General features: G+C 42.7%; 100 protein-coding genes and 2 tRNA genes (1 of these 102 running past the window's edge). 24 read left to right on the plus strand and 78 right to left on the minus strand.

What is annotated here, in order from left to right; translation table 11 throughout:
• Positions 1-222: 222 nt before the first annotated feature.
• The 7 genes from NFS18_RS04155 to NFS18_RS04185 all read right to left on the minus strand — a co-directional run bounded on the left by NFS18_RS04155 (position 223) and on the right by NFS18_RS04185 (position 6,928).
• Complete coding sequence (locus NFS18_RS04155) at positions 223-1,017, minus strand: energy-coupling factor ABC transporter ATP-binding protein (RefSeq protein ID WP_251388249.1); 795 nt, start codon at positions 1,015-1,017, stop codon at positions 223-225.
• Positions 1,017-1,865 carry an energy-coupling factor ABC transporter ATP-binding protein gene (locus tag NFS18_RS04160; protein WP_251388251.1) on the minus strand — a complete coding sequence of 283 codons (849 nt, stop codon included), beginning with the start codon at positions 1,863-1,865 and terminating at the stop codon, positions 1,017-1,019. Before NFS18_RS04160 ends, NFS18_RS04155 begins: the two co-directional genes overlap by 1 nt.
• A 12-nt stretch (positions 1,866-1,877) precedes the next feature.
• Positions 1,878-2,675 (minus strand): energy-coupling factor transporter transmembrane component T family protein, encoded by a 798-nt coding sequence (locus NFS18_RS04165; RefSeq protein ID WP_251388253.1) that lies wholly within the window; start codon positions 2,673-2,675, stop codon positions 1,878-1,880.
• A gap of 13 nt (positions 2,676-2,688) precedes the next feature.
• On the minus strand, positions 2,689-3,267 hold the full coding sequence (locus NFS18_RS04170; protein ID WP_251388255.1) for a hypothetical protein: 579 nt from the start codon (positions 3,265-3,267) through the stop codon (positions 2,689-2,691).
• Positions 3,268-3,289: 22 nt separating this feature from the next.
• A complete protein-coding gene (locus NFS18_RS04175) occupies positions 3,290-4,276 on the minus strand; it encodes a nucleoside hydrolase (RefSeq protein WP_251388258.1) in 987 nt (328 codons plus the stop codon).
• Positions 4,273-6,192 carry a PfkB family carbohydrate kinase gene (locus tag NFS18_RS04180; protein ID WP_251388260.1) on the minus strand — a complete coding sequence of 640 codons (1,920 nt, stop codon included), beginning with the start codon at positions 6,190-6,192 and terminating at the stop codon, positions 4,273-4,275. Before NFS18_RS04180 ends, NFS18_RS04175 begins: the two co-directional genes overlap by 4 nt.
• Before the next feature lie 370 nt (positions 6,193-6,562).
• Positions 6,563-6,928: an MGMT family protein gene (locus tag NFS18_RS04185; RefSeq protein ID WP_251388262.1), complete on the minus strand. Its 366-nt coding sequence runs from the start codon at positions 6,926-6,928 to the stop codon at positions 6,563-6,565.
• A 571-nt stretch (positions 6,929-7,499) separates the two neighbouring features.
• On the opposite strand from NFS18_RS04185, the gene NFS18_RS04190 reads away from it, so the two are divergent.
• Complete coding sequence (locus tag NFS18_RS04190; RefSeq protein ID WP_251388264.1) at positions 7,500-9,071, plus strand: ATP-binding cassette domain-containing protein; 1,572 nt, start codon at positions 7,500-7,502, stop codon at positions 9,069-9,071.
• Between the two features lie 197 nt (positions 9,072-9,268).
• Here the strand turns inward: NFS18_RS04190 and NFS18_RS04195 are convergent, their stop codons facing one another.
• The 10 genes from NFS18_RS04195 to NFS18_RS04240 all read right to left on the minus strand — a co-directional run bounded on the left by NFS18_RS04195 (position 9,269) and on the right by NFS18_RS04240 (position 17,013).
• Positions 9,269-9,775: a EutP/PduV family microcompartment system protein gene (locus NFS18_RS04195; protein WP_251388266.1), complete on the minus strand. Its 507-nt coding sequence runs from the start codon at positions 9,773-9,775 to the stop codon at positions 9,269-9,271.
• A 53-nt stretch (positions 9,776-9,828) separates the two neighbouring features.
• Positions 9,829-10,257, minus strand: a complete 429-nt coding sequence (locus NFS18_RS04200; RefSeq protein WP_251388268.1) for a BMC domain-containing protein — start codon at positions 10,255-10,257, stop codon at positions 9,829-9,831.
• A gap of 11 nt (positions 10,258-10,268) precedes the next feature.
• The gene (locus NFS18_RS04205; protein WP_251388270.1) at positions 10,269-10,634 is read right to left on the minus strand and encodes a BMC domain-containing protein; all 366 of its coding nucleotides are present in this window, start codon (positions 10,632-10,634) and stop codon (positions 10,269-10,271) included.
• Between the two features lie 266 nt (positions 10,635-10,900).
• On the minus strand, positions 10,901-11,437 hold the full coding sequence (locus tag NFS18_RS04210) for a 6-phosphogluconolactonase (RefSeq protein ID WP_251388272.1): 537 nt from the start codon (positions 11,435-11,437) through the stop codon (positions 10,901-10,903).
• A complete protein-coding gene (locus tag NFS18_RS04215) occupies positions 11,416-11,631 on the minus strand; it encodes a sugar phosphate isomerase family (protein ID WP_251388274.1) in 216 nt (71 codons plus the stop codon). Before NFS18_RS04215 ends, NFS18_RS04210 begins: the two co-directional genes overlap by 22 nt.
• A gap of 24 nt (positions 11,632-11,655) precedes the next feature.
• Positions 11,656-12,465, minus strand: coding sequence for a sugar phosphate isomerase/epimerase family protein (locus tag NFS18_RS04220; RefSeq protein ID WP_251388276.1), 810 nt, complete (start codon positions 12,463-12,465; stop codon positions 11,656-11,658).
• Complete coding sequence (locus tag NFS18_RS04225; RefSeq protein WP_251388278.1) at positions 12,462-13,445, minus strand: ROK family protein; 984 nt, start codon at positions 13,443-13,445, stop codon at positions 12,462-12,464. Before NFS18_RS04225 ends, NFS18_RS04220 begins: the two co-directional genes overlap by 4 nt.
• Positions 13,446-13,506: 61 nt before the next feature.
• Entirely contained in the window at positions 13,507-14,412 is a 906-nt protein-coding gene (locus NFS18_RS04230; protein WP_251388280.1) for a carbohydrate ABC transporter permease, read from the minus strand.
• 51 nt (positions 14,413-14,463) lie between these two features.
• Positions 14,464-15,387: an ABC transporter permease gene (locus NFS18_RS04235; protein WP_251388282.1), complete on the minus strand. Its 924-nt coding sequence runs from the start codon at positions 15,385-15,387 to the stop codon at positions 14,464-14,466.
• Between the two features lie 114 nt (positions 15,388-15,501).
• Positions 15,502-17,013, minus strand: coding sequence for an ABC transporter substrate-binding protein (locus NFS18_RS04240; RefSeq protein ID WP_251388284.1), 1,512 nt, complete (start codon positions 17,011-17,013; stop codon positions 15,502-15,504).
• 192 nt (positions 17,014-17,205) lie between these two features.
• On the opposite strand from NFS18_RS04240, the gene NFS18_RS04245 reads away from it, so the two are divergent.
• From NFS18_RS04245 to NFS18_RS04285, 9 genes are all read left to right on the plus strand, one after another.
• Positions 17,206-18,915 carry a sensor histidine kinase gene (locus tag NFS18_RS04245; RefSeq protein WP_251388286.1) on the plus strand — a complete coding sequence of 570 codons (1,710 nt, stop codon included), beginning with the start codon at positions 17,206-17,208 and terminating at the stop codon, positions 18,913-18,915.
• A gap of 30 nt (positions 18,916-18,945) precedes the next feature.
• Positions 18,946-19,155, plus strand: coding sequence for a response regulator (locus NFS18_RS04250; protein ID WP_251388288.1), 210 nt, complete (start codon positions 18,946-18,948; stop codon positions 19,153-19,155).
• A 240-nt stretch (positions 19,156-19,395) separates the two neighbouring features.
• On the plus strand, positions 19,396-20,496 hold the full coding sequence (locus NFS18_RS04255; RefSeq protein WP_251388290.1) for a helix-turn-helix domain-containing protein: 1,101 nt from the start codon (positions 19,396-19,398) through the stop codon (positions 20,494-20,496).
• A gap of 265 nt (positions 20,497-20,761) precedes the next feature.
• A complete protein-coding gene (locus tag NFS18_RS04260) occupies positions 20,762-22,426 on the plus strand; it encodes a propanediol/glycerol family dehydratase large subunit (RefSeq protein ID WP_251388292.1) in 1,665 nt (554 codons plus the stop codon).
• A gap of 18 nt (positions 22,427-22,444) precedes the next feature.
• Positions 22,445-23,125: a propanediol/glycerol family dehydratase medium subunit gene (locus NFS18_RS04265; protein ID WP_251388294.1), complete on the plus strand. Its 681-nt coding sequence runs from the start codon at positions 22,445-22,447 to the stop codon at positions 23,123-23,125.
• Positions 23,126-23,518, plus strand: coding sequence for a diol dehydratase small subunit (locus tag NFS18_RS04270; RefSeq protein WP_251388296.1), 393 nt, complete (start codon positions 23,126-23,128; stop codon positions 23,516-23,518). It begins immediately after the preceding gene.
• Complete coding sequence (locus NFS18_RS04275; RefSeq protein WP_251388298.1) at positions 23,515-25,329, plus strand: diol dehydratase reactivase subunit alpha; 1,815 nt, start codon at positions 23,515-23,517, stop codon at positions 25,327-25,329. The genes NFS18_RS04270 and NFS18_RS04275 overlap by 4 nt, the downstream gene beginning before the upstream one ends.
• 112 nt (positions 25,330-25,441) lie before the next feature.
• Positions 25,442-25,786, plus strand: coding sequence for a glycerol dehydratase reactivase beta/small subunit family protein (locus tag NFS18_RS04280; protein ID WP_251388300.1), 345 nt, complete (start codon positions 25,442-25,444; stop codon positions 25,784-25,786).
• A 191-nt stretch (positions 25,787-25,977) separates the two neighbouring features.
• The gene (locus NFS18_RS04285; protein WP_251388301.1) at positions 25,978-26,538 is read left to right on the plus strand and encodes a cob(I)yrinic acid a,c-diamide adenosyltransferase; all 561 of its coding nucleotides are present in this window, start codon (positions 25,978-25,980) and stop codon (positions 26,536-26,538) included.
• Between the two features lie 406 nt (positions 26,539-26,944).
• Here the strand turns inward: NFS18_RS04285 and NFS18_RS04290 are convergent, their stop codons facing one another.
• From NFS18_RS04290 to NFS18_RS04305, 5 genes are all read right to left on the minus strand, one after another.
• On the minus strand, positions 26,945-27,118 hold the full coding sequence (locus NFS18_RS04290; protein WP_251388303.1) for a hypothetical protein: 174 nt from the start codon (positions 27,116-27,118) through the stop codon (positions 26,945-26,947).
• Positions 27,119-27,420: 302 nt separating this feature from the next.
• Positions 27,421-28,131: a hypothetical protein gene (locus NFS18_RS04295; protein ID WP_251388305.1), complete on the minus strand. Its 711-nt coding sequence runs from the start codon at positions 28,129-28,131 to the stop codon at positions 27,421-27,423.
• Between the two features lie 2 nt (positions 28,132-28,133).
• The gene (locus tag NFS18_RS04300) at positions 28,134-29,615 is read right to left on the minus strand and encodes an AAA family ATPase (RefSeq protein ID WP_251388307.1); all 1,482 of its coding nucleotides are present in this window, start codon (positions 29,613-29,615) and stop codon (positions 28,134-28,136) included.
• A gap of 772 nt (positions 29,616-30,387) precedes the next feature.
• The gene (locus NFS18_RS19350) at positions 30,388-30,516 is read right to left on the minus strand and encodes a hypothetical protein (protein WP_277613528.1); all 129 of its coding nucleotides are present in this window, start codon (positions 30,514-30,516) and stop codon (positions 30,388-30,390) included.
• A 12-nt stretch (positions 30,517-30,528) separates the two neighbouring features.
• Positions 30,529-31,158, minus strand: a complete 630-nt coding sequence (locus NFS18_RS04305; protein WP_251388309.1) for a TetR/AcrR family transcriptional regulator — start codon at positions 31,156-31,158, stop codon at positions 30,529-30,531.
• A gap of 566 nt (positions 31,159-31,724) precedes the next feature.
• Here NFS18_RS04305 and NFS18_RS04310 point away from each other — a divergent pair.
• The 3 genes from NFS18_RS04310 to NFS18_RS04320 all read left to right on the plus strand — a co-directional run bounded on the left by NFS18_RS04310 (position 31,725) and on the right by NFS18_RS04320 (position 37,853).
• On the plus strand, positions 31,725-33,839 hold the full coding sequence (locus tag NFS18_RS04310) for an efflux RND transporter permease subunit (RefSeq protein WP_251388311.1): 2,115 nt from the start codon (positions 31,725-31,727) through the stop codon (positions 33,837-33,839).
• Between the two features lie 12 nt (positions 33,840-33,851).
• Positions 33,852-36,407, plus strand: a complete 2,556-nt coding sequence (locus NFS18_RS04315) for an autotransporter outer membrane beta-barrel domain-containing protein (protein ID WP_251388313.1) — start codon at positions 33,852-33,854, stop codon at positions 36,405-36,407.
• A 234-nt stretch (positions 36,408-36,641) separates the two neighbouring features.
• A complete protein-coding gene (locus NFS18_RS04320; protein ID WP_251388315.1) occupies positions 36,642-37,853 on the plus strand; it encodes a M20 family metallopeptidase in 1,212 nt (403 codons plus the stop codon).
• Positions 37,854-37,907: 54 nt separating this feature from the next.
• On the opposite strand, the gene NFS18_RS04325 is transcribed toward NFS18_RS04320, so the two are convergent.
• From NFS18_RS04325 to NFS18_RS04345, 5 genes are all read right to left on the minus strand, one after another.
• A complete protein-coding gene (locus NFS18_RS04325) occupies positions 37,908-38,426 on the minus strand; it encodes a GNAT family N-acetyltransferase (protein WP_251388318.1) in 519 nt (172 codons plus the stop codon).
• A gap of 258 nt (positions 38,427-38,684) precedes the next feature.
• Positions 38,685-39,554: an aldose 1-epimerase family protein gene (locus NFS18_RS04330; protein ID WP_251388320.1), complete on the minus strand. Its 870-nt coding sequence runs from the start codon at positions 39,552-39,554 to the stop codon at positions 38,685-38,687.
• Positions 39,555-39,621: 67 nt separating this feature from the next.
• The gene (gene tig, locus NFS18_RS04335; RefSeq protein WP_251388321.1) at positions 39,622-40,683 is read right to left on the minus strand and encodes a trigger factor; all 1,062 of its coding nucleotides are present in this window, start codon (positions 40,681-40,683) and stop codon (positions 39,622-39,624) included.
• 195 nt (positions 40,684-40,878) lie between these two features.
• Entirely contained in the window at positions 40,879-42,354 is a 1,476-nt protein-coding gene (cls, locus tag NFS18_RS04340; RefSeq protein WP_251388324.1) for a cardiolipin synthase, read from the minus strand.
• A 197-nt stretch (positions 42,355-42,551) separates the two neighbouring features.
• Positions 42,552-43,088 carry a beta/alpha barrel domain-containing protein gene (locus NFS18_RS04345; protein ID WP_251388326.1) on the minus strand — a complete coding sequence of 179 codons (537 nt, stop codon included), beginning with the start codon at positions 43,086-43,088 and terminating at the stop codon, positions 42,552-42,554.
• Between the two features lie 327 nt (positions 43,089-43,415).
• Here NFS18_RS04345 and NFS18_RS04350 point away from each other — a divergent pair, with 327 nt between their 5' ends.
• From NFS18_RS04350 to NFS18_RS04360, 3 genes are read left to right on the plus strand one after another with little or no spacing between them, the layout of a single operon-like run.
• Positions 43,416-44,546 (plus strand): YARHG domain-containing protein, encoded by a 1,131-nt coding sequence (locus tag NFS18_RS04350; RefSeq protein ID WP_251388327.1) that lies wholly within the window; start codon positions 43,416-43,418, stop codon positions 44,544-44,546.
• Between the two features lie 23 nt (positions 44,547-44,569).
• Positions 44,570-45,457: an N-acetylmuramoyl-L-alanine amidase family protein gene (locus NFS18_RS04355; RefSeq protein ID WP_251388330.1), complete on the plus strand. Its 888-nt coding sequence runs from the start codon at positions 44,570-44,572 to the stop codon at positions 45,455-45,457.
• Positions 45,438-46,430 carry a serine hydrolase gene (locus NFS18_RS04360; protein WP_251388332.1) on the plus strand — a complete coding sequence of 331 codons (993 nt, stop codon included), beginning with the start codon at positions 45,438-45,440 and terminating at the stop codon, positions 46,428-46,430. Before NFS18_RS04355 ends, NFS18_RS04360 begins: the two co-directional genes overlap by 20 nt.
• 86 nt (positions 46,431-46,516) lie before the next feature.
• Here the strand turns inward: NFS18_RS04360 and NFS18_RS04365 are convergent, their stop codons facing one another.
• Together NFS18_RS04365 and NFS18_RS04370 are read right to left on the minus strand one after the other, a co-directional pair.
• Positions 46,517-47,836 (minus strand): DUF4234 domain-containing protein, encoded by a 1,320-nt coding sequence (locus NFS18_RS04365; protein WP_251388334.1) that lies wholly within the window; start codon positions 47,834-47,836, stop codon positions 46,517-46,519.
• A 20-nt stretch (positions 47,837-47,856) separates the two neighbouring features.
• On the minus strand, positions 47,857-48,258 hold the full coding sequence (locus tag NFS18_RS04370; protein ID WP_251388336.1) for a DUF2752 domain-containing protein: 402 nt from the start codon (positions 48,256-48,258) through the stop codon (positions 47,857-47,859).
• Positions 48,259-48,557: 299 nt separating this feature from the next.
• Between NFS18_RS04370 and NFS18_RS04375 the strand changes: the two genes are divergently transcribed.
• Complete coding sequence (locus NFS18_RS04375; RefSeq protein ID WP_251388338.1) at positions 48,558-49,007, plus strand: hypothetical protein; 450 nt, start codon at positions 48,558-48,560, stop codon at positions 49,005-49,007.
• Positions 49,008-49,225: 218 nt separating this feature from the next.
• Here the strand turns inward: NFS18_RS04375 and NFS18_RS04380 are convergent.
• From NFS18_RS04380 to murB, 6 genes are all read right to left on the minus strand, one after another.
• A tRNA-Glu gene (locus NFS18_RS04380) sits at positions 49,226-49,297 on the minus strand.
• A gap of 120 nt (positions 49,298-49,417) precedes the next feature.
• Positions 49,418-50,353 carry a diacylglycerol/lipid kinase family protein gene (locus tag NFS18_RS04385; protein ID WP_251388341.1) on the minus strand — a complete coding sequence of 312 codons (936 nt, stop codon included), beginning with the start codon at positions 50,351-50,353 and terminating at the stop codon, positions 49,418-49,420.
• 88 nt (positions 50,354-50,441) lie between these two features.
• On the minus strand, positions 50,442-50,696 hold the full coding sequence (locus tag NFS18_RS04390; RefSeq protein WP_251388343.1) for an HPr family phosphocarrier protein: 255 nt from the start codon (positions 50,694-50,696) through the stop codon (positions 50,442-50,444).
• Entirely contained in the window at positions 50,693-51,652 is a 960-nt protein-coding gene (gene whiA / locus NFS18_RS04395; RefSeq protein WP_251388345.1) for a DNA-binding protein WhiA, read from the minus strand. The genes NFS18_RS04390 and whiA overlap by 4 nt, the downstream gene beginning before the upstream one ends.
• Positions 51,653-51,728: 76 nt before the next feature.
• Positions 51,729-52,604, minus strand: coding sequence for an RNase adapter RapZ (rapZ, locus tag NFS18_RS04400; RefSeq protein ID WP_251388347.1), 876 nt, complete (start codon positions 52,602-52,604; stop codon positions 51,729-51,731).
• A gap of 24 nt (positions 52,605-52,628) precedes the next feature.
• Complete coding sequence (gene murB, locus NFS18_RS04405) at positions 52,629-53,534, minus strand: UDP-N-acetylmuramate dehydrogenase (RefSeq protein ID WP_251388349.1); 906 nt, start codon at positions 53,532-53,534, stop codon at positions 52,629-52,631.
• A gap of 477 nt (positions 53,535-54,011) precedes the next feature.
• On the opposite strand from murB, the gene NFS18_RS04410 reads away from it, so the two are divergent.
• Positions 54,012-55,382, plus strand: coding sequence for an HlyC/CorC family transporter (locus NFS18_RS04410; RefSeq protein WP_251388351.1), 1,371 nt, complete (start codon positions 54,012-54,014; stop codon positions 55,380-55,382).
• A gap of 104 nt (positions 55,383-55,486) precedes the next feature.
• Positions 55,487-55,575, plus strand: a tRNA-Ser gene (locus NFS18_RS04415).
• A 17-nt stretch (positions 55,576-55,592) separates the two neighbouring features.
• Here the strand turns inward: NFS18_RS04415 and NFS18_RS04420 are convergent.
• The 15 genes from NFS18_RS04420 to NFS18_RS04490 form a co-directional block, all read right to left on the minus strand.
• Positions 55,593-56,345 (minus strand): copper homeostasis protein CutC, encoded by a 753-nt coding sequence (locus tag NFS18_RS04420; RefSeq protein WP_251388353.1) that lies wholly within the window; start codon positions 56,343-56,345, stop codon positions 55,593-55,595.
• A gap of 358 nt (positions 56,346-56,703) precedes the next feature.
• Positions 56,704-58,170, minus strand: coding sequence for a PTS transporter subunit EIIC (locus tag NFS18_RS04425; RefSeq protein ID WP_251388355.1), 1,467 nt, complete (start codon positions 58,168-58,170; stop codon positions 56,704-56,706).
• Positions 58,171-58,283: 113 nt separating this feature from the next.
• A complete protein-coding gene (locus NFS18_RS04430; protein WP_251388357.1) occupies positions 58,284-58,772 on the minus strand; it encodes a PTS sugar transporter subunit IIA in 489 nt (162 codons plus the stop codon).
• A 12-nt stretch (positions 58,773-58,784) separates the two neighbouring features.
• On the minus strand, positions 58,785-59,630 hold the full coding sequence (licT, locus tag NFS18_RS04435) for a BglG family transcription antiterminator LicT (RefSeq protein ID WP_251388359.1): 846 nt from the start codon (positions 59,628-59,630) through the stop codon (positions 58,785-58,787).
• 452 nt (positions 59,631-60,082) lie between these two features.
• Positions 60,083-61,210 (minus strand): N-acetylglucosamine-6-phosphate deacetylase, encoded by a 1,128-nt coding sequence (nagA, locus tag NFS18_RS04440; RefSeq protein ID WP_251388361.1) that lies wholly within the window; start codon positions 61,208-61,210, stop codon positions 60,083-60,085.
• Between the two features lie 14 nt (positions 61,211-61,224).
• The gene (nagB, locus tag NFS18_RS04445; protein ID WP_251388362.1) at positions 61,225-61,956 is read right to left on the minus strand and encodes a glucosamine-6-phosphate deaminase; all 732 of its coding nucleotides are present in this window, start codon (positions 61,954-61,956) and stop codon (positions 61,225-61,227) included.
• Positions 61,957-62,168: 212 nt separating this feature from the next.
• Entirely contained in the window at positions 62,169-62,654 is a 486-nt protein-coding gene (locus NFS18_RS04450; protein WP_251388364.1) for a DUF1934 domain-containing protein, read from the minus strand.
• A 2-nt stretch (positions 62,655-62,656) separates the two neighbouring features.
• Positions 62,657-63,478, minus strand: coding sequence for a glutamate racemase (gene murI, locus NFS18_RS04455; protein WP_251388366.1), 822 nt, complete (start codon positions 63,476-63,478; stop codon positions 62,657-62,659).
• Positions 63,479-63,610: 132 nt separating this feature from the next.
• Positions 63,611-64,621 carry a 6-phosphofructokinase gene (gene pfkA, locus NFS18_RS04460; protein WP_251388466.1) on the minus strand — a complete coding sequence of 337 codons (1,011 nt, stop codon included), beginning with the start codon at positions 64,619-64,621 and terminating at the stop codon, positions 63,611-63,613.
• A gap of 112 nt (positions 64,622-64,733) precedes the next feature.
• Positions 64,734-68,207, minus strand: a complete 3,474-nt coding sequence (locus NFS18_RS04465; RefSeq protein WP_251388368.1) for a DNA polymerase III subunit alpha — start codon at positions 68,205-68,207, stop codon at positions 64,734-64,736.
• 294 nt (positions 68,208-68,501) lie between these two features.
• Positions 68,502-70,043 (minus strand): FGGY-family carbohydrate kinase, encoded by a 1,542-nt coding sequence (locus NFS18_RS04470; RefSeq protein ID WP_251388370.1) that lies wholly within the window; start codon positions 70,041-70,043, stop codon positions 68,502-68,504.
• 50 nt (positions 70,044-70,093) lie between these two features.
• The gene (locus NFS18_RS04475) at positions 70,094-71,845 is read right to left on the minus strand and encodes an FAD-binding oxidoreductase (RefSeq protein ID WP_251388372.1); all 1,752 of its coding nucleotides are present in this window, start codon (positions 71,843-71,845) and stop codon (positions 70,094-70,096) included.
• Between the two features lie 29 nt (positions 71,846-71,874).
• A complete protein-coding gene (locus tag NFS18_RS04480) occupies positions 71,875-72,282 on the minus strand; it encodes a DUF1667 domain-containing protein (protein WP_251388373.1) in 408 nt (135 codons plus the stop codon).
• Positions 72,279-73,538 (minus strand): NAD(P)/FAD-dependent oxidoreductase, encoded by a 1,260-nt coding sequence (locus NFS18_RS04485; protein ID WP_408631547.1) that lies wholly within the window; start codon positions 73,536-73,538, stop codon positions 72,279-72,281. The genes NFS18_RS04480 and NFS18_RS04485 overlap by 4 nt, the downstream gene beginning before the upstream one ends.
• Positions 73,528-75,252, minus strand: a complete 1,725-nt coding sequence (locus tag NFS18_RS04490) for an NAD(P)/FAD-dependent oxidoreductase (protein WP_251388374.1) — start codon at positions 75,250-75,252, stop codon at positions 73,528-73,530. The genes NFS18_RS04485 and NFS18_RS04490 overlap by 11 nt, the downstream gene beginning before the upstream one ends.
• A gap of 208 nt (positions 75,253-75,460) precedes the next feature.
• Here NFS18_RS04490 and NFS18_RS04495 point away from each other — a divergent pair, with 208 nt between their 5' ends.
• A complete protein-coding gene (locus tag NFS18_RS04495; RefSeq protein WP_251388375.1) occupies positions 75,461-76,033 on the plus strand; it encodes a TetR/AcrR family transcriptional regulator in 573 nt (190 codons plus the stop codon).
• 63 nt (positions 76,034-76,096) lie between these two features.
• On the opposite strand, the gene NFS18_RS04500 is transcribed toward NFS18_RS04495, so the two are convergent.
• From NFS18_RS04500 to NFS18_RS04540, 9 genes are all read right to left on the minus strand, one after another.
• Positions 76,097-76,696 (minus strand): hypothetical protein, encoded by a 600-nt coding sequence (locus NFS18_RS04500; protein ID WP_251388376.1) that lies wholly within the window; start codon positions 76,694-76,696, stop codon positions 76,097-76,099.
• A 15-nt stretch (positions 76,697-76,711) separates the two neighbouring features.
• Positions 76,712-79,135, minus strand: coding sequence for a glycoside hydrolase family 3 C-terminal domain-containing protein (locus tag NFS18_RS04505; RefSeq protein WP_251388378.1), 2,424 nt, complete (start codon positions 79,133-79,135; stop codon positions 76,712-76,714).
• Positions 79,132-82,014, minus strand: coding sequence for a glycoside hydrolase family 3 N-terminal domain-containing protein (locus tag NFS18_RS04510; RefSeq protein ID WP_251388380.1), 2,883 nt, complete (start codon positions 82,012-82,014; stop codon positions 79,132-79,134). The genes NFS18_RS04505 and NFS18_RS04510 overlap by 4 nt, the downstream gene beginning before the upstream one ends.
• Positions 82,015-82,271: 257 nt before the next feature.
• The gene (locus NFS18_RS04515; protein ID WP_251388382.1) at positions 82,272-83,603 is read right to left on the minus strand and encodes a sensor histidine kinase; all 1,332 of its coding nucleotides are present in this window, start codon (positions 83,601-83,603) and stop codon (positions 82,272-82,274) included.
• Positions 83,603-84,310, minus strand: coding sequence for a LytR/AlgR family response regulator transcription factor (locus NFS18_RS04520; RefSeq protein WP_251388384.1), 708 nt, complete (start codon positions 84,308-84,310; stop codon positions 83,603-83,605). The genes NFS18_RS04515 and NFS18_RS04520 overlap by 1 nt, the downstream gene beginning before the upstream one ends.
• A 72-nt stretch (positions 84,311-84,382) precedes the next feature.
• Positions 84,383-84,619: a polya polymerase gene (locus NFS18_RS04525; RefSeq protein WP_251388387.1), complete on the minus strand. Its 237-nt coding sequence runs from the start codon at positions 84,617-84,619 to the stop codon at positions 84,383-84,385.
• Between the two features lie 211 nt (positions 84,620-84,830).
• Entirely contained in the window at positions 84,831-85,661 is an 831-nt protein-coding gene (locus NFS18_RS04530; protein ID WP_251388388.1) for a CvfB family protein, read from the minus strand.
• A gap of 135 nt (positions 85,662-85,796) precedes the next feature.
• Positions 85,797-86,558, minus strand: a complete 762-nt coding sequence (locus tag NFS18_RS04535) for an SseB family protein (RefSeq protein WP_251388390.1) — start codon at positions 86,556-86,558, stop codon at positions 85,797-85,799.
• 50 nt (positions 86,559-86,608) lie between these two features.
• Entirely contained in the window at positions 86,609-87,985 is a 1,377-nt protein-coding gene (locus NFS18_RS04540) for an NAD(P)/FAD-dependent oxidoreductase (protein ID WP_251388469.1), read from the minus strand.
• 427 nt (positions 87,986-88,412) lie between these two features.
• On the opposite strand from NFS18_RS04540, the gene NFS18_RS04545 reads away from it, so the two are divergent.
• Positions 88,413-90,119, plus strand: coding sequence for a hypothetical protein (locus NFS18_RS04545; protein WP_251388392.1), 1,707 nt, complete (start codon positions 88,413-88,415; stop codon positions 90,117-90,119).
• Positions 90,120-90,178: 59 nt separating this feature from the next.
• On the opposite strand, the gene NFS18_RS04550 is transcribed toward NFS18_RS04545, so the two are convergent.
• The 8 genes from NFS18_RS04550 to NFS18_RS04585 all read right to left on the minus strand — a co-directional run bounded on the left by NFS18_RS04550 (position 90,179) and on the right by NFS18_RS04585 (position 97,846).
• The gene (locus NFS18_RS04550; protein ID WP_251388394.1) at positions 90,179-90,760 is read right to left on the minus strand and encodes a hypothetical protein; all 582 of its coding nucleotides are present in this window, start codon (positions 90,758-90,760) and stop codon (positions 90,179-90,181) included.
• A 425-nt stretch (positions 90,761-91,185) separates the two neighbouring features.
• Positions 91,186-91,887: an acyl-[acyl-carrier-protein] thioesterase gene (locus tag NFS18_RS04555; protein WP_251388471.1), complete on the minus strand. Its 702-nt coding sequence runs from the start codon at positions 91,885-91,887 to the stop codon at positions 91,186-91,188.
• A gap of 99 nt (positions 91,888-91,986) precedes the next feature.
• Positions 91,987-93,177, minus strand: a complete 1,191-nt coding sequence (locus tag NFS18_RS04560) for a cation diffusion facilitator family transporter (protein ID WP_251388473.1) — start codon at positions 93,175-93,177, stop codon at positions 91,987-91,989.
• A gap of 116 nt (positions 93,178-93,293) precedes the next feature.
• Positions 93,294-93,965 carry a stage II sporulation protein R gene (spoIIR, locus tag NFS18_RS04565; RefSeq protein WP_251388397.1) on the minus strand — a complete coding sequence of 224 codons (672 nt, stop codon included), beginning with the start codon at positions 93,963-93,965 and terminating at the stop codon, positions 93,294-93,296.
• Between the two features lie 284 nt (positions 93,966-94,249).
• Complete coding sequence (locus NFS18_RS04570; protein ID WP_251388399.1) at positions 94,250-94,927, minus strand: GntR family transcriptional regulator; 678 nt, start codon at positions 94,925-94,927, stop codon at positions 94,250-94,252.
• Positions 94,918-95,805, minus strand: coding sequence for a 4-(cytidine 5'-diphospho)-2-C-methyl-D-erythritol kinase (gene ispE, locus NFS18_RS04575; protein WP_251388400.1), 888 nt, complete (start codon positions 95,803-95,805; stop codon positions 94,918-94,920). The genes NFS18_RS04570 and ispE overlap by 10 nt, the downstream gene beginning before the upstream one ends.
• A gap of 50 nt (positions 95,806-95,855) precedes the next feature.
• Positions 95,856-97,415, minus strand: coding sequence for a DUF3794 and LysM peptidoglycan-binding domain-containing protein (locus NFS18_RS04580; protein WP_251388403.1), 1,560 nt, complete (start codon positions 97,413-97,415; stop codon positions 95,856-95,858).
• Between the two features lie 23 nt (positions 97,416-97,438).
• Entirely contained in the window at positions 97,439-97,846 is a 408-nt protein-coding gene (locus NFS18_RS04585; RefSeq protein ID WP_251388404.1) for a protease complex subunit PrcB family protein, read from the minus strand.
• 227 nt (positions 97,847-98,073) lie between these two features.
• Between NFS18_RS04585 and NFS18_RS19440 the strand changes: the two genes are divergently transcribed.
• Entirely contained in the window at positions 98,074-98,385 is a 312-nt protein-coding gene (locus tag NFS18_RS19440; RefSeq protein ID WP_331477508.1) for a helix-turn-helix transcriptional regulator, read from the plus strand.
• 109 nt (positions 98,386-98,494) lie between these two features.
• Here the strand turns inward: NFS18_RS19440 and NFS18_RS04595 are convergent, their stop codons facing one another.
• The 11 genes from NFS18_RS04595 to NFS18_RS04645 form a co-directional block, all read right to left on the minus strand.
• Positions 98,495-99,439 (minus strand): DMT family transporter, encoded by a 945-nt coding sequence (locus NFS18_RS04595; RefSeq protein WP_331477509.1) that lies wholly within the window; start codon positions 99,437-99,439, stop codon positions 98,495-98,497.
• Positions 99,440-99,579: 140 nt separating this feature from the next.
• Positions 99,580-100,314, minus strand: coding sequence for a lysophospholipid acyltransferase family protein (locus NFS18_RS04600; protein ID WP_251388406.1), 735 nt, complete (start codon positions 100,312-100,314; stop codon positions 99,580-99,582).
• Positions 100,315-100,427: 113 nt separating this feature from the next.
• Complete coding sequence (locus NFS18_RS04605; RefSeq protein WP_251388408.1) at positions 100,428-102,332, minus strand: ABC transporter ATP-binding protein; 1,905 nt, start codon at positions 102,330-102,332, stop codon at positions 100,428-100,430.
• A complete protein-coding gene (locus NFS18_RS04610) occupies positions 102,332-104,083 on the minus strand; it encodes an ABC transporter ATP-binding protein (RefSeq protein WP_251388410.1) in 1,752 nt (583 codons plus the stop codon). Before NFS18_RS04610 ends, NFS18_RS04605 begins: the two co-directional genes overlap by 1 nt.
• Before the next feature lie 10 nt (positions 104,084-104,093).
• Positions 104,094-104,567 carry a MarR family winged helix-turn-helix transcriptional regulator gene (locus tag NFS18_RS04615; protein ID WP_251388413.1) on the minus strand — a complete coding sequence of 158 codons (474 nt, stop codon included), beginning with the start codon at positions 104,565-104,567 and terminating at the stop codon, positions 104,094-104,096.
• Positions 104,568-104,760: 193 nt separating this feature from the next.
• Positions 104,761-106,812 (minus strand): family 78 glycoside hydrolase catalytic domain, encoded by a 2,052-nt coding sequence (locus NFS18_RS04620; protein ID WP_251388415.1) that lies wholly within the window; start codon positions 106,810-106,812, stop codon positions 104,761-104,763.
• A gap of 63 nt (positions 106,813-106,875) precedes the next feature.
• On the minus strand, positions 106,876-108,504 hold the full coding sequence (locus NFS18_RS04625) for a response regulator (protein ID WP_251388416.1): 1,629 nt from the start codon (positions 108,502-108,504) through the stop codon (positions 106,876-106,878).
• Positions 108,504-110,387 carry a cache domain-containing sensor histidine kinase gene (locus NFS18_RS04630; RefSeq protein ID WP_251388418.1) on the minus strand — a complete coding sequence of 628 codons (1,884 nt, stop codon included), beginning with the start codon at positions 110,385-110,387 and terminating at the stop codon, positions 108,504-108,506. The genes NFS18_RS04625 and NFS18_RS04630 overlap by 1 nt, the downstream gene beginning before the upstream one ends.
• Complete coding sequence (locus NFS18_RS04635) at positions 110,384-111,244, minus strand: carbohydrate ABC transporter permease (RefSeq protein ID WP_251388420.1); 861 nt, start codon at positions 111,242-111,244, stop codon at positions 110,384-110,386. The genes NFS18_RS04630 and NFS18_RS04635 overlap by 4 nt, the downstream gene beginning before the upstream one ends.
• 16 nt (positions 111,245-111,260) lie before the next feature.
• Positions 111,261-112,202, minus strand: a complete 942-nt coding sequence (locus NFS18_RS04640; RefSeq protein WP_251388422.1) for a carbohydrate ABC transporter permease — start codon at positions 112,200-112,202, stop codon at positions 111,261-111,263.
• Between the two features lie 112 nt (positions 112,203-112,314).
• Positions 112,315-113,703 carry an ABC transporter substrate-binding protein gene (locus NFS18_RS04645; protein WP_251388424.1) on the minus strand — a complete coding sequence of 463 codons (1,389 nt, stop codon included), beginning with the start codon at positions 113,701-113,703 and terminating at the stop codon, positions 112,315-112,317.
• Between the two features lie 298 nt (positions 113,704-114,001).
• Between NFS18_RS04645 and NFS18_RS04650 the strand changes: the two genes are divergently transcribed.
• Together NFS18_RS04650 and NFS18_RS04655 are read left to right on the plus strand one after the other, a co-directional pair.
• Positions 114,002-114,613: a YesL family protein gene (locus tag NFS18_RS04650; protein WP_251388426.1), complete on the plus strand. Its 612-nt coding sequence runs from the start codon at positions 114,002-114,004 to the stop codon at positions 114,611-114,613.
• A 161-nt stretch (positions 114,614-114,774) separates the two neighbouring features.
• Positions 114,775-115,343 carry the 5' portion of a nicotinate phosphoribosyltransferase gene (locus tag NFS18_RS04655; RefSeq protein ID WP_251388428.1) on the plus strand. The gene runs 877 nt beyond the window's last position, so only the first 569 of its 1,446 coding nucleotides appear in the window; its start codon is at positions 114,775-114,777; the stop codon falls past the right edge of the window.

Consider the following 115,343-nt stretch of genomic DNA (forward strand, 5'->3'; position numbering starts at 1 on the left):
AACCAGAACACATCAGCATAAACGAGCACTCGCGTTGACTTCCCGTAAATTTATACGTCTGCTCTTTGGTCTGCTGGACAAGGGCCAACTCTACTCTCCGGAAAAGAGTAGGTAATCCATAGCGTATATCAAACTTACGTTCTTTTCAGACCGTAGGTTTATTAAGGTTACCCTTTTCCCTGAAAATCTTTTTAAAATAACTCTTGACTATTTACCAAATTGCTATCTTACTGCTTCCGTTAATTCTTCCCGAAACAATATATTTCCGCCTAAATTCAGATTATACGCTGCCTGCGCAATCTGCGGCATCTTGATTCTGGCTTCTTCAACAACATTTTTATTCCAGAAAATTTCTTTTGCAGAAGCATCAGCAATAATATTTTTATGTGCCATAGCCACAATTCTTGGAAAGTTTCTTGCCACAAAATCCATATCATGTGTGATGGCTATAATACTTACGCCTTCTTTCTGCAATTCCGTAATAATTCTTTCTAAAATCTCATTCCCACGTTTATCCTGTCCCGCCGTTGGCTCATCAAGGATCAGATATTTCGGTTCTGTTGCAATAATCGCTGCGATCGCCACAAATTTTCGGATCGCATAGGGAATATCCAGAGGATTCATCTGCAAATATGGAGCAATTCCGGTAAGTTCAACTGCCTTGTCCACTCTTCTTTTGATTTCTTCTTCTGGAAGTTTAAAATATTTTGGCATATACTGAATTTCTGCAAGCGCAGTACTGTTAAATATCTGGTCATCAGGATTTTGAAATACATACCCGACCTTCTTTGAAATTTCAGCGCAGCTTTTTTCTTTTGTACTTACGCCGTCAACAAGAACTTCCCCATTTGTCGGTTTATTCAAGCCATTCATTAATTTGACTGCCGTTGTCTTTCCCGCACCATTCTGACCTACAACAGCCAAAAGTTCTCCGTCAGAAATATTCAGATTCAAATTTTCATTTGCCACATATCCGTTTGGATATGCAAATGAAACATCTCTTAACTCTATCGCCATTATCTGACACCTCTTTCCCTTGCAAGCTCTACTGCCTGTTCTACTGTAATCGGTATATAGGACAGCGGTTTCCCCGCTTCTGCCATTTCATGTCCCCAGATTGCGACCTGAGGAATCTGGGCATCATAATCAAGAAGCTCTTTTCTGGACAAAATATCCTGTGTCTTTCCTGAACAGACAATATGTCCCTTATCCATTACGAGAACTTCATCGCAATATTCCGCGATCAGATCAATTTTATGTTCCACCAGTACAATGGTTTTTCCTGAATCCTTCAATTTTCTGATAATCTCAAATACCATTTCTGTTCCGTGGGGATCCAACTGGCTTGTCGGCTCATCAATTACAAGCATATCATTATCCATTACAATAATCGCTGCAAACGCAACCCTCTGTCTTTGGCCGCCGGATAATTCATTGGGATTTTTTGTCATAAGTTCTTCAATTCCAAGAAGCTCACATACTCCCGATACTCTTTCTATAATTTCTTCTTTTTCTATGCCAAGATTCTCAAGCCCCATGGCAATCTCTTCAAAGACTGTGCTTTTAATTCCGCTCATCTGGTTAAACGGATTCTGAAAAACATAACCGATCCTGACTGCCAGTTCCTCTGCATTGTGTTCTTTAATATCTGTATCAAAAACGACCGCCTCGCCTGTAAGTTCTCCATTGTAGAAATGAGGGATCAGCCCGCGGATCAGATTACACAGGGTTGTTTTTCCGCCGCCATTTTCTCCGATAAGACCATAGAATTTTCCTGCTTCAAATTCAAAATTCACATCCTTTAATGCATATCCTTCCGCCAAAGGGTATTTATAATTAATATCTTTTAATTTTGCAACTACCATGATATGTCTCCTTTATCCGAATATCTGATATATTTTGTAAGCCACTGTAAATATAAAAAACAGATCAACTGCAATCACCATGATTTTTTCATAAACAGGTACCGGACGTAATTCTCTCAAAAAAGTATGATTACATTTTACGGAAAATGCTCTTGCATCCATGGCAATAGATTTTTCTTCTGTACTTGAAATCGCGCCAAGCACAAGAGGTCCTAATATTGGAAAAAAAGCTTTGATTCTATTTACCACATTGCCCTCTGTTTCGATTCCTCTGGCTTTTTGAGATTCCATGATCATATTTGTATTTTTCTTTAAGTCGATGATCGTTTGAAAGGATGCCAGCACAATATAAGACACCTCATGAGATACTCCTTTCTTTTCCAAAGAATACATCAGGTCTCTCATTTCTGTTGTTACAAAAAAAAGTATAATAGCACCGGAAAAAGCCAACAAGTAAGAGGCTGTATTCAAACCAATGATCAACCCTTCTTCTTTGATTGGTATCACACCGAAAAGTTTAAAAAGAACTGTATGCCCTTCCACGGAAAACTGTCGGATGACCAGTGTGAAAAACCCAAAAATCAGTACAATAAGACTGAACGGCTTCATAAAACTCATCCCTCTTTTTGCTGCAAAAGCAAGAACGATGAAGAGGATACAAAGCAAAAATCCATATCTCCACGAATTGATCAGCATTGCTGAAAATCCAAGTACAAACAACATATTTAATTTTGATAATGGGTTTAAAGCTATAAACCCATTATCAAACTTCTGATATTCACGAAAGCTATTGATAAAATTATTCTCCAATTTTCTCTCCCCTTTATTTGATATAGTTCTCACCTAATTTCAATTTTACAAGGAAGCGGTTCGGCATGCTCTTCAAAATAAAGAATACTGCAAGTACAGATAAGAATTTATCTGCAATATCCATAAAGATCGCCGCAATCATTTCAGCTGCGAATTTCGGCAGTCCGACTACAGTATGGAGCGGAAGAGCAAAAAGCGCTGTTGTATCTGTCGCAAAATCGAAACCGAAGAGAATCCATGTAATACAGGAATTTAAAATACCGCCGATTGTTGCAAAAATAATGGATGCAAGAATTGCCTTCCAGAAAGTGCAGAATACTTTTTTCTTGGAAAGATACGCTGCAAGCACACCATAAATTGCACTGATAACCCCATACCAGATATAAGTCGGATATGTAATAGAATTAATTGTATTTGAAATCACTCCGACGATCGCACCCGGCAGACCTCCGCATAGCGCTCCGACTACGATCGTTCCGATTGCATCTAAATACACCGGCAGTTTCAAAAGCATTGCGATCTGTGCGCCGATAAAGTTTACCGCTACTCCGATAGGAATTAAAAATACTGCAAGTTTGTCCATTTTCTTCATGTCGTTTCTCCTTTTCTCACTCTCATCTTTTTGTTAATTTTGTTACCATATCTGCTAACAGGTTATCCCTGTTAATATGATATACATATTTATAGAAATGTCCGTCCTTTGTATAAGAATATCTGTCATCATACTCTGGCACAGGAGCATGTTCTATACGGTCATACATCAACTCGCCGTCTAGCAGCCAGCCAACTGCTGTCACATCCCAAATCGGTCTGCTCCAGGTTTCTCCGCCTCCGCAGGCAATCGCCTCTTGCTCGGTAAAATCCACAAGATAATCACACAATGGGTTCTGATTCCGAAGATATTTCTCCAGTTCAGGACCACTCACCGTAAATGCTGACACAACCCCCATACACGGAAGCTGCACCAGAGGCAAATTTCTTCCAAACACAATTCTTGCTCCCGCAATATCCTGATATAGATTATATTCATGGTTGTTCGGCCAATCCAGCGCATTTCCTCCCAGCCAGACAAGTACCATACGGTTCACGATCTCTGGATTTAAAAGAATCGCAGAAGCAATATTTGTAATTGCCGCAATTGCAACTACATAAAGCGGATTCTCTTCTGAATACTGCATTGCCCGTTTTGCCAAATCTCTCGCCGCCTCAGAAATAACAGGTGTATGTTCATCGGGGAGATATTCTTCTGATCCCTTATAAATACAGGAATACAAGTCTTCCCTTTTCATCAGACTAAGTATCTTCCTGATCTCGGTATAGCTTTTTTCCATTCCATCCTTTGCACTTGCCGATTTTGCATTTGTAAACGGCGCTGCGTAAATTGCTTTTACATTTAGCTTTTCATCTGATTTCACCATATATGCAAGTGCATACTGATCATCAATTTCATTGTAAGTATCTGTATCAAGTACAACATCTATTTTCCCCATTGGTTTCCGCAGTCTTTTTAACAGACGGATATTATTTTCAATGTAATTAGGATCAATTTCCACTCCTACAGATTCCAGCCACTCTTTTTTCAACTCTTCATCCAGCATCATTTCCACTCCTTCCTTTTCTCATCATACTTTGAATGTATCTCGTCCTCATAAATATCAACTGCTTTCCGATCAGGCAATGCGGGCTGCACGCCATATCTGGTAACACTGATTCCTGAAGCGTAGATTGCAAATTCAATTGCATGAAGCAAATCCTTTCCTTCGCTTAAATATACCGTCATAGCACTGATAAATGCATCGGCGCCTCCGGTTGTATCCACCGGCTCAAATCCGGTTCCCTCAAAATAAATGGAAAACTCATCATTTCTCAAATAGCACCCCTTACTTCCCAAAGTGACTATCACATTTTTAATACCTTTTCTTCTAAGAATTTCTGCCTTTTCTTCCAGACCTTTGTCCCCCGGCACAAGCGTATGCAGTTCTTTTTCATTGGGCACCAGATACGTTATCTCGGATAGCAGCTCTTCCTTGATCTCGTCCGATGGAGACGGTTTCAAAATCACTTCGGTATGATTCTGTCTGCAGAATTTTAACGTATATTCTACAACAACCTCCGGTATTTCTAATGACAACAGACAATATTTTGCCTTTTCAAATAAATATTTGCAGCGGCGGATCTGATTGATATTCAGTTTTTTATTAGCCCCCGGATAAATAACAATGGAGCTTTCTCCCTGTTCGTCAACATTAATATATGCCTTGCCGGTTGGAAAAGCACTGTCAAACAACACCCCGTCCATACGTACTTGATTTTCAAGAAGCCCCGCATAAATCTGCTTGCCCTCCATATCATTTCCCAGGCATCCGATCATATAGACCTGTCCGCCCAGTTTCCCAACGCCGACTGCCTGATTGGCTCCCTTGCCCCCGGCGTATATATACACTCTGTTTGCACGCTGTGTTTCTCCCGCCACCGGAATTCTTGCTCCTTCAATTGTCACATCCATGTTCATACTGCCGACAATAACAATTGGTTCACCCTGTTTTCCCTGTGCCGGTTCCATAATACTTTCCCGTTCAGAAACCGTAGACTGTAGCCTTCTTGCAACCTCGATCTGCTTCTCGTCCTGAATCATTTCTGTCAGATATTCTACTGCTGCCGCCATCATCTTTTCACTCGGAAGCCTGATTGCTGTAATTCCACATCCGATAAGAGAAAGTATTTTATCATCACCGACAGAAATCAGCGAAAGCTCATTCGGAATTGCCGTCCTGCTCCTCTCGATCACCTTGCAGACACAGCAGGCTATTTCGGGTGTTCCACAGACAACCGCCGTTACATTTTCACTTAGAACCTGCTGGATTCCATATTTTTCTATTTCTCCGTTTGACTTCCCTTCATAAATCCAAACCGGCTGTTCTTTTTGTCCCGCACTCTGCATCGCCAGTCTGTAACCGTTCAAAATGCTTTTATCTCCTTCACAGAAGATACATGCGATTTTCTGATGCCCTGCATTCAGCAGTTGTTCTGTCGCCAGTTTTGAAGCCTCAGACATCCTATAATATACGACTGTTTTTTCTTTCTCCTCAAACTCCTTTGTCTCGTTTATATAGACGATAGCGTTCCCAAGTCTTCCTCCATTAATCCGCTTTGTGGAATCAACCAGAAGTCCTGACACTTTCTTTTTCGCCATTTCTTCTGCAAGATCTTCAATTTCATCTTCCGAATCTACATATCCGATCACAATCCCATATCCTTTTTCTTTCGCAGACTGTTCTGCTGCAAGAACAATATTTTCTCTCTCCCTGTTTTTTCTTTTTACGATCAAACCAATCAAACGACTTTTGATTCCATCTTTTTCAAGAAACCGGAAATAAGGAACATAATTTTCCTCTTCAATTACCTGCAATACTTTTTTCTTTGTCTCTTCACTGATATCTCTATCCTTGCCATTCATAACCTTAGACACAGTAGATGGAGATACTCCGGCAAGTTTTGCAATATCACGTATGTTCATTTATCCTCCTTTCCGTTTATCCTCTAAAAGATTTTAGTAAACTGTTTTTGTTGAATGAATCTTACCATCTTGTTAATTATGTTGCAATATATCCAAATAACGAAACTATTTTTCGACATTATGCACAATTTAACACATTTACTAAACAGTTTTTAGTATATTGGTTTTTGTAGAAAACGACAATGGAAAATAATAGAAACTATGACACACAGCAGATATTAAAAAAGCTGTCACATTACTGTAACAACTTCTTCCCGTATCCTGTCCATATTCAGTTTACTATTTCTATTATTATATTCTCTGTCATATCAAAAGTTCTAGCAGAATCAAGTCTAAAACTGTAATATTGACTATATCGCACTCTATCATTTCAAATTCCTTTTGCTTCAAACATATGATAAAGCGCCTCCGCCTCTTCCATAGAGTTCTGCCATCCATATAACTTCATATCAACCTTCCACCCATGCTCCGTCCATACAACTTCTACCCCCTCCCGTTCCAGCATGCGCCGCTGCAAGTCCGGTGCCGCAAATGCCTGCGCGCCGCTCAGATACCCACCGCCATTCACAACCCTATATGACGGAATTTCACTCCCCGCCCTGCCCTTCCGTAGCGCATAACCAACCTGTCTTGCATTCTTCGGTTTTCCACAGAGCAGCGCAATCTGACCGTAAGATACCACATTTCCCTCAGGAATCTGTTCACATACAATTTTCATCCGTTTATAAAAATCCATCTTATCATTTTTCTTCCTTTCTCAAGATATTGTAACATTTCTCTTGACGCATCCTTTTTCTTTTGCTATGATGAACTCAGTTTTAAAAAGATTGGAGATGAAAAGATGAAGAATGCATCCTGCTAATACTCATAACCGCATAACAAAAACCGTTTTTGTTATGCATTCGCAGGAGAGTTCTTTTATTTTTCACTCATAGTATAACATACCTGGCGATGGATTTTTGCCTACAGCTATATGTTTTCTTACGGTCAGCGCAGTAAATGCACAGACCTGAATGAACAGTAACTCCGTTCGTACTGTAGGATACCGCCATCGGAAATGTATATGAGCCGCTGAGAAAAGAAGTCTTTTCTGCGGCTTATTTTTATTGTATAGGAAACATCTTGTTTCCTATACAATAAAACGCTCCGCAGGATGTGCACTGCGGCGTACAATGAAGATGTCGCAAGCGACCGCCGCAGGCGCAAGAATGTGCTTCGCACATTCTTTATTCTGCTTTAAAAAGCATTATAAGGGAGCAGATCACCTTTGCCCTTGACATTATTATATAAAATAGGAGGTATCTTATATGTCCATGATAAATGTATCCAACCTTACCTTTGCTTACGACAGCAGCTATGATAATATTTTTGAGAATGTCTCGTTTCAGATTGACACCGACTGGAAACTGGGCTTCATCGGACGTAATGGCCGAGGAAAGACCACGTTTCTCAATTTGCTGCTCGGACGCTATGATTACAGTGGGAACATCAATGCCAGTGTTGATTTTGAATATTTCCCTTATAGCGTAGATAATCCCGATACTATGACACTTTCTATTGTGGAAGATATTTTACCAGACATAGAAATGTGGCAGATTTTCCGGGAACTGAATCTTTTGGATACTGATCCGGAGATTCTTTATAGACCGTTTTCCACACTCAGCAACGGAGAACGGACAAAAGTACTGCTGGCAGCATTATTTTTGAAGGAAAACGCGTTTCTTCTGATTGACGAGCCGACCAATCATCTGGACGCGTCAGCCAGAGAGCGGGTTGCACAATATCTGAGTTCCAAAAAGGGATTTATCCTTGTCTCCCATGACCGTGTTTTTCTGGATCGCTGTATTGACCATGTGCTCTCTATCAATCGGGCAGACATTGAAGTGTGTAAGGGAAACTTCTCTTCCTGGTACACTGACAAAGAAGCTCTGGATAAAATGGAGCTTGCACGCAACGAACATTTGAAACAGGATATCCGGAGGCTGGAGGTGTCTGCCCGTCAGAGCATCCGTTGGTCGGATAAAATTGAAAGCACCAAAACAGGTACACGGGTCGCCGGACTCCGCCCAGACCGTGGTCACATCGGCCATCAGGCAGCAAAGATGATGAAACGGGCAAAATCCATACAGTCCCGTCAGGCACAGGCAATACAAGAAAAAGAAAAGCTGTTAAAAAATGTTGAGACAATGGATGATTTAAAATTGAACCAGATGAAGTACCATTCCCACATGCTTGTGTCCCTAAAGGATATATCTGTCGGTTATATTTCCGCAAGCAGCACAGCGCAGACCTTCACACACACAGATCCTTTACAGAAGAGCAGCGTCCTGGATATGGAAAATCTGGAATCAAATAATATCCATACCGTATGCAGTAATATAAGCTTCGAGATTCACAAAGGAGACCGCATTTGCTTAAGCGGTAAAAACGGCTGCGGAAAGTCCAGCCTGTTAAAGCTGATTTTAGGTGAAAACACCCCCTCATACTCCGGCGAACTTCACATTGGCAGCGGGCTGCAGATTTCCTATGTTTCTCAGGAAACCTCGCATCTTAACGGTGCATTATCCGATTTTGCCATACAGAACGGTCTTGATGAAACCGTCTTTTACTCTGTACTCCGCAAATTAGGATTCGAGAGAGTGCAGTTTGAAAAACAGATTGACGAATACAGCGAAGGTCAAAAAAAGAAAGTCCTTCTCGCAAAATCGCTCTGCGAACCGGCTCATTTATTTTTGTGGGATGAACCACTAAACTTTATTGATGTTTTTTCACGAATGCAGATAGAAGAACTACTGCTGGAATATCAGCCGACCATGCTGTTTGTAGAACATGATCTTGCATTTCAGGAGAAAATCGCAACGAAAATTATAACTATTTAAAAACAAAGGTGTGCTTCACTCGAATCACTGTACAATTTACTGTACGGTTTTCCATGAAGCACACCTTTTTCTTATCCTACATGCTGCTATGTAATACTTGTCCTGTTGCTGCCACCGTTATACTTTATCGGACGAAGTCCGTCTGCCGCAGGCATGAATTATGGGATGCCCGGATGGGTATACCTTTTCAGACACTTTTACTTCTCCGGCAGCGGATCCCAGTCGTTCAGTCCAAAACTCTGTTTGAGCTTCGCTTCTTCCATCGACAGCTTCGGCAAGTCCTCTTCCAGATATGCCAGCAGTTCATCCACCCCCTCACGGGTCACATTATTCACCTCAAAAATACGTTCACATCCGGCATTCTCCATCCACAGACGAACCATCGGTACATTCGCATAAGGCGAATCCACCTTTGTAATGATCCCGATATACGGACGTAAGATAAATGAGCGTCCGCCCGGTCCGAACAAATTATACGGCTCATCTGCCGCCTGTACGATAGCCACCACGTCTGCTTCAAAAGAAAAGCATGCCAGTCCCACACTGAAATGCTTAGACTCCGCATACTCTCCCGGTGAATCTATCGTATCATCATCTGTATTTGTATATTGTGTTTTTATATAATGAAGTTCTTCCCCTTTTAATGCCTGTGTCAGAGAAGTTTTGCCTGCCTCACTTCTGCCCATCAAAAATAATTTCTTCATACTTCACCTATAAATGCGCAGTTTATGCGCATTTCGACTATGAACAGTAACACCTAGCTTCTATGTACCTCACACGTCCGGAATCCCAGTTTCTCACGAAAAAATCTTACAACCTCTTCCACTGCAGTCTGTACCGCAGTCAGATTACCGAGCAAGATCAACGTTCCGCAAAAACGATCCATAAATCCAATCTCTACGTCTGCACTCTTCACTGCTACATCCGCAGCCGCAACAACTGCTTCCCACGGAGTAAAGCGGATTAGTCCGATAGATTCTCCTGTATGGTCCTCTCCCTCATGGACGCCGATGTGCAGCGCCAGATTCCGGTAGACACACTCTTTTGAAGTGCTGATTACATGCGCCATACAGACCTCTTTGCCCGGTACACGCACACGTGTCATACGGAGACGCTGTCCCTTCAACTGATCATAATCATTGTGGAAGAGCTTTTCCATCAATTCTTCCTTTGTTATCTGAGCCATAGCGTCACTCCCTATCTCTTAGTGATGTTGCAGACTACATATCCAAGAGAATCTCTGAAATAATCTACAACCTCTGTCAAAGCAGACATGACGTCTGAAATCTCTCCCGTAATGATCAACGTTCCGGTAAATCTGTCCGCAAACCCAAGATAAACATTCCCGCTCTTTACCGCAATGTCAGAAGCTATAACAGCAGATTCCGGTGGGGTCATATTCATAATTCCAATGGCAGACGCGCCATAATCCAGCTGCGGATTCAGTCCCAGCTTCTGATAAATGATCGGAGCCGGACCACCCATAACATGAGCAAATGTAATCTCCTTACCTGCTACAGTTTCCTGCACGATCCTTATCTGTTCGTTGTATTCATTTGCCACTTGTTTGTCCCTCTCTTTCAGAAAAATCAGACAGATATATTATCCTCCTGCAATAAATTGCAGCAAAATTAATTCTAATAACATCGTTCGCTTCTCATCCGAAAAATGTTTATAAAACACTTCTCTTGTATATTAAAAATCATACTATCCATATCTGATTCTGTCAAGCTGAACTTCTATATTTTTGTGTTTTTTTGTGGGTTTTATTTTTATTTTTTGTGGTTTTATGTTTTATTTCATTCAAAAAACACTGGTATTTGTTGTAATTATCGACAAAATAATGCTCCTGCTTCCGGATCCAAATACACATCACAATTCGGGTGAAGCTGAAGAATACTTGCAGGTATATCTGTTGTAACTTCTCCTTTCACCGCACGTTCCATAATTTCCGCTTTTGCGTTTCCATTTGCCGCCAGAATAATCCTTCTGCTTTGCATCACATTTTTAATCCCCAGGGTTATTCCGCCTAAATCAGTACCTTCCGGTGAGTTTGTCTCAGTCCTGATTCTTTCATATAGCCACGGTTCCATAACTGATACCCATGTTGTCTGCCCAAATGCAGTCCCCGGCTGATTGAAGCCAATATGTCCGTTGCCTCCGATTCCCAGAATCTGGAGATCAACCGGTCCTTTCTCTTCCAGTATCCGTTCAAACCACTCGCATTCCGCATTCCAGTCGTCCGTTGTAGTTTTAGGCATGATATAGTTTTCTAACGGCACATTCAACGGTTTTATCACTTCATGCAAAAGCATATAATAACAACTTCCAAAATAGTCCCGGCTCACATTCGTAATCTCGTCCATTCCAAAAAAGTTACTTTAGAAGTATCAAATGGATGTGCTTTATAAATTTCTTCCAATGCTTTATGTATCGGTCCTGTCGTTCTCCCTGTCGCTAAACCGATAAGTGAATCCGGTTTTCTTATAATCTGTATTGCAATTTCCCATGCTACACTTTCAAAAAACTCTTGTTCGCTTTTTCCTATTGTAATTCTCATACCTTCACCTCTTTGCTGCCCTTTTCAAGATTTATCTGAGTCATTTGCCAGGATACTCTTTATTGCTTCCGCATTCATTCTTGCATTTTCTAATTCATCGAATCTCCTGCTCTCACTTTCCAGCATAATCCACTGAAACTCTCCCGGATATGCATGAAGAATCCCCTTTACATCATTTTCGTCCGCCGGATCTCCTAATATGCTGTCATAGCCATTGTCTTTGGAATATGGTTTCAGATGAATCAGCGCCTCCCTGTCACCATACTGATGCAATATCTTTTTACAGTCTTCTCCTGCGCATAGCGCACGGCCGGTATCAAATTCTAACATAATATCTGGAGACAGGTTTTCAAATAACATATCAAAAACCTTTTTTCCTTCATATTCTAGTAAAAACTCATGATCATGATTATGATATGCCAATCTGATTCCCCTGTCTTTTAATTTCATTCCAATTTCATTCAGCCATTCAATATGTCTAAGCCAGATTTCTTTACATTCATCTTGCTTTGTATGTGCAACATTCCACTCTCCTCCAAGACATGGTACAACAATCAGCGGACAGCCTGCCTGCTCCAGACTGGAAACAGTCTGCTCGTATGTATCCGCTTGAAGGTCTTCCCATTCTGTATGCCATCCCACCATTTTTACACCGGTTCGCTCTTCCATATGTGCAGCTTCTTTTATATTGAAGCGAGAATAATGCCCGTAATATTCTATACTGCGATATCCCAATGCACGAATTTGATGTAATGTATTTTCTAAATCCTTCCATGCATGCTCATGTACTGTGTACATCTGAATAGCCAACCTCTCCAGACAATTTCCTCTCATTCTTTACCCCTCCTGTTCTCCAGTGTACGGATGCCAACGGCTGCCGCTCCGACTAATCCTACAAAATCACTGTCCAGCCCTGTCATTTCTATTCCGTCTTTCAAAAACCGTGTAGACATTGGACTCATAAGTTTCTGCACCCTTTCAAGAATCCGTCCGTCTGTAATCAATCCACCTCCCATAATGATTTTCTCCGGGTCTGCAAGCCAGAGGAAGTTCTCTAACAATCCTGCCACTGCTTTGACAGCATCATCTGCCAGTCTGATGCACAGCGCATCACCTTTTTCTGCCAGTTCAAACACCTTTCTTCCGTCAATTCTTCCTTCTTCTGGAAATACCAGTGCGGTATATGGATACTCTTGTCTTAAGGAGACTGCCCTGTTATGCAGTCCCATCCCGGATGCCAGTGCTTCTGCACACCCCATACGTCCGCATGGACATTGTACATCACTATTGATATTTACTACATTATGTCCTACTTCCCCTCCGCAATAATGTGCGCCTGTCAGCATCTGACCATGATTTACAAAAGCCGCCCCAATTCCGGTTCCGATATTCATATAAATATAATCATCACATCCCTTTGCTTTTCCAAACCTTCTTTCAGCCTCTGCTCCGCTCCGCACATCATTGTCGATTCCGCTGGACACATGAAACCGTTCACTTAAAATCTCTGCTGATCTCACTGTTTCCATTCTCGGTTTCTGGATTTCCAGCCACAATCCTTCTTCCGGATCCACCCGTCCCACCATCCCCATGCCGATAGCTTCAAAATCCTCCCCCGGCACCAGCATATACTCCTTCAAATAATCCTCTATACACTTCACTACATCTTTCATTACTTCTGTCTGTGATGCTCCCGATGCAATTAACGACGGATATCGTTTACTTCGCAGTACTTTTCCTTCTTCATCTACCTCTCCTATCAATAACTTTGTTCCTCCCAGATCTATTCCGAGATAAGTTTTCTTTTTTTGCATATTTGTGATTCCTTCCGCAATTTATTTTATTGAATGTCTGCTGCTGATCATCTTACTTTTTCTATCCCTTAACTGAACCTACTGTAAGACCTTTGGCAAAATATTTCCGCACGAAGCAGAAAATCACAACAACCGGTATTGTTGCAATAAATGCCATTGCCATTCTTACCGAGCCAGAAGGGATATTTGCAACAATAGAGTTTGCGTCTGATGTTCCTGCTGTTTGTGACAAAAACTGAATATCCATCATAATTTTATTGAGGAAACTCTGCATGCTAAAAAGCTCCGGATCTGTCACATATAACATGCCATTATACCAGTCGTTCCAATAATTAACCCCAATGAGCATTCCGATCGTTGCAAGAATCGGGGTTGAAATCGGAAGCACGATATGAAAGAACGACTTCACTTCTCCCGCACCGTCAATCCGGGCAGATTCCAGCAATTCCTTCGGTACATTGTTGCGGAAATAGGTCCGCATCAAGAGAACATTAAATCCATTTACCAGCAGATTTGGCAGTAACAGCCCCCACATTGTATTTTTTACATGTAAATAATTGACATACATAAAATATGTAGGCACCATTCCGCCATTAAAAAGCAATGTGAATACTACAAAAAACATCATCGCCCGACGGCCGGGAAGTTCATCCCGTGACAGTGCATATGCAAGCATCATTGTAAAAAACAATCCCATTGTAGTTCCAACCGTTGTAACAACAATAGACACCCCAATCGAACGAATGATTGACGTAGATTGTGTAAACAAAAATTTATATGCATCCAGGCTCCATTTTTCAGGAAAAAATGAATACCCGGCTCTATTTAAAATATCATTATCTGTAAAAGACGCAATGACCAGTAAAAGCATTGGTATTAAAACAGCAAGTGCAGTCAAGATGAATACGATGTACCCAATACCCTCTGCCACACGGCTCTCCCTATGTTGTTTTTTCTTTCTTTTCATTTTCCCATCCTCCTTGCAGACATTCGTTCTGATATCTCTGGACAATTCACATCAAAACATCGCATTATCCGGACTGATTTTACGCACTGCTGCATTTGCAGCTAATACAAGCAAGAATCCTACAATCGATTGATAGACGCCCGCCGCAGATGCCATTCCTACATCCCCAAGCTGAATCAGCGAGCGGTATACATATGTATCAATTGTATTTGTCACGCTATAAAGCGCTCCCGAATTCTGCGGTACCTGATAAAAAAGTCCGAAATCTGAATAAAATACTCTTCCCACTGAAAGAAGAACCATCGTAATAATTGTTGGTTTTAAATACGGAATCGTAATATACCAAATCTGCTGCCACTTATTAGCACCATCTAATTTAGCTGCTTCATAGTACTCATTACTGACAGATATCAGTGTCGAATAATAAATCAATGCCAAAAAGCCAAAGTTCTTTAACGTATTGATAAAAATCAACAGCCATGGCCACACCTTTGGAGACGCATACCAGGAGATTAATTCAACCCCCAAAAAGTTAAGTACATGCTTATTGATAAATCCATTTTCAGAACTCAAAAATGCAAACACCAAATACCCGATAATAATCATAGACAATAAATATGGAATGATCATTGTTGTCTGAAATACAGTAACCGCCTTTTTACTTCTGATTTCATTTAAAAGAACTGCTGCCGCAACACCTGCCACTGTGTTCAGAATAATAAAAACTGCATTATAAACTATTGTGTTTCGTGTAATGATAAAGGATGTAGACGTGCTGAACAAATATTCAAAATTTGCAAACCCGCACCATGGACTTCCAAAAATGCCATCTTTATAATTAAAGTTCTTAAATGCTACAACCAAACCGGTCATTGGTAAATAATTATTAATAAAAAGGTAGACCAAAGCCGGAAGCGCCATGAAATATAACGGCAGATACCGTTTCCACTTCACGCTTTTTCTTTTCTTTCTCATCTGTTCCTCTCCTCCAGGTATTTTATTATGAATAATCAAGAAACTATTTGGGCACCGAAAGCTTTTGCATTACGGTGCCCAACTTTTACTTCATCAATACTTTCCGGATCTGCATTACTGCTCTGCCGCCCATGCATCTAACTGCTTCTGTTTTTCCTCGATCACCTTATCAATTCCAGCCTCCTTTAACGCCTGCTGAAACTTCGGTAAATACTCTGACGGATCCATTTCTCCATTTTCCAATCCAAGCCGATATTCATTTAATACATTATTCAGCGCCGCTACTTCTGTCTTCACACTACTGGAATCAAAAGAGAATCCAATCGCTTTTGACTTAATTGCCTCATTATTAAAGTCTGCCATTCTCTCATAATAGTCATCATCGCCAGTATTTTCCCAAACATAGGAATTAAGCTGATTGCCAAATTCCCATCCACAGTTCATAGCATATCCGCTGTTATCACCAGTGACACCTTCTGGATATGTGATTACATTTTCTTTTCCATCTACATGTACATAATGTTCCCCTTCGATCCCCCAATCGATCAGGTTCACAACATCTTTATCTGTATACATCAGATTCAAAAATTTTAAAACCGGCTCTTGATTCTCACATGTTGCAGGAATAGACATTACAACTCCATTTATCGATGTCGTTGTTGCCAGTGGTTCAGCCACCCATGTACCTGTAGATGGGACATTGGTCATATTCTCAATTACAGAATCTGTGGCAATATGATAATTACACAAAATAGAGAACACGCCTTCTGATTGATAGATCGGAACACCTGTGTCCGGATTCACCGAACTATCTTTTAAAATATATCCTTTTTCATACCAGTCATGAATATAATTTACTGTGGACTCATACCAGTCTGTTTCGTACAAATTCTCAACCTCCAGATCGCCCTGTCCATAGTCCATGAGAACACCCAGATAATCCCCCAGACTGTCATACGTCATAAATCCAGAATCCACTAGTGAAGATGCCGTATCTCCTGCACACACCATTGCCATATCCGGATCAGCACTGAGCATTTTATCATATAAAGCTGCAAGGCCATCCGTCGATTTAACATTTTCTGCTTCTTCCAGCAGATTATTCTCTTCCAGCATTCTCTTATTCATAACAACGCCCCGTACCTGCGCATTATCTTTTAATACCGGAAATCCGTATACATTTCCGTTCACTGTAACAGACTTCATGTAATCTTCACCGATGGTTTCTACTGTGTCTTTTGCAACAGTCTTCAAAAGTTCAGGTTCCATAGCCGCCAGCTTATTCTGTGTCACATCCACTGCAAATTGTGTTCCGAACATATTAAACAAATCAAGTTTCTCCCCGCTTGAAATCATCAGATTAATCTGCTGTTCATAGGTGCTCAGACTCATCGGAAGCAATTCCACCTCTACATTGATTTTCTCACGGGTAATTTCATTGATCGCTTCTTCAACCTTGTCCATATCCTCAGGAATCACTACATTACAGAAAAAGGCAAATGTAATCTTATCCAGTTCTTTTCCGTCATCCTGTTTTTCGTGTGTTCCCTGTCCTCCACATCCTGTAAGAATAGCTGTTGTCAGCAAAACCGCAGTCATCCCTCTTGTCAATCGTTTTCTAAACATCTGTTTTCCTCCTTTTCCTCTGGTTTTCATTTTTTGTTGTTTCTCAGTTTATCGACATTTATGATTTTCTGCTACATAAAACTCGACCTGTTTTTGTGAAATATAGACTACCACTTTTTAGAATATGTATTTTCACATTAATTATTGTATAATAATACTCATATAGTACGAAAGAACAGGAGAGCATCAGTTATGCAGTATATACGGTCCCCATTTACCCGTCAAAAAGAAAGTTATTTTGCCCATTACAGCAGTAAAAAAATGATCACTGTTTTTGTTCTCGTCTTTATTTTTCCACTGATTATTCTGCAGATTGCAACCAGCGCTTTTGCATTAAATACTTACCGGCATCAAACCAGTCAGACATTGGAACAAATGGCGTCCTATTTTTTGTCCGAGACAGACGAATCACTCAACAGCATTGAGCATTATCTGGCAAAAACAGCTTCTGAAAATTATGAATTTCAACGGATTGCCTATGACGATCCCCAGTCTCAGATCAATACAGAATATGAGCTGTTCAAAACTCGTTTTTATCTTTCTATGCGGCAGGATGTCAGTTTTTATCCTGCTGCCCAGTATTTCTTTTTTTATCACGAATACCGGGACGATCTGCTCCTGATTCCGTCTGTGGACTATATGCCGAATACAACTACCCTCGCTTACCCCGTTATGTCAAAATATCTTTCCGGATATTTTGACACGATAACCGATCCCCAAAGAAAGTGGGTGCTTGTGAATATTTCAGGACAGGAACACCTTTTGAAAACATTCCATTTTGGCAATGCTTACCTTGGAGCAAGCGTCCCGATTGATATACTCCTTGAAAAATTAAAAAAATATAATTTGACAGAATGCATCTTTCAAATTTCTGATTCTGTCCAGAATGATGCCACAGAACCCAATCAGTCGTTTCCTTTTCACAACAACAGGATTGTGCTTAATTCTGCACTCGGCGACTATGTTCTCTCTTTAACCATAAATCAGAAAGATTTTTTTACACCTTCTTTAATCGTATGGTGTTCATTCCTGTTGCTTTCTGTTTTGATGCTTTACCTGATCCCGCTCTCCAGCCGTGTATTAAAAGAGCAATTTTACACGCCCCTGGAAATTCTTGTAAAACATATGCACCATATAGAAAACGATGAGACTACAGAACGTCTTCCCGAAAAACTCGGCGGCGCCGAAATGACCCAGGTTGCAAAATCTTTTAATCAAATGATGGATCAGATCAATCATTTGAAAATAGAAGTATACGAGAAAAAACTTGCCCAAAGCCAATTGGAATTGCAGTGCTTACATTTACAGCTAAACCCACATTTTTTCTTAAATACATTAAACTCCGCCTATCTTCTTGTAAGAACCGGAGATTTGGATAAACTGCAATTACTCCTCAAAAGTTTAACGGGATACTTCCGTAGCATCTTTCGTCCCAATTCAGAAACCACCGTTCTGTCTCAGGAATTGGAACAATGCCGTAATTATATTTACATATACCAGCTCCGTTGTTTTAAAGAAATACATCTGGACTGTGATATCGATCAAAGTCTGATGAATCAGCCAATTCCGCCAATGTGTATTTTGACATTTATTGAAAATGCCATCAAATATGCTGTCGAAGATTTGAACGAACTTCATCTTACTTTATCCATTCACGAAGAAACAGCGGATTCCCGAACTGATATGAATATTATAATTTACGACAATGGCTGCGGATTTTCAAACGATACGTTAAATACATTAAATACGGATTTTGTGGCTCAGACTTTAACTGGATCCCATATCGGTATCCGCAATCTGCAGCAGCGTCTTCACTATTTTTACAAAGGAACTGCCTCAATTATATTTGACAATACGATATACGGGGGCGCAAGGATTACGATGAAACTCCCATTATTATGATTCAAAAATTTAGCATAGGAGGAACTTTTCATGAGCATAAATATTTTACTTGTAGACGATGAACCTCTTGTAATACAGGACATAGCCGCATCGGTAGCTTGGTCTTCGCTGAATGTTCAACATGTATTTCTGGCATACAGCGCTTCAGAAGCTATGCGGGAATTTGATTTGCACCATATAGATCTCCTCATTTGCGATATTGAAATGCCAAAAGTCAACGGACTAAAATTTCTTGCCTAGGTAAAAGAACATTATCCGGCTACCAGAAGTATTATTCTTACCTGCCATCCGCAATTCAATTATGCACAAGAAGCCCTTAGGCTTAACTGTGAAGATTACATTTTAAAACCAGTCGATATAAATGAACTTGAACTGACCCTGAAAAATATAACCAGTAAGCTATATTCCAATCACCCGCTTCGCAATCAGGAGCTTTTCTGGAAACAGTGTGCGAATGGTACTTATTCAGATACCGATACAATGCTGGCTGCCGCTAAAAGATGTGGAATCCCGCTTCAAGATCATATGTATCTCACAGTCCTTATCCGTCCTGTCAGTATTGATTGTGTGCCCGGCAGGCAAGATACTGCCTGCGAATTATCACCGGATATTTTTAATCATGCTTTTTCAAATATCTGTACGAAATATTTTTTCTTTTTGGACTACGTACATACATTATTTGGTATTTTCATAATTTCTCCGGAGGAAGTCTCAATAATTGTAGAATTAGTCCGGTGCCGTTTGGAAGAAATGCGCTACACTCTTCCGGTTTCTATTGCTGCTTTTTTTCATAATTCTGAAGGACTTTCTTCAACTGTACATACTTTATCAAAGCTGAGGAACACATCCTCTGAATCCATCAAAAGCTGTATCGTTGTGCCTCCTGGATTAAGCAGTACAGCGGCTCCTTCTTTTGAATTTCTGCATACTCCCTGCTCAGAAATTCATAAAAAAGAGTTTCTTACACACATAGAAAACCATATACTTACACTCCCCAGGGAACCCTCCCGGCGTCAGCAAGCACTCATTTACCTGCGTCGTGAAATTGAAGACTGGCTGTTTACCACATTGGCATATCTAAGATGTTCTCCTAAGGATTTTTTAGACTATGCGCAAACTCATTCCCCAACTCAGTCTCCCTGTTTATCAAGAGAACAGGCAATTATAAACAACCGGTCTTTTCTGCTGTGGGCAGATTCGCTGTTTACATTGGTTGAGAAAGAACTGGACCACAATAATCAGTACACGGCTATGGTTCTGCAGGCGCGCAGATACATTGAGCAAAATCTTCATCTTAATTTATCACGAAAAGATGTTGCAAATCATGTTTTTCTAAATGCCGACTATCTTGACAGACGTTTTAAAAATGAACTCGGTGTCTCTATCAGCCAATATATGCTTCAGAAAAAACTGGAATTTGCCAAACATTTACTTACTGATACTGATAAGAGCATCAGTGATATAGCCTTAGACATCGGGTACAACAACCTTTCCAGTTTTTCACATATGTTTAAACATGAAACAGGAGATACACCTATGTCCTATCGGAAATATAAAAAAACTGATTCTTATTGTAAATGATATGTGGTTTCATGTGGTTTTTGTTTCTTGTTTTTGTGGCTTTTTGCCAGTATTTATGATTATTTTATTGCTATTTCGTTGTGATTGTAGTATAATTCAAGATATAAATGTCCGAGTCTGTATTCGGACAGACACACACAACAACATCAGGTGTGCGCGCTGCTGTATTTTATAGCTTACATTTCTGCAAACATACAGAAACGACTGCAGCAGCTACCATTTCTCAGACAGCGCCGCACAGATTTTCCGTAAGGAGACAGTTATTATGAAACGTTCAAAACGAATTGAAGCACTGGATGCCCGTCCGGTTAATCTGGACGGCTACATCAATGAATGGCCGGAGATGGGATTTGCGGCAATGAACAGTCCCTACGACCCGAAACCATCTGTGAAGGTGGCGGACGGCAAGATTGTAGAACTGGATGGCAAATGCCGTAAAGAATTTGATTTTATCGACCAGTTCATTGCAGATTATGCAATTAATATTGAAAGAACTGAGAAATCCATGGCAGTATCTTCCTTAGATATTGCAAGAATGATCGTGGATATCCACATTTCCAGGAAGGATATCCTTGAACTGATTTCCGGTATTACTCCGGCAAAGATGACGGAAGTTATGAATCACTTGAATGTAGTAGAGCTTATGATGGGAATGCAGAAGATCCGCGCCAGAAGGACGCCAGGAAATCAGGCACACATTACCAACCTAAAGGATGATCCGGTACAGATTGCCGCTGATGCGGCAGAAGGCGCACTCCGTGGATTTGCTGAAGAGGAAACGACGATGGGCGTTGCCCGTTACGCACCACTAAGCGCCATGGCTCTTCTGATTGGTTCACAGGTTGGACGCCCGGGCGTGCTGACTCAGTGTTCCGCCGAAGAAGCTACTGAATTGGAACTGGGAATCCGTGGTTTGACAACCTATGCAGAAACACTTTCCGTATATGGTACGGAAAAGGTATTTATCGACGGAGATGATACTCCGTATTCCAAGGCATTTTTGAACTCCGCATACGCATCCAGAGGATTAAAGGTCCGTTTCACCTCCGGTTCCGGTTCTGAAGTGCTGATGGGAAGCAGTGAAAAGAAATCCATGCTGTATCTGGAATGCCGTTGTCTTTTCGTCACCAAAGGAGCTGGAAGCCAGGGTATTCAGAACGGCTCTGTAAGCTGTATCGGTGTAACAGGTTCTGTTCCAGCCGGCATCCGTGAAGTGCTTTCTGAGAACCTTGTGGCAGCCCTGTTAGGATTGGAATGCGCTTCTTCCAATGACCAGAGCTTCTCCAATTCTGATATGCGCCGTACAGCAAGAACTATGCTGGAATTCCTTCCGGGAACGGATTTCATTTTTTCAGGATATGCGGCAGAACCGAACTACGACAATATGTTTGCAGGTTCTAATTTTGACGCAGAAGATTTTGACGATTATAATGTACTCCAAAGAGATATGCAGGTAGACGGCGGACTTAAGCCGGTTACCGAAGAACAGGTCATCCATGTAAGAAACAAGGCTGCCCGCGCCGTTCAGGCAGTATTCCGTAATCTGGGACTTTCTCCGGTATCGGACGAGCAGGTAGAAGCCGTTACTTATGCCCATGGAAGTAAGGACACACTTCCCCGTGATGTTACTGCGGATCTGGCGGCTGCCGAGGACGTATTAAAGCGTGGAATTACAGGTATCGATGTAGTCAAAGCGCTTGCCGAGACTGGATTTGAAGATGTGGCTGAGAGTGTTCTAAGTATGTTAAAGCAGCGTGTTGCAGGCGACTATATGCAGACCGCCGCAATTCTTGACAAGGATTTTCATGTATTATCCGGCGTCAACACACCGAACGACTACATGGGACCCGGAACCGGATACCGTGTGGACGGTGACCGCTGGGAAGAGATCAAGAAGATTCCGCACATCATCAACCCAAATGAGATATAAGAAAGGAGGAGCAAGCATATGCAGATTAATGAAGATTTAGTAAGACAGATTACAAGCGCAGTATTGAGTCAGATGTCTCAGGCGAACGTCTCCTCCGGTTTTGAAGTCTCCGCCCATGAAATTCCTTCCATGGCTGGCAGAGACCGGATCAACGAAGCCAAGACTTCTTATGCGGATTACCCGCGCGCAAAGAAAGGCACCGACCCGAAGGAAGTTGTGATCGGTGTAGGCGCCGCTTTCCAGAAAGAGATTACCAAGACCATCTGCGGCATTCCGCTGGATGAAGTATTAAGAAATATAAAAGCGGGTATCGAAGAAGAGGGAATGATTCCCCGTGTAATCAAGATCCTGGATACTTCTGATGTATGTTTCATGGCTCTGGAAGCTGCTAAATATTCCGGTTCCGGTATCGGCGTCGGTATCCAGTCCAAAGGAACTACCGTAATTCATCAGAAAGATCTGTACCCGCTCTCCAATCTGGAGCTGTTTCCGCAGGCGCCTCTTATGACGCTGGAAACATACCGTCAGATTGGACAGAATGCAGCCAAATATGTCAAAGGCGAACAGGTCGTTCCGATTCCATGTACCAACGACCCGATGTCCAGACCGAAGTATCAAGTCAAGGCAGCAATCATGCACATTGCAGAGACAGAACAGCTTGACCCGGAAATCGGCGCTGTGGAATGGGAGGGCAGATAAATGAAATATCCTTTAACAGAACATGAAAAAGAAAAAATCACGTCCAAAACCGGTAAGAAATTCACCGATATCACATTGGATGAGGTTATGAAAGACCATATTGCACCGGATGACATCAAGATTTCCAAAGAAATCTTAAAAGCACAGGGACAGGTTGCTTTAGACACAGACAACGCGCCTATGGAAAAGAACTTTGAACGTGCTGCCGAGCTGGTAGACGTACCGGACGATGTGATCTTGAAAATGTACGATAAGCTGCGTCCGAACCGTTCCACAAAGCTGGAGCTGGTTCTGATGGCACAGGAACTTCTGGAAAAATATCATGCAAAAAACTGCGCGCGTCTCGTGATGGAAGCCGCAGAAGTATATGAAAAGAGGGGAATTTTACTTTGAGTTATATCGCAGGAGTTGATATCGGAAATTCCACAACTGAAGTATGTATTGGCGAAGTAACCCAGAATGGCAATCTGTCATTTTTAACAAGCGCGTCCTGTCCTACAACAGGCACAAAGGGTACCATTGAAAATGTATATTCTGTTAAAAATGCGTTGAAAATGGCAATGAGCCGGATTGGCCGCGAAACCTCAGACCTTGATCTGGTGCGCCTTAACGAAGCCGCCCCTGTCATCGGCGACACTGCTATGGAAACCTTGACAGAAACTGTCATCACGGATTCCTCCATGATCGGACACAATCCCTCCACCCCAGCCGGTGTGGGACAGGCAGTCGGTGAAGTTCTTTTGATTGAGAACATTTCCAGAGCATCTACAGATACCGCCTATATTCTGGCGGCATCCGCAGAACACACTTATGAGGAAATTGCGGCGATCGTCAATCAGCACGAAGAGCTGAACATTGCAGGCATTATCCTGCAGGCAGACGAAGCCGTACTTGTAGAGAACAGAATCCGCCGGAAGCTGCCAATTATCGATGAGGTCCGCCGGATCGACCGTCTTCCCGACGGCGTTCCCGCGGCGATTGAAGTCGCGCTCCCGGGTCAGACTATTCGTATGCTCTCGAATCCTTACGGAATCGCTACTCTGCTTGGCTTAGATGCCACGGAGACACGCACCGTGACGCCAATTGCAAAGAGCTTAATCGGCAAACGGAGCGCCGTTGTTTTGAAGACTCCGGGTGGGAATATACACGAAAATGTCCTTCCGGCTGGAGAAATTTATTTTTATGGTGATAAAAATATTACCATCAGCTTAGATGAAGGCGCTGATAAGATTATGCATGCAGCCGCTGAAGCAGGCGATATCCATGACATCAGCGGACAGCCGGATACGAATGTAGGCAATATGCTTTCCCGTATCCGTACCGGTATGGGAGATTTAGACAGGAGCAGTGATGCAGATATCCGCATTACCGATATTCTTGCCGTTGATACTCTTGCGCCTGTTTTGATCTCCGGCGCATTGGCTGGAGAAACCTGCCTGGAAAAAGCGGTCGGTATCGCCGCTATGGTGAAAACACAGAAGCTCCCCATGCAGGAAATCGCCGCCCGTCTGAACACAGAACTGAATACTGAAGTCCGGGTGGCGGGTGTAGAAGCCATCATGGCAAGTCTCGGTGCGCTGACAACACCGGGAACAAAGCTCCCTCTTGCAATCCTCGATATGGGCGGAGGCTCTACCGATGCTGCTATTATTTCCGGCAACGGCAGTGTGACCATGACCCATCAGGCGGGAGCCGGGGAACTGGTTTCCATGCTGATTCAGACTGAATTAGGCTTAAGCGACAGACACATTGCGGAGCAGATCAAGAAATATCCCCTTGCAAAAGTAGAAAGTCTCTTCCACATGCGGATGGAAAACGGGCAGATGACCTTTGTGGACGAATCCATTGATCCCCGTTTCTTCGGAAGAGTCGTTCTCCTGACAGAAAACGGACTTGTCCGGATTGAAGAAGAGATTCCGATGGAAAAGATTGTTCAAATACGCCGGGACGCAAAGCGCAAGGTATTTATTACCAATGCTTTCCGGGCGCTTCGCAAGGTTGCACCGCAGCACAACCTCAAAAATATTTCTACTGTCGTCCTAGTAGGCGGTTCGGCAGAGGATTTTGAAATCCCTGAAATGCTCACCGAGGCCTTTACCGATTACCGGATCGTATGCGGACGCGGCAATATCCGCGGCAACGAAGGACCGAGAAATGCTGTGGCAACCGGACTTGTACTGTCTTATTTGGGGGAAGCGAAATAAAACCATAACTGTTTAATACATTCACAGTCACAATAAAGAATCCCTTTTATTGCTTTTGATATTGGGATTTTGTGCGGCTGACAGAGTCTTTGGAATATAGGAACTTATTAGTATGATAATCAAAAAACCTTCTATATTTATTTATACACATGAAGCAGATCCTTCTGTATTAAAGGAGGTCTGTGCAGGAATCGAAGAAGAGGGAGTCTTCTATGACACCACAGAATTTCCGGACGAATGTATGGAAAAGCTCGCTTACAAAGCATCCCGCGATTCCATGCTCGGTTCCGGTATCGGTATCTTCGGCACTGCCGTTTGCCTGAAAATGCGCGGTCTGGAAAAAGGGCGCAATATCGAAAGTTATTTAAACCCAACACGTCTGCAATGCCGGAACATCGGAGCAAACAGCGCGCGGGCAATCAAGAAGCTGCCCTTTAAAGACAGGTACTCTCAATAACAGTTCAGCATACTTTATCGGACGAAGTCCGCCCACCGCAGGTATGAGTTATGGGATGCCCGTATGGGTATAGGAGTTTGCACATGCCGCAGCCCCGTAAGAAAGCGTGATGGAAAACACTCTCATAATGTGCAGAGACAAACAGTTGAAAAGCAAAAAGAGTGCTTTCACTTTAGGAGGATAGAAAAGCCATGAAAATCTACACAAAAACCGGAGACAAAGGAAACACCTCTCTGATGAACGGCATTAGCGTCTCCAAATCTGACGACCGTATCGAACTGGTAGGTACCATTGACGAACTGAGCAGCCACATTGGACTGGCAAAGGTTCTCTCAGATGGGGAATTAAAAGAAAACCTCTCACATATCCAGAGAAATCTCATTCAGATTATGGCGGGAGTTGCAGATCCCCGGGAGTTGAATTACCGTTTCTCCGATAAAGAAACAGCCTCATTGGAACATGCCATTGATGAAATGGAACAGGCATTTCCAAGAGCAAAGGAATTTGTCCTATACGGCGGCTGTGAACTATCTGCAAGACTGGATGTGGCAAGAGCCGTGGCAAGACGTGCCGAACGCCGTTTCCGCAGAGTATCACAAAACTACGGCGCAGACGCAAAAGCAGTTCAGTATATCAACCGCCTGTCGGACTATCTCTATGTATGCGCCAGATATACAGATTATAAGGTAGAACATGAGAAAACCGAGGGAATTCAAGATCAGGTTGTAAGAAATATTTTGAAAGATATGTAACGCCCCAGAGTCAAAAGCGCATAATTTAAATATGAAGCCGGAGAATACACATAGAAAATAGCCGTCCTGCTCCCTGACAAAGACTAGGACGACTATTTCGATAGTTACTTAAATAATTTGCCCGGGTCGGATGGAGTGCACCCATCTTTCCCAGTTGTCTTGTTAAGTATATTATAGTAAATGTACTGTAAAAGTCAACTATCTAGTTTTTATACCAGCTTTGAAAGGTAAACTTATTTTATGACTTGCCATTTTCAAGAAATCTCTTGTTTTAACACTTTGTTCTATAATTCAGGAAGTTATCCACATCATATGGCTACAGTGTCCCCTCAATGAATAAATTCCAAAAAATGTATAAATTTTTGATTTCCTCTTGGCAAACATCACCTTCTTTGCTAAAATTATCTTAGTTTAGGACTACTTTATGCAGCTTAGCTTCTATATCTTCTATTTCTGTTAGTTGCCGACCAAAGCTGGCTAATAGTTCAGAAGATATATTTTTTTGGAGCTTTTTTATTTCATTTTTTTCCAGATAAAAATATTCATATAGCTGTTTCATAAAATCTGCTATCTGCTCCATCAAATAATGGTTCTTCTGTGTCCTCTCATCCCAGCTGCATGCATGCCCTATATTTCCCTGCCAATGCTTCTTGATATGGATTATTGCCTAAATGATGACGCGCTTGACGATGATTTTGGTGAAGAAGGTTTTTACATTTTTTGAGATTATCGTCTTTTTGTTACACTTAATTTTATTTCTATCTAACATATGTTCGATGAACGTATGTTTTTCTTCATTACTAAAAGTCACAATTTCCTATAAAGTAAAAAAGAACGGTAACAGACCTTTTATGATCTATTACTGTTCTTATGTTTTATGAGTTACAACAATCCATCTGGATTAGGATGTGTTTTAAAGTAGATATGTAAATTAGTATGCCTCTCCAAAGAATGTAAACCTTCTTTGATATACCTCCATGATGCACCCATATTATCAGGTACCTCATTTACAACATCTGACTCCAGGAATACTGGAAACAGATATTCTTTTCCTATAAATTTCTCATAAAATTCATCCGCATATTCTTGCTTTAAATCTTTGTCTAAATTAATCTCATTGTACAAGGCATGATCCAGATTACAAGACATAAAATACATTTCATATGGAAATGATTTTATCATCGTCTGATTCAATAAATATTCCAATATCTCTCTCTTCCCTTTGTTTCTTTCTATTGCACGCTGTGGGTAAGTACAGCTAATATTAATAGTCGAATATTCAAATGCGTATGTTGGTCCATTTACGATAGCGGAATCTGGAATATATGCCCCATCCATATCAAATATTTGAACAATTTGAATAACATCCGAATTCTTTAATTTCTTATCTTTAACTACTTCCTGAACAGTTTCATATATTCTATTCTCAACATTAGCTATAGTTACTGTTGGATCACTTGTTATATCTCCATTTGTAAATCCAAAGTCAATTTCCTTATTTCTTCTGTATATTTTTTTAAAAATATTTTCCAAAGCCGCCTTATCCGATGAACCTTCAACAATAAAGATAATCGTTTTTTTCTCTTTTTCCATAGTTACCCCCTGTTCTCAGACTCTTGAAGTCTCTTCTCAAAATCAGAGGAAAATGTCAATTTACTTTGTCCTGTTCCAACTTTTCCCGCTTTTCGGAATGCATATCCCATCGCAAGCAGATCATCCTCATCGTACAACTCTTCGTTTTGTCCTCCAACTGTAATTGCGCGAATATAAAAATCTCTCTTATTATGATTCTTTTCAATCCCCTTCAATCTGATATAGCGATTTTCCGGATTGACAGTTGAACATACAATATTTTTTGCATCTAGCTTTTCCAGTATACGCAGATTATGTGATGTAAATATCAACTGTCCTTTCATCTCACTATGCATCATACCCAGCAATTCTCCGAGCAAATATTCAAATATTCCAGAATCCAGTTCATCAACAATCAGACAAACCCCCTCATTATTGTATACAGATATAAGGTAATTCAAAATAGATATAATACGTTTAATTCCTTCAGATTCATATCGCAGCAAAAATTCTTTTCCATCTCTAACAGAATATACCTCTACCTGAATTGCCTTTGTTCCATCAGGACGCTCTAATTCCATTTTCTCTTTCAATCGAATCTGTAAATTAGGTATTACTGATTTAATTGCCATATTAATTGCATCAACAACTATTTTCACCTGTACATAATCCTCTTGCGGTATTTCTGTTACACCTGAAATGGCAAGCGGCATAATCGCCTGCATAATCTCTGTTTCGGTCTCCTTGTGCACATTAATTGGTATAATCTGATTATTATTGATAGTACCTAACTGATTAACTTTAATCACATTAAAGTCAACATAAGCAAACTGTAATATGCCTAAAATAACATTTCTAAAAACTTTAACTTCCATACTGTCTTCTAGTTTTTCAATATTGGTCTTTACAAGTTGATTAAAAAAAACAGAAATATTTTTCTGTGCACAAATAAGCGCTAAATTCTGCATATTTGTCAAAAAAGGAATCGCGCTTAAACTTGATAAATGATTAGATGTTACACTTATATTATGTGTTTCTAAAACATCCGCATCTCCATAATATGGATTACAAAAAGAAATATCCCGTTCCGATTTCCAGGACACCCCTCGCTTCCAATACCGCAATTCCTCCATATAAATTTGAATTGCCTTTTCTTTCTCATCTACCCGTAAAGAAGCTTGGTAAACCACCTTATATTTTTCTTCTCCAATCCAAACAAAGAATTCGGTACGGATACCGCTAGAACCGTCTTTTGACAAAATACCTTCATACATTTCGTAATTTACAGGACTTCCTGTAAGTATCTGTCTTAACATATCTAATGATTCTACTAATGCTGTTTTCCCGGAACCATTCTGTCCATAAATGCCTACAATGTCTGTTTTACCACACATTGCTTTTTTATTTATACTTCCATAATTCATATACTTAACATCTCCGTACGCAACGTTTTTTATATTGCATATTTCAGAGCGCATAATTCTTACTTTATATTTATTTTCCATGGTCTTATTCTCCTAACACATATATACTTTTTACTCGCTCTACTATTTTATACCAATTTCGATATTTTGTCCATGATTATTACCATTTTTCTCTCTTTTTAAATATTATTATACGTACAGCAATACAAAATATTCATTTTTATTTATTTTCATTAAACTTTTATATTTTCAGTTTCTCCATGCATAATATGCTGTTCTGACACATCCAAAGATGAGACCAGACGTTCTAAAGTTTGAACCTTAAACTCTCCACCATTTTCAATAGCAGATAACGCCTATCAACCATCTGATTTCACCTCCTTCCTTTTTCACGAAAAAACACCCAATGAAAATATGCTTGTAACCTGCATTACAAACATATCCTCGTCAGGCGTTGGTAGCTATAGAATCCTATGCTCCGATTTGCACAGTACGATTCTCTTCTATAATTTTATTACTTGATGCTAGACCATCATGGTGGGAAACTGCCTATAAAAGAAACCACCGACAGCCCCTTCTATTTCTTTCGGGAAGTTGCCTTGTATATACGCAGCCTATATAAAAATGCGCAGAGCAGCATTGCACCGAAGGGAATGCAATACGCAGAATTTGTAAACATCCATGCAAACGGTTCGATGATCATAATACCTGATACCAGTAATATAAGTGCCGGAAGCATCAGAAACACAACTTCCCAATGTAATTTGAACCAGTCTGTCCTGCAAAGACCAAACAAAAGTAAAAGTACAATTACATAGTAAAAAGCGTCAATCGCATTTCGCAAAAACCAAAGTCAGATCAAGATAGAATCTATGATTCCCATCTCATACATCTTAATCTGCGTTGTTAAAAAATACCGAAGTATAAATGCAGCCATCATACCAACATACAATACAAAAAATCTAGTTCTGCTTTTCATCATAACTTTCCCTCTTTATTTGTCTGCTTCAATATGACTCCGTATAATTGCCCGGATCGCACTGTAAAGCTCCGGCTTCAATTCCTCAAAGCTGATCGGGTCATTTTCCAAAATAGTACTAAACGATGCCGCACCCGCCAGCTCCACGATCAGAAACAGCATAATTTCCGGATTCCGCAAATGAACTGTAGGATTCTCCTCAAGCACTTTATAATAATAATCAATCAATTTCACTTCTGAGCTATACTCATGGGATTCCAATGCCAGATGAAAGAACCCCCGGCTTAAGTTCTTAGACAGAAACTGTAACATCAGCTTATTCTTTTTCAGCTCCTCCAGCACATAATCAATAAGGAAAATCGTCTTATCTTCAAAAATCCGAGCCGTATCCCCCTCATGAAACGCTTCTTTTTGAACTTCCTCATACGCTTTTAGAAAAAGCCGTTCTGCTGTTTTTACAACCAGCCGGTCTCTGATTTCATACTTGTCCTTAAAATATAAGTAAAAGGTGCCCTTCGCCACCCCGGCTTTCTGAACAATATCATGAATTGATGTCTGCGCGATTCCTTTCGTCACAAATAACTCATATGAGCTCTTTAACAAAGCATTTAGTTTCTGAAGTTTATTCTCTTCAACCTTTCCCATAACATATCCCTTCCGCATATATATTTCAACATTTGTATAACCTTGTACCACAATTACATTTCAATAAATTATGGTTCGCGTACATCATACCATAATTTCGTTTCACTACATTATACCACAATCGCAGACAAAAAAGCGCCCACAGGGGTTTTTCTTTACAGGCAGCGACTCGCCATTATAATTGTAATGTCCTATGCTTCACTCTTATTTTAACATACCGAATTATGCAAATATAGTTACTGTTTACTTCGTTCACAGTAACGTGCAAAAATCCATGCAAAATCTCCTTTAGCAATAGATTTTTGCCTGCAGCTATATGTTTTCTTACGGTCAGCGCAGTAAATGCGCAGACCTGAGTGAGCAATAACCAAATATACCTATTTATTCTTCCATAATACTTATATTAACTAAAAATTGACCAAAAGTCAATTTTTTGTATTTAATTTATTGACTTTTGGTCAGTTTTAGTATATAGTGTTTAACATAAATTTAAAAATGACCGTTAGTCATAATTATTTTAGAATTATGATAAAACGAGAATTCATTATGAAAGGGAGGCATTTTACATGATTAAAGCTGGCAAAAAGATTGTAAAGTACAAAGCAGTTATTCTCATTATTGGTATTTTACTTCTTATTCCTTCAGCGCTTGGGTATCTGAACACAAGAGTAAACTACGACATTCTTTATTATCTGCCTGACAACATCGATACAATGAAAGGTCAGGAGATTCTAAAGGACGATTTTGGAAAAGGCGCCTTTGCGATGGAGATTGTGGAAGGCATGACCACCAAAGAAGTGGCAGATGTTAAGTCAAAGATCGAACAGGTCGACGGAGTTGCAGATGTAATATGGTACGACTCCATTATGGATACTTCGATTCCAATTTCCACACTGCCCTCGAAAATAAAGGACATTTTCTATAAGGACGGCGCTACGTTGATGGCAATTTTCTTCGATGACACCACATCGGCAGACAGTACCATTGATGCAATAGGAGAGATCCGCAGAGTTACAGGCAAACAGTGCTTTTTAAGCAGTATGTCCTCTGTTGTCACCGACATCAAGAATCTGGCGGAAAAGGAAACACCGGTCTATGTATTGATCGCAGTTGTCCTCTGCTGTATTATCCTCGCAACATTTATGGACAGTTGGCTCTTGCCAATCTTTTTTATGATAAGTATCGGAATGGCAATCCTCTACAATATGGGAACCAACTACTTCCTCGGAGAAATCTCTTATATTACAAAAGCGCTGAGTGCGGTACTTCAGCTTGGGGTCACGATGGATTACTCGATTTTCCTCTGGCACAGTTATCAGGAGAATCAGAAACGGTTTCCAGACGATAAAAACCGTGCTATGGCACATGCGATTTCCAATACATTTTCATCTGTGGTCGGAAGCTCTACTACCACGGTTGCAGGATTTATCGCACTGTGCTTCATGAGTTTTACACTTGGAAAAGACCTTGGGATCGTCATGGCAAAGGGTGTGATCTGCGGAGTAATCAGTTGTGTCACCATTCTGCCCTCCATCCTGCTTATATTTGACCGGGCAATTGAAAGGACCTTGCACCGCCCCATCATGCCGGATATGGAAAAGCCAGCGAAATGGATCACAAAACATTTCAAAGTCTTTGTACTTCTCTTTTTGATTATACTGGCTCCTGCATTCCGGGGGTATACAAAGGCGGACGTTTATTACAATCTGGACGCTACACTGCCAAAATATCTGGACAGCATAAAGGCAAACGAAAAGCTGGCGGAAACATTTGACATGAACGCAACACACATGGTTCTTACGGATGCAGAGATGTCCTCCAAGGATGCCAAAGCTATGCTTGCCGAAATGTCTGATGTAAAGGGCGTCAAATTTGCCCTCGGTCTGGACAGTCTCCTCGGTTCTTCCATTCCGAGAAATGTAATTCCGAAGGAACTGACCGACACATTAAAATCCGGCGAATGGCAGTTAATGCTTGTACAGTCAGAATATAAAACTGCCACAGATGAAGTCAATGAACAATGTACCAGGTTAAACCAGATTATTAAGAAATACGACAGCGGCGCTATGCTGATTGGAGAAGCGCCGTGTACAAAAGATTTGATCACAATTACAGATAAGGACTTCAAGGTAGTCAGCACAATTTCTATTATTGCTGTCTTCCTGATCATTGCCTTTGTGTTCAAATCTTTCAGCCTTCCGGTAATACTTGTTGCCGTAATTGAATTTGCAATTTTTATCAATCTGGGAATTCCATATTTCACCGGAACGAAAATGCCGTTTATCGCATCTATCGTCATTGGAACCATTCAGCTAGGCGCAACGGTTGACTATGCCATACTGATGACAACACGTTATAAAAAGGAACGCTGTAAAGGCAGAGAGAAACGGGAAGCGGTACAGATCGCAGTTCAAACATCCATCAGCTCGGTTATCGTATCTGCGCTTGGCTTCTTCGCAGCAACCTTTGGTGTCGGTCTATACTCCGACATCGACATGATTTCCGCACTTTGTACACTGATGGCACGAGGCGCGATCATCAGCATGTTTGTTGTAATCCTCATATTGCCATCTATGCTGATTGTATTTGACCGCATTATCTGCGCGACAACCAAAGACATGAAACATACCACTGTTCAGTCTGACAACATAACTGTTACTCAAAAGCAAGAACTAATTTAAGGAGGTTTTACCATGAAAAACAGAGAATTCAGAACCTTAATTGCAGTCGTTACATTGACCGGGACTTTGCTCCTTAGCTTAACCGGAGGAACAGTCCCGGTGTATGCTGCTGATGCTGCCCCGGCTGCCCAAACGACCACTGAAACCAATTCAGACAGTAAAACTGCAGCCCATTCTGACAATAAAACGATAACCGATCCCGACAGCAAGACCAAAACTGCAAAACCATACAAAAGCGAAACCGTCTATGCCACAATCGCCCCCAACGGAGATGTCACTGATGTAACAGTGTCCGACCAGCTGAAAAATATTTCCGATATCAGGAAAATCACAGATAAATCTGATTTGGAACATATTGAAAATGTAAAAGGAGACGAAACATTTACTTCTAAGGACGGCGCCCTCGTATGGAATACAAACAACGCAGATATCTGCTATCAGGGAACGACTTCAAAGGCGCTTCCGGTCGGTGTGAAGATTACTTATCTGCTGGATGGTAAAGAAGTGCGCGCCGATGAATTAGAGGGAAAAAGCGGGCATCTGATCATCCGCTACACATATGAAAACCACACCCGCGATAACAACGGTACGACAACACCGTTTTTGATGGCAACAGGAATGGTACTGGACAACACAATATTTAAAAATGTCACTGTGACAAACGGACGGCTCATTTCTGATGGAGAACGGGAGATGGCTGTCGGCTTTGGAATCCCCTCCCTTCCGGAAATGCTTGGGACCGATACTCTTACAATCCCCGACTACTTTGAAATTGCAGCGGATGTGACCGATTACGAACCCGCTGAAGCAATGACGGTGGCAACCAACAGCTTGTTCAATGATCTGGATACCGATGGTTTTGACAGTCTTACAGACCTTCAGGACTCCATGTGCCAGCTCCAGGATGCATCTGCACAGCTTGTAAACGGCAGCGGAGAGCTCCGCACAGGACTGGACACATTACTGTCCTCTTCCGGCACACTGACAGACGGAATCAGCCAGCTTGCAGACGGAAGCGTCACCCTTGCTGACGGCACACTGACCTTAAAATCCGGGGCTGACGAACTCTCCGCGGGACTTTACACTGCCTCTTCCAAAGTATCTGAGGAACTTCTGCCCGGCATACATGCACTGGATACAGGCGTTTCGCAAATGCAGAGCAGTCTCGCAGAAGGATTGCCTGCACTGTCAAATGGTGTAAACGCTCTCGACAGCGGAATCAGTCAGGCAGCTGACGGAACTGCCGCTTTAAGCCAAGGACTCCATCAAGTCGGTGCAGGAGCATCTGCTTTGAACATCGGGCTTTCCCAAGTTGGCGCGGGTACAGCGTCCCTTAATGAAAATGTACAAATGCTCGGATCTGCGGTCAGCCAGTTGAACGAAATACTAAATACAACACAGACAGCCGATGCAGGCATTTCTGATCAGGCTGATGTCTCCAGTCTGGCTGCCGCTTTGAGTACAGATGCCTCCAGTCTGGCGGGCGAACTTTATGCCGCTGCTGAACAGGCAGGACAGACAGCCCCTGTCACCTATTCCGCGGGTGCAGGAACAGACAGCTATGATGAGATAGCCACATTGCAGGCGCTGCTGGACAACGGACTGATTGGCGATGAGTCTGCCGCCGCAAGTATCAGCAGCGTAATCCAGACATTGTCCGATGAACAGTGGGTGCGGGAAAATGCCGGCAATGCGGTAATCGACAATAGTATGCTTCAAAGTACACTTGTCGGACTGGCAGACAAGGCAGATGCCCTTGCAGGAACAGCAGACGCTGTCACCGCAAGTAATGCCGCGCCCTCCGCTGACGGTTCCATGATGATACAGCAATTACAGGCTGCCGTAGGAGAATTAAACGACAAAATAAACGGAACAGGCGGCTTAGTCGATTCTGTCGCTATCCTGAATACAGCAGTAAATACCGGTGACGGCACTGCTGCCAACCCGGGGCTTGCCGCAGGCGCCGCTCAGCTTGACGCCGCTTTAAATACAGGCAACGGCGCAGCCCCTAGTATTGTTTCCGCTGCCGACCAGCTCAATGCGGCAATGAATGCCGGAAATGCCGAAGCCGGTATCTCCAGTCTCCGTGACGGCGCTTCTGCACTGAATCAAGCTGTCAATGGCGAAAACGGACTGAGCGGTCAGGTCACTGCTGGAATTTCCCAATTAAAGGACGGCACTTCCAGACTTGCCGCCGGTGTAGATGGTCAAAATGGTCTGGCAGCCGGGCTAAATCTCCTAAATAACGGCGCTGCCCAACTTGCCGGCGGAAGCAGCAGCCTGAATACCGGTGCAAATACACTGGTATCCGGCATCCGAACACTCCAGAATGGCTCCGGCACATTAATCAATGGCATACAGCAATTAGATGACGGCGCCGCCCGTTTAAACGACGGCATGATTCAATTCGACCAAGATGGAATTCAGAAGCTGGTAGACGCCTTTGACGGAGACCTCGATGAACTTCTTACTAGAGTAAATAATATGCTGGATAACTCCAAAGCATATAACAACTTCTCCGGAATCGCAGACGGTATGGACGGCGAAGTAAAGTTTATCTTCCTGTAACAGGTAACAGTTCAGCCTTTCGGCTGAACTGTTACTGAATCCGCCCTATTTTAAGTTCACCTGCGGTGAAGGGGCGGATTCCATTTTTCCATCAAGAATTCTTACGGACTTTGCAGCAAGTGCAAAGTCCTGCGCTGCACTGTTACTGTAATAGATCCACCGTTTGGCTAAACCATTGAAAATCTCCTTCTTCCTGTTATAATAATACATAGCAGAAGAAAGGAGATTTTTTTGATGTTACATACATTGGCTGTTGACCTTACTAAACAATTAATACAAATAGAAAGTACAGACCCGGGAACTTATGAAGGAGCTATTGAAAAATGGATCAAAGACTGGTTTCTAACACTTGAGAAGCATGCTCTGAATGCCTGCCCCGGCATTTCAGAAGGCAGCGCACCTGCACCACTCATCCGACTGACCGAAGAAGAGGTTCTTCCGGGACGTTTTAATTTAATGGCAGAACTTCCCGGAAATGACGCAGATGCTCCCGCATTGGTGTGGATCTGTCACATGGATACCGTTGTAGCCGGAAGCGGCTGGACACTGCCGCCCTTTGGCGGCACAGAGAAAGACAGACGCATTTACGGACGGGGTTCCTGTGATATGAAATCGGGGCTTGCCTGCTGCCTGTCAGCTTTTTCCCATGCACTTCATCAGCAGACCACAGAAGGCAGCAAGCCTGTACGCACTTTGAAACTTATTTGTACGGTGGACGAGGAAGACTTTATGCGCGGTTCCGAACACTGTATCCGCTCCGCATGGGTCACAGAGAAAGACTGGATCATCGATGCAGAACCCACCAACGGGCAGATTCAGGTGGCTCACAAAGGACGTACATGGTATGAGATTGAAGTGACTGGACATACTGCCCATGCCAGCACTCCGTGGAAAGGCGCTGACGCAATTGCCGCTATAGCTGAAGTCATCCGTTCCATCCGGCTGGATATCCAGAATGCTCCGACACATCCCGATCTGGGTATGTCGACTGTGACATTCGGACAGATTACAGGCGGTTATCGTCCTTATGTTGTACCGGACAGCGCCAAGGTCTGGATCGATATGCGGCTCGTACCTCCCCTGGATACCTCCGCCGCCAATAAGATTGTAGAGAATGCTATCCACCGGGCAAAAAAAGAAGTTCCCGGAATTACCGCATCCTATACGATAACCGGAAACCGTCCATATGTAGAGAAGGAGGAATCTTCTCCATTATTAAAATGTCTGACTGATGTCTGCCGGACTGTTACCCAAAAAGAACCTGTCATCAGTCATTTTCCCGGTTATACGGACACTGCCGTTATTGCAGGAACTCTGAATAACCACAACTGTATGTCTTATGGTCCTGGGAATCTGGAATGTGCCCACCAGCCAGACGAATGGGTGGCAATAGAAGATATCTTGCGATGTGAGAAAGTATATTGTAAAATGACAGAGTGGTTATAAGAATTCCAGTATCTTGTTGTAAAAGCACTAGTATATCATCCGAAATTAAAAAATCTAATTTATATCAACCCCAAAAGCTTTATCATACTCCATAATTCCATTTAGCTTGTTTTGACTTCCGTTAAGACTAAGTGCCATAAAACTTTCATCTTCAACTTCAAATGGCGCTTTTATTCCATACTTGCTTGCTGGAGTATAGCCTGCCTTTATATAGTATTTAGAATGTCCCAAAACAACTGAATATTCATATCCCAATTTATGCGCAATACCGTGCCCTTCTTTCATCAAAGATAATCCAATCCCTTTATTTTGATAATCGGGTAATACTGAAAGAGGGGCAAGCGCAAGAACCTCAACACCTTGTACAAGCGCTTTTGTAAAAAGAATATGTCCCACGATTTTACCATCTTCAACAGCAACAAGAGATAGTTCAGGAATAAATGACTTGCTTTTTCTCAACTCAACAACTAAATCTTGTTCGTTTCCATCAGAATGTTCTGCACTTTCAAATGCTTCTTTTACGATATGATATACCGCATCATAATCTTCTAATCTTTCCTGTCTTATAATCAAATTATTTTCCGCCATCAAATCTAATTTATCGCTTTCTTCAAACTCATATTATAACAGTTCCTAAGCAGCCCCAGACTTTTGTCTAATCTTTAGGTATCAGATTATTCTTACGCTGTAACTATTCAGCCTTTCGGCTTCATAATCACTGAATCCGCCCTATTTTAAGTTCACCTGCGGTGAAAGGGCGGATTCTATTTCTCCAACACACGTTTTTACGGAGTTTGCAGCAAGTGCAAACTCCTATGCTGAACTGTATCCTTACGCTACCACAATCTGATATTTTTTCTCGAAGGTTTCTCCACCGGTCAGACAATTGATATTCTGTTTCTCGGAGATGTCCCCCTCAAATCCATAATTATCACACCGTCCGCACCATGGTTCTAAACAGATGAATGGCGCGCCCGCCGGGGACCAGATTCCAAAATTTGGAAAATCTTTACATCGGACACCTACATACGGTGTGCCGTCCTTTTTACACAGCCATGCCTCTTCTATCTGACTTTCATCGAATACAAAAGTATCTATCTCAAACATTTCCTCGTTCAGCGGATGATATCCGTCTTTGAGCTCCATCGGATATGTTGGTGTCGGAATTCCGGTTCCTGTTGCCAAATCGATTTTAAGATAATCCAGTTTTTCTTTGCCCGGAAATCCCAGGCAATAATCTGTCTTTACCTCGTCTTTTCCTGCAAATGCAAATGCCGGATGTCCTCCAATGGTAAAATACATCTTCCCTTCGGTACAGTTCTTAACCCGCCACTCAACATCCAGTTCTTTGCCGTTCAAGCGATAGCTAATGCATAGTTCAAAATCATACGGATAGAGCTTCTTTGTTTCTTCCGTTGACCGCATCTGAAATACGATAAAATCCTCTGCTGATTCCACACACTCAAACTGTGTATCCCTTGCAAAACCGTGCTGGGAAGTCGGATACTGCATACCGTCAATACTTACCGAATTATTCCATGTCTTACCTACATTTGGAAAGAGAATCGGAGAATGCCGCTTCCAAAACCTCGCATCACCGTTCCAGAGAACCTCGGTGTCACTTGTCTTATCATAGATGCGGGTCACTTCTGCCCCCACCTCTGTAATCTCCACACATAGAAACTCATTTTCCAGTTTCATAGCTTCACCCTCCTTATTCTGTATGTTGTGTTTCCAAACTACTGTCCTTCTATAACACTACTGGTGTCTACTCTTCGGAGTCTGCTGTATCATCTTTCTCTACCTGTACACAACTCTCTACCAGATAATCTGCAACTCTTCTCTGCAGAATACTGTTATAAATCACATCTTCACCATATACCTTTTTAAACTCGTCAATGTCTTCAATACCTGCCTGTTCTGCAAGTTCTTTTATTTCTTCTTCCAATTCCTTATCGGAAGGCACCAGCTTATGCTTGTCTGCGATCAGATCACAGGCAATCTTTCTGGTAACTGCCTGTTCTGCCGTTTTCTTTGCCTGCTCGTTGTATGCCTCTTCGTCCATTCCCATATAAGTAGTCAAAAACTCAGCAAACTCCACATCATACTGTTCTGCCATCGACTCATAATACTCGTTCATCTGAGAAATTTCCTCGTCTATCTCATCAGACGGGAGTTCTTTGACATCAACATTGGAAAGCAATGCATCCATCACCTCAGACCGAAGCTGGGACTGTACCCTTTCCTTATTATAATTCTCGATATTCTCGCGGATTTCCTTTTTGAATTCCTCCACGGTCTTTGACTTCTCACTGACTCCCGTTACCCATTCATCTGTGATATCTGGATAAATACCTTTAATAGTTACAGTAAATACAGCAACCTTGTCTGCCATCTCTGCATTTTGATAATTGGACGGAAATTTTACTTCAATGTCAAACGTCTCACCGACATCATGTCCTACGATCTGTTCTTCAAATCCCTTGTAGTCTCCGTTCGCACCTATATAAGCCCCTGAGCCAAGTTCCAGTTCTGCCCCCTGAGCAGTTCCGCCTTCAAATGCCACATCGTCTACCTTGCCCACATAATCCAGACGGACAGTATCTCCATCTTTTGCAGTACCCTCTGTATCCAAAGATGCGCCCCGGTAACTGTTCATTGTATTTTCTACATATGCGTCTGTCACTTCTCCCGTATCTTCTACCTGCTTCACTTCCAAGCCTTTATATTGCTTTATTGTCAGGTTCTCATTAGATAATTCTTTGCTGCATGCTGTCAGTGCACCTGCCATTACTATACACAACGCTGCGGCTGCTAATTTCTTTTTCATTAATTTTCACCTCGTATATTTCTATCACTGTTCTATTTTACACAGTTAGTATATTGTATCACATTTCACCTGTAAATAAAACAGCCACCTGACATTTCACACTTATTTCATGAATCACCCACTGCTGTCATCACTTTATCGGCCGGACACCTTGCAGCGCAGTGCAAGATGCCGTGTGATCTGCAACGCCCCCCTCTACAATAATGGTGACAACAGTCTGGAAAACTGCTCTTTCGTCTTGATCAGCAGACTTCTCTGGTCATAGACCTTCCTCGTTACATGCGTGCATTGGGTCATATCGCTTTCAAACACCCGTTCCAGACGCTGTACGGTCCGCTCACTGTAAATAGTCGCATTGACCTCAAAGTTAAGTCCAAAACTCCTAAAATCCATATTTGCAGTTCCCACACAGGCAACCATACCGTCCACACTCAATGTCTTGGCATGCAGAAATCCGTTATTATACACATAACATTTTGCTCCGGCAGCCACCATATCCCCCAAGTAGGAATACGTCGCCCAATATACAAATGGATGATCCGGCTTGCAAGGTACCATGATACGCACATCAATTCCCGATCGGCTGGAAATTTTCAGCGCATCCAGAATAGATTCATCAGGAATAAAATACGGCGTCTGAATATACACATGATGCTTTGCACTGTGAATCAGACGAAGATAATTGTCATGTATTGCTTTTATCTGAGAGTCCGGCCCGCTGGAAATAATCTGCACCGGGTCATGTCCTTTCCGCATATACTGCGGAATCTCAAATAACCCATCCTCCAAAAACAAGTTTTCTTTCGCCGCATAGTTCCAGTCCAGTACAAACCGGACCGCAAGAGATGTCACCGCAGCGCCTTCGATACACAAATGGGTATCCCTCCAGTAGCCGAATTTCTTGTCCAGCCCCAGATATTCACGACCCACATTGAATCCGCCGACAAATCCCACTCTTCCGTCAATAACAACGATTTTACGATGGTTCCTGTAATTGACACGGAATTGAAGCGGTCCGAATAATGCCGGGAAAAATTCTGCCACGTGAATCCCGGCACGTTCCATGCGCTCCCAATCCTTATTATGCATTGTCCGGCAGCCCATACTGTCAAAAAGCACCCGGACTTCCACACCTTGACGTACCTTTTTTACCAGAACCTGTTCCAGCTCCTTCCACAGCTCATCCCTTTTGATAATATAATATTGAATATGAATATAGCACTTTGCCTGTTCTATTTCCTGCATCAACGCACGGAACTTCTCTTTCCCGTCCGTATAAATCCGCACATCATTATTGTCTGTCAGCACTGCCTGTCCCGCTTCCAGATTATAAAGAATCAAGTCCTTGAACCTTCCAAGCTCCGGGTTGGCAAGACGCAGTTTCTTGCGGTAAATATTCTCCTCCTGCCGCCGCACAGCATACTTTAGCTCCCCTTCAATCTCCTTCGCTTTAAACATCCTGCTCTTATGAAAATCCTGACCGATCAAAAGATAAAGAATAAACCCCAGAATTGGGATAAAATAGAGAATTAGAAGCCATGTCCATACGGTCTGCGGACTTCTTCTCTGAAAGAATATAATTAACAGTGACAGAAAAATGTTGATAATGAGTAAATGATCCATTAAAAAAATATATGTTGCTGAGATTGCCTGTAAAATAGATTCTGTCATAAACGCTCCTCTTAAAGACTTTTTTCATTACTGTTTACTTGAGTCTGCGCATTTACTGATCTGACCGTATGAAAACAGTAACCTTTTTATTTCTTCTTTATTATAGCAGAAAAGTTCCGAAAAAGAACTCTTTTTATAGTTCTTCCCGAAACCTTTCTACTCATATAATCTGCAGCAGGCAATCACATATGAAAATATTACAAGTATTTTGCACATCCTCTGATTTCATCAAGAGACTCAATATGCATCTGATCCATCAGCGCTTCCAGTTCCTCAATCAGCCGGGCCATAAAATCTGGTCTCATCAAATTTGCAGAGCCGACCTGTACCGCATGTGCCCCTGCCATTATATGTTCTATCACATCCTTTGCACAAACAATTCCGCCGCTGCCTATCACCGGGATTTTTGCATTTTTACTGGAGTTATGCGTACACATGATCGCATACGGTTTCAATGCAGGACCGGAATATCCGCCGCCTCCCCAGCTTCCGCAGCGAAACTTTCTCGTTTCAATATCAATTGCATATCCGCCGTTTTCCTGTACTGCTGCAACGATTTCCTTTACCGGATACTCTGCTGTCGGAGCCTTGAACCAAAGGATTTTATCTCTCGCTGCTTTTTTTGTTCTTATGATCAATTCTGTTACCTGATCTATATTCTTCCAATACGATGGAACCGCCATGTTTCCGTAAGGACAGTTCAGGTTAATCTCCAGCCCTGCCAGTTCCTTCATTAATTGGAAACATCATAACATATATTTTTTTGTATCGCTATCCTTTTATTTGATATGACGCTGTTACTGGTAACTATTCAGCCTTCCGGCTTCATAGTTACTGAATCCGCCCTATTTTAAGTTCACCTACGGTGAAAGGGCGAATTCTATTTCCCCAGCACACGTTTTTACGGAGTTTGCAGCAAGTGCAAACTCCTATGCAGAACTGATGCTGTAATATCTGGATTTATATTTGACGAAATACTCGTAAAATTATACAATAAAATATAGTGAATTACAAAATATGATGTTTTTACAAAAGAGAGCATACAGCAAGGAGGAATAATCATGAAATGTCAATATTGCAGCAACGAGATTCCGGACGATTCTTTGTTCTGTCCGGAATGCGGACAGCAGTTGAATGTAACAAAGCAGGAACAGGAAGTCTGCGCGGCTTGCGGGACACCGTTAGAGGACGGCGCCATATTCTGTTCTGAGTGCGGTACACCGTGCAGACAGGAAACAGTACAAACAGAGTCAGCCCCTAATATCCCAGAATACAACAACGTAAATAGAGAATCAGGGAATAATCGAGACCGCGAACCTGACAAGAAAAGTAAAGCGCCTGTTATCATCATTATAGTTCTTTGCATTGTTATTTTTGCCGGAATATTAATGGGGGCTGCTATGATGCTGAAAAAAAAGGGAGATGATACGCAGAAGAATCCTCCCGAACAGGAGGAAGTGCTCGAAGAAGAACCCGATTCATCAGATGAGGTGGATTTTTCTGACGTAGATTTCAATCTATTGGAGGATGACCGGTTATTCATGGAGGGACTGATCAAGAAGTCCGAGTCCGGCAGCTGTGCACTGCAGTGGGATGAAGCATTGACCTTCTATGGAGAGGATTTTGACGGTACTAAGATTTTACTGGAAGATGCACACAATGCTTACATCGACAAAGCCGCTCTGCCCGAGGGATTGCTTGACAGCATCAAATCCAATCAGGTGGTATACATTGCCGGACAGCTTTATTTTGACAATGAAAAGCTGTATATTACACCGTTTGAGATTTTGGATAAAGATGATAACGATTTGATTGCAAAATTTGAAGAGACAAAAGAAAAGGAAAAAGAGCAGGAGACGAAGCAGGAAAAGGAACAAGAGAAAGTTGTGTCTAACAGTGATTATATTCTTCCGCAGAGCGATGCCCGGCTGTTGACCAGCAGTGATATCAGCGGTCTGGATATCCGTGAGCTCAACTATGCAAAAAATGAAATTTATGCAAGACACGGCCGACTGTTCCAGTCTCCTGAGCTGCAGAATTATTTCAACAGTAAGAGCTGGTATCATGGAACGGTCAGCCCCGAGTCATTTAGCAATTCTCTGCTCTCCAGTATCGAACAGAAAAATGCTGAATTTTTGTCAAATGCAGAGTTTTCAATGAATCCAAAAGGCTATCAGCTTGATGCTGATTAATGACGTTCAAAGGATTTGGAATTATGAAAAAAAACATGATATTTATTGTATTTCTGCTTATGTGTACACTCGGAATTTTCGGATGTGCAAAGAAAGAGAATCCTGACATCCCTCAAAAGGATTCGGCAGAGGAACACACACAGACAGAGAAGGTCAAAATTATCAAAGAGGATGAGATTCAATCAGGAAATGAATCAGAGAAAGAATTGGAGAAAGAGCCTGAACAAGAGTCTGAAGATCCGATGGTTGCACCGGACGTACAAATGCCGGAGAAAAAGGGCATACTGATCGCACTGGATCCGGGACATCAAGGACCGAATGTAGATATGAGCGCACAGGAGCCAAATGCTCCCGGCTCAGAAATTATGAAGACTAAAGCTGCTGGAGGCACTGCCGGCAGTTTCACGGGGATTCCGGAATATCAGCTTAATCTGGATATTGCATTGATGGTTCGGGATTGTCTGACTGCGCAGGGGTATGATGTCATTATGACACGTGAAAATAACGATACTGCGATCAGCAACGCTGAGCGTGCCACTTTAGCGAATGAGGCCGGGGCAGATATTTCTGTGAGGATTCATGCTAATGGAAGTGAAGATCCCGGGGTCAATGGGGCTCTGGTGTTGATCGGTTCTGCGGAAAACCCTTATGTTGGCGGTGTATATGACAGCAGTTACCGTCTGGCTGAAACGATTCTGAATGCTTATTGTAATTTGACGGGCATGCAGAATCTTGGTATCCAGCTCAATGATACAATGACCGGCATTAACTGGAGCCAGATTCCGGTTGTGATTCTGGAGATGGGCTTTATGACCAACCAACAGGATGACACAAATATGGCTGACGCTGCGTACAGGGAAACAATGGTCAATGGAATCGTGGAGGGGATCAATGCATACTACGGATTTTAAAAGCAGTTTCTTTCTGATCTTTTTGATGGCACTTTTTCTACTCACGGCCTGTCACAAAGAAGAAGCCGTAAAAACAGAACTGGATGAGAAACCGAAGGAATCTGCGGAAGATATCATTATCAAAACAGATGAAATCAGGCTGGAATTTGATGAAGCAGAAATGGATGAAGCAGAAACGGATGAAACGAAAATAGCTGAAACGGAAATGGATGAAACGGAAATGAATGAAACAGACAATAACATTTTGTCTGGATTAGAAGACTTGAACGGGCAAATCGAGTCTGTGATCGCTCCCATTCAGAGCAGCGGCGGTATGGCTGCTGTTTATGTGGAGAAACTCGATACCGGTGCACAGACTTCCGTTAACAGTCAGCCAATGCAGTCGGCAAGTTTAATCAAGCTTTACGTTGCAAGCTGTGTTTATGAGCAGATGTCTATGCTTAAAATGCAGGAGGCTTATGAAGGAGAGACGGAAGAGCTTCTGAGACTTATGATTACAATCAGCGATAATAATGCTGCAAATACACTGGTTACGAGACTGGGATCGGGAGATTCTGTTTCAGGGATGGCGGCAGTCAATCAATTCTGCCAGGCTTACGGATTTTTAGATACGCACATGGGACGGCTGATGCTGGCGCCGAATGATTTGGATGACAATTATACATCTGTGAATGATTGTGGGAGCTTTCTTAGAAAAATATACACAAATACGCTGCCCGGCGCATCATCGATCCTTGCACTGATGCAACAACAGGAACGTACAGAAAAGATTCCTGCCGGAATTCCTGCTGAAATAATAACAGCAAATAAAACAGGGGAGCTTTCTGATGTGGAAAATGACGCAGCGATCATTTTTGGCGGAAACGGAGCATATACAGTCTGCGTTATGATGAGTGGCTTATCTGATACTTATACGGCACGGGGAATCATTACAGAACTGTCAGCCTGGATTTATCAATATATGTGTTTGTGATTTGATAAAAAAAGTTCTGACCGGACAAAATATCCGGGCAGAACTTTTTTGTTGTCAGACATACAGCAAAAACGTACTGTGAACTCTTATATAAATCCGTGCTGACGATTGTATGCCATACAAATACTGTTTGTATTTTTGATAAGAATATTCATTGCAATATATGGTCCGATCCCACAAAGGAGAACACCAAAAAGCAGCCACATCAAAACAGACGTTCCATTCTCAGTAAAGGACATCCCATAACGAGGCGCATTCATTGCAAGACGGTTGCCGAGAGAATATTCCCACCAGAAAGAATAAATTCCACAGGTCAAAATGGAAAGAAGAATGAACTTCAATAAACCCCCGGTAGACTGTCCGTCACCTTCACAGGCAACATTTACATCACGGGCAATGGTATATATAAAGTAATAGCTGTAAATTCCGCAAGTTACAATGGAAAGCAAGATATAGCCAAGTAATCCCCGGTCTGTTTTTAACGGCACAGCCCCCGCGGCGCTCTGTGCGCTGTAAGCTGCGCCTGCATTCTGTGCTCCATAATTTGCGCCTGTTGTCTGATTTTCATAATTTGTTCTTGCTTTTTGATTTCCGTAATTCGCTGTATTGTTGCTTGCAGACTTCTGCTGTTTGTAGGATGAGAAATCAAGCTCCTTTCCAGAAAACTGAAGCAGACAATATGTAAGACCGGAAATTGCCGCCATTTCAGCCAGTGTTACGATAAAAGAAGTAAACATCTGGAGGAATGTTAAAAATCCGTAGTACATATATCCATTAAAAAGTACACGGAAAAATGAAACAATAAACTGGATAAAATTCAATGCGGCAAGGACAACACTTAATATAGCCAATACCGAGAATAAAGTTTTGGTATTTGTTTCTTTTTTTGAAATGCCGCCCAGCAGCAACAGTATCAGAACAATTGTCATACCGATGGCTAAGCCTGCATTAAGAAACTCCCACAATCCGTAGAATGTATTGTAATAGACAAAATTTTGAATTGCTGAAAAGAGCCTCTGCAAGGCGAGGACACCACAGAGAGCAGTTAAAAGTCCCAATCCGATATTTACTATTTTAGTTGTGTTTATCGAAGTTTCAGTCTTTTTTTTCTGATTTGGAGTCTGCTGTGATGATGAAGCCTTCTGCTCAAATTGATTTTGATACACAGGTGGCTGCACGTTCATAGTCTGTTCTTGAGTCCCGGATGTCTGTTCAGTTGCAGTCTGCTTTTGTGCTGCGGTATCCTGCTCCTCGTGCAGATTTGACTGCTCGGGTTTTACCGGCTCCGGGTTTTCTTCTGCCGGTACACTTACCGGTGTTTCCGGAATCACTTCAACTTTCCATCCGCAGGCAGCGCAGAATTTAGCTGTATCCGGAATTGTCTTACCACATTTTTTACATTGCATTTGAAATCCCTCTCTTCCCTTTAACCTTTTGTAAACAAAGCAGAAATCAGTGCATATAAAACGCCGTTTTTAGGCTGAAAGACAACGATGGTATCACCAGTATCCAGCATCCGCAAAAAATACACTACGAGAAACATCGTACAGGCTATGACCAGCAACAGCTTCCTTAGCTTGGAAGAAAGCCTGTGGCAGTTCAAAAACAAGACCGCCGCAATCGGTGGAATCCAGAAAAGCGGATGATATGAAAAAGCGCCCGCAACATCCAGATGCAGCAGACAGAGCCACGCTCTCGACATCCCGCAGCCTGCACAGGAAATTCCTGTCAGAAATAAAATCGGACAAGTAATCCCAAATACCAGTTCCATAACCAGATAAACAGCTGCTATAGTAAAAATTGCTGATATATCCTGCCATCTTTTCATACTTAATTTCTCCTTTGTGGTTACAATTTTACCGTATGCAAAAACGGATGTCAATGTGAAGAAATCTTTGCCATTGGATTTATACCGAATATCACCGCATTAATCCATGATGAGTACTCCCAGATTGAAGGACAAGGCAACCACCTGCCTGCACTGTTACTCAAAACAGTCCGCCGGACTGTTTTATCGCATGCTTGGCAATTGACTTTATCTATCAAACCGCTTGCACTTCCCCTGAAACAATGGTACAATACTAAAAACATATTTTGTGGAATAAGAGTAGTTTAGGAGGATTTACCGTGAGTACAGGCACAATTATAATGATTGTTATATTGGTAGTTTTAATCGCCGCACTCATCGCACTTTATTTCTTCGGAAAGAAAGCTGAAAAGAGACAGGCAGAACAGAAAGAACAGATGGATGCAGCCGCACAGACTGTGAACATGCTGGTTATTGACAAAAAGCGGATGAAGTTAAAGGAAGCCGGACTTCCGGCCGTTGTTCTTGAGAATACCCCGAAGTACCTTCGGCGTACCAAAGTAGCTGTAGTTAAGGCAAAGGTCGGACCCAAGATTATGACACTGATGTGTGACGAGCAGGTATTCCCACTGATTCCAGTGAAGAAGGAAGTCAAAGCAGTTGTCAGCGGCATCTACATAACAGGAGTGAAAGGCTTAAGAGGTCCGCTGGAGACACCAAAGAAGAAGAAAGGGTTCTTCGCAAGATTTAAAAAAGATAAAGACCAATAAAAAAGATAATTCTCCTTGCAGAATGCAAGGAACTTAGCCCCTCTGCAAAAGCAGAGGGGTTTTTATAACTACTGATAAATATCAGAAACAAATAACGGCTAATGAAGCTTCTTATCCCGAAGATTTCTAAAAGTAGTTTAACTTGCCCCTTACGATTTGCATAATTAAAAAAATACCGTAACTGCCTTGTCTTAAAGCAATTACGGTATACACTAAAGTGACTCCAAGGGGAATCGAACCCCTGATTCCAGCGTGAGAGGCTAGCGTCTTAACCGCTTGACCATGGAGCCATATCAATTTTGCCTGTGTATCTCCCACAAGCAAAATCTACTATATCATATAGTTACAGAATATGCAAGTATTTTTTATAATTTCTTGTCAGATTTTTTACCGTGTTTTACCAAGTACTTTTATTCCTCTTCCGGTTCTTCCTCATGTTGTATCAAACGCTGCTTAATTTCTTCTTTTACCATAATCTGCAGCCCTTGCCTCCGGTTCAAAATACTAACTATATCATGCTCTCCGCCAAATTCTCCGTCCAGCGTCCAGGGAATCTCTTCCAAAGACTCAAAACTGATTTCACCAGTTCGGAAAGAATATATCTGCTTGGATTCAATTTGACGAAACAAAAGAGCTGCGATGATCTCATTCAATTCCAGCGGGTTCTTCGGTGTTTTGATTAATGTCACCTCGAATTCACCATCATCAAATATTACATCCTTTCCAATAATCCCCTGGAATCCGCCGACAGAACGAGAATTTGTCACCATGCCGAGCATAAATTCATCTTCTATCACTTCATCATCATGTGTCACCTTAACATGATAAGAGGGTACATTAAAAATACTCTTTGCCCCCTCTAATACATATGCCAAATGCCCCAAAACATTTTTCACGCTCTGCTTCGTCTCATATGACACATCGGTAAACATACCGAATGCCGCAATATACACAAAGAAATCTTCATTGAACACACCAATATCACAAGCCAGTGTAGTTCCGTTCACTGCTGTATCCGCCGCCTCCAGAATGTCCTTGGAAATATGAAGGCTGCGCGCAAAATCATTAGTTGTTCCTGCAGGAATATACCCAATCGGCACCTGTTTCACCCGCCGTGCCATTCCAGTCACAACTTCGTCCAGTGTACCATCGCCCCCACAGCATACGACCAGATCGTAATCTCCTGTATAGGAAGTAATCTTTACAAGCGCATCATGATATTTCTGAGTCGGATAAACCGTCACCTCATATTCTGCCTTGACAAAAATATCCAGAACATCTGCCAGCTTTGGCTTCAGCATTCCGGTTCCCGCATTTGGGTTATAAACAAACAGCATTTTCTTCATATCGATATCTCCTTCTTAAAAATCCAGAAAAGACTGTGCCCCAAAGCACAGCCCCTCTTTCCCATTTTTATTCACTATTAAATTAAGCCTACGCATCCAGAAAGAAGGAACGTATTCCCTCCGCTGCTTTCTCCTCGTCTTCACCCTCTGTCAGAACAGTTACTTCCTCACCCTCTGCCAGGTTAAGACTCATCATTCCCATAATACTCTTGGCATTAATCTTCTTCTCACCTAACTGAATGTAAATTCTGCTTGCATATTGGCTCGCTTCCTGCACCAATAATGCAATTGGTCTTCCATCCATACCATTTTCATGTTTCACTACAACAGGTGTCTTAATCATAATAATCCTCCTTGATCTTGTCTCACCTTTTCTGCCATCTCACTTATCTTTCTCAACCGATGGTTGACTCCCGATTTACCAACCGTGGGTGACATAAGTTCTCCTAACTCCTTCAACGTTGCATCTGGATGAGATAACCTGATATGTGCTGTCTCCTCCAATCCCTCGGGCAGTTTTTCAAGACCAATGGTACTTTGGAGATACTTGATATCCTCAAGCTGTCTTACAGCCGCTGATACGGTCTTGTTGATATTGGCAGTTTCACAGTTCACCTTTCGGTTAACCGTGTTCCGCATCTCTTTTAATATCCTGACATTCTCAAGCTCCATCAGAGACAGCGGCGCTTCCATTATATTAAGCATATCTACAATCTGCGAACCTTCTTTTAAGTATACCACCCAGGATTTTTTCCGTTGTACAATCTTCCCATCCATTGAAAAACCACAAATCATTTTTCTCAACTGCACAGCCATAGCTTCTGCTGCACAGACAATCTCAAAATGATAAGATTTCTCTGGATCGCTCATAGAACCGGCTGCCAGAAACACGCCCCTTAAAAAAGCGCGCTTACAACATGTCTGCCGGACAATAATCGGATTGACAATATGTATCTCTTCAAATCCATCCATATACTCATCCGTAAGCTTCGTTGCCTGAAGAATCCGAAGTGCATCACTGTGTTTTCTGATAATCACAGAATATGATACACTTTCTTTTATTATATTTCTCCGGACTGAGATATCAGCTTCTATATTAAATGTTTTTTGTACTAATGTAAAGACCTTTCTTGCAACTGTGATGTTTTCCGTATGAATTTTGATTCCATACTGATTTCTGCTGTCAATCACAATCGCTCCGCAGATACTTATCAAAGCCGCCAGTTCTGCAATCTGGCAGTGTCTTGCCTGACTCCACTGCTTAGAAAGCTCATCTTTAACTTTTCCTGAAAATGACATATAACTGTCACCTCTTTATTTATTTTATCGGCGAACTACCCTTTTCTAAAACAAATACGATTACGGCAGCCCCACCTTATGACCGAACAATTGTATCTTTCCCAATATCCCTGTGTTCTATCCTCACACCATATTGTTCCTGTTTTTTTACAAAATCAAAAAGACTGTTTGCCAATGTGACAGATCTGTGCTTGCCTCCCGTGCATCCAATCGCAATTACAAGATGGTTCTTTCCTTCCCATATATAATTGGGGAGTAAAAAATCTATCATGCCCGTCAGCTTCTCCAAAAATACATCCGTACGCTCATTATTAAGCACATAATCCTGTACTTCCTTATCATTTCCAGTCTTTGCCTTTAATTCTGCTATATAATATGGATTTGGCAGAAAACGCACATCAAATACAAGGTCTGCATCCTCTGGAATTCCATACTTAAATCCAAAGGACATCACTGTTACATACAGATTCTTAAAATCCTTTCCCTCTACGAAAATCTTATCCAGCTCCGCCTTCAATTCTCTGGTGAGCATCTTACTTGTATCCAGTATATACGTTGCACGCATTTTTAAGAACGCAATTCGCTCTCTTTCTTCTGCTATTCCCACATCTACATGACCAACACCGCCAAGCGGATGCTGACGCCTTGTCTCTTTATAACGCTTTACCAATACATTAGATTTTGCATCCAGAAACAAAATTTCATAGTCAGTTCCACTTGCCTGCATTTCTTCAAGCATCCCTTCCAGACAATCCAGTGCCTGTCCGCTCCGAATGTCAATTCCCAGTGCGACCTTATCCACCGTCACATCGGGATCTGAAATCATCTCTGCAAATTTAGGCAGAAGCATAAGGGGAAGGTTATCCACACAAAAATACCCTATATCCTCTAACATTTTCAAAGCCGTGGACTTACCTGCCCCTGACATTCCCGTTACAATAACAAACCTCACGGTTCTTCCTCCTTTGAAAACTGACTAAAATTCCCCAATACACTTTACTTCCGGCTCAAGACGCACGCCAAACTCAGCCTCCACCTGTTCAGATACTTGCTCAATCAGAGACAAAACATCCGCTGCCGTTGCATTTTCCTTATTAATCACAAAACCACAATGCTTCTCAGATACCTGTGCTCCGCCAACCTGAAATCCCTGTAACCCCGCATCCTGAATCAACTTACCTGCAAAATATCCCTCGGGACGTTTGAACGTGCTTCCTGCACTTGGATATTCCAGAGGCTGCTTCGTCACACGCTTTTCCCTTAACTCATCCATATATGCACGGATTTCTTTGGAATCACCGGTTTTTAACTCCATTTCTGCACTTAAAACAACATCTCCGTTTTTAGAGAAAATACTGCTTCGATAACCTAATTCCATCTGCTCTACCGGAAGCACCCTGAACTCGCCCTCCGGTGTCAGCGCCAAAGCGCTCTTTAATACATGTTTCATCTCTCCGCCATATGCCCCGGCATTCATCATCACAGCTCCGCCCAATGTTCCCGGAATACCGGATGCAAATTCCAGCCCCGTCAGCTCACAGATCAGCGCCTCCGCCGCAATCTTAGACAACAATGCGCCTGCCTGCGCATATACAGTATTATCCTTCACATGAATGCGGCTCAGCTTTTTATATAACTGAATGATCACGCCGCGGTATCCTTTATCTCCTACGAGAAGATTGCTTCCGTTTCCTATTACATAGTACGGAATTTTCTCCTTTCGCAATACATTCACAATCTCTCGTACCTGTTCCTCTTCTTCGGGAGTCACGAACCAGTCTGCGGATCCGCCTACCCGAAATGTAGTGTGGCTCTTCATCGGTTCGTCCTTGAATACATTCTCCGCTCCGAGAATTCCGCATAATTCTTCATACAATCCCATAAATTAATATCTCCGATCTTTTCTATTAAATATCTATATGTAACAGTTCAGCCTTCCAGCTGCACTGTTACTGAATCCGCCCTATTTTAAGTTCACCTACGGTGAAAGGGCGGATTCTTTTTTCCATCACTCTTTCTTACGGACTTTACAGCAAGTGCAAAGTCCTACGCTGAACTGTTACATCTATATTCATCACATCTGCGGATTACTCCGTTCTTCTTCATCATAATACAATAAATCTGTTAAAAATTCAACCTCGGTAACTGTTCTCACCCTACGGGTGCTCCAGTACCCTGGCATCATTACATTAGTAACTATTCAGCCTTTCGGCTTCATAGTCACTAAAAAACGTCCACTGAACTGTTACTACATTACTACAAAAATTCAGAACAAACTTGCAAAATCTTTTGAAATGATGTATATTATTTTCGTATACTCATAATAAAGCAAATATATTTTAAAGGAGTTGAACATTCATTGGATCCGAGTGACGCCATACAAATTATTATATTAATTATTTTATTATTTTTATCCGGATTATTTTCTTCTGCTGAAACAGCAATGACCGCTGTTAATAAAATCAAGCTTCGTTCCCTTGCAGAAGAAGGCAATAAGCGTGCTGCCACAGTACTGGATATTGTTGAACATCACACAGACAAGATGTTAAGTGCAATTTTAATTGGCAACAACATTGTCAACATCTACGCAACTGCATTGGCAACTACCCTTGCTTACACTTTCGGCGGTGCGATGGTCAGTGCAGTAACTGCGCTGATGACCGTGGCAATTCTTGTATTTGGAGAGATCACTCCGAAGAACCTTGCTACAATCAAATCCACAGAGCTTTCAATTGCTTATATTCCGGTACTTAAGGTATATATGACAATCATGACGCCGCTCATTTTCCTGATCAATATCATCTGCCGCGGAATCCTTTTTCTTTTCCGCGTTGACCCCAATGACAGGAATAATGCGATGACAGAAGATGAGCTTCGTACGATTGTGGATGTGAGCCACGAGGACGGAGTCATCGAATCTGAAGAAAAAGAAATGATATATAACGTGTTTGATTTGGGCGATGCCCGTGCGAAGGACGTTATGGTTCCCCGCGTACACGTTACATTTGCCGATGTCAACAGTACCTATCAAGAACTGATCGACATATTCAAAGAAGATAAGTTTACACGAATTCCGGTCTACGAAGAGACAACGGACAACGTGATCGGAACGATTAATATGAAGGATTTACTTTTGTTCGATGACAAAGAGAACTTTAAAATCCGCGATATTTTGAGAGACGCATATTTCACTTATGAATACAAGAACATTTCTGAGCTTCTTGTGGAAATGCGCGACGCTTCACTGAACATTGCTATCGTACTGGATGAATACGGTGAAACAGCCGGAATTATTACACTGGAAGACATTCTGGAAGAGATTGTCGGTGAAATTCATGACGAATATGACGAGAACGAAGAAGAACAATTTGTAAAAGTCATTCAAGAGAACGAATATATTATTGAAGGTTCTTACAATCTGGACGATTTAAATGACAGACTGGAAGAAGATGGACGCAAAGACGTACAATTCAAGTCCGAAGATTTTGATTCACTTGGCGGTTATATCATTGAACACTTAGACCGTCTGCCGGAGGTCGGAGACGAATATGTAACCGAGAGTGGTATCCGCCTTGTCGTAGAGAAGCTTGACAAGAACCGTATTGAGCTGGTTCATGTATATCTCCCGGAAGTGTTAAAGGATGAGGATTCAGACGATGAATCCAGAGACCTTTGGGATGAAATCAAAGAACGTACCAGCGAGATAAAAGTTGCGAAGGAAAGTAATTAAAATAAACAAAGGGGCGGATTCTATACCGCCCCAAAGCATATACCCATCCGGGCATCCCTTAATCCATGCTCGCGGCGGGCGGACTTTGTCCGATGTATAATTATGGAGACGTATCGAAGTGGCCATAACGAGAGCGACTCGAAATCGCTTTGCCGCCTGACGCGGCACGTGGGTTCGAATCCCACCGTCTCCGTTAGAAAAACAAGAGAATTAATTTGATGTCAACTGTTCCAGTACTTCCACTGCTCTGCGAATATTCTCTGCATTAGTCTGCCAGATTTCATACTCACTAAATCCTGGAAATCCCATGCTCACTCCTTCTCTGCGGAACTCCATCTGGCTGTCCAATGTAACTTTGCCAGACATATGATAGGATGCTGTGCCTGTGTATGGCACTAGTTTCTCAATCGTCTCTGGGGAAATGCCCGCCCCGGCAAGAATTTCAATTCTTCCAGCACTCTGTGCAACCAGTTCTTTAATCAGATTTCTGCCTTCCCATGCTGAATTCTTCTGACCACTTGTCAAAATCGTCTTAATTCCAAGTTCAACAGCTTGTTCCAGCGTTTCCTGTGGATTCCTGCATACGTCAAATGCACGATGCAGCGCCATATCGGTATCTCCCGCAAGTTCAACCAGTTCTCCCATTCTCACTGTATCCAAAGTTCCATCTGGTTTTAAGATTCCTGTTACAATCCCATCAGCTCCCAAATCCCGATACATTTCTACATCCTCTTTCATCATCCCGAACTCATACTCGTCATAGCAAAAATCGCCGAACCTGGGACGTAAAAGCACCCGAATCTTCAAATCTGTATATTTCCTGACCTGACGGAATAATGCTGCCCCCGGAGAAGTCCCTCCGATGATCAGATTGCCGCACAGTTCCACACGCTGTGCCCCGCCTTTCTCCGCCTCAATGGCAGATCTCACACTATCCACACATGCCTCCAAAACATAACCCATATCCATATACCTCCTTCTTATCCCAATTTTAATTACCTGTTATATGTAGAAAAGCATTCCCTTGAATTACTATTTTACTTTTTCATTATATCCGATATCTTCTTATTTTTCACTCTAAATTTCTCCACCTCAAACAAAATCCCATTCAAAAATTACTGTTCACACCCTGCGGGTGCTCCAGTAACAGTATCCGGTCCATTTTAAGTCGCCTTCGGCGAGGGGCTGGATATATCGCTGTCATTACTTCATTGGACGGACACCTTGCAGCACAGTGCAGGGTGCCGTGTGAAAAGTAACATTCAAAAAGCCCGCAAAACCTGCGGGCTCTCCGAAAAAGGGATTACTAATCATTCACTGATTATTTACAAAGTTTCTTGAACTCATCAGCAACAAACTGAACCTTTGTTCCAATAATAACCTGTACAGAGTTCTTTCCAGGTCTGATTACACCTGCAACTCCTGCAGATTTAATCTTCTTCTCATCTACTGCTGTGTAGTCCTTGATTTCAAGACGAAGTCTTGTAATACAGTTATCAACGCTGGCTACGTTTGCTTTACCGCCAACACCATCTAAGATAATCTCAGCAACTTTTGTAAAGTCATCGTTTGCAAGCTGCACTTTTGTTTCATCTTCACTATCATCTTCTCTGCCTGGTGTCTTCAGATCCCACTTTGTGATCGCAAAACGGAATACAATGTAGAATACGATAAACGCTGCAATACCAAGCGGAATGATCAGCCATGTCTTAGCTGCTGCAGGAAGGGATGCTGAGAACAGAAGGTCTGTTGCTCCAGCAGAGAATGAGAATCCTGCACGGAAGCCAAGGGCAACTGTAATAACTGTAAAGATACCGTATAACAATGCATAAATCAGGTACAGTACCGGAGCAAGGAACATAAATCCAAACTCGAACGGCTCTGTAACACCACAGATGAATGCACAAAGAGCTGCGGAACCAACAAGACCGATAGCAATTTTCTTCTTGTTATCCTTTGCTGTATGAATCATAGCAAGTGCAGCGCCCGGGATACCAAACATCATACATGGGAAGAATCCTGACATGTACATACCAAGGCTCCATGTAACGTCTGCGGAAGTCTCACCTGCCCAGAAGTGAGTCAAATCGCCAAGACCAATTGTCGGGAACCAGAATACGTTGTTCAATGCATGATGCAGACCTGTCGGGATCAACAGACGGTTCAGGAATGCATAGATACCTGCACCAACTGCGTCAAGACCAACAATTGCATTACCAATAGCAATCAAAGCACCGAATACTAACGGCCATACAAACAGCAGAACTGCTGAAACAGCGATAGATACAACACCGGAAACAATCGCTACGGAACGCTTGCCGCTGAAGAATGCCAGAGCATCCGGCAGCTTTGTACTCTTAAACTTGTTGTAGCACATAGAACCGATAATACCTGCAATGATACCGATAAACGGATTTGCAATCTTATCAAATGCCAGAGTCTTGTCAGCGCTCTCTGCAACAGACGGCATAATAGTTGTAACAACACCTGTTGACAACAGAGTTGTGATCATCAGCCAGGATGCCAGTGCAGCAACACCTGCTGTACCATCATTGTCATCAGCCATACCAACACCAACACCAATTGCAAACAGGATCGCCATGTTATCAATCAGAGCGCCGCCTGCTTTTACAAGGAATAATCCAAGCTTCGGAACGAATCCGATAATGTCTCCACCCTGCATGGTAGCCGGGCAAAGCAAGTAACCAACACCCATCAGAATACCACAGATCGGAAGAACTGCTACCGGCAGCATCAGGGCCTTACCTAATTTCTGTAAGAATTTCATAAATACTTACCTCCTTCTTAAAACTCTCATAGTTGCTTTGTGAATCCCTTTGTCTATTTTATCCGGCGCACTGCCGGTTAAAATACAAAATCATTTGTACTTCTGTAATTACTTTAGTTCATTGGTGTAATTCTGATCACGTCATCTCCCGGAATCACATCCATACCGGAAATCCCCTCAACAGATTCGTAATCATCCGTATTACAGATCAACATCGGTGTAATTGTGTCAAATCCTGCCTCTTTGATCATCTCCAAGTCCATTTCCAGAAGCAGATCTCCCTTCTTCACCTTATCTCCTGCCTGTACATGTCCGGTGAATCCCTTACCTTTCATCGTAACGGTATCTAATCCCACATGAATCAGAATCTCTGCACCGCAATCCGCTGTCAGGCTCACTGCATGAAGCGTGTCAAATACCATACCCACTTCTCCGTCAGCCGGAGCGTAAATCTTACCCTCAGAAGGAATCACCGCCACTCCGTCTCCCAGCATTCCTTCACTGAATGTCGGGTCACTGACCTGTGACAGAGGAACTGCCTTTCCCTTTGCCGGTGATCCCACCAGATACTCCGTCGTTTTCTTCTTCAAAAAACCAAACATCTCTTTTTCCTCCTATTCTTCTGCATCTACTGCCATTGTTACTCTACGGATATGAATTGCGAGATACATCATCTCTTCTCCCGAAATCTTACTGCCTGTTTTTTCCTCTATATATTCTGCAATCTTCTTGCTGCAAATATACTCTCTTTTATACTTGGACTGTACCATCTCCGCCAGTTCCTCTTCCTCATCCGAAAGCAGTTCCTTACGGTAAACTCTTTGAAGCAAAAACTTCACATGGGTTACAAAGCGTTCATAATGCAGGGATTCCTCGTCAAATTCAATATCCAGTTCTTTCCTTGCGATTGACAGAATTTCCTTCATCAGGTTCGGGAAATTTAATGCATCCCTGATATCTGTACCATACTCTGCATTTACAAAATGCAGCGCAATAAACCCCGCTTCATCCTGAGGAAGATTGATGCCAAGCTCCTTTTCGACCAACTGAAGACCATACTGTCCAAGTCTGTACTCCTGAGGATAAAAACGTTTAATCTCCCAGAGCAATGCATTTTCCGGCTGAATCCCCATCTTTAGCCGCTCAATCGCAAAATTGATATGATCAGTCAGCGTCACATAAATACTTTGATTCAGTCTCAGCTTCAATTCACTCTCCGCATAGGAGATAATATCATGGGAAATACGGGCATGTTCCAAAGGCATGTTCGCCAGCAGTTCTGTGAACTGCTCTGCCAGCGTCTGACTTTTAATCCGGAAAACCTTCTCTATCTTCTTTTCAGGAATCAGATTTCCAATCTTACTCCCGAAGCCGATTCCGCGCCCCATTACAACAACCTCTGTCCCTGTATTATCAAATGCAGATACAATGTTATTGTTAATGATTTTATCAATTACCATATATCTCTCTTCATCCCATTTTTGTTTTTACCAACAGCAAGTCTTTTTATTACTCTGTATGGGTAACAGTTCAGCCATAACAGCTCGAATTGGCGGTTGTTTCACCGCCTATACGCTGCTATGCAGCGCAAATTCTCGCTTATGGCAGAACGCCATATACAAATCCTACAAAAACGTCTTGTTGTAAGCAAGCTTACCAATTCGTTTTTGTAGATTTGTGCATGGCTGAACTGTTACCAAAAATTTTCATTTTAAAAAGAAAACCAGCCTTTATAAGCCGGACACTCCCTGCTTATAAAAACTGGTTTTGCCTGCTGTGCAGTAACAATCCATCAATTTATAATTTCTATGTTTACTATAACAAATTCCACAACAGAAGTCAATCTTAGTTTTTATTTTTTGTTTATATTTTTTATATTTTCTTTATAACTTTAGTGAGTCAAAGTGTTTTCCTACTGTTTCTGACCATTTACAAAAACTGCTTTCACATTCATTTCTTCATCCAGAAGCACCAAATCTGCAGCCTTCCCCGGTGTAATACTTCCACAGGTATCATAGATTCCGATTTCCTTTGCCGGATTCACAGTTGCACAGGCAATGGCATCTTCAAACGGAATCTCCATTTCCTTAACGGCTACTCTCAGACACCCCATCAGATCTGTTGCAGAACCCGCAATTGTACCGTCTGCCAGTGTTGCTTTCGGTCCCTTGACAAACACATCCTGTCCGCCCAGTGTATACTGTCCATCTGTCAGTCCTGTTGCACGCATACTGTCGCTGATTAAAATAACACGGTCTGCGCCGAACATTTCAAAAGTTGCACGGACAACGGACGGATGAATGTGTACACCATCGCAAATCAATTCCACATGGCAATGCCCTGCATCTCTTGCCGCACCAATGACGCCCGGATCTCTATGATTCAGCGGCGGCATTGCATTATACAGATGAGTCACGTGGCTTGCACCGCGGTTCAGGGCTTCTGACGCTGTATCATAATCCGCAGTTGTATGTGCAATAGACACAACCACCTCATCCCTGACTGCATCGATGAATTCCATTGCCCCGTCCTCTTCCGGTGCAATATCCACCAGTTTGATCAGTCCATTTGCTTCCTTCTGGAATGCACGGAATAACTCCACATCACATGGACGGATATGCGTTGCCGCCTGAGCTCCTTTCTTCTTAGCGCTGATGAAAGGACCTTCCATATTGATGCCGGCAAGCTTCGCCCCTTTTCGGGATTCATATGCCCCTCCGTTTGCCATAATCCGATGCAGCTCCTCTTCCCCCAGAGTCATAGTTGCCGGACACATAGACGTAACGCCCACAGACGCCTCGTATTCTGCCATATGTGCAATGGCTTCCGGTGCAGCGTCACAGAAGTCTTCTCCCACACAGCCGTGGAAATGAATATCTACCAATCCCGGAATGGCAAAACAGCCTTCACCGTCAATTACTTCTTCTGCCTCCCCGGAAATATTTCTTCCGACAGTAGAAAATTTACCATCTTTCACTTCAATCGCACCTTCTGTGAAACATTTGTCTTCGCCAAAAATCTGCACATTTTTTATAATCATAATTCTGCTCCTTTTTATTTTGGAAGCTTAGAAGCTGCTGCCTCGTCTACTACAACAGTAACATCTTGATGGAACTGCAAGATAGAAGCCGGAACTTCCGGTGTTACTTCTCCGTAAAATGCTTTTGCAACAATATCAGCCTTATCTTCACCACTAACGACAACAAGAATCTTCTTCGCTTTCATAATTGTTCCAATACCCATAGTATATGCCTGTTTCGGCACATCATCCGCAGAGGCAAAAAATCTTTTATTTGCTTCGATGGTGCTTTCTGTCAGGTCTACACAATGTGTCTCCTTGTCAAATGCGGCAGCCGGCTCATTGAATCCGATATGTCCGTTGTGTCCCAGACCGAGAAGCTGCAGATCCACTCCTCCATAAGAAGCAATCAAATCTTCATAACGTCTGCACTCTTTATCTGCATCCTGCTCTGTTCCGTCCGGTACATTTGTATTTGCCGGATCAATATTGACACGGTCAAACAAATGCTCGTGCATAAAATAATAATAACTCTGGTCATGAGAATGATCCAGTCCGCGGTACTCATCCAGGTTAACAGAAGATACCCTGGAGAAGTCCAAGTCTCCCTTTTCGTACCATTCTACTAACTGGTCATAAGTGCCAATCGGAGAAGATCCTGTTGCCAGTCCAAGCACACAGTCCGGCTTTGTGATAATCTGGGCGGAAATGATATTAGCCGCCTTTCTGCTCATTTCTTTGTAATCCTTCGCTACGATAATTCTCATCTCTTTCTACCTCCCGCAAAAATCTTTATGATGTTAAGCAACAATTCGGTTACTGATATAAGGATACCGCTTTCCCCGTAAAATTGTCAAGATTGATATTTCCTCCTTTGTGCAACTCAGTTACAGTTCACACGGCATCTTGCACTGCGCTGCAAGGTGTCCGGCCAATGAAGTGATGACAGCGATATATCCAGCCCCTCGCCGAAGGCGACTTAAAATGGGCTGGATACGGTTACTGGAACACCCGAAGGGTGTGAACAGTAACCCACAGACCAGACATTAATCTCAATACGGCAGTCAGCTAATGGCTCCCGGTTCACCTCTAAACGGTAGTCAATCTCGATACTAATGCGGTTTTCTTCTTCTTCCATCTCGATCGCTCTCGTATCCATAGCAATCTTTATCTCTCCAAACGGAGTCTGATAAGCAGCCGGATGTATTTTCCCTGTTTCAAACATCATGCAGACACTCAGCGAACCGCTTTTACGAATCTCCACATGCTTATCATCATATATTTTCAACTGGTTTTTTGTAATTTCTCCATTCTCACCGATTTCCTCATAGAGAATGTATTGCTTATTGTTCTTATAGTAATACGCCCCCGGCACAATCAGTTCAATTGCTTCATCCACGTCCGTAATATTCTCCCCCGGGCTCTGATGCACACCAGAAATACGGACTAATACATCTTTTGTCATTTTCAATATTCCTCAATATTTACAACATTTGTCTCCGGTACGTCAAATGGCATGACTGTATTGGCAAAACTGCGGAACTTCTCTGCCGCATCACTGACAAAGAATTCATACTGGCTGACTCTGCCGCCGGTTCCGTCGTTTTCCATGTCTCGCTCTTTCAACAGCTTCTGCACATCCATTGCGGTCTCATATGCCGGATTCACAATCTGAATCTTCTCCCCCATGTAGGCACGGATCTTGGAGCGCAGCAGCGGATAATGTGTACACCCCAGGATCATAGCATCAATATCTGTCTTCTTCATAGAATCCAGATAATGATCGATAATCTCCTGTGTCACATGATGTTCCTTAAACCCCTCTTCTACCAGCGGTACAAACAACGGACATGCCTTTTCCAACACCTCGACCGCCGGATTCATACTCTGGATCACCTTTGTATACATCCCGCTCTGTACAGTAGCTTCTGTTCCGACAACTCCGATCTTTCCCTTATCTGTTGCCTCAACTGCAGCTCTTGCCCCCGGAATAACTACCCCGAGAACCGGCACATCAAACTCATCCTGAACTGCTTCCAGAGCAAGTGCACTGGCTGTATTACAGGCAATGACAATTGCTTTGACCTGCTTTGTTTTCAGGAAACGGATAATCTGCTCCGAAAAACGGATAATTGTCTTTCGGGATTTGCTCCCGTATGGAACACGTGCTGTATCCCCAAAATATACGATATTCTCATTTGGCAGATGCCGTACCATCTCCCGCACAACCGTCAGTCCTCCGACTCCTGAGTCAAACACACCGATGGGGGCTGTTTTTTTACACTCCATACTTCTGTTTCCTTTCTATAACTTTATCGGACAAAGTCCGTTTATTACGCAATAAGCGTCTGCAATTTACAGACGCTTACTCTTTTGCCATGATTCCATTTCACCATATCACAGTTCACATACAAGAGCTTCTTACAATGCAAGAAGTTTAGCAATCTCGTACTGATGCGCAGGAATTTTCTTCTTCATAGACAAAGCCTCATTAATATCAAAGTCAACATACGCCCCATGCTGATATCCAACAACACGGTTGCTCTTTCCTGCAAGCAGTAATTCCACTGCCATTGCCCCCATTGTGGACGCATATACACGGTCCTTACATGTCGGACTCCCGCCGCGCTGCATATGCCCGATAATAGATGCTCTTGTTTCAATTCCGGTTGCCTCTTCAATTCTCTTTGCCATATTAATAGAATCACCGATACCCTCTGCATTGATGATAATATAATTCTTCTTGCCGCGCTTTTTATTTTCCAGAATATCCTCAATCAGTTCTTCCTCATTATAATTACGTTCCTCCGGCATAAGAATACACTCTGCTCCGTTGGCAATACCGCACCACAGCGCCAGGTATCCCGCATCACGGCCCATAACCTCAATGATACTGCATCTCTCATGAGAGGTCGATGTGTCACGGATCTTGTCAATAGCTTCCATCGCTGTATTTACCGCTGTATCAAATCCAATTGTATAATCTGTACATGCGATATCTAAATCAATCGTTCCCGGAAGACCAATTGTCTTTACCCCCAGATTAGCCAGTCTCTGAGCACCTGCAAAAGATCCGTCACCTCCAATGACAACCAGACCATCAATCCCGTATTTCTTACAGATAGCAGCAGCCTTCTGCTGTCCCTCTTCTGTACGCATTGCCTGACAGCGGGCAGTTTGAAGAATCGTGCCCCCGCGCTGGATCGTATCGGACACATCACGGGCGGATAAGTCAATGATTTCCTCTTTTAAAAGACCATGATATCCTCTTCTGATCCCGCGGACCTTCAGCCCTTTTGCGAGTGCTGTCCTTACAACGGCACGAATTGCCGCATTCATTCCCGGTGCGTCTCCTCCGCTTGTCAATACACCAATCGTGCGGATTCTGTCTTCAATTTCATCGAGCCTTACTTTTTTGTTTGCTTCTGCCATCTCATTACCGCCTTTCTCCATAAATAATCTCTTTGTAAAAATGATTTTTTGCTTTTTAAATTTTGCATTTACTATGTCTTTTTTTTAACACTTCGGATTTATTCTATAACATTTATATCCGGTTTTCAATAGTCTTTTCAACTACTTTTACTCTCTTTTCCCCAAAATGATTCATTAATCTGCTCAAAATCTGAGGATTGATTTGAATATTTTTGTTGGGCGGAAGACGCTTTACCGCACGTTCTGCCTGGCAATAAATGACAATCTCATCGTCTCCCTCCGAATCCGCCAGATAGCCGAACACAATCTGCTCATTTTCCAGATAAACGGCTTTGTCCGGAAACTGAATCCACAGTTCCTTCTTCGTCTGTTCAAAAGGAATAATCTTTTCACAGATCAGCTTGCTGGCTTTCTCGTCTTCCTCCGATACACGTCCTTTGACAAAGACCTTATTATCTATTTCCAAATACGCTCTGTTTTTCTCATAATCCCGCGGAAACACCACCACTTCCACTGTTCCCAGCAGGTCTTCCACTGTAATAAACGCCATCATCTGATTAGTTTTCGTTGCCTTTATAGTCCGGTCTGTTATCATACCTCCCACGATTTCTTTCGCTCCGTCATGTACCTTTGTCCGTCCGGTTTCTTCATCCGGCTGGAAATCTGCCGTTGTGGCAGAGATACATTTGCGCCACTTTTCTTCATATTCTTCCAATGGATGACCGCTGATATATATGCCGAGCACTTCCTTTTCAAATCCCAGCTTGTTCTCTTTGGAATACTCTCCTACATCCGGCAGCTTAATTTCAAACTCACTCTTCTGCTCGTCATCTACCATATCAAACAAGGTCATTTGTCCGGTCATGGCGTACTTTCTCTCCTGATTGACATGTTCTACGATCTGGAGATAAATTGCCATAAACTGCTTTCTTGTTCCGCCCAGACAATCCAGTGCGCCGGACTTGATAAAGTTCTCGATCGTGCGTTTATTTATCACATCTTTTGTCAGCATGCGGGTGATGAAGTCCTCCAGATTCTTAAAAGGACCATATTCCTCCCGGTCTTCTGTAATAGCTCCGATCACCGGACGTCCGATACTCTTGATCGCTGCCAGTCCATAACGGATATTCCCCTCATCAACAGAGAAATCTGCCACACCGCGATTGATATCCGGCGGCAGAATCTGTATATTCATCTGCCGGCAGGCATAGATATATTCTGCCACCTTTGACGGATTTTCAATGACTGACGTCATCAGCGCCGCCATGAACTCCACCGGATAATAATATTTCAAAAATGCCGTCTGATATGCGACCACCGCATACGCCGCTGCGTGAGACTTGTTAAATGCATATTTGGCGAAATCAATCATTTCATCATAAATCTTATTCGCCGTTGCCTCGCTGATCCCGTTCTTCACACACCCCGGCACGCCGTGTTCCTCATCACCATAGACGAAAATCTGGCGCTCCTTTTTCATGACGTCCACTTTCTTCTTAGACATGGCACGCCGCAGCAGATCACTCCGTCCCAGCGTATAACCCGCCAGATCCCGCACGATCTGCATTACCTGCTCCTGATACACGATACATCCATATGTTGGCGCCAAAATAGGCTCCAGCTGCGGGCAGTCGTAAGTAATCGAATTTGCGTCATTCTTTCCCTTGATATACTGCGGAATGAAATCCATCGGACCAGGACGGTAAAGAGAAATACCCGCAATAATATCCTCCAGGCTGTGGGGTTTCAGCTCCTTCATAAAACTCTTCATTCCCGCACTCTCAATCTGGAAGATACCGTCTGTCCTGCCGGTTCCGATATAATCCAGAACAGCCTTATCATTGTAATCGATCTTGTCCATTTCAAAATCCGACGTACGCTTTGTCACCATCTCAGCCGCATTTTGTATTACGGTCAGCGTACGCAGACCCAGAAAATCCATCTTCAAAAGGCCCAGTTCTTCCAACGTCGTCATTGTAAACTGAGTTGTAATAGAACCATCTGACGCACGGGATAAAGGCACATATTCATCTGCCGATTTCTGACTGATCACAACTCCCGCTGCATGCATAGAACTGTGGCGCGGCAATCCCTCCAGACGCTTGGACATGTCGATCAGGTACTTTACCTGTTCATCATTTTCATATGTTTTGCGCATTTCCGGATTCATCTTCAATGCTTTGTCAATGGTAATGTTCAGTTCCTGCGGGATCATTTTCGCAATGGAGTCTACAAATGCATACGGCATATCCATAACACGTCCCACATCCCGGATTACTCCCCGGGCAGCCAACGTACCAAACGTGACAATCTGTACCACCCGGTCCTTGCCGTATTTACGCACAACATAGTCAATCACTTCCTGCCGCCTCTCAAAGCAGAAATCCACGTCAATATCCGGCATGGTCACACGTTCCGGATTCAGGAAACGCTCAAACAGAAGCTGATAACGGATGGGATCAATATCTGTAATCTCCAGACAATAGGACACAATACTTCCCGCCGCGGAACCTCTTCCCGGTCCGACCGCAATGCCATGCGTTTTGGCATAATTGATAAAGTCCCACACAATGAGAAAATAGTCCACATACCCCATGTTGTGGATCGTATCCAGCTCATATGTCAGCCGCTCTTTTAATGACTGATCTGGATTGCCGTAACGTTTATCCAGTCCTTCAAAGCACAATTTATTCAGATATTCCCATGAAGTCATGCCGTCCGGCACCTCATATTTTGGGAGCTTCGTCACACCAAATTCAATCTCCACGTTACAACGGTCGGCAATCCTCTGGGTATTATCTAAGGCCTGTAATGCATATGGAAACAGTCGTGCCATTTCCTCCGGAGATTTTACATAATACTGTCCGCCCTCATAACGCATCCGGTTCTCATCCGCCAGTTTCTTTCCCGTCTGGATACAGAGCAAAATATCGTGAGGCTTCTCATCTTCCGCATATGTGTAATGCACGTCGTTGGTAGCCGCCAGCTCAATCCCCAGCTCGTCTGACATTTGCAGCAGCTTCTGGTTGACCAGCGCCTGCTCCGGGATCCCATGATCCTGTAATTCCAGAAAATAATTCCCTTCCCCAAAAATGTCCCTGTACTCCAATGCTGACTTTTTGGCTTCCTCATAGAGTCCCTTTGTCAGATACCGCTGCACTTCTCCCGCCAGACAGGCGCTGAGCGCAATGATGCCTTCACTGTACTCCCGAAGCACCTGCTTGTCTACACGGGGTTTGTAATAATAGCCTTCCACAAAACCCTTTGAAACAATCTTCATCAAATTGGCATAACCTGTGTTATTCTCCGCAAGAAGAACCAGATGGTAATATCGGTCCTCGCCGCCGCTTATCTCCCTGTCGAACCGGGAATTTGGCGCTACATAGACCTCACATCCGAGAATCGGTTTGATGCCTGCTGCTTTCGCCGCACGGTAAAAGTCAATGACTCCATACATTGCCCCGTGGTCTGTAATCGCCGCGCTGTTCATGCCAAGTTCTTTCACCCGGTCTACATATTCTTTTATCTTGTTCGATCCATCCAGAAGACTATATTCCGTATGGACGTGTAAATGTGCAAAATTCATGTTATTCCTCATTTTCTGATGCCTTGATATTATATTCAAATTCTATAACTAATAATCAGTTTACTGTTCACAACTATGGTGTCCACAGCAGCATTTCTATTTGTATTGTTTTTCTATTTTAACATATCAGGTTGGATGGTAAAATACAATCTGGCATATTTCACAAAAAACGTCTTGTTATAAGCAAGCTTACCAATCCGCTTTTGTAGATTTGTGCATGGCTGAACTGTTACAAAATATTTAAGAGACGAACAGCATATATGTTGTCCGCCCCTTTTCTTAAAATTCCTTTATTCAAATTTTTCCAATTTTCCCATATAGTTCCGACAGTCTCGGATAGATCTGCTTATAAATCTCTTCATATAATTTCCGGTACACTGCATGCTGTTTTTTATCCGGTTGAAACACATCTTTCTTATGCACCATATGCCGCAGCGCTTCTTTATAATTTTTAAATACTCCCAGCGTTACAAATGCCGGAATCGCACTTCCGATTCCCGACACTTCATAAGTCTGTGTCCTGACCACCGGAATGCCGAACATATCTGCCGTAATCTGGCAGATTTCGCTGCTCTGCGCACCTCCGCCGCCCACACGGATTTCTTCAAACCGGAATCCGCCCCGCTTTTCCATATGGCGCATCCCATCCATCAACGCAAAATTGATTCCTTCAATGATAGCACGATATAGATGGATTCTTGTATGTATATCAGAAAGTCCGATGACCGCTCCCTTTGCCTCCGGCATAGTCAGATTCGGGGTAAAATACGGCTGCAGCACAAGTCCGTTACACCCCGCCGGAACCTCTTTGAGTCTTTTATTCAGAATTTCTTCTGCGGAAACTTTCAATTCAAGTGCTTCCGTAACTTCCTTCTGCGCAAACTCCTTCTTAAACCAGGATATCAGCCAGTATCCACGGAAAATTTCCACCTCCGGTGTGTAATGTCCCGGAAGGATAGAATCGTACGGTGGAATAAAACTCTCCGGTTCCAGATAATCCCTGGTGGTAAATGTAATCGTTGCAGTTGTTCCAAAACTGATCGCTGCTCTTTTTTTGTTGACACAGCCGAGTCCGAGAATTTCACATGCTTTATCTGTACCGGTAGCAATTAGTTTTAAATCTGCGGAAAGTCCCAGATCCTCCGCTGCCTTTTCTGTCAGATTGCCAATCAAATCTCCCGGTTCAACAAGTTCGCACATCATTCCATTTGGGATGTCAAATACCGGACGGACCAGATCGTAACTCTTCTTCCAACGCCTGTTTTTAAAATCATAGGGTACATATCCCACAATAGAAGCCGTAGAGTCTCTCATATTTCCTGTCAGTTTATAATTCAGATATGTTCCCAGCAAAACATATTTCTTCGTATTGCTCCAAATCTCCGGTTCATTTTCCCTGATCCAGTTACAGTGAGATTTTTGATACTGGAGCCGCAGTGTTCTGGTCATTCCCGCCGCTTTTACTGCGGCGGCCGCCCATTTCTTTAATCTCGGGCTTTTCCTGGCTCTTCTCTGGTCCAGCCACAGAATCGCCGGACGTAAGGGCTGCCCGTCTCTTCCCAGACACACGCTCGTACACCGGATTGTCGTCAAAGTCACGGCTTCGATCTGCCCAAACTGCTCCGGGAAGCTTTCCTTCAGCTGCCTTGACACACGGCACATATTGTGATAATAGAAATCCGGATCCTGTTCTGCCCATCCCGACTGCCTGGAAATATATGCCGGATGATGGCCTTTCTGGGCCTTGGCGATAATCCGCCCTTCTGATGATATGAGAAGCGCTCTCGTACTCTGTGTCCCTATATCAAAAGCAAGGATAATATGTGTTTGTCCCACATCAGTCACCTCCCTTTGCAAATCAACATCAGTATGCCGCACTCTTTTCACTACTCATAATGACGGACTTCTTCATCCAGCTGATATTTCTTTTCTTCCTCCATATCCAATCCCAGCGTTCCTCCCGGATTCATCAGATATTCCTTATCAAAGTAGTCCTTCAACACCTTAAACACACCGTATTCTGTATGTCCCAGACTTCCTTCCAGCCAAGGCGCAAACATTTTGCCGATGCCATGATGATGACTGATTGCCGCGCCGGATTTCTGGATTGCGTCCAGAATTGTCGTATGGTATGCACGGAAATTATCCGCTCCGCTCATTTTCGTGATGAAAATAAAATACAAGTTCGCCCCTTGTGGGTAGCAATGGGACATATGTGTTGTCACAATGGTATTCGGCAGTGCATGGCAGACCTTTCGTACTTCTCTGTGTACCTTTGCCATATTCGACCAGTTTACAGTACATTCCAGCGTATCTGTGACAACTCCGAAATCCATCAATGTATCTCTCAGATATGGATCGTTGAATCTCCCCTTTTCCCAGCTCTTCGTTACATAAGAGGTCAGACTCATGCCATGATATTTGCGGGCGATCCTTCTAATGTTGGCTGCAACATTTTTTGAATACCCTTTTCCTCCATCCGTAAATCCAAGGAACAGACAGCGCTGCATATCTTTAAATCCCCGGATATCCAATAGCTTCCAAAGCGGCGTATCATCGACATTGTAAAGTCTCAGCATCAGGTTTGTTTCTTCTGAATCGGAAAGGCGGAATACAGAAGAGAATCCGGCTTCACACTGCATCATCTCGCGTGCTGCAGCCATAGCAGTCTTCCAGTCTGTAAAAATGTAGGAAAAACGCTTCCGGTTCTCCGGCATATAACGGAACACCTTCAACGTTACTTCGGTAAGCACCCCAAAGGTTCCCTCACTTCCCATCATGATCTGATTCAGATTCGGACCGGTTGCCTCTCTGGGATAATGGCTGGTCTGCACATTTCCAATCGGTGTCGCATATTTCTGGGACAATACAATATCCGTAATACAGCCATAATAGGTACTGTTCTGTCCGGCGCCCCTTGTTACGACCCAGCCGCCTACGCTGCTGTACTCAAATGACTGTGGAAAATGTCCGCATGTGTATGCCCGTTTTGCGCCAAAAAGCTGCTGCGCATTGTTCAGGGCTTTCTCCAGCCTCGGACCTGACATTCCCGCCTGAACGGTAATCGTCTGATCTTTCTCATTGAAAGAAACGATATGGTTGAACCGAAGTCTCATATCCAGCGAAATACCACTCTTTACAGGCTCTACTCCCATAGTCACACTGCTGCCGCCGCCATATACATAAAGCGGAATCTTCTCCCTTGTACAGTAGGCAACAATTTCTTCCACTTCTTTTGTCTTTGCCGGGTATACAACAGCATCCGGCAGACAGTCCATCCGTTTTTCACGAAGACGCATAGCGTCATAAGCGGTCTTTCCATAAGCAACAGATACCCTTGCATAATCATCGGTACGCACATATTCCGCTCCTACGATTTCTTTTAATGCTTCAATATGTTTTTCATCGAGATTAACCGGGCAATTCTCCAGTCTGACCGCCTCCATACCGATACTGCCGTCATAATGACTGAAATCCTCATCAGTCATCTGAAACTTCTCTTTCATCATCTTATACAGAGATTCCTTCGGATACTTCACAAAATCTGGATCTCCCCATCTGAAAATGGAACGCCAGCTGTCTGCGGGCGCTGCCGTCTTTACCCATGACGGCTCAAATCCTTTGTACGGTTTACTCATCACACGTCCTCCTTTATATTCTGCTACTCTTATACTGCACTTTTACCCTCCGCCTGCAGCAGAGATTGTTTTTCATCCAGATATTCCTTCAGGCAGTTACTTGTCACAATCACATCTGCGTCCAGTCCCAGCACATTCGGAATCAATACATCATCCCGTCCTATATTCTTCCTGACTGTAATATGATTGATTATGTCCATAATTTCAAATATTTTTTCCTTCGGCACTTCTTCTGAAACCCTCACCGGGAGTACCGGTATCTCTTTCCATGCAGTCCGCACTGTAGTTGAAAATGTACGCTTCGGGCAAGTCATTTCATCCTCGGCGAATTGCTGCCCTCTCGAACATTGATTTCCTTCTGCGATCCAACGGTTTTCTTTCCATTCCACTGTCATATGACAACTGTTCGGACAGGTGATGCACACCAGTTCTTTCATGCTCCCACCTCCCTCAGTTCAAACACGATCGGCTCCCGGATCTCTTCTGTTTTTAAGAGATCTACAATAATCCTCTCCATTTCCGGAGGCCGTACTGCCGAAAATGTCTTCTTTTGAATAACCCGGCTTCCGGTCTTGACCACCAGTTCACTCCTTCCCAAGGTTCGTTTGCACCGAAAGTAAAATGTAACCTTCCCGCGGACGTCCTCCTGACGCACACACTGCGGCACTACATATGCCGCCTCCCCTTCTGCTTCTGCCGGAATCTGAGCGACCCCAACGCTCTGTATCTTTGCATATCTCGCCGCCGACGCTCCTGCAAGTTCTCCGCTTTCCGATACATAATCTACAAGGTCATTGACATGGAATGCATTGCCGCAGGAAAATACCCCGGGTATGCTGGTCATTGCAGACGAATCACAGACCGGTCCTTTTGTCTTTGGATCTATGTGCACTTGTAAATTCTCTGCAATTTCATTTTCCGGGATCAGTCCCACAGATAAGATCAATGTGTCACAATCTATTCTTTGCTCTGTTCCTGCAACTGGCTGCATCTGTTCATCTACCTTACAGATTTCCACTCCTTCCAGACGTTTCTCTCCGAATACTCTGGTCACTGTTTCCGAGAGATAGAGTGGAATCTGAAAATCATCCAGACATTGCACCATATTCCGTGTAAGTCCTGACGGCTCCGGTTTCACCTCATATACCCCAAGCACATCTGCACCTTCCAGCTTCAGCCTTCTTGCCATGATCAGTCCGATGTCTCCACTTCCCAGAATCACGCACCGTTTTCCCGGCATTTCCCCCTGTAGATTTGTAAAATGCTGCGCCGTTCCAGCTGTATAGATACCTGCTGGTCTTGTTCCATGAATGGATACCTGTCTTGCCGTCCGCTCCCGGCATCCTGTTGCAAGAACCAGCGTCCTTGTCTGTAATTCGGACACACCTTCTCTGCTGACCATCCATACGGAAAATCCTTCCGGATTTTTTTTTATTTTAGTAACGAATGTCCAAAGCCCTACCGGAATCTGTAACTCTTTGACCTCTTCGATAAACCGCTCTGCATACTCCGGTCCAGATAGCTTCTTTTTAAAACGCATCAGCCCGAATCCATCATGAATACATTGTTTCAGTATTCCTCCCAGACTTCCTTCTCTTTCCAGAAGAAGAACATCCGCGCCCGCCTTCTTTGCCGAGACTGCTGCCGCAAGTCCCGCCGGACCGCCTCCGATCACAACTACATCATATGTCATCTACATCACCCGCCTTTGTCTTGCCAAATAAAATGTAGCTATCCTCACCGCTCTTTGTTATTTCTTCTGGCGGCATACCTGTCACTTCGCTGATGATCTTCGTCACAAGCGGCATACAGAAGCCGCCCTGACAGCGCCCCATCCCCGGACGTACTCTCTTCTTCACTCCATCAACTGTATAAACCGGAAGCGGAGAGTTCAATGCATCGATGATCTCTCCCTTGCTGATTTCTTCACACCGGCAGACAATCACTCCATATTCAGGATTTTTCCGTATCATTTCATTCCGCTTCTCCAACGGCAGCTCCCGAAGTCTCGGAATCCCCCTTCTGCGCGGATTGTAGTTTTCATTTTCCGCAACAGGCTGCCGGCTGGCAAGCATTGCAGCCGCCATGCGCGCCACATCCATTGCAACTGCCGGCGCTGTTGTCAATCCCGGTGACTGGATCCCTGCACAATGAATCAGATTCTTTGTTTTTCTTCCCTGTTCAATTACAAAATCCTCTTCAAATGTAGGCGCTCTCACTCCAGTAAAATATGTGATAATATCCTGTTCTGACAACTCTTTGACTGTTCCTCGCTGTTTCTGAAAGTTATGTTCAATACTGGTCTTCTCTGTCGCAAAATTCTCTTTCTCATACGTTTCTATTGCATCCGGACCAACAAGAAGATTGTCATGTGCTGTGTGTACAATCCCTCCTCCCTTTGTGTGTTCCGCTGTCTTTTTCAGCGTTTTCCACGAAGCAATTCCGCCCATCAGCCTTCCCACTTTTTTATCTAAAATGGCATTGGTTCCCCGTCTCGGATGGATTGAGTAGAACCGGTCACCCGCCATCTTCGCCACATCCTCCGCAAATGTTCCGGCTGCGTTGATCACCAATTTGGGATAGATACGACCTCTGTTTGTAAGCACACTTTTAATCTGCCCTTTCTCTATTTCCATTGAAAGAACTGCCGTATCCAATGCCACCTCGGCGCCGTTGTGCACCGCATTTTCCGCATAGGCGATTGTAAGCCCGTAAGGACACACACTGCCGGCGCTGCTGTTATAAATCGCAAATTTGATATCTTTATTCAAATGTGGTTCCCGCTTTCTAAGCGCCTTTGCCGAAATAACCCTCGTATCGCTGACTCCGCATATATGTTTTCTCTGCCATGCATAGAGACATGCCGGAAGCAGTTCTCCCCAGTGCATCATTCCTACATACTGACCGCATCGCTTAAACGGTACATCCAATTCCCTGCAGATTCTTCCATACATCCGGTTTCCCCGAATGACATACTGCTGCTTCAAAGTTCCCTTTCCAAGATCGATGCCCGGATGTACTTCTCCATCGTTTCGTCCCGAGGCATGCATTGCAACATCTGACTCTTTCTCCACAAGAAGCACTTCCAGCTTCCACTTCATCAGCTCTCTTGCAATACTTGCCCCCGATATTCCCCCGCCAATAATCAGCACGTCCGGTCTCCTGCGGTCCAATGCCTGATCCTGAATCTTTGGCAGCCTCATCTTCGGAAGCTCTGTTCCCTCCAGTTTAAGGTCATTAACGACATGATACCGCCGCTTTTTATCAACACATATCGCACAGGCATTCACAATATCTTCCCAACTGTTCATAGTGCCTGTCAGCACTACATTTCCTTCCTTTTCCTCTACATGAATGTGATTTCCATATATCTTTTGGATCCGTTTTTCAAGCTTCTTACAATCCACTGATATCCCTTCTTTCAGGAGTCGGTCGTTTGTACGACTATATATTTATATAGTATCACATCCTTGTGTAATGTCAACAGCATTCCTCCGCTTCTCCATCACATACAAGACATGTATTAAGTCGCAAATGCACACTTTTTCTGCATGTAGACATTTCAGCTAAAACAGGGTAAAATAAAACCACGATTATTTACAAAGAGGTGACACTATGGCGGCGCCGCGCAAAGACAATGTCCGCAGTCTGATCATTGATTCCGCGGAAGAACTTTTAACCCAAAAACCATTTTCCGAAATATCCCTTTCCGAGCTTTCTGTCCAGGCAGGCATCTCTAAGGGAACACTTTATTATCATTTTAAAAATAAGAATGAGATTTTATTTGCAATTACAGACAGGTATTTAGATACCCAGTGGCAAGAATTGTGTGAATGGACAGAGAATGCCGACAAAGATACTTCCTTGCACCGGCTTGTCAAATATATTTTGGAACGTGATGTATCCGGAGTGAAACTCCGCCTTCCGCTTTTTTATGATGCAATGATCGGAAATGAAGAGATTCGTACTCATTTGGTCAAACGCTACAAATGCTTTGCCGAACTTATCGCTGCAAAGATCAGTGAACGTACAAACAAAGTATCCGGCGGATATTTTGCATGGCTTCTGCTTCTGATGTCTGATGGACTCTCTATCCATCAGACAATCGGTAATTCACATCTGGATACAGATGCGTTTATCAGGCAGACCGCCGAATACATTGAAAGTTTCTTCCCAGGAGAAGAATAAAAAGCAAACAAAGCTTTTCATTGTAGCAGTGCAGCCGGAAGGCTGGACTGTTACATTTATTAACTATTTTTTATCCGGCTCTCCTTCTGGAAAGATAATCTTAAATACAAAGAAAAAGATCACCATAGATACACCGCCTGTAATAAATGTTACGAGCAGGTTATATACTGCCGGCGGTACATATGCAGACGCAATCGGCATCCACAGATTGTTAAATCCGTTGCAGATCAAAGAAATCACAATCCATGCGATAAAATACCACATTGCCTGATAGACCGGATTTCCTTTGCTTTTAAACGTAATATTTCTCTGGAGAGGGAAATTGATGCACTGAGCCAGAAATGAACCCACTTCATAACTGATAAAATATCCCAGTCCGCCGCCGATCACCACAGCGCCCGAAGCATCTCTCAATACATTATATCCAAGCAGGCTCCATGTAAAATCAACTCCCAGAATACGCATTTCTTTCTGCGGCCACATGAACTCCGTTCCTGCTAATTCCATGCCGAGCATCCCCGGCATAAATGTGAACACCAGATACTGGAATACTGTCACACCCATGCTGAATACGAAAAAGTAAAAAATCTGGTAAACCCATTTTGAAAGCTTCTGATGGTTCTCCTCAAATGCCTTCCACGTTGTCATCCATTTTTCTTTCATTCCGTCCTCCCCGCTTTATTTCCCTGTCAACTTCGCCTCGTAGACTTTGTTCGCCTTACGATTGGCAAAAAATCCGCCGATTATTTGTTTCATTCCTTTGAAAAAATGACCGTTCACGACCGTTACCATTCCTTGCACCATGTCCATACTGACCATACCGCCTGTCATTTTAGCAATTCCCCGAAACGGCATATTGTAGATAAACAGAATATTCAGATCCGGTTTTCCCTTTTCTTCGCTTTTCTTCTTCATAGAAGTAAGACGGTTATAAATGAATCTGGCAAGTCCGCTCTTTGCATAATACATCTGACAGATTGCATCGTTAACTCCCAAATCTCCGCTCCATTTACCGGATGGAATCGGATGTCCAAGCAATTCCCCAAATTCATCATCCGATATCTGCTGTACAATTCCAGTATAATAGTATGGCAGTTTTGCCGGATTATACGGATATTCAATTGTTGATCCGGCAATCCCAATTTCGCCTTCCAGACGTATATCCATTACACTGGCTCCCAGCATTATATGATAAGTCCCCATCTCGGTTTCCCAATGATGGGTTTTTACATTCCAGTAACGGAAAGTCTTGTCATCAAAGTTCAGTCTTACTTCCCTGCGTTCCCCTGCCTTTAAGAATACTTTTGCAAATCCTTTTAATTCTTTTTCAGGCCGGAAGACTATGGCATTTGGCAGCCCCACATACATCTGCACAACTTCTGCGCCGTCCCGCTCTCCGGTATTAGCCAGAGTAAATGTAACTCCGTCTCTGTCCACTTTTAAATCCGAATATTCAAAGGTTGTGTAAGACAAACCGAATCCAAATGGATACCGTACTCTCACCTTACTTGTATCATAATACCGGTAACCGATGTAGATACTCTCTCGGTATTCTGCATTCCTCTGCGCCCCCGGAAAATTACGGAAAGCAGGTGTGTCCTCGTATTTCAGCGGATAGGTCTCACTCAGCCGCCCTGATGGATTGACCTTTCCTATTAAAATATTCAACATTGCGCTTGCTCCTGCCTGACCGCTCAAGTAACCATGCAAAATCGCCTTACAGCAATCATTCCACGGCATTTCTATCGATGCGCCTGCACTTAAAAGTCCCACCACATTCGGATTAATCTGGACAATTGCCTGAAGCAGTTCAATCTGATTCTGGGGAATCCGCATATGAGAACGGTCCATACCTTCAGACTCACTCAGTTCATCCAATCCAAAACAATAAATAATAATATCTGCGGCAGCCGCCAGATCCAGTGCTTCTTTCTTCAGGACTTCATCAGACTCTCCGTTTCTCTTATATCCGCGGTTGATTCCCACCACCTGCAAATCATAATTTCCAATAACTTTTTCTATAGTTTCCAAATATGTAGGATTCACTATAGAGGACCCTGCCCCCTGATATCTCGGCTCTACTGCGAAATCTCCGATAACAGCAACCCGGCTTCCCGGTGCAAGCGGAAGGATTGCGTCTGTGTTTTTCAGAAGTACGGCGCTTTCCTCTGTTGCTTTCCGTGCCAGATCATGGTGTCCGGTCTCTGAAAAGGAGTGTACCCTGTCCTCTGCATTTTTGCTCAATTCAAGAACTGCGTCCAGCAAATCATCTACGCAGACATCCAGTTCTTCCATCGTCAGCTGTTTCTCATCAACAGCTTTTAGAATTTCCCTTGCAGAGTCCAGCCCCGGCGCAGGCATTTCCAGATTGGAGCCTGCCGCCACACCTGCCGCATGGTCATTGGAACCGCCCCAGTCTGTAATGACAATTCCATCAAATCCCCATTCTTTTCTCAGGATTTCCTGCAGCAGTTGTTTATTTTCATTTGCATAAATACCATTAATTTCATTGTAACTGGTCATAATGGATTTTGCTTTGCCTTCTTTGACGGCAATCTCAAATCCCGTCAGGTAAATTTCCCGCAGCGTTCTCTCGTCCAATACCGAGTTCATTGCCATACGCCGCAGTTCCTGACTGTTCACCGCAAAATGCTTTGGACATGCATACACTCCCTGGCTTTGGATTCCCTTCACATAGGATGCTGCCATTTTACCTGCCAGATATGGATCTTCGGAAAAATATTCAAAGTTTCTTCCGCACAGCGGACTTCTCTTCATGTTCAGTCCGGGTCCTAAAAGTACATTCACTTCCTGGGCAGACGCCTCCACTCCAAGAGCGGTACCAATTTCCTCTCCCAGTACTTCATCCCAGCTATTCGCAATTGTTGCTGCCGTAGGGAAACAGGTTGCCGGAAGAGATGCGTTCAACCCCAAATGATCCCCTGCTCCTGCCTGCTTCCGAACTCCATGAGGACCGTCAGAGCAGAAAATAGACGGAAGGCCCAGACGAGAGTAGTCTCTCGTCTGCCACACATTTTTTCCGCTTAAAAATGCCGCCTTTTCTTCCAATGTCATTTTATCTATGATATCTTGATGTTTCATACTTCTGCACTTCTTTTCTTATATTTCTTAATTGCCGCTGCTTCAAGCGCGATCAGTCCTGCTGCCAGAACCACATCAATTACAATTGCTACAACCTGCCATCCAAGCAAACCTGTCTGAAGATTTTCTGCATCATACGCCCGGCTGTTTACAACAGTATACATGATATTCTTGCACGCCTGACGCATTGCCTTAACACTTGTTGCGCTCTCTGTATCTGTCAGATGATTTGTTTCCGTATCATAAGCTACCAACATACAGTCATTTCCGTTGCGGATCATACGGTCAGCATCCTGATATCCATATACACCATAATAGTCTGTCAGAACGAATCCTCTAAATCCCCACTCGTCACGGAGAATATTGTTCAGTACTTCCGGGCAGGCACCTGCCGGAATTGTTCCGTAGAAATTAAATGCTGACATCACTGCCTTTGCACCGCCCTCTTTTACGCACATCTCAAACGGCTTCAAATAAATTTCACGGGCAGACTGCTCGCTGAACCATGTACAAAGCTGGTTATTTCTATTTGTCTCTTGATCGTTCAATGCAAAGTGTTTAATATACGCATATACACCCTCCTTCTCTGCTCCGGCAACTGCTGTAGATGCAATCTTGCCGGAAAGGAACGGATCCTCAGAATAGTACTCAAAGTTACGCCCTGCAAATGCGCTTCTGTGGATATTCATAGCTGGTGCATACCAACCAGATACCCCCATCTCATCAGCCATTTTCCCAATACTCTGTCCAAAAGCATCGGCTATGTCTACATTCCATGTATTCGCAATCATAACTCCTGCCGGAAATCCGATAGAACCTGTTCCGGTAAAGTTATTATTAATGGATGCAGGTCCATCACAGTCGATTGTCTGTACTTTTTCAATGCTTGCAACTGCAGATGTCTGGTATCCGCCAAGTGCAATCATCGTATCCATTTCGCTTACTGTAAGCTGATCAAGAAGTGTCTCCCACTGCGGATCATCATAATCAGCGCCCCGCAGGTCTACAAGTTTTAGACCGTTCTTTGCTCCTGTTGTCGGCATCTCATCCGTATCGTAATTATAATTTTCCGGATTGTAATTGCTGTTGTTCATAAAGGTTGCCTTTTCTTCATCAGACATTGTGCAGCTTGCCGGAGCTGCTATTGCTTCCTCGTAATTTGCAAATCCATCTGCGCGAGACAAATATATCACGTCTCCATGCGCAAAATCAAGTTGATTCGTAGCTGACGTGTCGTCAGTAGAACGTGCATTACTTTCATCATAAGTAATCTTATCCTCTACTGTATAAACTTTCTCATCTACAACTGTATGTGAATCTGTGCGGAGCGAAATCTTATAGTCTCCCTCCTCCAGTACATATGCCTTTGCACTGATATCATCATAGGATGCCATATCCTCAATTGTAAATGTAACTGTCACAGTCTCACTTGCACCAGGTTCCAGTATTTCTGTCTTTTCAAATCCGACAAGATTTACAGAAGCCTTTTCAATTCCGCCATTTGTATATGGAGGATTATAATATATTTCTATTACGTCTTTTCCAGCAGTATCTCCTGTATTTGTCACTGTTACATCAACAGAAATTTCTCCATCACTCTCCTTGACCTCACCCATTTCCTGCTTAAATGTAGTGTAGGAAAGTCCAAATCCAAATGGATACTGTACCATTTCATCATAGTTAATCAGTCCCTCTTCTGCTGCTGTCTCATAGAAACGGTATCCCACATAGATACCATCTGTATAATTTACAAAACTGGGAACCAAACCATCGACCTCGAACTCATCCATATTATCATAAGCGAAAAATCCGAAATTGTTATATGTAGGAGTTTTCGTTAAATCTCTTACAAATGTATCACTTGTTTTAGCAGACGGATTAACCTCACCTTTCAAAACGGCTCCAAGTGAATTGAATCCGGACTGACCAGTTCCCGGGCACCAGAGTACGCTGCTGATCTGATCATATTCCTCAACAAAGCCAAGTTCCATTGCATTTGCCGCATTTACTACAATAATGATATCCTCATAATCTGCTGCAACACGTTCCAACATTGCCATCTCTCTGTTTGTCAGCTCAAGGAAATGTTTGGATGCGTCCAAATCATCCTTCTGGCTGCTGTAACACAATCCATAGGCGCCAAAAGCATCCCCATCCTGAAAAGTATCTTCTGTCTCTGGATCAAGACTTGTCGGTAAATCCGCTCCTTCTCCGCCCGAACGAGAGATTACAACAACTGCTGTATCAGAATATTCTTTTGCAGACTCAAAAATTCCCGCCTCATCATATTCTTCGATTGTCGGCTCCGGAATTGTCCAGTCCTGCCCCCACATTCCGACTGTCGGACGTGTCTCACGAAAGCTTTTGTAAAAGTCAACCAGCGTCTGATTCACTTCAAATCCTGCATTTTCCAACCCTTCCAGCAGTGAAACTGTCGGATATGCGTCAGAAAGACCGCCAGAACCAGTACCGCCATATACCGGGTTTGTAGAACCCCAGCCAAACACGTTAAGTTTAGTGCCGTCTTCCAAAGGCAGATTGCCGTCTTCATTTTTCAAAAGTACGATTCCTTCATTTGCAATCTGCTCACATAGCTCTGTTGCCGCATCAGACGTCCCTTCCTGAATCTCCCCTTTCCCTGTTGCCAGTGAAATCATGCTGGACATCGGTCCCCAGCAAATCATATTCACAATAACAACCAATGCCAGAAGAAACGCAGTCCAGCTCTGTGCACGTACAAATTTCTTCTTTGGTTTCGGCAGTTTCATAACTGCAATAGTAATGATTACCGCAAGCGCCAAAATCACACCAAGTGCGATTAAATACGGCTTGCATGAGTTCAAGACGTTGATCACGTCTTCAATGTTAATTGCTAACATCTCTTCTTCCTCCCTTTACTTTCATTCATGACGATAATCGGTATACCTGACTGTACCCGTTTCATGTAAGTGCATTTTATCAAATCATATTGATTCATGCCAAAATCTGCACGGATTGTACATTTCTTGCATAATCTGTATCCTATATTGTATGATTTATACAAAATAAAACGCTCGCATTTGTATAAATCATACAAACGCGAACGTTCTTATATCTGCCTGTAATCACATACCGCTGTCAGCTTTTCAATGAATCATCAGCATCTCTGCATGTTCATCGGAATCAATACCTTCACTACAAACCAGTTATCTTCCAAATTGACATCCACTTCTCCGCCATATTTACGAGCTGTATACCGCAGACTTTTCAAGCCATAACCATGAAACTGCGTATCCCCTTTCGTTGTAGCCGGAAATGCATATTCAAAATCAAACTTCTCTTCACAATAATTCTCAATCCGGATAATCAGGAAATTTTTCTGCGCATATGCAGTTACATGAATCAGACGCTTTTCCTTTTCCTCCTGCTTCTCTTCATACTCAATTGCATTATCCAGTGCATTTCCAAATATAGAACAGATATCTATCGTATCCATACAAGAAAATAAAGTTCCATCCGCCACACAGGTCATGGAAATATTATTTTTCATACATTGGAGCATTTTTGCATTCAAAAGTGTATCCAGTACTTCATTCCCCGTCCTGTTCTGAACCTCAAAATTCTGGATCTCTTCTTCCATCTTATCCAGATAGGACTCCCTTTCACTAGTGCTTTCCTGTGCCCTCAGGGCAATAATATGATGCTTCAAATCGTGATATTTGTAATGAATCAAATCCATTGCTTCCTGTGACTGCTGATATTGGACATACTGATTGTGCAGAATTGTCTGCACAATCTCCAATTCACGCCTCACCCGCAGATCAACCACCTGTACGTGATAAGCATATAGAATCGCAACTCCTCCCAGGTCAACCAATGTACGAACATTAAATATATCCGTCGCGCCATCTCCGCTAAACGGTGTTGTTACAGCTACAAATCCAAGATTACTCATCAAAAAAACCGCCAGTCCAATGATCACACATGAAAGTAATTCTTTATTTGTCACCAGGAGCGGTTCTCCTGAATTATTACATTTCCGATAGCAAATACATATTGTCACGTATACAGTTCCATAAATTAAAATCAACAACCCTACACGAAACCAAACATTGCTCCATCTCATTGCAAACCGAAAAAAACAATCCAGCTGCCACTCCAATGACGCAGCAAATTCTGCCGTCACAAATGCGGTCACACAATAATATGCCGCCCCCTTACAGTCTATATCACCGCATAGAATAATAAACCCATACATCAAACCGACAGCCGCAGCCATACAAAGTATCCACCAGATTCCTTCCTGTCCCTTTGTAACCTGCATAAATGTAACTTGCAGAATAAGCGAAGCAACAGCGATTCCTGTCATTTTCCATCCTGTGTATCTTTTTTTCATACTCAATATACAACACAGACATGCCATCCATTCCGCCAATGCAGTATAAAATCTGGGAATGTCCGGAAGTACATAGTTCACAACTGTTTCCATTATTTCAAATCTCCCCAGTACTTTGTCAGATCCTGCATAAATGCGTTCATTTTAGGACGACTAATCTGCAGTTTCTCACCCTTTACAATAGCACACTTATCCTGTATCCCGTCCACATGTGCCAGATTAATCAAATAGCACTGGTTTCCTCTGGAAAACCCATATTCCCCCAGTACTTCTTCTGCCTGTTTCATCGTGCCGGAAGTCATATGTGTAGTATTTCCGGTATGGTACACGAGATTATGCCCCGCGCTTTCTACATAATAAATATCCTCCACACTGACTCTAATGATTCCGCCCCTCACGGTTAGGGTGATATATGCACTGCTTCGCTTCTTAATACGAGATACCGCCCGTTTCAGCTTCTGGCTGAAAGCAAAATAGGATACCGGTTTTAACACATAGTCCAGCGCATCCACCTCATATCCGCGAATTGCATACTGGGTCATATTAGTAATAAAGATAATGACGACCTCTGAATCCATTTGCCGTATTTCCTCTGCCGCAGTCATCCCGTCCACAAATTTCATTTGAATATCCATCAGTATAATATCAAACTGTGCCTTGTAATCAGAAGTTATAGCATCTCCATCTCTGTAAACCGTAATTTCGAATACATCCTGTTCACTTTTCTGATATTCATCCAGATATCCTGTTAACTGCTTTACATAATACTCTTCATCTTCTACAATCGCGATCCTTATCATCACGTACTCCTATCCAAACCTATGGAAAGTATAAAAGCAGTTCCTTTCGGAACTGCTCTCATTATTTGTTTCTTACTCTCCAGTCATCATGAACTGAATCAGTTTCTCTGTATCTTCCGGTTCATATGCAATAATCTCTAGCTCCGGAATCTCTCCGTTGGAGAAAATATTTGCCATAGATACATACTGTGACAGCTTGGACTTCAGGTTCAGTCTGTCTCCTTCTCCTGTTACCAGCTCTACCTTGCCCTTGCAAGCATCTACTGTCTTAAAAAATGCTTCTATATCTTTGATATTCTGTACTTTCATGAGTATAACTCCTTTCCAACTCCAATTGTCTTACAATATTTTCCAAGTTACAGTTACATTATAACGTATTTAGGAAGGATTGCAAGAAAAATATTCTTAATTCTTTGTTTATGGCGAGAGGCTGGATATATCGCTGTCATCACTTCATTGACCGGACACCTTGCAGCGCAGTGCAAGGCACCGTGTAAACAGTAACACAGCGCCTGTCATCTTATGATTTCCTCCGCAATACAACTCCGTCTTCCAGAATTTCAACCTTACCTTCCTTTAACAGTCTTCCGACCGCACGCTTGAAAGCCGCCTTACTCATGCCGAACTCCTGTTTTATCCGCTCCGGGTCTGCCTTATCTGTAAACGGAAGCCTGCCATTATAGCCCTGAATATGCTTCAAAACCAGTTCTGCATCTTTATCCATCTGTGCCGGAATCTTATCACGCACACTCAAATCCAGCTTTCCATCTTCTTTTACAGCAGTCACACGGGCTTCAATTACATCTCCCACTTTCATTCTGCCGTTTACGTCTTTTTTCGGGATCCGTGCAGAATATTGATTATCCACTGCTACAAATACGCCGAATTTATCACTTGTATCATAAATGATTCCGCTTATTTTATCATCCTTTTTATAGGGAGAATCTGTACGCAGTAAATGATAAACTTTCATCGTTGCACAGAGGCGCTCACTCTTATCAATATAAAGAGTCACCAGACACTGCTCCCCCTTCTGCACCTTGGCTGTCTGCTGTTTAAACGGAAGAAATAAATCTTTCTCCAGTCCCCAGTCCAAAAATGCCCCCATACGGTTTGCATCAATCACATCCAATACTGCCAGTTTTCCAATCGACAGCTTAGGCTCATTAGTTGTCGCAATCAAACGGTCATCAGAATCCTTGTACAGAAATACTTCCACCGGGTCTCCCAGTTCGATTCCTGCCGGAACCTGACGTTTCGGCAAAAGCACACGCTCTTCACTGCTTCCGAGATATACTCCGAATTCTACCTTTTTGACTACTGTCAATACCTGCTTTTCTCCTAATTTCATCCTGTTTTATTCTCCTGTTCTTCCGTCCATTATTTTTTAATTTTGAACCTTCACGCTTTCTTACTGACTTTGCAGCAAGTACAAAGTCCTATACCCTTCACGCCTTCTTACTGACTTTGCAGCAAGTGCAAAGTCCTACTCTTTACGCGGCAGCTGTAATACTAAGTTTACCCCAAACGGGTTTACTGTAATGCCAAATACCCCTTTTGCAGCCAGTTCTGCTATCTTAGAGGCTTCTACCACAGCAGTTTTTAATTTCTCAGTCTTATTCATACTTTGAAACTTCATAAATTCCTGCATATCTGTAAAAATCGGCTGTAAAATCTTGCCATCTTTTTGCCTTAAAATCGGAACCTCATTTTGCGCCGTCACACCAATGATATATTTCCCCCGCATATAATGAGCCATCATTTCTTCGTTAAGTTCCTGCAGTTCTTCCGTCATCTTCATTTCGCCTTGTGCACGAAGCTTTTGCATAAAGTAAAGCGCTGTCAGATGAAGCTCCTGATTCTCAATGATCGGTCTGCCCTGTTTCTCTGCTTCTTTTTCATTGCGGACGATCAATTCAGTCATCTGTACTGACATCTCGTCGCCCGCTCCCTTATTCACTACAATGCAGTTGATTCCCATCGGATACAGGCTGGTATAAAAAGGAAGAAGAAACTTATTCATAAATTTGGTAACATGAACCTTGTCCCCCTCCTGTATTCTTCTCTCAGCCTCTCTCTTCGCATCCGCTTCCTGGAAATATACAAACACCTCATCATCAAATGTCTCGTCATCACATTCTACAAACGGCATCCTTGTAAAATCCGACATCAACGTATAGAGTACTTCTGTATTACGAAGCTTCATCAGCATTTGTTTCTTTTCTTCTGTAATCTTCTCTGCTGCCATTCTTCTGTCCTTTCCATTACTTTTCATAGCAAAAGCTTTAAACAGTAACCCTATTTTACAACGGTCTCTAATATATGTCTTGCCACATACACACCGCTGGCGGATGCATGAGACAGGGAATGTGTCACACCGCTTCCGTCCCCGATGACATACAGTCCTTTGTAGCGAGTCTCCAGATTTTCATCAATATCCACTTCCATATTATAAAATTTTACTTCTACACCATATAACAATGTATCGTCATTTGCTGTACCCGGCGCGATCTTATCCAATGCGTAAATCATCTCAATGATTCCATCCATAATACGCTTTGGCAGTACCAGACTCAAATCTCCAGGTGTAGCCGCCAGTGTCGGGTGAACCAGACCTTCCTCGATACGTTTCTCATTACTTCGTCTTCCGCGGATCAAATCTCCGAACCGCTGTACAATGACGCCGCCGCCCAACATATTTGACAGTTGCGCAATGCTTTCACCATATCCGTTACTATCCTTGAATGGCTCGGAGAAATGCTTGGACACGAGCAATGCAAAGTTTGTATTCTCCGTTTGCTTGTCCGCATCTTCATAGCTGTGTCCGTTAACTGTTACAATTCCGTTTGTATTTTCATTTACTACAATTCCATAGGGATTCATGCAGAACGTACGCACATTGTCCTCAAACTTCTCTGTGCGGTACACAATCTTGCTCTCGTACAGTTCGTCTGTCAGATGAGAGAAAATCTCTGCCGGAATCTCCACACGCACCCCAAGATCCACACGATTGGACAGTGTTGAAATTTCCAGTTCTTTACATACTGTCTGCATCCACTTGCTGCCGCTTCGTCCCACAGAGATCACGCAGCGCTCACAGTCTACGGATTCATTTCCATAGAAAATACGGTATCCGCCGTCAATGACTTCCAATCTATCCACGCCACAGTTAAAGTAGAAGTCCACCTTATCCTTCAGCTTTGCATAAATATTTTCCAGAACTACATAGTTGATGTCCGTTCCCAAATGACGTACAGACGCATCCAGTAGATTTAACTGATTCTGCATACACAGCTTTTTGAACTTCGTGCCTGCGGTGGAATACATCTTCGTTCCCTCTCCACCATGCTTCATATTAATATCATCCACATACTTCATCAGGTCAATTGCCTTTTGCCGTCCGATGTGCTCATACAGAGTACCGCCGAATGCATTCGTAATGTTATATTTTCCGTCAGAAAATGCGCCGGCTCCTCCGAACCCGCTCATGATCGCACATGTCTTACAGCTAATACAACTCTTTACCTTGTCCCCGTCAATCGGACAGCGGCGCTTCTCCAATGGATTTCCCGCCTCATACACGGCAATCTTCAGATTCTCATTCTTCTTCACTAACTCATATGCAGAAAAAATCCCGCCCGGTCCGGCTCCAATAATTACTACATCATACTTCATATCCTTTACGCTCCTGTTATTCTTATTTTTCTTATAGCTGTTCTGTACCTTCACGGTTACATTTTCTGTACCTTTCGTACACATCTTTTTGTCACCCCGAAAAAAACCCGTAATCTTATGTAGTTATAAGAATACGAGTTCTCATGTTGTCACTTCTTTTTCCTTATTGTATTATATCCATTTTTCACTGATACTGTCAAGGGATTCTGTATCAGTTCATCCTTCTGCCAAACTATTACATAAATCCATTGTCAACATAACAATTGAAAACTCTTATCCATAATAAAACATTAATTTTCTGATAAATTAAGATTTCGCCATTTACTTTTCTGATTATTTAGAGTAGAATTAGAATACAACAATACACCTTTTTATAATCACACTGACAGCAAAGGGAGGGCTGTCACAGAAGGGAGTGAATTTTATAATGTTAACAAAGTATATTCACAATAAAGACCGAAGGTTACTTATTATCACGCTCTCTATATTATTGGGATTATCCCTGTGCATAGGATTTGCACCGCTCAATGTGTATGCTGAAAACAGTGTTGCGTCAGACAACGGACAGTCAGAAAGCTCACCGCTGATCACATTAGTATACAGAGGAGAAAAAACGGATCTCAGTCAGGCATATTTAAAAAGAACGGATACAGAAGAAGATATCATATATCCTTTGACAGCAGTAGATAACGGAGCGGCTATACCAGCAGGCACATATTCGATTTATATTCCAGACACTGAAACCGGGGCTGATATTATGATCCAGGGTGCAGAATTTGAAGTCAAAGAAAATATTCCACCACTTGCCGCAGAATACTTCTGTATTCGTTTTACTGAAATCGATGGTACAACCTTACTTTCAAAACAATTTGTTTCGGCAGGCGGCAGCTTTTCAGTTCCGCAGCTTCCAGCGTATGACGGATATGACTGGATTGGCTGGGCAAATGCCCCCGGCGGTGAGGTTGTGAATCTTCCTTTAGAAGTTCATGCGGACTATACATTTTACGGCATATGGGAAGCAGCTTCCGCACCGATAGACGATCCTAAGCCCACTGGCGATTCCGAACCGGAAGAAAACCCAATTCCGGCGCCGGATCCAATATCGCATCTACATACATACGAATGGAAGTTCGACGACGCAGTGCACTGGCAGGAATGTACTTCCACTGAAGGCATCTGTGATGCAAAAACAATTGAACTGGCTGAACATCTCTTTGACAAAGGTACGATCACAAAAGAAGCTACCAAATCCGAAGAAGGTGAACAGGTTTTCAAATGTAGCATCTGTGAATATACTAAGACTGAAACAATTGCCATGCTTCCTCACGAACATATCTATACATGGAAATCCAACAATAAGGAGCACTGGCAGGAGTGTACTTCCGCCGAAGGTATCTGCGATATGAAGGAAATTGCATGGGCAGCGCACATTTTTGACAACGGTATTGTTACAAAGGAAGCAACAGAAGATACTGAAGGCGAAAAGGTTCTCAAATGTGAAACATGCGGATACACCAAAAAAGAGATTATTCCAAAACTCCCACATATACACAAATATGGAAATGAGTGGAAATCCGATGAAACCAGTCATTGGCATGAGTGTCTTTGCGGAGGAAGAAATGAAACCGCACCACATACAGCGAGTGACTGGATTACAGATACGAAGCCGACTGTTTCCGCAGAAGGCAGCCGTCATAAGGAATGTACAGCTTGTAAAAATATTCTCCAGACCGAGACTATTCCAAAGTTAACACCGCCTAAGATAACCGCAGGTGTCGGGCAGATTTTCCAGCACGGAAGTTCAAATGGCATTACTGTCACCTGTTCTGGAAGCCTTGAAAACTTAACAGGGGTCTATGTAAACAATGAACTTGTTCACCCAAGTAACTATACTGTCACTTCCGGAAGTACCATACTTACTTTACACCCGGCTTATCTGGAAAGCCTTGCGGGCGGAACCCACACTATTAAACTGGCTTATAGTGACGGAACCTCTGCCGAGACACAGTTTACCATTCAAAAAACCACCGCTGTAAAAACTGGTGATGCAGAAAATTATATTCCTCTTATTATCCTTTTGATCTTATCGGGATGTGTATTGATAATCACCCTAACAGCCGAACGATTTTATTAAATATACGAAAATCGAAAGCTCCGACCGGAACCAACGTTCCAACCGGAGCTTTTTACTTCTTATAATCCCAGTTTCTTCTTCAATTCTTCACGTATCTCATAGGCGCTGAATTTCATCGGAATCTCATAAGTCTCATCTGGGCTGTGCTGTGGATCCCATACCTGTGCATAGAACGGATTCTTTCTGGCAATCTTCGGATAAGCCCAACTGTCCTTCATACACTCCGGACACCAGTGCCCGCCCTGTAGAACTGCATTAACAGACAATTCAAATTCATGTCCGAATGCACATTTCCACTTCACTGGAGTGTATATATCTGCCGGATCGCCTCCGAGATATTCACCGCCTCTGAATGCAGCCGCTTTCTGCAAATCCTCCGCCGTGAGATTTTCCAGTCCCTTACTCTCGTCATATCCATGATCAAGGAAGCTTTCTTCCTCACTTGGACGGTGCATCTCGAACTTCGTTCCGATCAACTTGTGTTTTTCTTCCAGAGAACCGTAGAACGCCTGAATCCAATCTGTCTCATTGTTATCTTCTGCCCATTTCGGTCCCATCTCTTTAGATGCCAGCGCTACGTTATTTGCCTTCATCTGCTCAATAGTCGGCAGCATTGCTGCAACCATTGGATTCTTGAACATTCGCTCCATCCCGCTCTGTACCTTTGTCCAGTATTCTTTACCCGGAATACAGCGGAAATGCAGATAATCCTCTAAAACATCCTGAAAAAGAGACTTCACACATTTTTAGAAAATGAAGAAAATGTAGACGTCTGGAAACGTTACTATACACTCTACATCTACCCTGAAGTGCAGATTTACGACAGTGATATCTGCCCGATCATGCTGGAAATGAGTCCGCTTTTTACTGCTTACTGCAATAATATCCATACTTCCTGCAAACTTGTATACGACTGGCTGCAGCAGGATCTCGATGGAATTCTCCTGCGCGACAGATTATCTGCCGCACTGCAGGATAATATTGATTTAATACACAGTCAGTATGGCGAACTAGAACTGCTGGCAAACTTTCGCCAGCTGATATTGGGAGAAAGCTGGCAAGGCTCTTATTTTACTTCCACTACCGCATATTCTTTGCCGGCTCCGTCACAGAGCAAAACTACCGTGCGCTCCGGCTCTTCCGCTACTTTCGGGTAAATGATATCGCCCTGTACCGCCGACTTTTTATAATCCACGCGGAGCTGACGCGCCCTTTTGTCCTTCGGAAGCATTTCTACCGCCATCTGCACATACTGACAGTTATTCACATGTTCATTCGTATCAATATGATATTTCCGGACAGGGAAAGATTCTCTGTCCTCCAACCTTTCCGGTACCGCAATTTTTCTTCCTTCATATGGCATATCCAGCGGTTCTTCCATTCCATATAGTTTTATATCCTCTGCCCCCGGACGGGTCGGACGCCCTTTTTCTGCATCCATAAATACCCATAAAGAATTGGCACAGGCAATCTGCTGTCCATTTTCATCCTTCATCACAAAGTTACGGTCGCCGAATAGTCCTTTAAATCCTGTTGCAAATGTACCTACTGTAATCTTCTCTCCCAATTTGGGATAACGTTCCACGATCACATGCCAGTATGCTAAAACCCACGCCCTTTTTCGTTCTTTTAGTACTTCTGCTCCCAGCCCGATATCCTCCGACTGAAAAGTACTGCAATCCTGAAAATAATTAATGATCCCCGGCAGTGTAATAGTCCCGTGATGATCAATTTCACTGTACCGGATTCTGCTGTTAAATGTATACATCTCTGTTCCTCTTTTCCTTTCGTAAGTCTTCTCACAATCCACCTTATGACCTGCTGTATCCACTTATTTTTTCATAAATGAGTCCGTAAATACCAGTTCCTACTCAATATTGCTGCAATTTGCCACAAAGTTATGCTCTACCGTCACGACAAACTCATACCGCTTATCGTATGTTTTCACCTTTTCGCAGAGCCTGTGCTCCACATCCTTCTGCTTTTCCTTGTCATATTCACGTGGAACAACTAGATCGAAAATCAGATTAATCTGATGTGTGCCGTCTACCACCCGGAAATCATGAATCGTACATGCCGTATCAATTTCCTTAATTGCTTCGTTTACCTGTTCACGGATACGCAGTACATTTTCATCACTCACCTCAATAGGATCCATATGTACCACAAGAAAAATCCCCAGGTTTTCCATTGCCTCTCTCTCAATTCGGTCAATCACCTCATGAGATTCTTCAATATCTGTTGTATTCGGTACTTCTGCATGGATAGACGCCATACTGCGGTTTGGTCCATAATTATGCACAATCAGATCATGGGAACCGACAATTCCGTCATACCTCTCTACAAACTGTTTAATTTTACGGTAAACTTCTGGATCTACAGCTTCACCGAGCAGCGGTTCCAGCGTATCTTTCGCAATGCCGACACCCGCCCACATGACAACCAGCGCTACGCCGATCCCCGTGATACCATCAATATTGATTCCCGTAAAGCGAAAAAAAATCAATGAGAAAATCGTTGCTGCTGTTGTCAGTACATCTCCCATAGAATCTGTAAAAACCGCCATCATCACTTTAGAGTCAATTCGCTCTCCCAGCTTCCGGTTAAATAACCCAAGCCACAGCTTCACTCCTATCGAGAGAATCAAAATCACTACTGAAACAATCTGGAATCTCAATACCTCCGGCGACTGAATCTTACCTATAGAATCCTTCAGAAATGTAAATCCCACTTCCAGCACAAGAAAGGACACAATCAGAGCCGCAATATATTCCATCCGCCCGTGTCCGAAGGGATGCTCCTCATCCGCAGGTTTTTCCGCCAGCTTCACCCCCACAAAGCTAATAATAGACGAACCCGCATCTGACAGGTTGTTAAACGCATCCGCCGTAACGGACACACTATGTATAACCAGACCCACTGCAAATTTCACAAGAAACAAAAACACATTACAAAAGATGCCCACAATGCTTGCCAAAACTCCATAGGCAGTCCGCACGGACACCTTTTCCGTATGCTCATAATCCTTTACAAAATGTCTCACTAAAAATTCTGTCATTTCCCCGCCTGCCTGTTCTCTTTCGTTCATTCTATGAATATCATCTCATCTTTATTATCGTATTTACCAGATTCCCGGCATTCTCATTTCTGCCATATGCAAACCGCAAAGGCAGGTTACTTGCCTGTCATCTTTGAATATAGTTCGGGCAAATACCATTTTATCTCATATTTTGTATCTGCCGTCACCTGTGCATACTCATCCTCTGTCAGCACATTCTTCAATTCCTCTTTCCCCTCCTCCGGTACGACCGCATTCACTGCATCCAGAAAGCAGAGATTCGGGTAAAGTACACACCACCAGTTCTGCCCTTTTGCTGCGCCGATCTCCACACGGAGCGCCGTATAATTTCCCTTTGGAAATGTCACATCCCCATAACTCTTCTGGGGAAAATAGCAGGTCGTTACCGCAGCATTCACCGGATATGTATATCCGTTTATCTCGATCACATCCCTGCTCACCTGCTCCAGTTCATCTGTGTGCCGTCTCACCCAGTCTTTTGTACCGTCCACATCAAGATCCTCGGGAAGTTTTGTTTCCAGATATCCGATAACCGCTTCCTTCACCTGCATTTTCAATGCCTGATCCGCCTCGCTGTCACTATTCGCCAGCACATGAAAACGCAGTACCTCCTGCGCCAAATGCTCCTGCGTTTTCTCCTGCGCCATAACACTTGTCTTCCATGAAATCATCCCCGTAACCAACGCTGCGATCACCAGAGAAAGAACTATAATGATTCCCTTTGCTCTCTTTTCCCGGTCTGTTCTTTTATAATATGTATATTCCATTCAAATACCCTCCATATCTTTGATACAGAGAGTATATCCCAGTTTAAAAATCCTATACAATTTATCGCAAACCTATATACTACATGTCACACCAGCACGTATGTATCACTCAAGACCCTCAAAAAGCATCGGCACCTGACGAGGTATTTTCGAGTCTGGTACCGCTATGCTCTTTTGCGGAACGAAAGTGTGTCTTGAAGATATATATTTCATATTGGAGACTTTCCTTTGGCTCATTTGAGAAAATATAAAAACTTTTCTGAGATATGGGAACAGTAATGCGATTATCCCTCATTCCTTCGCAGCGTATCACTCACCACTTCCACCTGATTTCCTATATGTGTACTTGTAATCTCCGTTGCCCGTTCGCTGTCCCCATTCTCGATTGCCTGAATCAGATCTCGATGCTCTGCCAAAAGCTTCTCATGGCACTCTTTCTTCTTCAGGTATTCCACACGGTAACGGTACATCTGCTCCCGGAAGTTATTCAGCAGGGAAATCAAACGCTCATTATCCGTTGCAAGATAAACTACATCATGAAACGCCACATCTGCTTCTGCCACGATTGTAATATCCTCATCCCCAAGTGCTTTTTCAAACTCAGCAGCAGCCTGTTTCAACTGCCGTATGCCTTCTGCTGTCATACGCATACATGCAAGCTGTACTGCCAGCTCTTCCAATGCCCTTCGTACCTCCAGCACATCTCTGAGACTCTTTTCTGTAATCTGCGCCACCTCTGCACCGCGGCGCGGAATCATCAGAACCAGCCCCTCCAGTTCCAGTTTACGGATCGCCTCACGGATCGGAGTTCTGCTGACTCCCAGTTTGTTGGCAAGCTGTATCTCCATCAGCCGTTCTCCCGGCTTTAACTCGCCTCGCAGAATTGCCTGACGCAATGTATTAAACACAACATCCCTTAAAGGAAGATACTCGTCCATTTTTACGGTAAAATTTAAGTCCATCTTTCGTCCCTCCTGGCATTATGAATATTTGTCACATAAACCTGCTTTGCAAGCCCCAGTTCCCGAATTCTGCTCTGCGCATATCTTGCTGCCATTTTATTTTCAAATAATCCAAATACAGTTGGTCCGCTTCCGCTCATCATTGCATTCAGCGCGCCACATTCCATCATCGCCTGTTTAATCTCTTCAATTATCGGATGCATTGGAATTGTCACATCCTCCAAAACATTTCCCATGCATGATGCGACATCCTTAAGACTGCCCCTCTCCAATGCACTGATCAATCCATCGATATCAGGATGTATCGTAATCTCCGAAGAATCCAAAGCTTCATAAACTACCTTCGTAGAAACGCTGATTGACGGTTTTGCTATCAACACGGTACATTTCGGCATGGAAGGCAGCACTTTCAATTCTTCACCGATTCCCTCCGCCAGCACAGTTCCGCGTATCACACAATAGGGTACGTCCGCACCCAGCTTTACGCCCCGCTCCATCAAGTCTTTTTTTGAGAGTTTCAGCCCAAACAAACGGTTCATACCGAATAAAACCGCAGCCGCATTGGAACTTCCGCCCGCCATTCCTGCTGCTACCGGAATGTGCTTGTTCAGCGTAATCTTCACTCCATCCTCAATACCAAACTCGTCCATCAACATCTGAGCCGCCTTGTATGCGATGTTGCCATCCCCTGTCGGAAGGAAATATAGATTAGAAGACAGCTCAATTCCCGGAGCTGTCTTCCGCTCAAGCTTCACGTCATCATATAAATATATCGACTGCATAACCATGCGGACATCATGATATCCATTTTCTCTTCTTCCCAGGACATCCAGCCCCAGATTTATCTTTGCCAGTGCTTTCAATTCGATTTGTCTCATCGATACGTTCCCCTTTGTACCTTGTATACATTATACATTTCTAACACTTCTTACAGTATACTCATATTTTCCTTAAAAATCAACAATTTATCCCCATTTTTTAACGAATCTGAATCTAATTCATTGACCTCACGAATTCCCTCCGCAGTCGTCATATACCGCTTTGCCAAATCCCACAGACAATCGCCTTCTTTAACAATATAGCCAATAATTCCCGGCCGCTTTTCCATCTCTTCCATAGATATCGGTGCAAATTCTACATCTGTAACTACATGTATCACCACAGGCTTTCTCATAAATGTGTCAAATGCCAGAACCGCCTTAACTTCCACTGCCTCGCTGCCTGCCAGACTGACAGATAATTGTTCCACATGGTAGGCAATATTATATCTTGCATCCTCTGTGATGCCCGGACATTCCAACAGCCATGAGAAAGGAACCATTCCCTGCCAGCTTCCGAACGGAGCCCCATCGTCTGCCCGCAGATACAAAAATGAAAGATGTAAAATCCCTTCAATCTGCAGCCCCTCTTCAGTCTGCTCTATGTGATCCATCTGTACTGCGCCCTCACTGTGACAGATCTGTAATACATCGTCTTTAAGTTCTGGAAGCGACAGCCGTTCCGCCACTTTACATTTGGAATGATTCTGAATTAAAAGTTCCTCATACTCTGCCTCCCTGGTATCAAACTTACAGTTTTGTTCCAAAGAATACATATCCTCCAAAACTTCTAGTTCCTCTTCCTGATAAATGTTCATACGCAGATTCAGTGTCCCTTCAATTCCAAGCACACGCATTTCACCATCCTCATCAAGACGGATATCGATCAGAGTATCATCTAGCGTGTTCTGCACATGATAGTACATTCCCGAATCCACACCGCTGCATGCAATCTGCCCCTCATAAGGCACGGTCTGCTCCAGCCAGTCAGTTTTCCCATCTTCAGAACAGTACATACAGAATACAAGCAACTCTCCCTGCAGACGCATTTCATCCTGATCCAGACGGATATCCAGCTTGCGCGGACGGATATCTGTCAGCAATAGCTGACCGATACTCTCCTTTGTTCCAGGCAAAGTGATTTCTTCCTTAATGCGATATGTATCCTTTTTCGTTGTGTGCAGCCCTAGCAGATTCAAATTCCGTTTTTTCTTATATACAGGGATACTGCACTCCACATCTATGGTCGTTTCTTCATCTGCCAACAACTCCCTGCCAAGTTCCATTTCCACCATGGCACGAACACTCACCTTACGGGAATGCACAAGTGTTGCGGTAAATTCCACGCGGATATTCTGTACAAAATAATTCTCATTTTCTCCTCCGTCCATATAGACCATTTCTTCAAATGGAAGCGCTCCTTCTAAAACCGCCGGAGCATTTTCCGCATCATCGGTAATGTATAGAATCTGATAATATAATTTCCCCGATACCCGCAGGTAATTCTCCACAAGCCGGATATCCTCCACCTTTACCGTACCCCGTCCCTGTACGATCTGACGCACATCTGCTTTTGTATCCGGAACATTTACATCCTCGTCCAGATAAAACTGGTCAAGGCTCCGTTTGCCCTCCTGTGTATAATGCACCTGCTTCTGAATCAGTTCCATATGCTCCTCCTGTTCATTTCCACTTAATCAAACACCACTTGTTTATCGATATATTTCAGCTTCACCACTACATAAGGAAATGTGGTGATTTCTTTTGTCTCCTCTCCCTTTTCCGGTCCCAGCAGATTGGTGTGTATGTAAACCGCATTTTCCGTCTCATACATTCCGGTCACCTCTACACTGTATCCGGTTTTTAACTGTGCGCCGTAGCCTTCCGCAATATATAGCTCTCCGCCGTCTGCATAGGTCAGCTTAAACCGCTCGTGTTTATTCGTTTCGATTATCTCCTGAAATTCTTTCGGCACGGAAAGTTTATCCAAAACCGTAAACTCCAAATCCCGCAGTTTTTCTGTCTTCAACGGACGGGAAACACAGCCTGTCAGTGTAAACAACAGCAAAAACACAGCAAGACATCGCAAAATTATTTTCATAGAGAGCCTGAGTGCTTATTTTCTTTATTATCTTATTATAAGAATGTAGGAAATATGCATCTGTTTCTATATAGAAACCTATACCCATCCGGGCGGACTTCGTCCGATAAAATATAGCATCATGTGGATGTAAAGAAATTTTGACTTGTATTTTCCGCTTTTGGAAAAGACTTTTGATAGAAAAATCTTAAGTGATCTGCTAAACTTATAGCCAAAGGAGGTTCACAATGAATATCGGAGATAAGATTAAAAATGCCCGAGAGGAAAATAAACTTACACAGACACAAGTATCAGAAATCTTGATGGTTTCCAGACAAACTATCTCAAATTGGGAAAATGGTAAATCATTGCCTGATATCTTAAGTGTGATCCGGATGGCATGGATTTCCATTTTGGCAGGCGCTGTCATTCTCACACTTGGTAATATTTTTGAAGGTAATCCTGTCATAGAATTTCTAAATGGGGCAATCCCATGGATATTGTTAGGATTGACATTTTTGTTTTGGATTTTGTCACTGGACAAAAAAAATACAAAGTAATTTAAGTCTGACAATGAGACTGTTTCAAAGTCTGCCCCTTTGTATTTACTGTAAAGTCCGTAAGAACGTACGGTGGATTCAGTGACAGTGCAGCCAGAAGGCTGAACTGTTACTTCTTCTCCGGCATCTGTGCTAATACAATTGCCGCAAACATCAAAATACATCCCTTCACTTCTCTGGACGTCAAACTTTCCCCAAGTATTATCCAGCCTGCAAGTACCGCAATACAAGATTCCAGACTCAGGATCAAAGACGCCACAGTCGGATTCATATTCTTCTGTCCTACAATCTGCAGCGTATAGGCTACACCGCAGGACATCACACCTGCATACAGAACCGGCATCCATGCCTGCAAAACGTTGGTCCATACAATCGTTTCCGTGAACAATGCCGGGATTCCTGACACAATTCCACAGACAAAAAACTGAATACAAGACATTTTCACCCCATCCACCAACGGTGAAAAATAATCGATCACCAAAATATGCAAGGAAAACAAAAAAGAACATATCAAAACCAGAAAATCCCCATACCCAATTGAAAATTCTTCTGTAATACACAGCAAATAAAGTCCAACCAGTGCCAATATAACCGCAAGCCAGATTGTAGACCGGCATTTTTTCTTAAAAAATGTAATTCCAATTAACGGAACAATAATAATATAACATGCGGTAATGAATCCAGCTCTTCCTACTGTCGTGTACTGTATACCAATCTGTTGAAAATTTGTTGCAAACGCCAGCAATATACCGCAGCAGATTCCGCCGGTAAGCAGTGTCTTACGTTCCTTCTTCTGCTCTTTGGCTGACAGTTCCTTTTTCTCTTTCGGCGAGATCTTATCCAGCAAAAAAATGCACGGTATCAGCACAATTCCGCCAATCACGCTTCGTATCATATTAAATGTAAACGGACCTACATAGTCCATCCCTACACTCTGAGCTACAAATGCCACACCCCAAATGGCTGCGGTCAGTAATAATAAAAAAGAATTTCTCAATTGTAATTTGTGATTCATCGCTTTGTCATACACTCCCATTCTTTCATCTTTTGTCATTTTTCTCTCAGACATATTATTTTATTTTGATAGATTTTTGCGTAGATGTCAAGTATTATAAAAACACGCTCTGCCGGAAAATATATTTCTACTTTTCCAAAGCAAAACGTGTTTTTATAGTCTTTTAATACTTACTTTTCCTACAGCAATTCCACATTCTTATTAATTGTCGTCTGAATAATATTCTGCACGTAATCTCCAATGTGTTTCTTTGTCTCTTTATCCAGATCATTCGGGTAAATCGGCTTTCCATACTCAATAATGACCCTGGTCTTCTTCACCTTGGGGAAATGGTTCTCAAAAATCTCGGCCGTATTATTCATAGAGATTGGAATAATCGCACAATTGGTCTTAGTTGCGATTTTGAATGCTCCGTCTTTAAACGGCAGCATGCTCAGTTCTTCACCCTTATTTCTTGTACCCTCCGGGAAAATACAAATGGAAATTCCCTGCTTCACATACTCAATCGCCTGCAGAATCGTCTTCAACCCTTCCTTGATATTCTCACGGTCAAGGAACAAACAGTATAAATATTTCATCCATGTAGACAGAAGCGGAATATTTTCCATCTCTTTCTTCGCTATATACCCGGTCAGTCTCGGACACCGGGAATAGGTCAGCAGAATATCAAAGAAACTGCGGTGATTGGCAATGTACAATACTGCCTCATCGGGAATGTTCTCCTGTCCGATGACAACCGTTTCTACTCCTGTTACCTTCAAAATACTCTTAAATCCCCACTGCACGATCCGAAGGGATGAATTGTCCCTTGTCTTACGGTTGAACTTTCCGATCACCCATTCCATAAAAAATACAGGGATTGATAAAATCAAAAACGTTACAAGAAATATCACAATAACCAAAAAGCGAATCATAATAAATGCCTCTCTTTATCTTTTATAGCATTTTCATTTTAACATAGAGAATTCAATAAGTAAATAAATGTAATACTGAACTATTACCATCAGTTACAGTTCAGTTACTACCATCACGCTCCAATCGAATTTCCCGTATATAGCTGATAGTATTTTCCTTTTTCCTCTATCAGCTGCTCGTGTGTACCTCTCTCAATAATCCTTCCCTGTTCCAGTACCATAATACAGTCTGAGTTGCGGACTGTAGACAGTCTGTGCGCAATCACAAATGTAGTTCTTCCACGCATCAGTCTGTCCATACTTTCCTGAATGATCCGCTCTGTTCTTGTATCAATGGAACTGGTAGCCTCATCCAGAATCAATACCGGAGGATCAACAACGGCAGCTCTTGCGATCGCCAGAAGCTGTCTCTGTCCCTGACTTAAGTTCGCCCCGTCCCCTGTCAGCATCGTATCATATCCCTGAGGCAGTCTGCGGATAAAACCATCTGCATTTGCCAGTTTGGCTGCTGCCGCAATCTCTTCATCCGTTGCGTCCAGCTTACCGAAGCGGATATTCTCCCGCACGGTTCCGGTGAATAAGTGAGTATCCTGCAATACAATTCCGAGGGAGCGGCGAAGGTCATCTTTCTTAATCTTATTGACGTTGATGCCATCATAACGGATCTTGCCATCCTGAATATCATAAAAACGGTTAATCAAGTTAGTAATTGTTGTCTTTCCCGCTCCTGTCGAGCCCACAAATGCAATCTTCTGTCCCGGCTCCGCATACAGCTTCACATCATGCAGTACAATCTTGTCATCGTTATATCCGAAATCAACTCCGTCAAATACAACATTTCCTTTCAGCTCTACATAATCCACAGAACCATCCGCCTGATGCACATGCTTCCATGCCCAGCGCCCGGTACGCTCAGCGCTTTCTATCAGTTCACCGTTTTCCTCGGCAACATTTACCAGAGTAACATAACCGTCATCTGCCTCCGGCTTCTCATCCATCAGATTGAAGATGCGCTCCGCTCCCGCCATTGCCATTACAATCGCATTGAGCTGCTGGCTGATCTGGTTGATCGGCATGCTGAAACTCTTGTTAAATGTCAAAAAGCTTGCCAGTCCGCCCAAAGTAAATCCCCCGGCTCCGTTCAATGCCAGCACACCGCCCACAATTGCACAGATCACATAGCTGATATTTCCAAGCTGGGCATTGATCGGTCCTAAATAGTTGGCATAAGTGTTCGCACGGTCTGCGCTGATAAACAGCTTATCATTTAAATCTTTAAACTCTTTCTTTGTCTCCTCCTCGTGACAGAAGACCTTAACGACCTTCTGTCCATCCATCATTTCCTCGATAAATCCGTTGACTGCCCCCAGATTCTTCTGCTGCTCCAAAAAATATTTCCCACTCTGTCCCGCTGCTGACTTTGTACAGTAGATCATAACGCCAACCATAACAAGAGTCACAAGCGTCAGCGGAATGTTCAGAATCACCATACTGACAAAGACACTGACAATGGTAAATCCACTGTTAATGACCTGCGGAATACTCTGACTGATCATCTGTCGTAAAGTATCTATATCATTGGTATAAATCGACATGATATCACCATGCGCATGGGTGTCAAAATACTTGATCGGCAGCGTCTCCATATGCTCGAACAACTCATTTCTCAAATTCCGAAGCACCCCTTGGGTTACCTTAACCATAATCCAGTTATACAGATAAACCGATACAACACCAACGACATAGAAAACAGCCACCCGTCCGATCGCCTTTGCAAGGGGTGTAAAGTTGGGTTCATCCGAAGATAATAAAAACGGAGTAATATATTCATCAATCAAGTTCTTCGTAAACATTGTTCCCTGTACATTTGCGATCACTCCCACGAATATAAGGACAAACACAAGCAGACAATGAAGTTTGTACTCACGAAAAACATATTTCATCAGACGTGTCAAAAGCTTCCCCGGATTTTTTACGGCAGACTTCCCACTGCGCATACGCTGTTTCATTCCCGCCATTATGCTTCGCCCCCTTTCTCGTCAAAGTCTCCGCCGCCCTTTGTCTGAGACTCATATACCTCGCGGTAAATCTCATTTGCATCAAGCAGCTCTTTATGTGTTCCAAAACCATTGACCTCTCCCTCGTCCATAACAATGATGCGGTCTGCGTCCTGTACACTGGAAATACGCTGAGCAATAATCAGCTTTGTAGTATCCGGAATTTCCTCCCCAAGCGCCCGCCTTATCTTTGCATCCGTTGCCGTATCCACTGCACTTGTACTGTCATCCAAAATCAATATCTTCGGCTTCTTCAGCAATGCCCTGGCAATACAAAGACGCTGCTTCTGTCCTCCAGATACATTGTTTCCTCCCTGTTCAATATGAGTCTGATATTTCATCGGAAACCGCTCAATAAATTCATCGGCACATGCAAGGCGGCAGGCTTCCATACACTCTTCATCCGTAGCATTTAAATTTCCCCAGCGCAAATTGTCCAGAATACTGCCTGTAAACAAGACATTTTTCTGAAGCACGGCAGACACCTTATCACGCAAAACTTCAATATCATATTCTTTGACATTTCTGCCGCCGACCAGTACTTCTCCCTTCGTCACATCATATAGGCGGCTGATCAGATTGACCAGACTTGTCTTGGCGCTTCCTGTTCCGCCGATGATACCAATGGTCTCTCCAGATTTGATATCCAGATTAATCTGCTTCAAAACAGGTTCTTCACTGTCTTTCTTATAGGAAAACTCCACGTCTTTGAATACAATACTTCCGTCTGCTACTTCCATCACTGGATTTTCCGGATTCTGAATCTCACTCGTTTCATTTAACACCTCAGAAATACGGCGGATGCTGGCGGTACTCATAGAAAGCATAACAAATACCATAGAAAGCATCATCAGGCTCATCAAAATATTCATACAATAAGCCAGCAGACTCATCATCTCTCCCGTTGTCAGTGATTCGACTACAATCATCTTCGCACCGAACCAGCTGATCAGGATAATACAGGTGTATACCGTAATCATCATCAGCGGCGCATTAAAGATAACGTTATTTTCTGCCTTTACAAAAATCCTGTAAATGTTTTCGCTGGCTCTATGAAACTTCTCTGTCTCCTGATCTTCTCTTACATATGCCTTCACTACACGAATCGCTGATACATTTTCCTGAACAGAGGCATTCATTGCATCATACTTCGGAAACGCCTGTTCAAAATATCCCATGGCATGACGGATAATAAAAAATAAAACCGTACCGAGTATCAACACTGCAATCAGATAAATCATAGACAATTGCGCATTGATGCTGAACGCCATGATCATTGCACAGATCATACTGGCCGGAGCCCTCATAAACATACGAAGCGTCATCTGGTATGCCATCTGTACATTAGTTACATCTGTTGTCAGACGGGTCACAAGCCCCGCCGTACTGAACTTATCAATGTTAGCAAAGGAATAGGTCTGAATCCGGCTAAACATTGCCTCTCGTAAGTTCTTTGCAAAACCGGCGGACGCCTTGGCGCCAAATCTTCCTCCTGCCATACCGGCTGCCAGTCCCAATGCAGCAGTCACAAGCATCAGTCCTCCTACCTTATAAATATAGTTCATATCACCGGCATTGACGCCGTCATCAATAATCGATGCCATCAGAAACGGAATTGCGGTTTCCATTAACACCTCCAGAATCATAAATACGGGGGTTGCAATGGATGCCCTCTTATATTCTTTTACTTCTTTTAATAATCTCCTTACCATATAAAATGTGTCACCTCACTGTCTTTCCTTCTGTTCTCCTGTCACTTTCCAGATTCATTCGGATCTGAGCTGCCACCTGTAAAAAAATCTGTAAATCCTGTGGATTCACTCCTTCTGTCATTTTTCGATTCTGACACGTGATCTGCTCTTCTATTTTTCGATGGCTGTCCATTCCTTTTTGTGTCAAAGTTACTTTTTTAAGCCTTGCGTCATGCGCAACAAACTCCCTGTTGATAAATCCTTTCTTTTCCAGAATCTGAATAATCCCTGTCACAGTGGAACGGCCGATTGAAAAATTCTTTTCAATATCTTTTTGAAAAATATCCTGATCCTGATTTTCATAAAGATACCGGAGAATCCAGCCATGCATCAATGTAATTTCGTCAATGCCTTCTTCTTTTACACACATTTCCAGATTTTGTCTCAACACATGATCCAAACGCCGTATTACAAATCCTACACTATTGCATTTTTCTCCTGACACTTCTGTACCTCCCATCACAAGTTACTTTGCATGTATTTATTTTGTTCTTTTAGAAACTGTTTTTAAATGAATTGTTCGTAATCGAACTATTTAACATTTTTTATATTAACACCTTGTGATAATAAATGTCAAGGGAAAACTGTAATGGCTGACCGCCAAAAAAGGTGGAAAGCACATAGCCTTCCACCCTTTTTCAAAGAAATTTCTCGCTTAATTTCATCAGCACCGGAATCGGCGCTGACGCCCATGCATGGCAGAGACTGGTATTCCATTTCTGCTCTTTCCCCCATGCTTCAAAAGCTGTCGTCGCACCTTCCTTAAGCATCTGGTACCACGAATGTTCTGATTGATTAACAATCAACTCATATGCATTCTTTGGTCTTCCCAGACGAAGCAGTGCAAACAAAGCGAAATACGCTGCAAACACACCGCAGCAAAGTCCTTTCTCCATAATAAAATCAGCAATTCTATTTCCTTCCGGTTCCAAACCATAAAATACTGCAAATACATTTGCATGGAAAGAACAATGCATACTGACTGTAGAATCCTTAAACAATCCACACTCCACATCATAAAAACTATCAATAAATGCTGTTTTTAACACTTCGTATTCTGATATTCCTGAAATCCCCAGAATCTCCCGAATTTTTTCCACACATATTTTCATTCCGATATATAAGGCATTGATTACATTGTGGCATCCGTCTCCTACAATTGGCTGAGACAGATCAAAATCGTAATTATCACGAAGATTTTCCGGCCAGTCTACCAGATTCCACTTTGTCTTTACATTTTCAATCAGTCCCTTTTCGTTTCTAAACCTGTCAAAATATTGTTCGATGCCTTCTGCAACAGGCAGCAATTCTTTCAGAAAATCTTTGTCCTTCGTAAATCGATAATACAAAAGAAGCTGATACGGATAAAGCAGCGAAAAGTCGGCTATTTCCTGCATAAAACTTCCCGGAGCTACAGCCATCATTCCCTCGCATATCACTGTAGAATGTGCAAAGTCCATCAATGCTTTACGGAACAACTTTGTATCACCTGTCAGACAGTAAAGCGCGTGCGCCGTTACCGTCAGATCTCCCAGATATTGTCCTTTCTCTCTGCTAGGACAGTCCAAAAATCCTTCCTGAGAGCAATTTCGCACTGCATTTTTACAAATATTCCAAATTCGGTTTATCAGTTCATTTTCCGAATGAAACTGACAGTTGCTGTCGTCAAACGGATAATGCCTGTAATCTGCCCTGTAATCCCACAAACGGATTCCTGTCTCTTCCAATGGTTTTGCCGTCACAACCTGCACATACCTGAAACATTTGTATTCAAATTGTTCCAGCTCCTGTTCACCATCAGACAAAATCCACTTATCTTCATACAGACAGTTACAGCGCATGTCATACCGTACCTGCTCGTCAGTCAAAAGTTCTTCCCCGAACTGTATCGTCACTTCATCCCCCGGCTGCCCGATTGCCTTCATATAAAATGTACCTGTCAGCTCCTCTCCAAAATCCAACAGAACTCCATTAGAAAGCTGCTTCACTGCCGCCGGCCGGCGGTATTCCATTTCTACAACGGAACATGGCTGTTTTATCAAAACATGATCGTCATCTTTACAGATTAGAGCCAGTTTCCAGCCAGAATCATCGTATCCAGCTTCCTTCCAGCCGCATTTTTTTACCCTGTTATCAATAATTTCATCAAACTGAGTCTCATAAGCGATTGTCCTGCTTGCGCCATATTCTTGTGCCTCCGCACATTTCCATTTACCGTCCAAAATCTGCTTTCCATCTACAATTAATTCTGCAATCATACCCTGCCGGTAATCTCCGCTATTATATGCCCGATTTACCAGACCCTGGTAATAGACATGGACCGCGATAATATTTTCTCCTTCCCGGAGATATTCCGTTACATCTACACGATTGTAATAATAGCAGAATGCATACGAATTTGCCGGTCCCTGCGCCACATATCTGCCATTAATATATAATTTATAATAATCATCCGCAGAAATATCCAGTACTGCCTGCTCCAGGCCATCTGTTATCTGTACTTTTTTTCGGAACAACGTGTGATTATTTTTCAATTCCTTTCTGTGTCCGGGAGTAATAAATGTTTCATCCAACTGTTTATGAAGCAGACAAAGCGGCTTTACTTCCTTGAAATTTGGATTGCATATCCACGGGGTTTCCCACTCCTTTTTTTCTGTTATACCGATATCTACTATTTCTTCTTTTTTCATCTCTGCTTCCTCTTTTATATGTTTCGTAACAGATCAGCCTTTTGGTTAATCCGATGCTTTTATTCATTTCTGTCCAAACTGTAATTTAAATTCTGTCGGCGTACAATCATAATACTTTTTAAAGCTGCTTGCAAAATATCTCTGATTGCTATATCCGCACGCCTCTGCGATCTCCTGTACTTTCATATTAGTTTTTAACAACAAATCCCCTGCTCTTTCCATTCTTTTACGAATGACATATTCCATCAGACGCTCGCCTGTTTTCTGTTTAAAGATCTGCCGGACATAAGTCACACTGAAATGCACCTGGGCGGCAATCCACTCCAGTGTCAATTCTTCCATATCTAAATTACATTCAATCAGATTCTTTACATTTTCCACAATGACGTCTGACTGCTGACGGCTGTTATGTTCTTGAAACGGCTTGTGGCACATGCCGAAATAATTCAGTAACAGGCTCTTTATTTCTAGCAGACTGGCATGCTTTAACTGTTCCTTCATCTGTTTTTGAATTTCTTCGTTGCTTCTGTGTTTATCTATCTGAATTCCATTCTGCTCAATCTCATTAAAAATCGCATAAACCAGTTCTTCTGCCGAAATCCCCACAAAGTCTGTCTTTTTCGGGGAAATGGATGCATAAACCTGCATCAACTCATCTAATTGTTCTTTGGAGGCATCTTCGCGTCCCATCCGTACTGACAATAATATCTGCTCTTTTAATTTCTGAATCCGTTTGGAAGAATCCATCAGCTTCTCTTCTGAAATGGTTTCCTTTTCTTCTCCGCAAATAATCAATGTTTTATCCGTTCTTGCCAGCCCTCTCCAAACCTGTAATGTTTCTTCAAAAGAGCAGTGTAATTTCTTCCACTCGTCATATATCCCGCCTACAACACAGATCAGACGTACATCATAATATTTTTCCATGCTTTTCTGCAAATGCGCCATACCATCTTTTACTTTATAAAAAAACTGACGTCTATCCAGCGCCTCTCCTGACAAGATCAAAATCGCGCCGTTTTCTTCAAAGTTCAATCCATGTACCCTGATATCTGTGGGAATACATCCTCCGCTTAATATTGCTGCCAGTTCTCCTATGTTTTCCTGACATCCTAAGTCCCACCTTCCGTTTATCAGATACAAAGGAAGCTTCAAAAGACATACACAATAGTACTTTGCATCTATTTCCAGAACCTCTTTTTCCGGAATCGTTTCACATTTCCCATCCAGAATATCGCGCAATAGACGTTCCTTGACTAATGTCTCATTTACATCGGCCTTTTCCTTAAGAAGCTGCATATTATCAAGCAATACCTGCTGCCGCTCCAGTTCTGCTTTAATTTTATCCAGCACTCCCCCCAGCTCCTGAGGATCAAAAGGTTTCAGCAAATAGTCTGATACCCCCAGTGCGATTGCTTTTCTCGCATAAGAAAATTCATCATATCCACTGACAATAACCGCTTTTACAGGAATATTGCGTCTCCCAGCCTCTTGCAAGAATTCCAGACCATCCATTACAGGCATAGAAATATCTGTCAGTACGATATCTGGTCTGTACTGTTCTGTCATCGAAAGCGCTTCTTTTCCATTTACGGCGCTGCCCACTACTTCCAGATCTGGCTGTGTCCGACTGATATATTTGACCAGCAAATTTCTCATTTCTGATTCATCCTCTGCGATTAATATCTTATACATCAATTCTCCTCCCACTTTCGGATCGGTGCAGAACTATTACATGGTATTGTCAAAATTGCACGTGTCCACTTGCTCTCACAACTCTCATAATATAAACCGTATTCTTCTCCATAGTATAATTTAATTCGCTCATTCACATTAAATATTCCATATCCATCCCTGTTGTCAGTCGTTCCCTCTTCCAGACCTGAATTAATACTCTCCAGTTTTTCGGGAGAGATTCCCGCACCGTTATCTTCTACAGTAAACTGAATCCATTCCCGGCCTTGCGGATCTGACATCTTTTCCCCTCGAATATGAATATAGCTCAATGTTTCCTGCTCTTTGATCCCATGATAAATTGCATTTTCCACCAATGGCTGAAGTACCAGCTTCAATATGGTATACTGATACAATTCCTCTGGTACATTTATCTCATACTGCATTACTTCTGAGTAACGAATTTCTTGAATTGTCAGATAGCTCTTCACATGTTCAATCTCATCCTGAATGGAAATCACTTCGGCGCCCTTGCTTAAGCTGATCCGAAACAACTTACCGAGGGAGTTTGACAGGATACGGATTTCATCTATTCCCTTGTCTGACGCAAGCCATGTGATCGTATTTAATGTATTATACAGAAAATGCGGATTAATCTGTGCCTGCAGGGCGCGCAATTCTGCTTTACGTTTCTGTGTCTGTACTTGTTCCACAAAATCACGTTCCTCTTTCAGAACAGCAATATATTCTTCCTGCTTCCTCATCGACTTCTCAACCTGGTCCGCCATATAGTTAAAGGACCTTGCAAGACTTCCCACCTCATCCTTGTACGGGTAATAATACCGTGCTTCTAATTCTCCGTTTCTCATACGATTCATCTGCACGGCAAGGCGCTGCAAAGAAGAAGTCATCTGACGGGATAGAAAAGCCACCAGGATCAGACACAAACCGATCATTGCAACAGACAGCAGCAGCACAAGTCTGCGCAGTCTCCCTACACTGTTCAGTAAATCTGCCTTTGACTTCAATATATAAATCTGCCAGTCATTGATATCTACAACACCTTTGTACATCAGATAGTCTTCTCCATTGTATTGAATATCCCCACCGTAACTTGCATTTTTCTTGTCTGTATTCTGCCATTCTAGTTTCTTTAAATCAGATTCTCTTATACTGTATGTTCCTGCAATATAATTTCCCTGACTGTCCGTAATAAGTATTTCACCAAGCACCGGAGAATTCCCTGCCAGCTCTTCCAGCAAAACATTCTGATCCAGTTGGATAATCAGAAAGGCATACGCCCCTTCTCCTGTACCAATCGAAAATCTTCTGACATAAGGAATTACTTGTGCATTCCCCTGGAAAATCTCGTCCTGCATCGCCGGCATCCACTGGATTGCCTTTACCGAAGAATCTTTATAAACACATTTGAATGCAGATTCTTCAAAGTCAAAATCCCAGTTTCTTACTCTTGTGTAATCATCCCAACTGCCTTTATTTGTATACAGAAACACTGAATGCACCAGCGGCTCCGCCAGACTAATATCCTTCATCCAAGATGCTGCTTCTCCACTTAACGCTGCTTCTTTTCTTGTAGTCGGCGCTTTCACATAATCGCTCAGTGGCTGCATAAATGAACTGTTTGTCAACGCTGCAAACGCTCTTCTATTAACGGCTTCAAGCCTGGTGTCCAGCGTATTTTCCAACTGGCCCACCAGGCTTTCCGCATTCGCTCTGAAGTTATCCACAATTTCTTCTTCCGCAAACTGAAAATATAAAATTCCCGTAATACACAACAACCCTGTACATACAACCGCAAACATTAATGTCATCCTTTTACGGAAACTGATATTCCTTATTTTTCTCATAAGCATATGATGTACTCCCGGTTTCTTATTTTTCATCCCTTCACTGCTCCCGCTGTCAGCCCTGCAATAAACTGTTTGTTACAAAGCAGATATACAATCAAAATCGGAATAATTGCGATGGATGCTCCCGCCAGCATAATATGCCATTCCGCCGCCGCATTAACAGAATATTTCAACTGTACTACAGCAACTGTTAATGTCTGCAGATCTGGATTTGTGATCGTCATGATCAACGTTGTAATATAATCATTCCATGTATTGCGGAATACGAACAATGCTACAACCGCCAGAATCGGCTTCATTACAGGAAGAATAATTCGTCCGAACACTCCATAAATCGTACATCCGTCAATAATTGCCGCCTCATCCAGCTCTTTTGGAATACCTCTTACAAAGCCCATAACAAGAAGCACATTGACTGCCTGCCCTCCTGTCAGTGCAATAATCAGTCCAATCATACTTTTACTAAGTCCCACGTCCTGTAAAAACTGATAAATCGGATACAATGTTACAGAACCAAGGCTGATAAACATCATTGATGTATACAATGCAAGAAGCAATTTTTTACCGGCAAAATTTCTTCTTGCTAAAACAAATCCGGCAAGCGCACATGTTCCAACTGCCAGTACAGTTGTTGAAACTGCGAGAATAACGCTGTTTCCTGTATATTTCACAAAATCTGCCTGCACAAACGCCTGATAATAGTTCTTGAACTGCCATTCTTCTGGAAAAAATGCACCTCCTGCTGTCAATTCGGCATTTGTTTTCAGAGAACCGAATACAGTATAGATAATCGGGTAAAGTGTAAATACGATCATAATTGCCAGAAAGAGGATCGCACACACTTTTCCTGCTTTTGCAGATAGCTTCTTATTCTTTACACCTGTTTCCATTGCATACCCTCCCTCATTAATAAATATCATCTAATTTCTTTGACAGTCTCAGATAAATAATCGTCACAATCCCCGCAATTGCTGCCGAAACAACACTGACAGCTGCACCGTATCCATACTGTGGAATTACAGAGCTTGATGCTGAAACCGGGAAGAAATATTTATATCCATACAAAGCCATTACCATTGTAGAATTGTTCGGTCCTCCCTCTGTCAATACCATAACATTTGTAATATCATTAAATGCTGATGTAATAGATAACATCAAAATTATCTTAAGAATCGGTCCCATCATGGGAATTGTCACATACCACAATGTCTGAATCTTATTCGCCCCGTCAATTCTGGCGCTTTCCAGTGCATCCTGCGCCACCTGCTGCAATCCGGCAATAAAATATACCATATAGTTACCGACACCGCCCCAGATAGCTGTAATGATCAACGTCTTCATTGCGTGATCCTTTCCCAGCCAGTTGACAGGTGTATCAATTATTCCTATACTCATCAGATATTGATTAATTTCTCCGTTATAAGCATTGAACAGCAAATAGAATACCAGTCCCATAACTGCAGAGCTCATAATAGTCGGTAAAAATACCATACTCTGGGCAATTCCATTAAACTTAGTCTGCTTATTCAGAAGCAGCGCCAGGAAAAACGCCAGCGGAATGATAATCAATACTTTTCCGAATCCGTATACAAATGTATTGGCAACACTCTGCCAGTATACTTCATCGTGAAATACACGGATCAGGTTGTCCAGCCCTACCCATTTCGGAGCAGCTGTTCCTATCCCTCCGTATTGGTAGAACACATACTTTAATGTCCATATAACAGGATAAATGGAGCATAACAGGAACAGCAGCAGATTAGGCAGCAAAAAGGAGTAAGACTCCAGATTACGTTTTATCATCTTTTTCCTATATCCCACACTCATCTTTGTTTTTTCCTTTTTCATAAGGCATTGTCCTTTCTCTCACTCCCATGAAACACTGTCAAACTGTTAAGAGGAAAGAAGAATCTTGCTTCTTCCCTCTATCATTTCAAGTCTGTCCTTTTTCAAATACTTTTTATGGATTCAGCGGATCGTATCCGGCAATTTTAACTTCTGTTCCGATTCCGTCTTCTATTCCCTGCTGATAAGCCTTATTATAACGCTCTGTCAAATCTGCCAGAGTACTTTCCATCTCAGCATCTCCATAGTAAATGGATTCAAATGTCTTATAATAATCTTCGCCTTCTACTATCACAGCCTGTTCATTTTTTTCCTGCGGTGTCAGCGGAAGTACACCGTCAATATCCTGCATCTGCAGCCACTCTTTATTTGCAATTTCTTCATTCAGCTGTGCTTTTTCCTGAATAGTAGGAATAATACTTACGCCATAACCGTTTTCGTAATAGCCTGTCAGGAAGTCTTCTGTTGTAAAGATATCTTTGTATACCTTAAATGCAAGTTCTGCATTCTCACTCTTTGCGTTAACCAGATAAGCTGATGTAAACTTGATATTCTGCTTTCCTTTTTCCTCACCAGACACTGTCGGAATCGGAGCAGCATCCCACTTATCAGAATCCATCGGGAACTGATCTTTGTATACACCTGGTTCCGAATGTGTCCAGGACATATACATACCTATTTTACCATTCGCAAACTGTGTTCTCAGCGGATCAATATCCAAAGCTTCACATCCCGGGAAAGCACACTCTTCTGAAAGAAGTTCTTTCCAGTATCCAAGTACTTCACTGTAAGTGCTAAAATCATATTCACCCTTTGTGAAATCATATCCTTTTTTGATTCCATTCTCACGTTCCATCTGCATGTCCAGTGTTCTTTCAAGTGCAGAAGAAGCGCTCTTCATATGCTGTGCATATCCATAAATACCCTCACCTGAAAGTTCCGAAGTAATCAGCTTCGCATCCTCTACCATTTCTTTCATTGTAGTTGGAGGCGCATCGATTCCCACCTTTTCAAAAATCTCTTTATTGTAAATCAGGCGTCCTGTTGTTCCGCATGTGGGAATGTAATATAATTTTCCGTCAATTTCATTAATTCCTTCATATACCTCATCTTTGAAATATTCCTTCATGTCGTTATCCATATATTCATACAGGTCTAACCACTGCCCCTGATTTACATATTTGTTATAAACCTGATCGTTTAATGTCAGAATATCCGGCAGTTCTCCGCTCTGAACTGCCAAGTCCACTGCCTGGTCAAAGTTGTCTGTATAGAGCTGGTATTCAACCTGTACGTTATCTGTATTTGTTTCATTATAAACATCTACCTTTTCCTGAATGTAATTTGCGTCATGTCTGTCTTTTGTCCATATTGTGATCACTGTTTTATCTCCGGATGCATCATTTCCCTCTTTTGTTTCTTTTTGGTCAGAACCACCGCATCCTGCAAGCATTGTCATTGTCATTGCACTAATCAAAAGTAATGACACTAATTTCTTTTTCATTATAAAATCCTCCTCTTTTTTGCCTTTTGTCCTGCGCGCATTTTTTTGTTGTATTTATCATACTTGCTTTCTTTTTGTTCGTAAATCCAAAATCCGTTGTTGGAATGTTCAAAAAATGACACCATATGACATTACATGTTTCAAATCTGCCGCTGATGTTTGATATCTGTCACCCCCGATACTGTACTGGTCCATTTTTTTGCAACTTTTTTAACATAGCAGTGTACATTTATATCTTTTATAGTATAATTTACTACAGACACAAAATAGTTAACCATATAAAAAGGAGATTTTATATATGAATTTATTTAATTTAGACAATCCTCTCATGCAGTTTCTGGGCAAACTGGCTGACTTATTTATTCTGAATATTTTATATTTAATATGCTGCATTCCAATCGTGACCATCGGTGCAGCAACTACCGCTTTATATACAGTAACATTAAAAGCTGCTAAAAATGAAGAAAGTTATATTACACGCAGTTTTTTCAGAGCTTTTAAAAGCAATTTTAAAATCGGTACACTGACATGGCTGATCGTACTGACAGCAGGAATCGTCCTATGGCTGGATCTTCAGATCATTCCAAATATATCTGGTCAGATCAGACAAGTTCTGCAAATCCTGGTCTTGATGATCGCCTTGTTATACCTGATTACAGCGCTGTATCTATTTCCGTATATTGCCCGATTTGAAAATACCGTGATTGGTTCCATAAAAAATGCCTTTTTAATGGCTGTCATACATTTACCTTATACAATGCTGCTTGCTGCTATTACGATTCTTGCTTTTATGGCAACCTTATATATTGATTTCAGGATCATCGGCTTTTTATGGATAGTGATCGGTTTTTCCGGGCTGGCATATATTAATTCTATTTTCTTCCGGAAGATATTTGTAAAGTTTGAATAACCAGCCGGAGTTCCTGTTCCAAGTTTGAATAATATTTTACTTTTACTCAGAATGTGTTATAATCACAAAGAAAAAATGTGTTAATAACGTTCGGGAACGACCGCCCTTAGGAGCCATTGCTCCCCTACGCTGACCAGGCAAATGTGAAAGGACAAACGATTATGAGTACACCAAATCTGACCTTATTAACCGACCTGTACGAACTCACCATGATGCAGGGATATTTCGAGACCCAGGAAAATGAAACTGTGGTCTTTGATGTTTTTTTCCGTGATAACCCGAATAAAAACGGCTATTCCATTATGGCGGGTCTGGAGCAGATCATCCAGTACATTAAGAATCTGAATTTCTCTTACGAGGATGTCGATTATCTGCGGGGACTCGGTATTTTCAGTGAGGACTTCCTTCACTATTTAAGCGGATTCCACTTCAGCGGTGATATCTACGCTATTGAAGAAGGAAGCGTCATTTTCCCGAAAGAACCTCTGATCAAGGTTGTTGCTCCAATTATGGAAGCACAGCTTGTAGAAACAGCAATTTTAAATATTATCAATCACCAGTGTCTGATCGCTACCAAAGCAGCCCGCGTTGTATATGCAGCAGAGGGAGACGGTATCATGGAGTTCGGACTTCGCCGGGCACAGGGACCCGATGCCGGGTTGTACGGCGCCCGCGCAGCTATAATCGGCGGATGTGTAGGAACCTCCAATGTACTAGCCGGACAGATGTT

Source organism: Mediterraneibacter agrestimuris (genome assembly GCF_943193195.1).
In the GTDB taxonomy this organism is placed as follows: domain Bacteria; phylum Bacillota; class Clostridia; order Lachnospirales; family Lachnospiraceae; genus Schaedlerella; species Schaedlerella agrestimuris.

What these genes read in the sequence shown, in the direction of transcription:
- NFS18_RS04250 (WP_251388288.1), top strand. Translation starts at nt 18,946, where the DNA reads ATGAGCATAAATATTTTACTTGTAGACGATGAACCTCTTGTAATACAG.
- NFS18_RS04240 (WP_251388284.1), bottom strand. Translation starts at nt 17,013, where the DNA reads ATGTTTAGAAAACGATTGACAAGAGGGATGACTGCGGTTTTGCTGACA.
- NFS18_RS04545 (WP_251388392.1), top strand. Translation starts at nt 88,413, where the DNA reads ATGTTAACAAAGTATATTCACAATAAAGACCGAAGGTTACTTATTATC.
- NFS18_RS04310 (WP_251388311.1), top strand. Translation starts at nt 31,725, where the DNA reads ATGATTAAAGCTGGCAAAAAGATTGTAAAGTACAAAGCAGTTATTCTC.
- NFS18_RS04190 (WP_251388264.1), top strand. Translation starts at nt 7,500, where the DNA reads ATGTCCATGATAAATGTATCCAACCTTACCTTTGCTTACGACAGCAGC.
- NFS18_RS04570 (WP_251388399.1), bottom strand. Translation starts at nt 94,927, where the DNA reads ATGGACTTAAATTTTACCGTAAAAATGGACGAGTATCTTCCTTTAAGG.
- NFS18_RS04170 (WP_251388255.1), bottom strand. Translation starts at nt 3,267, where the DNA reads ATGAAGAAAATGGACAAACTTGCAGTATTTTTAATTCCTATCGGAGTA.
- NFS18_RS04180 (WP_251388260.1), bottom strand. Translation starts at nt 6,192, where the DNA reads ATGAACATACGTGATATTGCAAAACTTGCCGGAGTATCTCCATCTACT.
- NFS18_RS04425 (WP_251388355.1), bottom strand. Translation starts at nt 58,170, where the DNA reads ATGAAATTCTTACAGAAATTAGGTAAGGCCCTGATGCTGCCGGTAGCA.
- NFS18_RS04230 (WP_251388280.1), bottom strand. Translation starts at nt 14,412, where the DNA reads ATGAAAAGAAAGAAAAAACAACATAGGGAGAGCCGTGTGGCAGAGGGT.
- NFS18_RS04525 (WP_251388387.1), bottom strand. Translation starts at nt 84,619, where the DNA reads ATGAAAGTACAGAATATCAAAGATATAGAAGCATTTTTTAAGACAGTA.
- NFS18_RS04520 (WP_251388384.1), bottom strand. Translation starts at nt 84,310, where the DNA reads ATGATAAGGATCGCGATTGTAGAAGATGAAGAGTATTATGTAAAGCAG.
- NFS18_RS04355 (WP_251388330.1), top strand. Translation starts at nt 44,570, where the DNA reads ATGAAAAAAAACATGATATTTATTGTATTTCTGCTTATGTGTACACTC.
- NFS18_RS04500 (WP_251388376.1), bottom strand. Translation starts at nt 76,696, where the DNA reads ATGAAAGAAAAATGGATGACAACGTGGAAGGCATTTGAGGAGAACCAT.
- NFS18_RS04330 (WP_251388320.1), bottom strand. Translation starts at nt 39,554, where the DNA reads ATGAAACTGGAAAATGAGTTTCTATGTGTGGAGATTACAGAGGTGGGG.
- NFS18_RS04585 (WP_251388404.1), bottom strand. Translation starts at nt 97,846, where the DNA reads ATGAAAATAATTTTGCGATGTCTTGCTGTGTTTTTGCTGTTGTTTACA.
- NFS18_RS04210 (WP_251388272.1), bottom strand. Translation starts at nt 11,437, where the DNA reads ATGGACGAGATTACGAATGTGAGCCGGGACTATTTTGGAAGTTGTTAT.
- NFS18_RS04505 (WP_251388378.1), bottom strand. Translation starts at nt 79,135, where the DNA reads ATGAAACATCAAGATATCATAGATAAAATGACATTGGAAGAAAAGGCG.
- NFS18_RS04195 (WP_251388266.1), bottom strand. Translation starts at nt 9,775, where the DNA reads ATGAAGAAATTATTTTTGATGGGCAGAAGTGAGGCAGGCAAAACTTCT.
- NFS18_RS04650 (WP_251388426.1), top strand. Translation starts at nt 114,002, where the DNA reads ATGAATTTATTTAATTTAGACAATCCTCTCATGCAGTTTCTGGGCAAA.
- NFS18_RS04560 (WP_251388473.1), bottom strand. Translation starts at nt 93,177, where the DNA reads ATGACAGAATTTTTAGTGAGACATTTTGTAAAGGATTATGAGCATACG.
- NFS18_RS04475 (WP_251388372.1), bottom strand. Translation starts at nt 71,845, where the DNA reads ATGAGTAAACCGTACAAAGGATTTGAGCCGTCATGGGTAAAGACGGCA.
- NFS18_RS04630 (WP_251388418.1), bottom strand. Translation starts at nt 110,387, where the DNA reads ATGAAAAATAAGAAACCGGGAGTACATCATATGCTTATGAGAAAAATA.
- NFS18_RS04530 (WP_251388388.1), bottom strand. Translation starts at nt 85,661, where the DNA reads ATGAAATTAGGAGAAAAGCAGGTATTGACAGTAGTCAAAAAGGTAGAA.
- NFS18_RS04220 (WP_251388276.1), bottom strand. Translation starts at nt 12,465, where the DNA reads ATGAGAGGAAATTGTCTGGAGAGGTTGGCTATTCAGATGTACACAGTA.
- NFS18_RS04485 (WP_408631547.1), bottom strand. Translation starts at nt 73,538, where the DNA reads ATGACATATGATGTAGTTGTGATCGGAGGCGGTCCGGCGGGACTTGCG.
- NFS18_RS04450 (WP_251388364.1), bottom strand. Translation starts at nt 62,654, where the DNA reads ATGACAAAAGATGTATTAGTCCGTATTTCTGGTGTGCATCAGAGCCCG.
- NFS18_RS04295 (WP_251388305.1), bottom strand. Translation starts at nt 28,131, where the DNA reads ATGGAAAAAGAGAAAAAAACGATTATCTTTATTGTTGAAGGTTCATCG.
- NFS18_RS04510 (WP_251388380.1), bottom strand. Translation starts at nt 82,014, where the DNA reads ATGTTAGCAATTAACATTGAAGACGTGATCAACGTCTTGAACTCATGC.
- NFS18_RS04270 (WP_251388296.1), top strand. Translation starts at nt 23,126, where the DNA reads ATGAAATATCCTTTAACAGAACATGAAAAAGAAAAAATCACGTCCAAA.
- NFS18_RS04420 (WP_251388353.1), bottom strand. Translation starts at nt 56,345, where the DNA reads ATGGGTTATGTTTTGGAGGCATGTGTGGATAGTGTGAGATCTGCCATT.
- NFS18_RS04515 (WP_251388382.1), bottom strand. Translation starts at nt 83,603, where the DNA reads ATGGAAACAGTTGTGAACTATGTACTTCCGGACATTCCCAGATTTTAT.
- NFS18_RS04625 (WP_251388416.1), bottom strand. Translation starts at nt 108,504, where the DNA reads ATGTATAAGATATTAATCGCAGAGGATGAATCAGAAATGAGAAATTTG.
- NFS18_RS04185 (WP_251388262.1), bottom strand. Translation starts at nt 6,928, where the DNA reads ATGGATTTTTATAAACGGATGAAAATTGTATGTGAACAGATTCCTGAG.
- NFS18_RS04155 (WP_251388249.1), bottom strand. Translation starts at nt 1,017, where the DNA reads ATGGCGATAGAGTTAAGAGATGTTTCATTTGCATATCCAAACGGATAT.
- NFS18_RS04465 (WP_251388368.1), bottom strand. Translation starts at nt 68,207, where the DNA reads ATGAATTTTGCACATTTACACGTCCATACGGAATATAGTCTTCTGGAT.
- NFS18_RS04370 (WP_251388336.1), bottom strand. Translation starts at nt 48,258, where the DNA reads ATGAAAAGATGGCAGGATATATCAGCAATTTTTACTATAGCAGCTGTT.
- NFS18_RS04540 (WP_251388469.1), bottom strand. Translation starts at nt 87,985, where the DNA reads ATGAAGTATGATGTAGTAATTATTGGAGCCGGACCGGGCGGGATTTTT.
- whiA (WP_251388345.1), bottom strand. Translation starts at nt 51,652, where the DNA reads ATGTCATTTTCAGGAAAAGTTAAAGATGAGCTTTCTAAGCAGTGGAGT.
- NFS18_RS04495 (WP_251388375.1), top strand. Translation starts at nt 75,461, where the DNA reads ATGGCGGCGCCGCGCAAAGACAATGTCCGCAGTCTGATCATTGATTCC.
- spoIIR (WP_251388397.1), bottom strand. Translation starts at nt 93,965, where the DNA reads ATGGAATATACATATTATAAAAGAACAGACCGGGAAAAGAGAGCAAAG.
- NFS18_RS04610 (WP_251388410.1), bottom strand. Translation starts at nt 104,083, where the DNA reads ATGGTAAGGAGATTATTAAAAGAAGTAAAAGAATATAAGAGGGCATCC.
- NFS18_RS04260 (WP_251388292.1), top strand. Translation starts at nt 20,762, where the DNA reads ATGAAACGTTCAAAACGAATTGAAGCACTGGATGCCCGTCCGGTTAAT.
- NFS18_RS04290 (WP_251388303.1), bottom strand. Translation starts at nt 27,118, where the DNA reads ATGGAGCAGATAGCAGATTTTATGAAACAGCTATATGAATATTTTTAT.
- NFS18_RS04595 (WP_331477509.1), bottom strand. Translation starts at nt 99,439, where the DNA reads ATGACAAAAGATGAAAGAATGGGAGTGTATGACAAAGCGATGAATCAC.
- NFS18_RS04245 (WP_251388286.1), top strand. Translation starts at nt 17,206, where the DNA reads ATGCAGTATATACGGTCCCCATTTACCCGTCAAAAAGAAAGTTATTTT.
- NFS18_RS04645 (WP_251388424.1), bottom strand. Translation starts at nt 113,703, where the DNA reads ATGAAAAAGAAATTAGTGTCATTACTTTTGATTAGTGCAATGACAATG.
- tig (WP_251388321.1), bottom strand. Translation starts at nt 40,683, where the DNA reads ATGAAAAAGAAATTAGCAGCCGCAGCGTTGTGTATAGTAATGGCAGGT.
- NFS18_RS04320 (WP_251388315.1), top strand. Translation starts at nt 36,642, where the DNA reads ATGTTACATACATTGGCTGTTGACCTTACTAAACAATTAATACAAATA.
- NFS18_RS04580 (WP_251388403.1), bottom strand. Translation starts at nt 97,415, where the DNA reads ATGGAACTGATTCAGAAGCAGGTGCATTATACACAGGAGGGCAAACGG.
- NFS18_RS04345 (WP_251388326.1), bottom strand. Translation starts at nt 43,088, where the DNA reads ATGAAGGAACTGGCAGGGCTGGAGATTAACCTGAACTGTCCTTACGGA.
- NFS18_RS04255 (WP_251388290.1), top strand. Translation starts at nt 19,396, where the DNA reads ATGCTGGCTGCCGCTAAAAGATGTGGAATCCCGCTTCAAGATCATATG.
- cls (WP_251388324.1), bottom strand. Translation starts at nt 42,354, where the DNA reads ATGACAGAATCTATTTTACAGGCAATCTCAGCAACATATATTTTTTTA.
- NFS18_RS04285 (WP_251388301.1), top strand. Translation starts at nt 25,978, where the DNA reads ATGAAAATCTACACAAAAACCGGAGACAAAGGAAACACCTCTCTGATG.
- NFS18_RS04215 (WP_251388274.1), bottom strand. Translation starts at nt 11,631, where the DNA reads ATGAGAATTACAATAGGAAAAAGCGAACAAGAGTTTTTTGAAAGTGTA.
- NFS18_RS04640 (WP_251388422.1), bottom strand. Translation starts at nt 112,202, where the DNA reads ATGAAAAAGGAAAAAACAAAGATGAGTGTGGGATATAGGAAAAAGATG.
- NFS18_RS04300 (WP_251388307.1), bottom strand. Translation starts at nt 29,615, where the DNA reads ATGGAAAATAAATATAAAGTAAGAATTATGCGCTCTGAAATATGCAAT.
- NFS18_RS19440 (WP_331477508.1), top strand. Translation starts at nt 98,074, where the DNA reads ATGAATATCGGAGATAAGATTAAAAATGCCCGAGAGGAAAATAAACTT.
- murI (WP_251388366.1), bottom strand. Translation starts at nt 63,478, where the DNA reads ATGGAGTGTAAAAAAACAGCCCCCATCGGTGTGTTTGACTCAGGAGTC.
- NFS18_RS04315 (WP_251388313.1), top strand. Translation starts at nt 33,852, where the DNA reads ATGAAAAACAGAGAATTCAGAACCTTAATTGCAGTCGTTACATTGACC.
- NFS18_RS04605 (WP_251388408.1), bottom strand. Translation starts at nt 102,332, where the DNA reads ATGGCGGGAATGAAACAGCGTATGCGCAGTGGGAAGTCTGCCGTAAAA.
- NFS18_RS04175 (WP_251388258.1), bottom strand. Translation starts at nt 4,276, where the DNA reads ATGATGCTGGATGAAGAGTTGAAAAAAGAGTGGCTGGAATCTGTAGGA.
- nagA (WP_251388361.1), bottom strand. Translation starts at nt 61,210, where the DNA reads ATGATTATAAAAAATGTGCAGATTTTTGGCGAAGACAAATGTTTCACA.
- NFS18_RS04430 (WP_251388357.1), bottom strand. Translation starts at nt 58,772, where the DNA reads ATGTTTGGTTTTTTGAAGAAGAAAACGACGGAGTATCTGGTGGGATCA.
- nagB (WP_251388362.1), bottom strand. Translation starts at nt 61,956, where the DNA reads ATGAGAATTATCGTAGCGAAGGATTACAAAGAAATGAGCAGAAAGGCG.
- NFS18_RS04235 (WP_251388282.1), bottom strand. Translation starts at nt 15,387, where the DNA reads ATGAGAAAGAAAAGAAAAAGCGTGAAGTGGAAACGGTATCTGCCGTTA.
- NFS18_RS04635 (WP_251388420.1), bottom strand. Translation starts at nt 111,244, where the DNA reads ATGGAAACAGGTGTAAAGAATAAGAAGCTATCTGCAAAAGCAGGAAAA.
- NFS18_RS04555 (WP_251388471.1), bottom strand. Translation starts at nt 91,887, where the DNA reads ATGTATACATTTAACAGCAGAATCCGGTACAGTGAAATTGATCATCAC.
- NFS18_RS04350 (WP_251388327.1), top strand. Translation starts at nt 43,416, where the DNA reads ATGAAATGTCAATATTGCAGCAACGAGATTCCGGACGATTCTTTGTTC.
- NFS18_RS19350 (WP_277613528.1), bottom strand. Translation starts at nt 30,516, where the DNA reads ATGATGAAAAGCAGAACTAGATTTTTTGTATTGTATGTTGGTATGATG.
- NFS18_RS04265 (WP_251388294.1), top strand. Translation starts at nt 22,445, where the DNA reads ATGCAGATTAATGAAGATTTAGTAAGACAGATTACAAGCGCAGTATTG.
- NFS18_RS04600 (WP_251388406.1), bottom strand. Translation starts at nt 100,314, where the DNA reads ATGATTCGCTTTTTGGTTATTGTGATATTTCTTGTAACGTTTTTGATT.
- NFS18_RS04305 (WP_251388309.1), bottom strand. Translation starts at nt 31,158, where the DNA reads ATGGGAAAGGTTGAAGAGAATAAACTTCAGAAACTAAATGCTTTGTTA.
- NFS18_RS04280 (WP_251388300.1), top strand. Translation starts at nt 25,442, where the DNA reads ATGATAATCAAAAAACCTTCTATATTTATTTATACACATGAAGCAGAT.
- NFS18_RS04535 (WP_251388390.1), bottom strand. Translation starts at nt 86,558, where the DNA reads ATGGCAGCAGAGAAGATTACAGAAGAAAAGAAACAAATGCTGATGAAG.
- NFS18_RS04620 (WP_251388415.1), bottom strand. Translation starts at nt 106,812, where the DNA reads ATGAAAAAAGAAGAAATAGTAGATATCGGTATAACAGAAAAAAAGGAG.
- murB (WP_251388349.1), bottom strand. Translation starts at nt 53,534, where the DNA reads ATGGGATTGTATGAAGAATTATGCGGAATTCTCGGAGCGGAGAATGTA.
- NFS18_RS04160 (WP_251388251.1), bottom strand. Translation starts at nt 1,865, where the DNA reads ATGGTAGTTGCAAAATTAAAAGATATTAATTATAAATACCCTTTGGCG.
- pfkA (WP_251388466.1), bottom strand. Translation starts at nt 64,621, where the DNA reads ATGGCAGAAGCAAACAAAAAAGTAAGGCTCGATGAAATTGAAGACAGA.
- NFS18_RS04225 (WP_251388278.1), bottom strand. Translation starts at nt 13,445, where the DNA reads ATGCAAAAAAAGAAAACTTATCTCGGAATAGATCTGGGAGGAACAAAG.
- NFS18_RS04390 (WP_251388343.1), bottom strand. Translation starts at nt 50,696, where the DNA reads ATGATTAAGACACCTGTTGTAGTGAAACATGAAAATGGTATGGATGGA.
- NFS18_RS04365 (WP_251388334.1), bottom strand. Translation starts at nt 47,836, where the DNA reads ATGCAATGTAAAAAATGTGGTAAGACAATTCCGGATACAGCTAAATTC.
- NFS18_RS04550 (WP_251388394.1), bottom strand. Translation starts at nt 90,760, where the DNA reads ATGTTCAAGAATCCAATGGTTGCAGCAATGCTGCCGACTATTGAGCAG.
- NFS18_RS04200 (WP_251388268.1), bottom strand. Translation starts at nt 10,257, where the DNA reads ATGGCTCAGATAACAAAGGAAGAATTGATGGAAAAGCTCTTCCACAAT.
- ispE (WP_251388400.1), bottom strand. Translation starts at nt 95,805, where the DNA reads ATGAGACAAATCGAATTGAAAGCACTGGCAAAGATAAATCTGGGGCTG.
- licT (WP_251388359.1), bottom strand. Translation starts at nt 59,630, where the DNA reads ATGGTAATTGATAAAATCATTAACAATAACATTGTATCTGCATTTGAT.
- NFS18_RS04480 (WP_251388373.1), bottom strand. Translation starts at nt 72,282, where the DNA reads ATGAAAGAACTGGTGTGCATCACCTGTCCGAACAGTTGTCATATGACA.
- NFS18_RS04360 (WP_251388332.1), top strand. Translation starts at nt 45,438, where the DNA reads ATGCATACTACGGATTTTAAAAGCAGTTTCTTTCTGATCTTTTTGATG.
- NFS18_RS04385 (WP_251388341.1), bottom strand. Translation starts at nt 50,353, where the DNA reads ATGAAGAAAATGCTGTTTGTTTATAACCCAAATGCGGGAACCGGAATG.